Origin of the sequence: Citrobacter sp. Marseille-Q3906 (genome assembly GCF_916618775.1) — a bacterium.
In the GTDB taxonomy this organism is placed as follows: Bacteria; Pseudomonadota; Gammaproteobacteria; order Enterobacterales; family Enterobacteriaceae; genus Citrobacter; species Citrobacter murliniae.
In genome coordinates this window covers 1-115,343 of the sequence record NZ_CAKAKA010000003.1, presented here as the reverse complement: position 1 = coordinate 115,343, position 115,343 = coordinate 1, and the positions used below count along the sequence as shown (strand labels likewise).

The window sequence follows — 115,343 nt, the reverse complement described above, 5'->3', positions numbered from 1 at the left end:
TTTTCTCCGGTGATGTCGTAGTCATAGAAACTGTTCACGCCAAGCATCCAGTTACCCGTGAAGCCGCGCACTCCAAGGCCGATATTGGAGGTCGTGCGTTTATCATCCGTATCCCGGCGGATCCCGCCCTGGGTAAAAATCAGGTAATCAGCGGTATCAAGCATCGGGAATAACAGATCGAGATCGCCACCGCCCGGAAAGGATAAATTTACCCGCGCATGCCCGTACTGATTCAGCCAGGTTTCCATACGCTGGTTGGCAATCCCGGCGGCAATTCCGGCGGCGGCACTACGTCCCTGAGCTGCAGGATCATCACTGCCCAAAACCTGCCACAGGCGCGTAGCTGCGGTCTTACCTGAATCAATCATCTGCAACTCAGGATCGGCGACAGAGGAGGTTTTCCCCGCTTCTGGTTCTGAAGCTAAGGCAGGCAATTCCGCAGATTTAGTCGGCTGTGAGGAGAAAAAACCGGATGATTCCTGAGACGTCTTTTTGACATTTAGCTCAACAGAAGAGGAAGACCATATTTTATCTTTCTCTTCCGGAGGGGAGTCGGGGACAGCAGAGAGAAGCGCTGAGTTACGCATGGTGGTCATGGACTGACTGAATTGCTGTTCTGACGGTGAAGCGGCCACAGCCACAGAAACCCATGAGAATGAAAGCAGGACAGGCATGACAATTTGCAGAAATATATTCAGTAACGCAATTGTCTGAATTAAACGTGCGCTAAAGCGCCTGTCCGGCCTGGCATGCATGTTATTAGATACTCGGTAGATTTAGCATTAATAATTCGCCCTATAATATTTTATTTTTAAGGCAAGAAAAATTACTGTGTTAGTCCAAAAATGGAATATTCTATTTATGCAATGGAAAACAGGTATCTATTATTATATTTACAGGGAATCGATAATAAAAATCATTTACTAAAATAAGGCCGCCATTATCTAAAACGGTTCATAGTTTATGCTGTTCACCTGCATTTTTATTAATTATTGCCTTCCTGATGCTCCTTAGGAGGTAATCGCTTCGTTTGTTCTGGCAAAACTTTGAGCGATATCCTCACCTTGCAAAGATGATCGAGTAAGCCAAATCTGGCAATGTAATAAGATGTAACATTGGTTTGCTATAACTATGGGCAATAAAATCCTATTCAGCAAGCATCTTTATAAAATTTTTCTGACTTTTTAATTCACACATAACTCATTGGAAAAAGACACTATTAGCCTGGACTTCACTCAGCGAGGGCGAAGTTTCAATAAAAAAGAAAGAAAGAAACGGTGCCGAGGTGATCACCTTATATTGGTAATTGACATTTTATGCATTTTAATCATCTTTACCGCGTTGAACAGCGCGAGAAAAACACGCCATGCCAGCCCTTCACTACTGTCAGTACATTTCTGGAGGAGTAAAAGAACAGTTCTGACTAAAAACCGCCCCTCCGGCTCTCTGGCAAACCAACTCCCTTATCGATAAGGGATCGATAAAAAAGTATTGCCCGAGTGGTTATTTTTCCATTCGAAACAAGAAAAAACCATCTTTTTTAAGTTGTTACCTCAGCAAAATCCAGCAGACAGTGTTCGTTTGGTGTGCCTACGGTGAGAACAATCAAATGCATTAAGTACATTAACCACTTCCTGGCAAAAAACATCACTCATCTTTCGTGATCCGTTTAGTAATCCGAACACGACGTCCATTTTTGGTAAATGGCAACACTTCATTTACAAACAAGATATATAAAACAAACCAAGAGAAACAAATAAGGAGTATTTATTATAATAACAGCACCACTTTTAATTTGCAGAATAATAATAACAAGAGTAACTAATTCGGTATATTTTTACCAGCAAGGAGATGACAATCAATGTGACACCAGTAATATATCACTTCACAGAAACTTATTTCACAGCATTTATTAACGGTTAAAAATAAATACAAAAATCATATCAATCAAGAACTTATAATAACACCGCAAAAAATAAAAAAACCTCATTTAAATCACCAAAATTCCAATAATGGATTAAATAACAAAACAAATTGAACTCAAAATATAGAAATGATTATTCTATTTGCGAGATTTCGTGAGACTGCGCAAGCACCAGAAGAAGTATGTCGTATATCTGTGCACGCGGAATTTTAAATAACTACGGTGACTACATGATGTTTATCTGAAGAGATAGATAGGGGATTTTACTATCCGTCCTCTCTGCCCTCTGAATTATATCTCGAATATATAGTGTTGCCGAGAGCATTCTTTTTTGCATAACAGGAGTTTTAGATTGAAAAGTTGTGGCAAGTTCCATAAAACACGAATCGCCCTCGCGTGCTCTTTAGCTGTAGCATTTCAAGCTTCGGCAACAGACATTTCGAATGGCGTATGGGATACCTTCATTTACGATGGTACTTCAGGCGTAACTTATCAGGGATATGCGGACTGGAACGGCGCAGATGCCAATATTTACCCTGTCATCAATAACTCCGTCGTAAACGGTGTTATTTCGACAAATTACCTTGATGCAGATACAGCCAATCCAAATTCACTCTCCATCAGTAATACGACTGTACATGGAATGGTGACGTCTGCTTGCATGACTTCAGGTTGCACTGACGTCGAGCAGAACTATAACGATCCGCTGACATTGACCGTTAATAATTCAACTATTGATGACAGCTTTGAGCATTTTGATTATTACAACACCGATGGTACCTCTGCGGGTTCTTTACCAATCTATAATCTGGGTACAGCAATTACGCTTGATCAAGAAAGCAATATTGCCATTGAAAACAACTCTCACGTTGCTGGTATTACATTAGGCCAGGAAATTCAGGATTACGCCGACAGCGGTAGCACTGACAGCTTTGTAGACAATATTGTTGTCAATGATTCTTCCGTTACCTCTGGAGCCTGGACTGAGCTGGATACGTCAGGTTTCTACGGTCAGTCAGAAAAACCTTCTGATTACACCGGCGCACTGACAATGCAGGCTGATTTCGATGTGAATGGCGATGGTGTCATTAATAGCAATGATCAAACCATCAACATGAATGATGTTGCGATTGCGGCTATCGATAATCCGGATTCAACTGAATCCATGAAAACCAATGCAACATTCAACAATTCAACCTTAACGGGCGATGTGTTGTTCGTCAGTCGTTTCAATAACGGTTTTGCACCTGCAGGTGTTGATACCAATGCAGACGGCGTGATCGATTCTAACCTGGGTTATGCTGATGACAGCCTGAACCAGGACGAAATGAACCTGACGCTTGATAATGGAAGCAAGTGGGTCGGTGCGGCAATCTCTGACGTTGATGCAACAGCAACACTGTACGATATTGCAGCAAACAGCCTGATTCCTTCCTCAACTTATAACGCCGACACGGGATATGTTGATGGTGCAGCCGTCTTCCAGAGTGGGATCTTTAACGTAACGCTGGATCATGGTTCTGAGTGGGATACCCGTAAAGCTTCCGATGTAGATACCTTAACCGTATCTAATGGCTCGCAGGTGAACGTAGAAAGCTCTGCGCTGCTTGCCGATACCATCAACCTGAATAGCTCTTCATCCATGAACATCGGTGATGATGGCCAGGTAGATACTAATGCCATGAATATTGATGGCAACAGTACGGTGAATCTGACAGAGGAAACGGCAAATTTATATGCTAATACCATTACTGTCAGCAATGGCGCAGCACTAAATATTGGCACGGGTGAAGTCGACACGCATAACCTTGTCCTGACCTCAGGTGGTCAGCTTGATGTGGGTAGCCGCGAATATGTCCTGAACAGTGACATGAACACGGGTTATACCAATGGTAATACCGATAACGCATCTGACTATGGTGTAGTCGATGTGAATTCTGATGGTCATCTGGCAGTCAATGGCGATGTCGCAGGTAACTATAAAGTTAGCGTGAATAATGCCACCGGCAAAGGCTCTGTTGCTGATTATAAAGGTCATGAGCTGATTCGCGTTTATGATGATAACACCGATACGCAGGCTTCCTTTACCGCAGCAAACAAAGCCGATCTGGGCGCTTATCAGTATGAAGCTCAGCAGAGCGGTGATTCTGTTGTACTGAAACAGGATGGCTTAACCGATTATGCCAATATTGCGCTGAGCATCCCGTCTGCTAACACCAATATCTGGAATCTGGAACAAGATGCACTGGCAAATCGTTTGGATAATGGCCGTGTAAATCAAAACAGTCAGGATACTGGCGGTGCATGGGCGACTTACGTCGGCGGTCACTTCCAGGGAGATACCGATACACTAAGCTATGATCAAGATACCAGCGGCATCATGGTTGGTTTTGATAAAGCGATTGAAGGTAATGGTGCGAACTGGATTGTCGGTGCCGCTGCCAGCTTCATGAAAGGTGATATCGATGATCAAACCGGCCATGTCGATCAGGATAGCCAGTCTGCTCGTGTTTATACCTCTACGCGCTTTAACAACAATGTCTTCGTTAATAGCACATTGAGCTACAGCCACTTTGATAATGACCTGTCTGCGAGCATGAGCAATGGTAATTCAGTAAGCGGCAACGGTATCTCTTCTGATGCCTGGGGTCTGAATCTGAAAGCTGGTTATGACTGGAAATACAATCAGAATGGCTACGTTACTCCATACGCAAGCATTTCTGGTCTGTTCCAGGATGGTGACGGATACCAGCTCAGCAACAATATGAATGTTGATAGCCAGTCTTATGACAGCATGCGTTATGAAGCAGGCGTCAATACCGGCTATACCTTTAGCTTCGGCGAACAGTCATTCGTTCCGTATGCAAAAATCGCATATGTGTATGATGATTCAGATAATAACAGCGCAGATGTTAATGGCGATGATATTGATAATGGTGTGGGTGGTTCAGCAGTACGCGCCGGGTTGGGTGGTCAATTCAACTTTACTAAAAACTTTAGTGCATATGCCGGCGGTGATTATCTTGGCGGAGCTGATGTCGATCAAGACTGGTCAGCAAATGCTGGTGTGAAATATACCTGGTAATAAGTTAATGCAAAGGCCTGCTATTGCAGGCCTTTAATTATTAGGGGAGCGCTATTCCAATTGCATTAGTAAGATATTAAAAATCTCTTCAAGTATATTTTTGCACATCCCAATAATGCACCAGAATGCCTCCCGTCATTAACTTCCGCCAAAAAAATCAAGATATTAAAATCAATTCCAGACCATTAAATATCATCATATCAATTAACATCATGGATATTTATTATGAACAAGCAGTGGATGTGCTATTTTGTTGCTCTTATTATTCTCAGTGGTTGTGTTGATGCAACGCATCCAACAAACGATGTGACTAAAAATAAATCTTCAACGGATGACTCACTTTTCTCAGACAGCGAGTGTATTAATAACTTCAACGTACTACGAAAAGTTGATCCTGATAAGTTTATGCTTTATCAAAAGCAGTTCACTGAAATCAATAAAAGCTATGATTTTTATGATAAAAACTCAACCATTCTGGATAAAGACCATAAAGAATTGATCGCTATGGAGGCCAATTCAAAGCTGCATTTAATCTGCGCTCGAGTTAAAAATGCCGCCTATGCCGGTATCGAAAAAAAAATGTACGCAATCAGCCAATTGTGATTTGAGTATCGACTACCAGCAAGTTCACTGAGTATGTAATAAATGGCATTTACAGCTTCATTCTTCGCCGGATAACGCTTATACGTGTCCGGCCAACAAAGAACATGATGTCCAATCAACTTTCCAATACCACCCTTAATATTTCCAGTAGCCTGACATCTTTCATCGCAACCAACAGCATCTGTTATTTTTCGACACAATTATCGCCGTCAACTTACGCGACACACGTCACTGAATTTGTCGATGTGCCATTGCTATTCTTTCCCCCGAATCAGGAAACATCCTGAATACCTCGATATTCACTGCGTAATAATTGAGCGAAACGGGCACTTTATTTTGTCCAGAAGACTTCAACCTACCAATGGATATTAGGAGAAAACGTGGGCAGGGGCGTTTATCTCTCTGGCGAGCAATGTCTGAGCGTTCGGACGTTATCGCATTTCAGCAAACGGTGTGTTTCCGGTGTATTTATGGCGTACTTATGAGGGATATTTAATGTTTACGTTTAAAAAGTGCCTGATTGCACTTTCTATAAATTTGGCTGTTGTTTCATCAGGTTTTGCTTGTACGACCCTGCTGGTCGGCAATGAAGCGTCGGCGGATGGATCCATGTTGGTAGCCCGCAGTGCAGACAGCGATGCCCTGAAAGCACAGCATTTTGTCATTCATCCGGCAAAACAGAATCAGACCGGTGTGTACAGCACCAAAGCGCATAATGGCGCGAATGATTTTACCTGGCCGCTGCCAAAAAATTCCCTGCGTTACACCACCGTTCCAAACTGGAAAACGCAACTGCATGGCGCAACCGGTTTTAACGAACTGGGCGTCGGCGTGAGCGGTACAGAATCTATTTTTGCTTCGCCAAAAGCGCTGGCCGTCGACCCATATGTTGAAGACAAAGGCATCACCGAAGACGATATTCCGGATATCCTGCTGTCACAGAGCAAAACAGCCCGTGAAGCGGTGGCGTTGCTGGGACATATCGTTGAAACCGCCGGAGCTGGCGAAGGCTTTGGCGTTGCCGTGGTGGACGATAACGAAATCTGGTATCTGGAAACCGGTAGCGGCCACCAGTGGATGGCACAGCGTTTACCGAATAATCAATATTTTGCCACTGGTAATCAGGGACGCTTACAGGATTACGATCCTAAGAACCCTAATATGATGGCGTCAAAAAACCTGGTTGAGTTCGCGACCGAAAAAGGTCTTTACGATCAGGCAAAAGATGGCAAATTCAACTTTTCCAAAGTCTATACTCGTGACGATGAGCGTGACCGCACATATAACGATCCCCGCGTCTGGACTATTCAGAAAGAGTTCAATCCTTCCGTAAAACAGGATATGGCCGCAGGTCGTGAATTCCCGGTATTCATGACGCCAGAGAAGAAAATGACGCTGGACGATGTGAAATCGGTGTTGCGTAACCACTATGAAGGCACCAAACATGACCCTTACACCAACGGCCTGAACGGTAAAGAGCCGTGGCGTCCGGTCAGTGTCTTCCGTACCTACGAAGCGCACGTTATGCAGGTACGTCCGTGGTTGCCAAAAGAGATTGGTGAAACAACCTATATTGGTCTGGGTATGGCCGATCTTACCGCCTTTGTTCCCTACTATAGCGGCCTGAAAGCGTATCCGGCCAACTATACGATGGGCACGAACAACGCTGACGATCAATCCATTTACTGGAAGTATCGCAAATTACAGACGCTGACCATGACGGACTATCCGAAGCTCGCCCCTATCGTCAAAAAAGCCTACAAAGCGTGGGAAGACAAAGTGGCGAAGGAGCAAAAAGAGGTTGAGGCAGAATATCTGAAGATGGCAAAAACCGATAAACCCGCCGCCGATAAGATGCTGAATGACTTCAACCTGCGCATCATGGCCGATGCCGAGAAGCTGACCGAAGACCTGACTAATCAGTTGTTCACCATCCGCACCAAAGACATTCAGTCTGATATTTTCTTTGCTAACGCCAGCAAAAAAGACTGAGTGACCGCAGAGTAGAAAGCCAGGTTAAAGACCTGATGATTCTGGTGCAGAGCAAGAACGTTAGCTCTGCGCCAGCATTTCACACCGCGCCTTCACGGCATCGTGCAATAGCCGTACCGCCGTTGAAAGCTGTTTACGGTGTGGGCAAATCATATTTAACGGAACTTTTTCCCCCAGATACCCCGGCATCAGCAACTGCAAACGACCGTCACGCACATCTTCGCTCACATCCAGCCACGACTTATACGCAATCCCCTCACCGGCAATCGCCAGACGCCTTATCACTTCGGCATCATCGCTCATAATGGTGCTGTTGACCTGCACGCTACTGACTTCACCATTACGCGTAAACGTCCAGCGATCATGAAGCCGCCCGCGTAATACAAAGGTCATGGCGTTCAGCTGCGCTAAATCGCCAGGGTGTTGCGGCTCACCGCATTGTGCAATCCAGTCCGGAGAAGCCACCAGCACGCGGCGATTACCTGGCGCGACGGGCAACGCGATATAAGACGCGTCTTCGGTATTACCATACCGAAACGCGACATCGACGGGATCTTTAAATACATCGGTCACCTGGTCGGAGAAAAAGACCCGCAGGCGCAGCGCAGGATAGCGGCGACGAAACGACTGAAAGACCGGCAACAACAGATTCCGTCCGAGATCGGACGGCACCGCAATTTGCAGCATGCCTGAAATCTCATCTTCCGGCGTCTGGATTTTTTGCAATCCGGCGTGCATTACATCCAGCATCTGACGGGCATAGGGCAACCAGATCTCACCTTCCGGTGTGAGCCGCAGGCTACGTGTGGAGCGAGCGAACAGGCGAATCGTCAGCGTAGACTCCAGACGCTTGATAGCTGAACTGACCTGGGCGGGCTGGACGCCGACTTCGCGCGCCGCATCACTAAAACTGTTCAGCGCCGCGGCGCGGACAAACAACGTGAGATCTTCAAGCCGGAACATTTTCACTCCTCGAGTATAAGTCCTGTCGCCGTGAGGCTATTTTTCCCGTTCTGATGCCGGTTTACCATCGAATTATTCAACAGATATACCCTAAATAATTCGAGTTGCATGAAGGCGGCAAGGGAGTGAGTCTCCTGGAACATAGCGAACTATGTGACTGGAGTGAGCGAGCGTAGCCAACGCACATGCAGCTTGAAGTATGACGGGTATAAATAGATTCCTGTAACTGGAGAGACTATGAAAGCTATCGCCATTACCCACGCCGCAACCAACGGCAGCAATATTGAATTTTTACAAGAAATTGACCTGCCGGTTCCGATCGCTACCGGACATGACCTTTTAGTTGAAGTGAAAGCTATTTCCGTCAACCCCGTCGATACCAAAGTACGCGAAGGTTTCAATGCCGACGTGCCGCGCGTGCTGGGCTGGGATGCGGTTGGCGTGGTGAAATCCGTGGGCGATGCGGTGACGCTGTTCGCGCCTGGCGACGAAGTCTGGTACGCCGGTGCGCTGGGTCGTGCTGGCAGTAACAGTGAATTTCAGTTGGTTGATGAACGCATTGTTGCGCTGAAGCCACAATCACTGGATAACGCTTCAGCGGCAGCCCTGCCGCTGACCGCCATCACTGCGTGGGAAATGCTGTTCGACCGCCTGGGCGTTGAGGAAAATGGTAATGAGAATGATGTTTTATTGATTGTCGGCGCTGCAGGCGGCGTTGGTTCTATCCTGACCCAACTAGCCAGTAAGCTGACCAAAATGACCGTTATCGGTACGGCATCGCGTCCGGAAAGCCAGAAATGGGTACGTGAAGCGGGCGCTCATCATGTGATTGATCACAGTAAACCGCTGACAGAAGAACTGGCACGAACAGGCATTAAACAGGTGACCCATGTCGCCAGCCTGAACAATACCGAGCAGCACTATCAGCAGATTATTGCCGCGCTGGCGCCACAGGGAAAACTGGCGCTAATTGACGATCCGCAATCCCTTGATGCGCGTCCGCTGAAAACTAAAAGCATTTCTCTGCACTGGGAATTTATGTTCACACGCTCGATGTTTGAAACACTCGACATCATTGCCCAGCATCAGCTACTGACCCGCATGGCGCAACTGATTGACAGCAAGGTTATCCATACCACGCTGGGCGAACATTTTGGTGCCATCACCGCGGCTAATTTGCAAAAAGCCCATGCCCAAATTGAAACCGGTCGTTCAGTGGGCAAGATTGTTCTGGAGGGATTTTAAATGCCTGACTCTACGGTGATTTCAATCATAGCGGTGCTAAAAGCCAAACCAGGGAAAATCAACGCACTGAAACAAGCGCTGCAAGCCCTTTTGCTACCCACTCGCCGGGAGCCGGGCAATATTGAGTATGCGCTGTTTCAGTTACGCGATACGCCGGATGTATTTTACGTGCGTGAATCCTGGCGCGGCCAGGCAGGTCTGGACGAACATATCGCCTTACCGCATTTCCAGACGTTTATTCTGCAAATGAACGACCTGCTGGCCGAGCCGCTGCGTCTGGATTATCTGACACCGATAGACGCTTAACATTATCCCAGAGCTCCCTGCCTGGCGGGGGAGCTAAAGACAGTGCATGAGGTATTCCTGCTGTCAGAGTCATCTCTGCTATGATGTCTGCACACAAATAAGACAATACATTATGCAGAGGGAAAGATGAGTTCCACCAGAAGAGGGATGATGAACGTCCTGATAGCCGCCGTATTATGGGGAAGTTCAGGCGTTTGCGCGCAGTACATCATGGAGCAAAGTCAGATGTCGGCGCAGTTTCTGACCATGACACGTCTGATTTTCGCCGGGCTCATTCTGCTGATGCTCTCTTTTGTGCACGGTGACAAAGTCTTCTCCGTTATCAAAAACCGCAAAGACGCCATCAGCCTGCTGATTTTTTCTGTGGTCGGGGCGCTCACCGTACAACTGACCTTTCTGCTTACCATTGAAAAATCCAATGCCGCCACCGCAACGGTACTGCAATTTTTGTCACCGACAATTATCGTGGCGTGGTTTTCGGTGGTACGCAAAGCGCGACCGGGAATATTAGTGCTGACGGCGATCTTCACCTCGCTAATCGGCACATTCCTGCTGGTCACCCACGGCAACCCGACGTCGTTATCCATCTCGCCTGCCGCGCTGTTCTGGGGGATCGCTTCGGCATTTGCTGCCGCGTTCTATACGACATATCCCTCTGTGCTTATCGCGCGTTACGGTACGCTACCGATTGTCGGCTGGAGCATGTTGATAGGCGGCCTGATCCTGCTCCCATTCTATGCCGGGCAGGGAACGAACTTTGTGGTCAATGGCAGTTTGATTCTGGCATTTTTCTATCTGGTGGTGATCGGTACATCACTGACGTTTAGCCTGTACCTGAAAGGTGCGCAGATGATTGGTGGGCCGAAAGCGAGCATTTTGAGCTGTGCGGAGCCACTGAGCAGTGCCTTACTGTCCCTGCTCCTGTTAGGCATTACGTTCACTTTACCGGACTGGCTCGGTACGCTGCTGATCCTCTCTTCAGTGGTGCTGATTTCAATGGATTCCCGCCGCCGCGCCAGAACGGCATAACGCCAACCAGCGCGGTGACGGGCGAATATTACCAGCCCGGTACCGCGCCGCCGTTAAAGATTTTCTCGGCTGCTTTCGCCACTTCCGGTGACTGATAAGATTGCAGGAACTCTTTTACGTTCTCTGCATCTTTGTTGTCTTCCCGCGCCACCAGAATATTCACGTACGGTGAGTTTTTGTCTTCAATAAATACGCTGTCATGTACCGGGGAAAGCCCGGTTTGCTGAATGTAGGTGGTACTGATAATTGCCACATCCACTTTCTGATCGTCCAGTACACGCGGCAATTGCGCGCCTTCCAGCTCCATAATATTCAGATGGTGTGGGTTATCAGTAATATCCAGCGCCGTCGGCAACAGACCAGTGCCCTCTTTCAAGGTAATCAGTTTTTCTTTTTGCAACAGCAATAGCGCACGTCCGAGATTAGTTGGATCGTTAGGAATCGCAATTGTCGCGCCGTCTTTCAGCTCGGCAACGGTTTTGATTTTTTTCGAATAACCGGCCATCGGGAAGACAAAGGTATTGCCCACCGCCACCAGCTTAAAGTTATGCGCTTTATTATCCTGCTCCAGGAAAGGACGATGCTGGAAGACATTGGCATCCAGTTCACCATGATTGGTTGCATCGTTGGGTAGTAACGAACCGCTGAACCCTACCAGCTCAACATCCAAACCGTACTTCTCTTTGGCCACTTTCTTCGCAACCTCCGCCACATCCTGCTCTGCGCCGTTAATCACGCCGACTTTGATATGTTTCGCATCACTGCTTTGCTGATCGCAACCTGCCAGTAATATTCCCGCCAGCAATAATGCCGCCCCGGCCCCGAAATGAGGTATGTTCAGTTTCACGTTTTTATCCTTTTGAAATAACCGCCTGATGAGTAATGAATTGACTATAGCGGGAAGGCTGCTGCGGTTTAAAAAACGAAAAAGTATCAGCAAGAAGAAAAAAGCATAACGAAGGAATATACAAAAAACTGCCCGGTGGCACGACACCACCGGGCGACACGATTTCTCAACTCTCGGTGGATATTCAGCAAGCCATCCTTCCGGTCATCAAAATGATTTTGATAAATAATGGCGTGCTGCCCCTTTTTCCGGGAAGTCTTCGAGGGTCATTTGTAACTGGTAACCGTTCTTTTGATAAAACGGCAACGCCTGAAAACTCATGGTATCAACCAGCGCATGCAAACACCCTCTCTCGCGCGCAGTCTGTTCTGCCGCCTGCATCAGCTTTGTGCCATGACCGCCTTTACGCAGGGATTCATGCATCCATAAAAACTCAATACACAGCCACTCACCTTTGATTTTACCAATCAGCCCACCCAGTATCTCGTTACGCTCATCGCGCCAGTAGACCGCCAGATCGCCAAAATTGGACGTTTTCAGGAACTGGAGATTGTAAGCACGCAGGCCGGTGAGCAGCGCATTCTGATCATCTTCTGTAACCGTATCCGTAATCTGTATCTGCATTCTATCCTCCTGAAAAACTACAACTTCTGGCTGATTAATTTTTCTACACTAACACAGGCTGATGAGTGAGCCGTATGCCGACTACACTTACTCTTGAAATTATGCGCGTCGACAACAAGGATTATTAACATGAAACGAGCCGTTTTTCCGATCATTGCCATTCTTTTCACGCTGCCGGGTCTGGCGCAGGCCGACTCGGCTTACGGTTCGCTACAGTCAGTTCACGAAAAAAACACTGTGCTGAAGGATTTACGTAAGATTTGTACCCCACAGGGGTCGCCATCGGATGAGGTGTGGGAAAAAACGATTATGGCTGATTCACGTAATCAGCAGCATATTCGCGAAGCCATTTTGGCAATACAAAGAAGTCATCAGGACAACTACTGGGAAGCACTTAGTAAGGTTGAATGTCCGGATATCTAGGCGCGAAGCAGAGTGCTTAACGCCTGATTGATACCGTTACCGCTGAGGAATAATTAAATCTCCGCGCAGCACGTACGAACTCAGCACACTCTGCGTTTTTTCATTTAACCAGCTGACTATACGTGCGGCCATGGCATCCATTGAATATTCAATAGCCGGGATTGTCGGGATACCGGGCAGGTGCAGTGTACCGGCCAGGCTAAAGACCATAATGTCTTCCGGTACGGATTTATTAAATGCCTGCAACTGCGGGATCACACGCTGGGCCTGCTGTTCATCCGCCACCAGCAGCGCGTTAAAATTGAGCGTTGACGCGTTATTTAGCAATTCCTGCAAGGCCACTGATGATGAAGTCGCTTCCATAAACACCAGATTGCGGTTAAAGGGCAGGAAATTTTTTTCCAATGCATGTTTGTAACCCAGGAGTACCTGGTCGGAGAAACCCATACCATCCGGGTGGATCAACGCAATCTGGCGGCGATGCTGGCTAATCAGGTAGTTACATGCCGTTTCGGTAGCGAATGCGTGATCAAACTGGATGCTGTTGACGTCATCGCCAGACTCCAGGCAATCCACCAGAATGACATTATCCTGACTAATACTTAACGGGAAACGTGCGCCAATAATCAAGACGTCATCGCACAAACCGCAGCTTAGCTCATCAAGGGCGCTCATCACTTCCGCTTTGGTATTGGCAAAGCGAAGGAGGAGGTGTTTTTGATGCTGGCTAAGATGCTTTTCCAGCGCGTAGAGATAGCCCGTTGTCTGATTGATGTTGTCCTGTGCGCATATCACGCCAATGCAGCCTGTAGACTGGCTCAGCAGCGACTGTGCAATCACATTCGGACGATAATTGAGTTCATCCACCGCCTTCAACACGGCGAGACGGCTGGCCTCTTTTACGCCACGCGATCCGCTCAACACGCGCGACACAGTAGCTTTAGATACGCCAGCCAAACGCGATACATCGTTGATAGTAGACATCATTCTCCCCTGACAGGACCCGCCTGGCCCTTTCCTTCCTGTATTTAACATTGGCTTAAATAATCGCCACTCGCAGTATATCTGTTTCCGTTTTTCATGGAAACCGATTTTCCATTTGCACTCAAAAAGAGTTCAAACCACCAAATTTCGTGAGCTGGATTCAAATAATCAGCCTTATACGCATCAGATCTTGATGGCCATCACAGTTCCGTTTGCTACGAATGGAAACCGGTTTCCGTATGATATCAAATCAAACTCGCAATATGTTTTTACATTTAAAGGATGGCTAACAATGTTCAGGATTATGCTGTGCTGCTCTGCAGGAATGTCCACCAGTTTACTGGTTCGCAAAATGGTTGAAGAGGCGGACATTCGTGGACTACCGGTGAAGATTGAGGCATACGGTGTTGCCGAATTTGACACACAGTTTCCAAATTACCAGGTGGTGCTACTTGGCCCCCAGGTAAAATATATGCTTAACACACTCTCAGAAAAGGCTGCCACCCAGGGTATACCCGTAAAAGCCATAGATATGATGGATTACGGTATGCAACGTGGTGACAAAGTGCTGGATTATGCTCTGTCGCTGATTGAAGCGGCACACTAGAAAGGTGTCAATATGAGTTCGTTATATCAGTCAATGGTTGCCGTCATTGAACAATCCATCACCCCCCTCGCCGGAAAGCTGGGACAGCAAAAGTATGTGATTGCGATTCGTGACGGTTTTACGGCGGCGCTGCCGTTTATGATCATCGGCTCCTTCATGCTGGTGTTTATTTTTCCTCCGTTCTCTGCCGAAACCACCAACAGCTTTGCCCGTGGCTGGCTTGATTTCTCTGCCACCTATCGCGAACAGTTGATGCTGCCGTTTAACCTCAGCATGGGTGTTATGACGTTCTTCATCTCCGTCGGCATTGGCGCCAGTCTGGGCCGACAGTTTAACCTCGACCCGGTAATGTCCGGTCTGCTGGCCTTTATGGCGTTTTTACTGGTTGCAGCCCCCTATGCCGACGGGAAAATCTCTACGCAATATCTCTCCGGTCAGGGGATCTTTACCGCGCTGATCACTGCTATCTATTCCACCCGCATGTATGCGTGGCTGAAGCAGAATAACGTGACCATTCGCCTGCCTAAAGAGGTGCCGACCGGCGTCGCCCGCTCATTTGAAATCCTGATTCCGGTTCTGGTCGTGATTGCGACCCTGCATCCGCTAAACCTGTTTATCGAAGCACAAACCGGAATGATCATTCCGCAGGCAATAATGCACCTGCTGGAACCGCTGGTTTCCGCTTCTGATTCCCTGCCCGCAATCCTGCTTTCCGTCCTGCTGTGCCAGATTTTCTGGTTCGCCGGGATCCACGGTTCACTGATTGTCACTGGCATTATGAATCCATTCTGGATGGCCAACTTATCTGCCAACCAGGCGGCTCTTGCCGCTGGCGCTGCATTACCACATGTTTATCTACAGGGCTTCTGGGATCACTACCTGCTCATTGGCGGCGTGGGATCGACATTACCACTGGCATTCCTGCTGCTGCGCAGCCGCGTCGCACACCTGCGGACCATCGGCAAAATGGGAATTGTGCCTAGTTTCTTTAACATCAATGAGCCTATTCTGTTTGGTGCGCCGATCATCATGAACCCGATGCTATTCATTCCATTCGTTTGCGTACCGCTGGTTAACGCTGTGCTGGCATATAGCGCCACAAAACTTGGCTGGCTGGCGCAGGTTGTTTCACTGACACCGTGGACCACACCAGCACCAATTGGTGCTTCCTGGGCCGCGAACTGGGCATTAAGCCCGGTGGTGATGTGCTTTATCTGTATGGCGATGTCAGCGCTGATGTACCTCCCTTTCCTGCGCGCATACGAACGCTCTTTGATGAAAACTGAAGAGCAAAAGGCCCAGGATGCCGTCTCCGTGGCGAACGCTGCCCGTAGCAACTCATAATCGATCAAGGAGTCAGAACAATGAGATACCGTTTTCCTGAAAACTTCTGGTGGGGCAGTGCCTGTTCAGCGCTGCAAACCGAAGGGGATAGCCTGAACGGTGGCAAAAGCCAGACCACATGGGACGTATGGTTCGACCGTCAGCCAGGCCGTTTCCATCAGGGGGTTGGCCCGGCGAACACCTCGACATTTTATCAGCACTGGAAGCAAGACATCGCGCTGCTGAAGCAACTGAAGCACAACAGCTTCCGAACTTCCCTGAGCTGGTCGCGCCTGATCCCTGACGGCACGGGTGAAGTAAATCCTGAAGCCGTCAATTTCTATAACAATGTGATCAATGAGCTGCTGGCACAGGGCATCACGCCATTTATCACCCTGTTCCACTTTGACATGCCAATGGTGATGCAGGAAAAAGGCGGCTGGGAAAACCGGGAAGTGGTCGAGGCATTTGGTCGCTACGCACAAACATGCTTCGACTTGTTCGGCAATCGGGTTAAGCACTGGTTCACCTTTAATGAGCCGATTGTCCCGGTCGAAGGCGGCTATCTGTATGACTTCCATTATCCAAACGAGGTGGATTTCAAACGTGCCGCGACCGTGGCGTACCACACTGTACTGGCACATTCGACGGCAGTTCGCGCGTATCGCGCCGGGAACTATGACGGTGAAATTGGCGTAGTGCTAAATTTAACGCCTTCCTATCCGCGCTCACAAAATCCGGCGGATGTGAAAGCCGCACACCATGCGGATCTGCTCTTCAACCGCAGTTTTCTCGACCCGGTACTGAAAGGTGAATATCCTGCGGACCTGGTGGAACTGCTGAAAGAGTACGATCAGCTGCCCACGTGTAAGCCTGGCGATAGCCAGCTGATATCCGATGGCAAAATCGACCTGTTGGGCATTAACTATTACCAGCCCCGACGGGTGAAATGTCGTGATAGCGCGGTCAATCCTGATGCACCGTTTATGCCTGAATGGTTGTTCGATTATTACGAAATGCCGGGACGCAAAATGAACCCTTACCGTGGCTGGGAAATTTATGAGCCAGGTATTTACGATATTATTACCAACCTGCGAGATAATTACGGTAACCCACGCTGTTTTATTTCTGAAAATGGAATGGGGGTAGAAAACGAACAGCGATTCATTCAGCAGGATCAAATCAACGATGACTACCGTATTGAATTCGTTTCTGCACATCTTAAATGGCTGCATAAGGGAATAAGCGAAGGCTGTAATTGTCTTGGCTACCACATGTGGACCTTTATTGATAACTGGTCATGGCTCAACGGATATAAAAACCGCTATGGCTTTGTTCAGTTAGATTTAGAAACGCAAAAACGTACGGTGAAAAAGAGTGGCGAGTGGTTTGCCGATACCGCCGAAAACAATGGTTTTAATTGAGAACAGAAGATCATGATTGCATTAGAAGAAGCAGTAATGGAAATCATCGTTAATGCCGGCCAGTCCCGAAGCCTGTGCTTCGAAGCACTCCACGCTGCACGCGCCGGGAACATTGATGAAGCGAAAAGCCTGCTTCGTGAGGCTGATGGCTACGCACGTCAAGCTCACCACATGCAAACAAAATTGATCGAACAGGACGCCGGGGAAGCCCGGCAGCCTATGACATTAATTATGGTGCATGCGCAGGACCACTTAATGACATCACTATTAGCCCGCGAACTGTCAGAAGAAATTATTCATCTGTATCAGCGCTAATATGAACTTACACTTTACGAACGGAGAGTTTATTACGATTAAATAAAATATTTCTGTACCCGTTAACAAAATAAACAGATCAACTTGTTTTGGTGATAGCAAATTAACCCAAGACGGGATGGTTATTATCTTAAAATAAATTAATACACACGCTTATTCGGAATGCCTATGGCAACCTGAAGGGTAAAGTGTAAATGAGATAACCATGAATTTAACTAAGAAACTTCCACTAGCCATGGCGGTCGTGGCCGCGCTTTGCCCAGTTTCTGTCCTCGCACAGGAATTTACTCAGGAACAAATCGACGCCATCGTCGCCAAAGCCGTAGATAAAGCACTTACGGAACGTCAGGCGAAAATGGACGCTGCTGTGGCGAAAAAAGCCGATGTGATTAATGAACCACAAAGTGCAGCACAATCCCCGGATATGGCGATTCCGTTCGGCGTGAAATTCAGCGGATATGCGCGCTACGGCGCACATTTCCAGAGCGGTGATCAGAAATACGTCGGCGTTGATGGTTCCTATAACGGTGCGTCGGCCATTGGCCGTCTGGGTAACGAAGGCAACGGCGGCGAATTCCAGCTCTCCAAAGCGTTCAAAAGCGACAACGGCGCCATCTGGGACATCAACGTGATGATCGACCACTGGGGCGACGAAGTTAACCTCAAAAAAGCCTACGCCGGCGTAACTAACGTGCTGGAATCCAATCCTAACGCTTATATCTGGGCGGGCCGCGACTTCCATCAGCGTCCACAACAAGGCATCAACGACTACTTCTGGATGAACCATGACGGTCAGGGAGCCGGGGTTAAAAACTTCGACATTGGCGGCGTGCAGTTTGATGTCGCCACTGTCGCCGCGGTTGAATCGTGCAGCCCGGAAGTGATGGAAGACGAAGCCAACCCATCACGCATTACCTGTACCGGCGGTTCTGGTACGGGCGATAAGGGTAACTACGCAATAACGTCCAAAATCCACAATATGAAGGTCGGTCCGCTGGATCTGGAGATTTACGCCAACTATGGCTTTGACTCTAAAGCCGTCGAGAGCGATGACCGCCTGAAAGCCTGGCAGGGTGCATTTGTGCTGAGTCACACTAACGACAGTGGTGTGAACAAGGTTATCGCCCGTTATTCTGATAATTCAGATAACAGCGTCTATAACAAAACCGACGATCTGACAGCGATATACGCCAGTTTTGAGGGGAGCCATAAGTTCACCCAACAGGCGCAGGTCGAATACCTGCTGGCGTTCCATGATTACGACAACAGCACAGACAAGAGCGACAACCGTAAGAACTACGGCGCGATTATACGTCCGATGTATTTCTGGAACGATGTTCACTCCACCTGGCTGGAAGCAGGCTATCAGCGGGTTGATTATGATAACGGCGGGGATAACAACGGCTGGAAGTTAACGCTGTCGCAGAACATGTCGATCGCTATGGGTCCAGAATTCCGCCCAATGCTGCGCTTCTATGTCACCGGCGGCAAAGTTGATAATGACCGCACTGCTCGCGTCAACGGTACGAAGGATGAAACGCTGGATGACTTTAACCTCGGCGCAATGTGGGAGGCGTGGTTCTGATTAGTGAAAGGTGTAATGCCTGATGGCACTGCGTTTATCCGGCCTGTATTGCGATTGTAGGCCGGATGACGCATTTACAACACCATATGGCAAATAGAACTGGCGATCACTGCATACCCTTTATGCGAACTTTCGCTGCCACCAGAAGCGCCGTCAGCAGCATCAGACTGCCGGAGAGCATCAGGGGCGACAGCAGTCCGAGGTTATCGAGTGCATAGCCTCCAACCGCAGCCCCACAGGTATTGGCAAGCTGGATCACGGCGACCTGGACGGATCCGGCTTTTTCTGCCTGATCCGCAAGCGAGCGGGTGATCCACGTCGACCAGCCTACCGGTACCAGAGCGAACGCCAGTCCCCAGATAATCGCAATGCCTGCCGCCACCACTTTGTCACTCCCCCACAGGATCAATACCAGCGCACTGAGCGCCAGCACCAGCGGCGCACCCGCCAATGCCAGTTTGACCGAACGTTTCAGAATCACAGAAGAGAGCGACGTGCCAACAAAGCTGGCAATACCAAAACTCAGCAGTACCAGCGTCAGGCCATCAACATCAAATCCCGCCAGATTCATATACACCGGGCGAATATAGGTAAAGAAGGCGAACTGCCCGGCAAAAGACATAAAGATGGCGATCATGCCGGCCATCACACCAGGACGTTGCAACAGGCTGAACATATTTTGTTTTTGGTGCGATGGCTCGCCAGGCAACGAAGGCAGCGATTTAACAACCCAAATAATACACAGCACCCCCATTACCGCTGCCGCGTTAAAAACGTTGCGCCAGCCGATGATACCGCCAAGGAAGCTGCCCAACGGAGCGGCGATCACCAGCGCGATAGAAACTGCGCCAAAGATAACCGACAGTGCTTTCGGTACCGTGCGGGCGGGCACCAGACGCATGGTCAGCGAGGCCGACATCGCCCAGAAACCGCCGAGCGCCAGCCCAAGGCAGGCACGACCAATCAGCAGCAGCGTAAAAGAGTTAGCAAATGAAACCAGCAGGCAGGAGAGCGTCAGCAGCACGGAGAACAGGATGACGATATAGCGGCGGTCGGTCGCCTGAATAATTTGGGTAATAAACAGGCTGGCAAACATGGCGACAAATGCCGTCACGGTCACCGATTGTCCGGCCACACCTTCTGAAATCCCCAGGTCCTGCGCCATAGGCGTCAACAAACTGACGGGCAGAAACTCAACGGTTATCAGGCAGGCAACACAGAACGCCACGGCGAATACCGCCGACCAGTTTGGTCGGGCATTTACCTCAGCGCGGGATTTTTGTTCAATAACGTCACTCATTTTGTAACCTGCGTGGTATTTCTGTAGAAAAGTCACGCAGTGTAACATTAAAAATGTGACGGATTTAACGTTTAGGCAACTTTCCAGGATTTGCAATAGCGCTGCGCGGCAGATCGCATAATAAAAACGACGCATTGATACGCCAAACAGGATATGACCAACATCAACAACCATGAACCCGCTGGATTTCGCGAGTTAGCCAGGCATTATGCGCTTCTCAACGACGATAAGATTACTGCGCTTGTGAGGCAAAATTATCGGTCGTACCTGGCAGATAGGTTTCCGGCCAGATAATCGCACTGTGTTGAGTCGCTTGTTTCATGATGCACCTCGTCGTGTAAGTGTAACGAGGGCCCCTGTGCGGGAGATAGATATAAATATTATGACGATTAAAAATAATCGTCATAAACAAGCATGATATCAGTGCAGCCAGTGCACCCCATCTTCAGGTTGAAAAAAGGCGTTATAGCGCATCTGAAACGCATTTATTTCCTGCATATCTGGCTCCATTTCTCGCAGAAAACCCAGCGCCAGGCGCACCTGTGCATCGGTAACCGGCGCTGCCAGGCGGACTTTTTGCAACAATCGATGCCACTGCAGCAAGTTCTGTTCACTACCGTCAACAATGACGATTTGCCAGATCAACAGCACCTGGGCGGCATTTTGCAAATGCGATTCGTCAGGCCGATGAAGATACTGTAAAAACGCTTCTCCCTGCACTTTTCCCATCTGATCGATCATCGATTCTACCGGCACGACGTCAATGCTCAACCGTTCGCTCAGGCGACGAATCGCGCGTCGTGATCCAGACGTCAGCACCCGAAAACCCACTACAAAAACAACAACCAACGTGGCCAGCATTATCCAGATCATGAGTTCTCCTGCGTTATCCGCGCTCATGATATCTGGAAACAGACTGCGAATACTAATCCACCAGGATGATTTTCAACGCAAACAGCAATGCCACGGCGACCACACAAAGATTCAGCTCACGCCAGCGCCCGGTAAACACTTTCATGATGCAATACGACATGAAACCCAGCGCAATTCCTTCGGTAATAGAAAAACTAAAGGGCATCATCACCGTCGTGATAAAGGCAGGCACTGACTCGGTTAAATCATCCCAGCTAACGCGCGCCAGGCTTGAGGTCATCAGCACACCCACAAAAATAAGCGCACCTGCTGTCGCATAGGCAGGCACCATACTGACCAGAGGTGAAAAAAACATCACCAGCAGGAATAGTGCACCAACCACCACGGCAGTCAGCCCCGAGCGTCCACCGACCGCCACGCCGGCCGTACTTTCAATGTACGCCGTTACGGAAGATGTGCCGATAAATGCCCCTGCAACAGAGCTGACACTATCCACGTACAACGCCTTATTCATATTGGGAAATTTACCGTCACGATCGATTAATCCGGCTTTATCTGTTACGCCAATTAATGTTCCTGATGAGTCAAAGAGATTAATTAACATAAACGAGAAGATAATACCGGCCAGATTCAACGACAACGCACCGCGTAAATCAACCTCACCAATCACTGCACTGATGTTAGGTGGTGCAGAATATATACCGAGGAACTGAACATCACCAAAAAACAATCCACAACATGACGTCACAACAATAGAAATCAATACTGCCGCATGGAAATTACGCGATGACAGGACCGTAATAATAAAGAACCCAAGAATACCTAACAATACGCTATGTGAGCTTAAATCACCGATCGCTACCAGCGTATCTTTATTGGCAATAATAACGCCTGAATTTTTTAAACCCATCAACGCAATAAATAAACCGATACCGCTGGTAATGCCAATACGTAAGCTAGCGGGTATGTTTGAAATCATCCAGTAACGAATACGAAAAAGGGTAAGCAGAAATAATCCGACGGCACCCCAAAATATCGCCCCCATCCCCGTTTGCCAACTCACCCCCATCGCCCCCACGACGACAAAAGCAAAAAAGGCATTCAGCCCCATAGCAGGAGCCAGGGCTACCGGCAGATTGGCAATCAGTCCCATCGCAATACTGCCGATGCCCGCAATCAGGCAAGTGGTCACAAACACCACCTTCGGGTCCATTTGCGCAGCGCCCAGTATTTGCGGATTCACAAAAACGATATACACCATCGTTAAAAATGTCGTCATTCCCGCAATCATTTCTGTACGTACTGTGGTCTCGTGCTGTTGCAACTTAAATAATCTCGCAAGCCACCCTGAGCTCTCGTTTACATCATCACTGATTTCATTATTCATTTTTTTCATCCATTGATGAGAGTATAAATTCAGTCTCTTTTTAAAACAGATGGCATACTTAATTCAGTGATAGTTATCACATTGCAAACGCACGTTAATCGATAAACTTTAAATAATCACAGCTATTCTTAAATGATAAATAACAATCAAATTGATAAAATCAAAATGAGAAAAATATGAATAATACGATTAACGATAAATTTCATTACATTAGCCGTCAGCAAAGACAAAATTTGCTGGCTGTTTCTCGCGGTGATGCACCTGCCGATTATATTATTGATAATGTCAAAATTCTCGATCTGATCAACGGTGGAGAAATGCCAGGGCCAATCTTGATTAAAGGACGGCATATCGCCGGTATCGGTCCGGAATATTCTCATGCCAGTGCATTACGGCGTATTGATGCTCTCGGCGCAACAGCAGTTCCCGGTTTTATCGACGCTCACCTGCATATTGAATCCAGCATGATGACACCTGTGGCCTTTGAAACCGCGACGCTTCCTCGCGGGCTCACTACCGTCATCTGCGACCCGCACGAAATCGTCAACGTGATGGGGGAAACTGGCCTTGCCTGGTTTATCCGCTGCGCCGAACAGGCAACACAAAATCAATATATTCAAATCAGTTCCTGCGTCCCGGCGCTGGCTGGCTGCGATATCAACGGTGCCAGCTTTACGCTTGAACAAATGCTCACCTGGCGGGATCATCCACACGTTGCCGGTCTGGCGGAGGTAATGGATTACCCTGGCGTCATTGCCGGGCAGGACGCACTTCTTGATAAAATGGATGCCTTTCGACATCTGACGCTGGACGGTCACAGCCCCGGCCTGCAAGGCAAAGCGTTGAACGCTTACATTGCCGCCGGAATTGAAAATTGCCATGAAAGCTACCTGCCAGAAGAAGGACGACGAAAGCTGCAGCTTGGAATGGCGTTGATGATTCGCGAAGGTTCTGCCGCCCGCAACCTCGACGCGCTGGCTCCGCTCATTAACGCGCTAAACAGCCCACAATGCATGCTGTGTACCGACGATCGTAACCCCTGGGAGATCGCCCACGAAGGGCATATTGACGCACTGATTAGACGCCTCATTACACAGCACCACGTACCGCTTCACATCGCTTACCGCGTCGCCAGCTGGTCTGCTGCGCAACATTTTGGCCTGCGCCATCTCGGCCTGCTGGCTCCTGGAAAACAGGCGGATATTGTCCTGCTCAGCGATGCCCACAACGTCACGGTGCAACAGGTCTTTATTAAAGGTGAACCACTCAATGCCGATGCGCTGAAAGCTGACGAATCGTCCAGGCTGGCGCGCACAGCGCCTCCATACGGCAACACCGTGGCGCGGCAACTGGTCCGTGCCACGGATTTTCGGTTTCATTTCACCCCAGGAAAATGCTATCGGGTGATTGAAGTCATCCCCAACGAATTAATCACCCCCGCCAGCAAATGCTGTTACACGGAAGACGGCTTTGATCGTGATGATATTTGTTTTATCGCTGTTCTTGAGCGCTATGGCTATCAGCACCCACCTGCCTGTGGTTTATTAGGCGGGTTTGGGCTGAAGGAGGGGGCGCTGGCAGCAACCGTCAGCCACGACAGCCATAACATCGTGGTCATCGGTCACAGCGCTGAAGAGATGACGGTGGCGGTTAATCAGGTGATCGCCGACGGCGGTGGCTTATGCGTGGTTCGTCATGGGGAAGTTCAATGCCATTTAGCGCTACCAGTCGCCGGACTGATGAGCACTGATACGGCAGAATCGCTGGCCGAACAAATCGATTCACTGAAAGCAGCAGGTCGGGCGTGCGGCACGCTCCCCGATGAGCCCTTTATTCAGATGGCATTTCTCTCTTTGCCGGTGATCCCCGCGCTAAAGCTCACCAGCCAGGGATTATTTGATGGCGAAGCATTTACGTTTACATCGCTGGAGATTGCTGACTCGCCGTAAGGAACAGCGAATCCGAAGCATAAAAAAAGCCCGCTATGAGAACTTTATTCATTGGGCGTTATCGGCGCAGACAGTTTGAACACGGACAGCGCGCAGAAACCGGAATGTACAGATAGTACCTGAGGATTTCGAGCACTGCCCTGGTTCAAAATGACAAGCAAGATAGCCCTGATGAATAAGATTCAGAGGCGGGCAAAAGTTACCAATACACACTTAAGCGGTTTTTAACTGCTGGATCTTTTTCTCACGGCGAATTTTACGTTCTTCAAATACGGCGACGATAGCCATCAGGCAGATACAGCCGATAGCGGCGGTATCCAGCGCGGCGAAAGTCCCCGCCCAGCCGGTCAGACCAAAGACTGGCGTACCATCGGCAATCATCCCCAGACCCAGCTTGGCAAAGCTGTCGCCAATCAGATAAGCGAAAGTACCTTTAATCCCATCGGCAGCACCGATCGCTTTTTTCGGTACGAAACCAACTGCCGCCACACCGATTAACAATTGCGGGCCAAACACCAGGAAGCCAAGGGCAAACAACGACGCCAGGTAAACGTACTGGTTGCTGGCGTGCTGGTAGACACCCAGCGTGGCAATGATTAATGCCAACGCGACACAGGCCACCAGCGCACGACGGCCGTTTGCCAGGTCAGAGAGCCAACCCCACAGCAGCGTACCGACCAGCGCCCCGACTTCAAACAGGGTAAAGCCCTGAATCGCGACTTCTTTGGAGAGTTTCAGCTCCTGGAAGGCGTAGACGGTGGACCACTGATCGATACCGATGCGCACCACGTACAGGAAGATGTTGGAGAAGCACAGCAGCCAGATCACTTTGTTTTTCAGCACGTACTCAACAAAGATCTGCCACTTGGTCATGTCATTTTCTTCAGTCTCTTTGTCCTCTTCGCTGATCTCTTCCCCAAACAGCTCTTCGGCTTTACCCAGACCATAAGATTCCGGGGAGTCGCTGCCATAGCGCAAGCCAATAAAGCCCACAATCAGGGCGATAATCGACGGGAAGATAAACATGCCGATCACGTGACCATCGAACAGCACATTAGCACCAAACAACGCCACGCCTGCCGCACCTGCACCACCGAGGTTGTGGGAGATATTCCACATCCCGAGATAAGAGCCACGTTTACGGCGCGGTGTCCATTTGGTGATCGTCGAATAGCTGCACGAGCCACCGGTACTCTGGAAAAAACCACTCAGCGCGTAGAAGGCAATCATCAGGAACAAGCTGGTTGAGCCTGCGCCCATGCTGGCGCTGAAGCCGAGCATACAGATAGCCGAGAGGATCAGCATAAACGGCAGGAACTGCTTGGTGTTTTTGCCATCCGCGTAATAGGAAACCAGCGTTTTACCTACACCGTAGGTGATGGAGAAGCCCAGGCCAATCATCCCCAGCTGTGTCATGCTCAGCCCGTAGGTGGAGATCATGTCGTTCTGCGCGATGTTAAAGTTTTTGCGGATCAGGTACATGGTCAGGTAGCCGATGAAAACCACCAGGTAGGACTGCATGAATGGTTTGAACCACATTTTACGCCGCACATCGAGCGGCAAATCCAGGGTCGGCTTGCGCACCTGGTTTAGAAAGGCCAGCATAGGACACTCCCGAGCTAATTTTTATACCTGCGAATGGCAGGCATTGTAAAAATCAGCCGGGAGGCACGCCTGAGACAGCGTCCAGGTGAAACCGGGAAAATTTCTTAGTTTTGCCCCACTCGGGGCAAAAAAGTGAGGTGCATCACGCTTCACTAACTTCGCGCGGAGCCTGAGCATTCAAAAACGGCAGCAACAGCAGAGCAGAAATCCCTGCGGCAATGGCGATCACCACGAAAAAACCGGTCCAGTGCCAGACCTCCATCACCTTCGCCAACGGCCAGCCGGAAAGCGACGCGCCCAGATAAGCGAACAGCCCAACAAACCCGGTTGCCGCGCCCGCAGCATCTTTATGCGAACACTCCGCCGCCGCCATACCGATCAACATCTGCGGGCCGAAGACAAAGAATCCGGTAGTGAAGAAGCACGCCGCCTGCATCACGTAACTGGCAAACGGCATCAGCCACAATGAACCCACAGAGAGTAATATTCCGGCGGCAAAAATCAGGTTCATCGGGCCACGGTTCCCGTTAAACAGTTTGTCCGAGCCCCACCCCGCAACCAGTGCACCGATAAACCCGCCCAGCTCGAACATGGTCACTGCGGTATTAGCGGTGACCAGGTCAACACCCAGCGTCTCGGACATATACAGATTGCCCCAGTCATTAATCGCAGCACGCACCACGTACACCAGCACATAACACAACGACAGCAGCCAGATATACGGATTCAGCAGCACATATTTGGTGATGATCTCTTTTCGGCTAAGCCCCGCACCTTCCTGCTGTTGGTCTATTTCCAGCTCATCGTGCCGCCAGTCACCAATCGGCGGCAGACCAATCGCCTGTGGCCTGTCACGCAGTCGCCAGCAGAGGATCACGCCTACGACAATCGCCATCAGCCCGGCAATCATCATTCCCGCACGCCAACCATAGTGCAACGCGGTAGCAGCCATAACGATTGGGATCAGCGCCCCGCCGACGTTATGTGCGGTATTCCACAGCGCCCACCAGCCGCCGCGCTCGGTACGCGAATACCATGCGGTCAGTAATCGGGCGCATACGGGCGAACCCCATCCCTGAAAGAAGGCGTTCAGCGCCCACAGCACGGCAAACGCCCATAGCGAAGTAGAAAAACCAAACAGAATGTTCACTACTCCGGTGGCAATCAGCCCGATGCCCATAAAATAACGGGCATTAGAGCGGTCGCTGACGACACCGGAGACAAACTTTGACAACCCGTAGGTGATATAAAACAGCGTCGCCAGCAGGCCAATATCGCTGCGGGTCAGCACACCGCTGGCAAGGATTTCCGGCACGGCGGCGTTGAAGCTTTTGCGGGTGAAATAGAACAGCGCATAACCAAACCAGATGGTCAGCAGAATATGCCGCCGCCAGTAGCGGTAACGGGCATCGATCTCGTGTTTATCGGTAAGGCGCGGCGCGTTCGCCGGGGCTTTTAAAAACTGAAACATTGTCGCTCCTTACGCATAACGCTGAGGCAAAGACACGCTAACTCGCGTACCGTGCGTACAGGAAATAGCAAGCGAACCTCCGAGGGCAGTGATGCGCTCTCGCATCCCGGTCAGGCCAAATCCCTGCTGATTCACACCCGCCGGCAAGCCGCTGCCATCGTCCTCAATCACCAGCATTAATCGCTCGTCCTGAAGCCACCCCTGCAGCGTTACCGCGCTGGCGTTAGCGTGCTTCACTATGTTATTCAGACCTTCCTGACAGACGCGAAACAGCGTCACCCGCTGACTTTCGCTGAGCACGGCTTCATCTATCCGCCAGTCAAGATGACTGACGATACCGCGACTCTCCAGTTCCATTTCTCGCATCAAGGAGCGGATAGCCTGCTCCAGCGTCAAATCATCCAGTTGACGTGGACGTAAGCGCCCAAGCAGGCGGCGTACCGAATCATAGACACCCAGAGAGAGCTGCTCGATATGCGCCCCGCTCTGCTTAACGCCCGCATTTTCCGGGGCCAGTCGCTGTACGATGCCCGCCTGAGTGCGAATGGCGGTAATAGTCTGGCCGATGTCATCGTGTAGCTCACGCGCTACGTCGCGACGCACGCTCTCTTCGGTTTCCAGCAGGCGTTCTGCCAGTCGATGATTACGCGCCAGTTCGTTTTGCAACGACTGGTTTAATTCGCGCAAACGCTGAATGCCTGCACCGAGCAGCAGTCCGGTCAGACTTTGCGCCAACAGTGAGAGCAGCAAATCAACCGGATGATCGTGCCAGGTCTGGCTGGCAATGAGTGCGATAGCGTTCATCAGCGTCGCAATCAACGCCCCCTGCCAGCCGTAGTGCCAGGCGAGCGCTATAATCGGCAGCGCCAGGCAGAACGGCGTAAAACGTGACAACTCATCCGGCAACCCCAACTGGAGCCACAGGCTGACGCTGAACAGCAGCAGATACCACACCAGGTGCCGCCCGCGCCAGTTCACCGGCTGGGAAATCACCGCCGGACCAAGCGGCAGCCAGGTGGTACTGGTGAGATAGTGCCAGAACACCAGGCAGACAGGAGCCAGCGTCAATCCACCGGTTAACGTCAGCAGCAGGGCGTTCCACGCCTCGCCACCTTGCCCCAGCCACGGAGCGGACTGCAGCAGCGCCGCCGCGGTCAGCGCCGCGCCCTGTAACAGCAGAGTGCGCCAGTCGCGCTGATGGCGATAGCGAGAGATCAGTGCAACAGGGAGCAGCGTCAACAGGCTACCGATCATCAAAAGAGGTAGATGTGCCAGCGCAACTTCCTGCGCCAGCCAGAACAGGAGCAGCCATTCCGCCCCCAACAACACAGGCCAGTAGCCACGCGGACATTGCAGCATCAGTCCCAGACGCAAGCCGAACGGAAATAACAGTACCGCCAACTCAGGACGCTCTACGAGATGCAGGCTGACACTCCACAAACAGAACCATGCGGCGGAGAAGATAAAGAAACAGGCGACAACAGTGATTAAGCGGGAGAAAAAGGTGTTCATTGCCAGCCGTCAAACATCCGTCTCGCCAGTTCAACATCGTTACTGACGCCCAGCTTTTCCATCAGGTTAGCGCGATGTACGTGTACCGTTTTTGGCGACAGGCCCAGTTCGGCGGCAATCTCTTTCACCGCCATGCCCTGCGCCAGTTTTTCCGCCACCTGTCGTTCACGTTTGGTCAGTGGATCCTGACGCCCGGCAGCCAGCTTAACCGCAATATCCGGCGTTAAATAACAACCGCCCGTTGCGACGGTATGTACCGCTGCAATCAACTCGTCGGGACTACAGCGTTTGGAGAGAAAACCTCGCGCACCAGCGTTCAGCGCCTGTTCCACCAGCGCCGGACTGTCGTGAACGGAGAGCATGATGATCGCCATCCCTTTCGGCAACTGACCGAGTAACTCCAGCCCGGAAATATCCGGCATTGAGATATCACAGATGCACACCTGCACACCGCGTCCCGGCAACCCTGCCAGCGCCTCTCGCCCGGAGCCAAATTCGGCAACAACCTGCAAATCGGGTTCAAGCCCCAGCAACTGAGCAAAGCCGGAGCGGACGATAAGGTGATCGTCAATGAGGGCAACGGTGATCATGGTTTTGTCCTGGCGGGTATAAAAAACGCGCTTACCTTAACGATATACACTTCATCCTTCAAGCTGCGTCTTTTCACCCCAGGAGCTTACTGAAGAAAGCGCCTGGGGATTCTCAGTCTTACCGCCTTGATGCAACTTGAATAATTTTGTGTACCAGCGCGTTGCTATTCAAACCTTGAGCGCTCAGACGATACCAGTAGTGACCGTAAATGACCGGGTTTGCTGCGGTTGTACCTCAAGCAAAGTACCGTTTCGCCTGGCAGCCAGGAACCCTTCCGGCCGACAAGTCGCAGGCAGGGCGAATGCTGCCACCTGCTGATCGCCGTTATAAAGGATCCAGCGAGTCACGTAGTTGAGTTCGGAACTGGCAAAACAGGTAACAAACGTGGTGCCATCCGGGGCGATCATCCGGAATTCGGGTTTATCCGTGTATCTGTCCAGCTTGTCAGCAAAGAAGACGATTTCCGGATCGTAAAAGTCAGGTTCATTGAGCGTTGTCAGTGACGCTTCACCTTGTAAGATCCGTTGATTAAACGCCAGCCACTGTTCGGTGGGTTTCACATGTGCCGGAACAGATTCACGCAACTTCAGCGCTTCATCCGGGATATTCTGGCTAAAGGTAGCCTCCGGTACGTACGCATAATTCATGTGGCACATATACTGAAGTGGCATCGCGACAGATGCCAGGTTAGTGACGGCCATCTGAATGTCAAAAAGCGCACTTGCTTTACGCATCACCACCGCAGGCTGCGCCTGATAATGATGACCGAATCCCATCACATACTCACAGCGTCCGGTCACACGCAGGCTATCGCCTTCCAGTTCCAGCCAGGCCTCGTCCATCGCGGCACAGGCCATTTCACCGTGCAACGGGTGAACATCTTCTGGTGACGGACAGCCATTCGCCAGTAACCCGGAATGGAAGGCAAAACAGCCATAAGTCGCGACCACTTCCGTTGCAGGTTTCGGCTGGCTGAACATGTTGTGCATGGTCAGATCGTGACCATCAAACTGAGCATCCCAGATCATCTGCCCCATCCAGGGCAGAATAACCAGGTATCCACGACTGTTCTGGACCTTCAGCCCTTCCACACCGCTGGCATAGCGAAATGCGGTGACAGTGAAATCGCTGTTCTGCATTAGGGTTCGTGGATGTTCGCTAAAGAGCTCCCGCCACAGCGTGATTCGTGTTGTCATGATCGTTCTCCTCAGGATGCAGTTGCTTCAGCCAGACTGCGCACTTTGCTTTCGCGCCAGAAGTAGATCCCCACGTAAACAAAGCACAGCATGGAGACAAGGAAAGAGAGTTGCAGCGAGTGGAACATATCCGCGACATAGCCCTGAATCGCCGGTATCACGGCCGCGCCAACAATGGCCATCACAATCACCGCGCCAGCCATTTCAGTATGTTCGTTATCTACGGTATCCAGCGTGCCGGCATAGATAGTCGCCCAGCAGGGACCAAACAGCACGCTCACCAACACCGCAACGTAAACGGCACTAAAGCTCGGTGCCAGGGAGACATAGGCAAGGAACAATGCGCCGATGATAGAGTAAAGAATCAGCACCTTTTCCGGGTTAAAGCGGGTCATCAGAATATTGGCGATAAACTTGCCGATGAAGAAGCAGGCAAAACTGTAGACCATAAAGTTAGAGGCATCACGTTCGTTGATATCGCCCAACTCCAGCGCCAGACGAATAGTGAATGACCACACGGCTACCTGCATCCCCACATACAGGAACTGCGCCACAATGCCACGCCGGAAGCGGGCATTGCTCGCCAGATAGCGCAGCGTGTCCATCGCCGACGGGCGTTTATGGTTCGCGGTTTGCGCCACTTTGCAGGTCGGGAAACGGGTAAGTAGAAACAGCACCATCACGACCACAAGAACCATAATCATATACTTATACGGCTCAAGGGTGTTTTCCAGCATCAGCACTTTGAAGTTATGGATCTGCTCGGCATTCATCCCCGCCATCTGTTTTTCCAGACTATCGCCTTCGGAAAAGACCAGGTATTTACCCAACAAAATGCCGGATGCCGCACCAATCGGGTAAAAGGTCTGGCTGATATTCAGTCGCAACGTGGCATAGGCTTTTGGCCCAATCATCGAACTGTAGGTATTCGCTGCGGTTTCCAGGAAACTCAAACCGATCGCAATCGCGAAGATTGCCGCAAGGAACATGGTGTAGGTTGCCATGTGCGATGCCGGGAAAAAGAGCGTACAGCCAACAATGTACAGCGTCAGGCCAATTAATATCGCCACTTTATAGCTGGTCTTTTTAATCACCAGAGACGCTGGAATCGCAATTAAAAAATAGCCGCCATAAAAGGCGCTCTGAACTAATGCCGAGGCAAAGTTACTGAGTGAAAATACGCTTTTAAATTGCGTAATCAGAATATCATTTAATGCGGCTGCGCATCCCCATAACGGGAATAAACAGGATAACAAAATAAACTGGAACAGAGGGGTCTTATTCAGATACCCATCGGGCATCTGAATGATGTTTTTATCGTTCATAGTGCTACCTTTTACAATGCAGGAGTGTTATTCGTTTAGGGTAAGAAACTCATTAAATTGTTCGATACTCGGATAAGAAGATTGCGTACCTTTTCCGGTGACGCTAAACGCAGCAAAAAGGGCGGCTTTCTTCATGGCGGCTTCGACATCACCACTCTGGACATAATAATGGGCAAAACAACCAATAAAGGCGTCGCCTGCGCCGCTGGTATCGACGGCATTGACGCGAAACGCCGGGACATGTACTTCCTGGTCACGCGTCATCCATAGCGCGCCTTTTTCACCCATTGTCACAATAATATTGTTAAGTCCTTTATCCACCAGGGAACGGGCAGCTGCGCGAATATGGTCATAAGTATCAACCGGCATCCCCGTTAATATTTCAAGTTCGGTTTCATTCGGCACAAAGAAATCACATTTACAAGCGTAGGACATATCTAATTCACGTAATGCTGGTGCGGGATTTAATAACACTTCAATGCCATGCTTTTTACCAAATTCAATCGCGTGATAAACTGTTTCCAGTTGGACTTCCAGTTGCAGGACAATAAGCTGGCATTTTTTTAAATCTTCCGCTGCACGATCGATATCCTCCGGAGAGAGAAATTTGTTCGCCCCTTTAATAATAAGAATGCTGTTACTTGAGTTGGCATTCACAAAGATCGGTGCGACGCCGCTGCTGGTACATGGAACTTTTTCTACATAGGTGGTGTTAATACCCCAGGATTCGAGGTTACGAATGGTGTTATCGGCAAAAATATCATCACCGACTTTCGTCAGCATCAGCACTTTAGAATTGAGTTTCGCGGCCGCAACGGCCTGATTCGCCCCTTTGCCACCACAGCCGATTTTAAACGCCGGTGCTTCCAGGGTTTCCCCTTCTTTCGGCATCTGGTTGGTGTAGGTGATGAGATCCACCATGTTAGAGCCAATAACAGCGATATCCATTTTACTACCTCTCAGAAACAATCACACAACAATGATATTAAAATAACATTATCATGTTACTTTCGTATCATTTGTGATTACGATCGCGATTGGAGGATCATTTTTCTGTTTATTTATTAAACACGAGATTAGCAGTTGATTAATCCCCCCCTTCTCACAACAATTACAATCTACTGAAATTAAACTGTTTATAATCAAAAAAACGCGAATAAACGCGCTTTTAATTCCCGCCCGTCGGACGTATAGTAATGCAGCAATGTGATGTTCCTTACGACACAAAAATGTTACTAACGGAACATGCACAATATGAATCGCGGAGAAGGTGAATGGAAACCAAGCAAAAAGAACGTATTCGACGCCTGATGGAACTGTTGAAGAAGACCGACCGCATCCATCTGAAAGACGCCGCGCGGATGCTGGAAGTTTCCGTGATGACCATTCGCCGGGATCTCAGCCAGGATGACGAACCGTTACCCTTGACGCTGCTCGGCGGCTATATTGTGATGGTGAACAAACCCGCCACCATCGTTAACGCTCCGCTCCCCGCGCAAAAACCTTATCATCGCGACGATCTACCGGTTGCCATTCTGGCCGCAGGACTGGTGAGTGAAAACGATCTGGTCTTTTTTGATAATGGTGTGGAAATGCCGTTGGTGGTCAGCATGATCCCTGACGATATAACCTTTACCGGGATTTGCTACTCGCACCGGGTGTTTGTGGCGCTGAATGAAAAGCCTAATGCCACAGCGATCCTCTGCGGGGGGACCTATCGGGCGAAAAGTGACGCCTTCTACGACACCAGTAATCCTTCGCCGCTGGACTCACTGAATCCTCGAAAAGTCTTTATCTCCGCCAGCGGTGTACACGAGCACTTCGGCGTCAGTTGGTTTAACCCGGACGACCTCGCCACCAAACGCAAAGCAATGGAGCGCGGGCTCCGTAAAATTTTGCTGACCCGTCACGCCCTTTTTGATGAGGTCGCACCTGCCAGCATTGGTCCGCTTTCCACCTTTGATGTGCTGATCAGCGACCGTCCGTTACCGGCAGATTACGCCACCCACTGCCGGAACGGTTCCGTCAAAGTGATCACCCCCGATTCAGACGGCGACTAAGCTACTCAAAAAAGACGGTAATTTTATTAAACATTGAGGGATCGGACTGGTTACGTGCAACTTTCACAACATCTTCCAGCTTATCTATCTGGCTTATCATCTGTTCCAGACGCTGGTCGTCGTTGACCAATAGCCAGATACGACTCTGATCGCTGCCCTGAATCGGTAGACAGAGAATACCTTCCACGTTAAATGCCCGACGGGCGAACAGGCCGCAAACGTGGGTCATTACGCCGGGGTGGTTACGTACGGTGAGTTCCAGAATTACGTTGTCATGAGTCTGCTGTTGCATGGCTTATTCCCCCACCATTTCTGTGTTTGCCGCACCCGGCGGCACCATCGGGTACACTTTCTCTTCGGCGTCAATGCGCACGTGGATCAGTGCAGGTCCTGGACAATTGATAATCTCCTGCAGCGCCGCCTGTGGGTCTGCTTCGTTGTTCAAATCGCAGGTGTCGAGACCAAAACCGGCGGCAATCTGCATAAAGTTAATCATTCCAGGATAGGTAGCGGCAAAAACCCCCTGTTTGTAGAACAGGCTTTGTTGCTGATACACCAGCCCCAGCGCTTCGTTGTTCATCAGGATAATTTTAATATCCAGCTGATTTTCACTGGCGGTGGCCATTTCCTGAATATTCATCATCAGGCTGCCATCACCAGAGAAACACAGCACTTTTTTATCCGGATTCGCCAGTGCAGCACCAATTGCCGCTGGCAGTCCAAAGCCCATAGTCCCCAGGCCACCGGATGTCAGCCACTGACGCGGACGATTCAGTGGGTAAGCCTGCGCCGCCCACATCTGATGCTGACCCACATCGGTGGTGATGATCGCGCTGTCGTCCACACAGGCAGCAACGGCGTTAATCAGCCCGTAATGGGTGAGTGGGTCGCTTTCCTGCGGAATAGAGCAAGGGAATTCGCGCTGTAAATCGGCCACCATTTGATGCCACTCTTCACGCGGCTGCGCCTCAATCAGAGGGATCAGCTGCGCCAGCACCTCATCGACATCAGCCTGAATCGCCACGTGCGGTTGTTTAATTTTACCCAATTCGGCACGGTCGATATCCACATGAATAATTTTGGCATTCGGACAGAACTGTTCGGTTTTGCCAATCGCCCGGTCATCAAAACGTGCACCAAGAACAATCAACAAATCCGCTTCTTGCAGAATAAAGTTGGTACTGCGCGCACCGTGCATCCCCAGCATACCTAACGACAACGGATGCGCTTTTGGCAGCATGCCGAGCGCCATTAAGGTCATGGTGGTTGGCAACGTCGCTTTTTCTGCCAGCTCGCGCACCCGCGCAGGCGCATTGATGACGCCGCCCCCGAGGTATAACACAGGCCGCTTCGCCGCATTAATCATTGCTGCGGCATCACGGATGCTGTCCGCGTTAAAAGTAGGCGTGGACATTTTTTCGGCCGGTTCAGGCATCTCGTCCAGCTCAATCGTTGCTGTTTGTATGTCCTTAGGAATGTCTATCCACACCGGACCCGGTCGTCCTGACTGCGCAATGCGGAATGCATCGCTCATAACCTGCGGTAGTTCATTGATATGTCGGACCAGATAGTTGTGTTTAGTGATGGGGATAGAGATACCGTAGGTGTCGACTTCCTGAAAGGCGTCGGTACCGATCATTGAGGCCGGAACCTGCCCGGTGATACACACCAGCGGGATGGAATCCAGACGCGCATCGGCAATAGCGGTCACCAGGTTGGTTGCGCCTGGCCCACTACAGGCCATACACACAGCGGGTTTACCATCGGTTCTCGCCATTCCCTGGGCGATAAACCCCGCACCCTGCTCGTGGCGCGCCAGGATATGACGGATTTGCGTGCTTTGGCTTAAGGCGTCGTAGACGGGGAGAATCGAACCGCCAGGAATACCGGTGACCACCTTGATACCCTGGCGCTCCAGAAAATGAACGATAAATTCTGCGCCCGTAAAACGCGTACGTTTGGATGTTATGCCCGAACTTGCCATGCTCCAGTCCTTTTTATTCTGGGCCGACTTTACGCGTCGTTTTTCAAGTTGCTGGTGCGTTGGCTGCTCGCGTTCCCCTCAGTCACGTACCGATGTACGCTCCTGGAGATTCGCTCACTTGCCGCCTTCCTGCAACCCGAATTACTTAGCGTATCCGGGGAGGTCTCTTAAACGAAAAACCCCGCCCGGTTTGCGCCGGCGGGGTTTTGGAATCGTGTGTTGTTCCGGACCCTACGGCGCATTGCCGACGACCACCACCACACGCACGACGACCGCTGCGCGAGATGGCGCAGTTTTTAGTAGGGTCGCAGTCAGCATGGAAGGGTTCATTAGGGACCTTGTCTGTTTGTTGGTTAACAGGATTCATACAAACACAGCTTTTTCGGCGTGACAATGGAAAATTTTTCATCTGCACAAAAATGCGTCAAAGATCACACTTCACTATATGTGACGCAAAAAACAAAAAACCCCGCCGGAGCGAGGTTTTTTCAGCGTTGTGCGGTTGGTGGCCGCAAAGCACACTGTGTTATGTCAACGGTAAAAGTATACGCGTTCCGCGAAGAACACGCAATTTCGGCACGAATTTTGATGTTTTTGAGTATGGCTTAACGATGGCAGAACGTCCATATAATACTGTTAATTTATACAGTATTTATCTATAATGTCACTGTACGCAATGTGTTATGCGGGGGCCGCATCGTAAACCGGCGCAATAAAGTCCTGGCTGAAACGGGTGGTGCCGTCAGCGCCTGAACCCCGTGTGAGCACACTGTGTTATGTCAACAAAGGTGCTGGTAACAGGCAGCGGCAAGGTACGCCAGCACCGTGCTCCTTGTACCAAAAGGAGAGCGTATGAGCCTCGTGGATATCGCTATTCTTATCCTCAAACTCATTGTTGCAGCACTGCAACTACTTGATGCCGTTCTGAAATACATTAAGTGATTCAGATTCAAGTCGCACCTAAGAGGAGCGGGAAACCGCTCCTCTTTCACTTCTCCCTGGTGCTTGCACCGCGCCAATATGTTACGTTTTTATGACATTCTCAGGGAAGAATACCGCCATGACCCTTTCTGTTTTCTGCATTTTGCTGTTTGCCGCACTGCTTCATGCCAGCTGGAATGCCATTGTAAAAGCAGGAAACGACAAACTTTACTCAGCCATCAGCGTCAGTGGCTCGGCGGCTGTTATGGCGCTGGTATGTTTACCTTTTGCACCACATCCCTCTGTCGCCAGCCTGCCATATTTAGCGATCTCAACCGCGTTACAGGTGGTGTATACCGTACTGGTTGCTAAAACTTATCAGGTCTCGGACATGAGCCAGACCTATCCCTTAATGCGCGGCACAGCCCCACTGCTGGTCGCTATCATTAGCGTCCTGTTTCTCGGCGATAGCCTGTCGATGCTTGCGTGGGTAGGTATTGCTACGATCTGTCTGGCAATCCTCGGGATGGCATTTAACGGTCGCAGCAGTTCGCAGCGTGGAATTATCCTGGCATTAATCAATGCCTGCTTTATTGCCGGATATACACTGGTGGATGGCACCGGTGTGAGATTATCAGATACCGCGCTGGGCTATACGCTTTGGACGTTCTTTCTGAACGGCTCATGCCTGCTGAGCTGGGCGATGATTGCCCGACGCCGGGAAGCATCGCGCTATCTGGTACAACAGTGGAAAAAAGGGATTCTGGGCGGTATTGGCACCATGGGCTCTTACGGACTGGCGCTGTGGGCGATGACGCAGGCCCCGCTGGCGGTCGTCGCCGCGCTGCGCGAAACGTCTATTCTGTTTGGCGCCCTACTTGCCTGGCTACTGCTTAAGGAAAAAGTCGCCGGAATACGTCTTATCGCCGCGGGGGGAATTGCTTTGGGGGCAATTTTATTGCGTTTATCCTGATTGCCGGATGGCGGCTACTCCTTACCTATCCTGTCATCGCCATCACCATTCATTCCGGCAACATTTATTGCCGCTTTTTGTTTACATTTCCTGCCGTTCACCTCCCGATCATTGCAGTTCTGAATATGGTCTTCTTTTTTTAATGTGGTAGATTCCACGCGAATTTACGGGAATTAGCAGCACCTTATTCTTATTTTTTCTATTTTTGAAAAGTAATCAGCGAAATGAAAAGGCATAGAAGCGTCAATTTGTTGTTGATGTTGGTACTACTGGTGGCGGTCGGACAAATGGCCCAAACCATTTATATCCCCGCTATTGCCGATATGGCGCGTGAACTGAACGTTCGTGAAGGGGCAGTGCAAAGCGTAATGGCCGCTTACCTGCTGACCTACGGCGTGTCACAGCTGTTTTACGGCCCTCTTTCTGACCGCGTAGGGCGTCGCCCGGTTATCCTCACTGGGATGTCCATTTTTATGCTGGCAACGCTGGTAGCCATTACAACCCACAGCCTGACGATACTGATTATCGCCAGCGCTATACAGGGAATGGGAACAGGGGTCGGCGGTGTAATGGCGCGAACTTTACCGCGAGATCTGTATGAAGGCACTCAGTTGCGTCATGCCAACAGCTTGTTAAATATGGGGATCCTCGTCAGCCCACTGTTGGCACCGCTGATTGGCGGCATGTTGGATACCCTGTGGAACTGGCGCGCCTGCTATATTTTCCTGTTGATTCTGTGCGCGGGCGTTACCTTTAGCATGGCACGCTGGATGCCTGAAACGCGACCTGCGGGTGCACCTCGCCCACGGCTTATCGCCAGCTACAAAACCTTGTTTGGCAACGGTGCATTCACTTGTTACGTGCTGATGCTGATTGGCGGTCTGGCGGGCGTTGCGGTCTTCGAAGCCTGCTCCGGGGTATTAATGGGCGCTGTTTTAGGCTTAAGCAGCATGGCGGTCAGTATTCTGTTTATTCTGCCTATTCCTGCGGCGTTTTTCGGCGCGTGGTTCGCCGGTCGCCCAAACAAGCGCTTCTCGACGCTGATGTGGCAGTCCGTTACCTGCTGTCTGGTAGCCGGGCTGATGATGTGGATCCCTGGCCTGTTTGACGTGATGAACGTCTGGACACTGCTGGTTCCCGCCGCATTGTTTTTCTTTGGTGCCGGAATGCTGTTCCCGCTGGCAACCAGCGGCGCAATGGAGCCTTTCCCGTTTCTGGCAGGTACAGCCGGAGCGCTGGTCGGCGGTTTACAAAACATTGGTTCCGGCGTGCTGGCATGGCTCTCCGCGATGCTGCCGCAAACCGGACAGGCCAGTCTTGGCCTGCTGATGACCCTTATGGGGCTACTGATTTTTGTGTGCTGGTTGCCGCTGGCATCACGTGTGTCTCATCAGGGGCAGGCGGTTTAAGCGAATGATGGCCCGGTTTATCGCCGGGCTTTTCACACTCCGGCATGATCATCATCTTCATTAACGGTTCCAGCGCCGGACGCCAGGCTCCTTCCTCGCCATCATAAAACTGTGTATTGGTATTGATGGCATAGGGAATTTTCGCTTTCTTCAATTCACATGCCATAAATCTGGCAAACGCGTACTGCGCAGCGGAAGGCGCGTTTTTGATGGTTTCACCGGGTGCCCAGCCACCGACCCAACTGACATGACCCGTTTTCTGCTGCCAGTGAATAGCACTGTTAATTCGGGCACGAATGGCAGCCTTTTCCGCCGTTGTACCCGATGTCCACGGGTATTTCCCGTTATTTTTTAGCGGCCCCCACGGAAAAATATGCCATTCAGCCAGAACGTAACTCTGACTTTGCGGCGGTAGCTTCAGGTTTGGTAAATCTTCCGGCGCGGCGCGCAGGCGTGGTGCGACAAAAATCATACGCTGCGGGTCGATGGCATGAATCATGCGAATCGTTTTGTCATACACCCGATTGAGGGATGCCTGATTATGATTTAATTTATCGGCAGGTTCATAGATCAGGTCAAAACCCAATAGCGGTGAGCTTTGACCAAAGTAATGCGCCACAGCCACCCACCAGTTAACGACCTCTTTTTCATTTCCGGTAGAAGGGTCTTTTTTGTACTCATCCGCCTGATAAGCAATTATCGGGATCACGCCATATTGCTCACAGGCTTCCACCAGCTTACGCAGATGGATAAGCCTGGCCTCTGTTGGCTCGCCCGCAACGCGAATCCGCACATGAGTTAGCCCCTGCGCCCGAAAATCCCGCACCACCAGCGGATCGAACTCACGGATCCCCCTTTCAGTGCGCGCCCAGTCGACGTCCATTCCTACTCCAAGCTGTTGCGCGTAGTGTTCAGCCGTTAACGGCGGTTCAGCCGCATACACAGCGGCACTGGACAGCAACATGAGAGAAATGAGCGGCTTTAACACGGTTGTCCTCAGGCATTAACCGGGAGTGATATCACGTATTTAGCACAATCTCTGGTATCAGGTGTAGAGCGAAAACGTAATAATTATCATCATACCTGTTCTTGCAGCCAGCCGATAAACGCCTCGATTTTTGGCCACTGTCTGCCTGGCAGCGTGGTGATGTAATAATGCTGATGACATTTCAGCGCCATATCACCAAAAGGGGCGATCAGCTCACCGCTGTCGAGACGTTTTTGCACCAGCCTCTTTCTCCCCATTGCCACACCAATGTGGTTCATTGCCGCAATCACCGCTAAATCAGAACGATCAAAGCCAATACCAGACGATGTCGGCAAATTCACTGAAAAATGCTGCGCCCAACTGTGCCACTCATCGGTACCCGAGTCGTTGCTCCACGCCTGCCTGTCGTGCAGCAGCGTGCAATGTGGCAGGTTCACCAAAGACCCTGCCAGCTCATAGCGGCGAGCATAGTCCGGGCTGCATACCGGTACTATCGCTTCATCCATCAGAAAATGGTGAGTGAGTTGCGCGGAAGGTGCATCGTCAAAATAGATGGCCAGATCGATCCCGGCTCGTTGCAAATTGACGTTGTCATTTCCGGTCAATATCGTCAGTGAAATCGATGGATAGCGGCGGGTAAAGTCACCGAGAGCCGGAACCAGCCAACACTGGGCAATGGAGGGGCGTGAATAAACGGTGAGCGTCCCTGACAGCTCCTGATTCTTGATATCGAGAATTTCCTGGTTGAGTGTATCCAGCGATGATTTCAGCGCCCAGAACACTCGCTTACCTTCATGAGTGAGTTCCACTTTGCGATGTGAACGAACAAACAACTGGATGCCCAACTCCTCTTCGAGCTGATTAATACGATGGCTGACGGCGCTCGGGCTTAACGACAGTTCGTCTGCCGCCAGCGCAAAAGACTGATGTCTGGCCGCCACCTCAAAGGTATAGAGTTTTGATAGCTGCCAGCCATTGAGCAGACGATTTCTGACATCACGCAGGGGATCCATATTTATCTCCGTCATCCTGAATTTTTAGCCGGAGTGTAAAAAAACGCGCTGAAAAAATCAGCACAAAGATGATTCAAAGTGAAGCATGTCGCATAAACCAGCCATAATAAGACCTAAATCACCAATTTGATTCAATTTGGCTCATGTGAAAGGCCAATTTTATCGTTTGTCAGCCCATGCCGTTTTTTTGTCCAATGTAACCTATGTTAATCACAGGGCAAGGTGAGATATGCACTCTCAAATCTGGGTTGTGAGCACGCTGCTGATAAGCATCGTGTTGATCGTTTTGACCATCGTGAAGTTTAAATTCCATCCGTTTCTGGCGCTGCTGTTAGCCAGTTTCTTCGTGGGTACGATGATGGGCATGGGGCCGCTGGATATGGTCAATGCCATTGAGAGTGGCATCGGTGGCACACTGGGATTCCTCGCCGCGGTTATCGGTCTGGGAACCATTCTTGGTAAAATGATGGAGGTTTCTGGCGCAGCGGAACGCATCGGCCTGACGCTTCAACGCTGCCGCTGGCTTTCTGCTGACGTCATTATGGTGCTGGTTGGGCTGATTTGCGGTATTACGCTGTTTGTTGAAGTCGGCGTGGTGCTTCTGATTCCTCTGGCATTTTCAATTGCCAAAAAAACGAATACCTCATTACTGAAGCTGGCTATTCCGCTGTGTACTGCACTGATGGCGGTGCATTGTGTAGTACCGCCACACCCGGCAGCCTTGTTTGTGGCGAATAAACTGGGCGCGGATCTAGGTACTGTTATCGTTTATGGTTTACTTGTTGGACTGATGGCATCCCTGATTGGTGGGCCGCTGTACCTCAAATTCCTCGGTAACCGCCTGCCGTTTAAACCAGTACCAGCCGAGTTTTCCGACCTCAAAGTACGAGACGAAAACACGCTGCCATCACTGGGTGCAACGCTGTTTACCGTACTGTTGCCAATTGGTCTGATGCTGGTGAAAACAGTCGCTGAACTGAACATGGCGAAAGGCAGTACGGTATATACGCTGCTGGAGTTTATCGGTAATCCGATCACAGCAATGTTTATCGCCGTCTTCGTGGCCTATTACATTCTCGGCCTGCGCCAGCATATCGGCATGAGCACACTGCTGACCCATACTGAGAACGGGTTTGGCTCAATTGCTAACATTCTGCTGATTATCGGTGCCGGTGGCGCATTCAACGCTATCCTCAAAAGCAGCGGCCTGGCGGATACCCTGGCACTGATCCTCTCCAACATGCATATGCACCCGATTCTGCTGGCCTGGCTGGTGGCATTGATCCTGCATGCCGCAGTGGGTTCAGCTACGGTAGCGATGATGGGCGCAACGGCGATTGTTGCTCCGATGCTACCGCTCTACCCCAACGTCAGCCCGGAGATCATCACTATTGCCATCGGTTCTGGCGCAATTGGCTGCACAATCGTCACAGATTCTCTCTTCTGGCTGGTGAAGCAGTACTGCGGCGCTACCCTGAATGAGACGTTTAAATACTATACGACCGCGACATTTATCGCGTCGGTGATTGCACTAGCGTGCACATTCCTGCTTTCCTTTATCATCTAAGCGCAAAGAGACGTACTATGGAAAACATGCAAAAACTCATCGCCCAGTATCCTTTAGTGGAGGATCTGGTCGCACTCAAAGAAACGACCTGGTTTAACCCGGGCACCACCTCTCTTGCGGAAGGTTTACCCTACGTGGGTCTGACGGAGCACGATGTGCAGGATGCTCACGCCCGTCTGGCTCGTTTTGCACCGTATTTGGCGAAAGCATTCCCGGAAACCGCTGCAACCGGCGGCATCATCGAATCTGAGCTAGCCGCTATTCCTGCGATGCAAAAACGGCTGGAAAAAGAGTACGGCCAGAGTATTTGCGGCGAAATACTGCTGAAAAAAGACAGCCACCTGCCAATTTCTGGCTCGATTAAAGCCCGTGGCGGTATTTATGAAGTGCTGACTCACGCCGAAAAACTGGCGCTGGAAGCTGGTCTGCTAACCACCGACGATGATTACAGCATCCTGCTATCTCCTGAGTTCAAACAGTTTTTCAGCCAGTACAGCATCGCGGTAGGCTCAACCGGTAACCTGGGAATGTCGATCGGCATTATGAGCGCCTGCATTGGCTTTAAGGTAACTGTACATATGTCTGCTGACGCCCGTGCATGGAAAAAAGCCAAACTGCGCAGCCACGGAGTAACGGTAGTTGAGTACGAAGAAGATTACGGCGTTGCTGTTGAACAGGGTCGCAAGGCGGCAGAATCCGATCCCAACTGCTTCTTTATCGATGACGAAAACTCCCGCACATTGTTCCTGGGCTATGCGGTTGCCGGACAACGTCTGAAGGCACAGTTTGCACAGCAAGGTCGCGTGGTGGATGCCGAACATCCGTTATTTGTCTATCTACCGTGCGGTGTGGGCGGCGGACCTGGCGGCGTGGCGTTTGGCCTGAAATTAGCGTTCGGCGATAACGTGCACTGCTTCTTTGCTGAGCCAACCCATTCACCGTGCATGCTGCTGGGAGTTTACACCGGGTTGCACGATACGATTTCCGTTCAGGAGATTGGTATCGACAACCTGACCGCGGCAGATGGTCTGGCAGTCGGTCGCGCTTCGGGTTTTGTAGGCCGCGCAATGGAGCGTCTGCTTGATGGCCTGTACACTCTTGATGACCAGACTATGTACGATATGCTGGGCTGGCTGGCACAGGAGGAAGGTATTCGCCTGGAGCCTTCAGCTCTGGCGGGCATGGCCGGTCCTCAGCGCGTATGCAATTCTGCTGACTATCAGCAGATGCACGGATTCAGCGCAGAGCAGCTCAATAACGCCACCCATCTGGTCTGGGCCACCGGCGGCGGTATGGTGCCGGATGAAGAAATGGCGCAGTACCTCGCTAAAGGACGTTAAACGCCGTTGACCTTAACGCAGCATCGCCATCAGTTCCATCGGTGAGCGATGCTGTTTAAGCAAGTCGCGCATGACGCGCATATGCGGGGCGGTGTGGTCAAAGAACGCTTGATAACCTGCGCACAGTCCCCCCTTCCCATCATCACAATATGCCGGGCAATCGCCACGATAGAATTGCAGCAAGGAACATGACTGACAGCGCGTACTCAGCAGTGAAATCGTCTGTCGATCGGCTTGTCCCGTCCGACCACACCACCGATTCAGCGTGTTATCGAACAGTGGAATGGATATTCGAGTAATATCCTCACGAACCCATATATCAAATACCGTATTTAAAAACCGTCCCCAGTCTTCTGAAGAAACAGATTCAGCTGTCAGGTTGCCTTTTTCATCACGTTCAACCAGGGGAATAAACTGCACAGAACGAACGCCGTCTTTCTGTAAGTTTCGATATAAATCAATAGGGTACTGACATTTCTGGTGATCCACCACCACCATCTTAATCCCCCCCTCACTAACATCCATGTCCTCACACCCCGTCATGCAAAATCCCCGATAAATACGATAAGTTGGCGAACGTGTGTTACAGCAAACAGTATTGCGAGAGATAACACCGCGAGAGAGATCATAAATTTGTCACGCACCGCACGAGATTCAGAAAAATCGTTATGTGCAACGTCCATCAGATTACGACTGCGGGTATAGCGCCAGAGAATTATCGCCACGATCTCCAGTACACCGAGAGAAACCAAGAAGAGAAATCCCACCTGATGCCAGTTATGCTTCAACGCCAGCGCCATTAATGCGCCGTAGCCAAGAAGAGTTCGAAGCCAGGCAAGCGATGTACGCTCCGGTTGCAGCCCGGGATCGGCAATACGCCGCGATTTACGGCTATCCGGCATACAATACCAGCCCCATCACAATCACCGCGACAAACATCAAAATCAGGCTGATTATCAAAAGGCTATGGGTGTACGGCAAGTCCTCTTTCAGACGCATTGCCTTTTCATTACGCAGCCAGCGCAAGTAACCATAAATCGCCAGACCGCCCGCAAACAAGCACAGCAGCAGAGCCAACAGTTCTCGAATGACCGGCGTGGCGAAATCCGGTGCCAGTTGGTCCAGGCCGACACCCGCGGCCAGAAACCCCAGCGCGGTACGGATCCACGCCAGAAAAGTACGCTCATTTGCCAGCGAGAAACGGTAATCTGGCGCTTCTCCGAGGAGGGAAATCTTCATCACAACTCCTTCAATGTTGTTATCTGGTCGTTATACCGGAACAGTAAAGGAGTATGAACCCGATTCTCAAACGTTAGGCTGCGTAATGTGATTCAGACAAAGGAAAGGCCTACAAAATAGATCTTGTAGGCCGGATAAGAGCAATATCTTCAGTGAGTTAAAATACTTATCCCATTCCCCAGAAAATCACTGCCAGCAGCTGTGGAGTAATAATACGCAGGAACATCACCAGTGGATAAACCGTGGCATAAGAGAGCGCTGCCGCACCGCTGGTAGCATGGAGGTTGTTGGCAAACGCCAGCGCAGGTGGATCGGTCATGGAACCAGCCAGCATTCCGCACAGCGTCAGGTAGTTCATTTTGGCGAAGATACGCGCCAGTATCCCGACGGTAATCAGCGGAATAGCGGTGATAAAGATGCCATAGCCAACCCAACTCAGACCATCTCCCTGCATCAACGTATCGACAAAATCACCACCTGACTTCAGGCCAACTACCGCCAGAAAGAGCACAATACCTAACTCACGCAGCGCCAGGTTGGCGCTCGGCGGCATAAACCAGTACAGCTTGCCGATGCTGCCAATACGTCCAAGTATCAGCGCCATAATCAGCGGACCACCGGCCAGACCTAGCTTTAACGCCACCGGGAAGCCTGGGATAAACAACGGAATGGACCCCAACAAAACCCCAAGCCCGATGCCGATAAACACTGGCAACATCTGCACCTGTTGCAGTTTTTGCTGCGCGTTACCCACGACATTGGCAACGGCATCGATGGACGAGGGGCGTCCAACCAGATTGAGAATATCCCCAAACTGCAAACTGGCATCACTGCTGGCGACCAACTCAACGCCCGCACGGTTCAGTCGAGAGATCACCACGTCGTAGCGCTCTTTAAAGTGCAGGTCACGGATCCGTTTACCAAGTACCTGCTCGTTAGTCACCACCACGCGCTCAACGCGCAAATCTGTTCCCCGCGTCGACAGAGAGGTATCCACTTCCTGCCCAATCACGACCTGCGCGTTGTGCAGGTCGGCAGGCTGCCCAACCAGATGTAACAAGTCGCCCAATTGGATAATCGTCCCCGGCGACGGCACCATCAACGTCTCTTCACGTTTCAGACGAGAGCAGATGATTTTATCGCTATTCAGAATAGGCACATCCTGAATTGCCATATTGTTGAGGTTCGGGTTCTCAACACGAATGTTCATCGTCTGAATCAGCGCATGTCCGTTAGTAAGCGTTGATTCATGCTGCTTAGCCTCTGCCTCAACATTGACGCGAAAAATAAGACGCATCAACCACATAGTGAGCAAGATACCGCAAATACCGAAAGGATAAGCCATGGCATAGCTCATCCCCATCTGATCTACGATATCAACAGGTGTACCCAAATCGCGCAGAATTTGCTGCCCCGCGCCCAGCGCCGGGGTATTGGTGACCGCACCGGAGAATATTCCCAGCACGACAGGAAGAGGAATGGCAAAAATCTTATGCAGAAGAGCGGTGACCAGCCCCCCCATAATGACGATCAGGACGGCGAAAAGATTCAGGCGTAAGCCCGAAACCCGCAGAGAAGCAAAGAAGCCCGGCCCCACCTGAATTCCGATGGTATACACAAACAGTATCAGGCCAAACTCCTGAATAAAATGCAGCATGTCACCGCTCAGAGTCATCCCTGCCTGATCGACAAAATGCCCGACAATGATACCGCCGAACAGCACGCCCCCGATGCCAAAACCAACGCCGCGTATTTTGATGTTGCCGATCCATAACCCGACAACCGCCACCAATGCCAGAACGCTGACCGTCAATGCTATATCACTCATTATCCTGTTCCCTGTGAATAACATCATTAAGTAAATGGATTCTGGCAGAGTACAGGCGCAAAGTATGGGTGGTAAAGCACAAAAAAAGCCCCGTCATTTCTGGCGGGGCAAAGGCAAGGAGCTAATTAGCTATTTAATGCGGGACGTTCGCTAATGGCAATCCGCTGCGGCGGAATAGTTTCTGGCTCATTGCGAATTAAATCGATGTGCAGCAAACCATTAGTGAAGCTTGCGCCGGAGACTTCCATATTTTCTGCCAGAGTAAAACTCAGGCTAAAGGACTGAGTTACCAGCCCCTGGTGCAGCCATTTGGTCTCTTTATCCGGCTGCTGCGGCGTGCCTTTCACGGTCAGGCGAGTGCCTTCCAGTTGAATATCCAGATCTTCCTGGCGGAAACCAGCTAACGCAAGGGTAATGCGGTAGTGGTTATCATCGCTCTTTTCGATGTTATAGGGTGGGAAGCTCTGGCTTTCACCGCTGTTTTGCAAAGCGTTGGCCAGTTTGTCAAAACCAATCCATTGACGCAGCAGTGGGGATAAGTCGTAATTACGCATAGTCATTTCTCCTTCTAAGAAGCGAGTAAGTACCTGCGAATCCAAGGATTCGCATATGCTCCCTGACGGCGAGCATGGGATAGCAGGCCGCCTGACGCGGCCCAACAGAATTAGTTGATTTCGATACGGCGCGGTTTGTTCGCTTCCGGGATCACGCGCTCAAGCTCGATATACAGCAGACCGTTCACCAGGTTTGCACCACGAACATGAATGTTCTCAGCCAACTGGAACTTGCGTTCAAAGTTGCGCTCGGCAATACCCTGATACAGGTAAGTACGTTCTTTTTGCTCGTCCGCATGAGCGCCTTTTACCACCAGCAAATTATCCTGGGCGGTAATCTCCAGCTCGCTTTCAGCAAAGCCCGCAACGGCAATCGCAATGCGATAATGGTTTTCGTCTACCAGCTCAACGTTATACGGAGGGTAGCCACCATTGCTCTGGCTCTGATTGCTTTCCAGAAGGTTAAACAGACGATCAAAACCAATTGCAGAACGGTACAGTGGGGATAAGTCAAAGTTACGCATAATCAATAGCTCCTGAAATCAGCGAGAATGTTAGACCTTCCATCATGGACAGGTCAGGTAGCCAGGACACCCATCAGGCGTGCCCTTCATGTGTCTACATCCTAAAAATGGGTCTTAATACAAACTTTTCAAGCGTATTCATCTGACTTTTTTTGCAGTTTGTTGTCTATTGCATACACTGGGTGGACAGTCGTTGTCGTTAGAGTGCGATAGCCGCCGTAGTGCGACATGATGGTGACGTTATTTTTCGCAATGGATCGCGATAACTCATCAGGCAAATACCGATGATTAACAGATGAATAAATGATGATAAAAAAAATGTTGTTAACAGTGATAATGTACAGCGCGATGGTCTTAGTGAGTGGCTGCTCCAGCGTAATGTCGCATACCGGGGGCAAAGAGGGGACCTATCCTGGCACTCGCGCCAGCGCTACGATGATAAGCGAAAGCGATACAAACTGGGGAACAAAGTCGCTGGCCATTCTGGATATGCCATTTACCGCCGTCCTGGATACGATACTACTCCCGTGGGATCTTTTCCGTTCAGATAACTCAGTCAGATCCCGCGTAGAAAGGAGTGAGGAGAGAACGCAAGTCACCAACTCCGTTATCCCCCCGGCGAGTATGCCCGCCCCTTAAGTTACCGCCCGGTTTCCGCCACCCATAGCTGACGGAAACCCTCGACATCCTCCATCCACGCGACCTGTTGACCATCAGGTGAGAACACGATCGCATCTGCGGAAGGTGGATTACCGTGACGCTCGGTTAAATAATCAATTTTTCCGGTCTGCGCATCACAGCAGACAATTCGGTTTTCCAGCACAAATCCCAGCCATTTTCCCGACGGATGCCAGTTGAACGCTGACTGAATATCCGTAGTACATCGCGTAAGCTGACGAGGTACACCGCCCTGTGGTGATATCAGCCACAGCTGCACAACACCGCTATCATCACGCATCAGAAACGCAATTTCAGACGCCTTTGGATTACTGCGCACCCAATGGCGGGGCTGATTCACCAGCCCTGGAAAGGCGCGGTTATGTGTAAACGTCAGGCGACGCTGAGCCACACCAGATGGCGGTGCTGGCATTGTCGATTCAGTCCCTTCCAGAGGCGCATAACCTGGCTGTTTCCAGCCGCCTTCATTCCTCGGTATATCAACGATGAACAGCTCCGGAACTTTCTCGCCATTTACAGACAACGTGTCACCAATAAACGCCAGCGTATGATTTCCCACCCAACCTTCTTCGTAGGCGCGGTTTATCTCATCGCTGCCCGGTCGTGGCGCAGGCGTAGTCTGGCTCACCAGTACGCACCAGTAGCTACCGCTGTACTCACGCGGGTGCTGTGCGGATACGTTCACCGGCCCATAAGGTGCAGCCACCCCAACGTTACGTAAATCCAGCGCCGGATCGCGTTCATGCAATACATGGTCGTTGTAGGTGAAGCTGACAAACTCTCCGTTCGGGCTGAAGACATGGACATGACTACCGCCGCGCAACGCTCCTGGCGTGTACGGCGAGGTAATATCCATAGCATCCAGATTAACCACCCCACGCGGTCCAGCAATCACGCCACGGCGATGATGGAAATCGTAACGCCAGTGTTCATCTGGATTCTCAGGCCCATGAATAAAAACATATTTTTCCGATTTTGGATGAACGGTCACTACGCCGACATGCGCCCCCTGCGTAGCGCGATAAACCACCTCAAGCTCGCCGGTATGAATATTAACGCGTTCAATCGTCTCACCGGTAAACGATGCGCCGGAAGGACGAACATCAAAAACCAGCCACTGGCTGTCCGGGGTCCAGGTGTTGATATTGGTAAGCTGATGATTACGCGGCGTAAAGGTGATTTGCTTCATGAAGAGCCCTGATACAAGACGATTTAAGCAATCATACTTCACAAGGACTTCACTTTCAGGCTTTAGCGTATCGCTATCTTAATTATTGCGGACAGAAAGATGGAACATTTTGACGTAGCGATTATCGGCTTAGGCCCGGCAGGTGCAGCGCTGGCGCGACAGTTGAGCGGAAAAATGCGTGTGATTGCACTGGATAAAAAACGCCAGTGTGGAAATGAAGGATTTACCAAACCCTGCGGTGGTTTGCTTGCTCCTGATGCCCAGAGATCGTTTATCCGCGACGGAATTACGCTACCCGTTGATGTCATCGCCAACCCGCAGATTTTTAGTGTTAAAACGATCGATACAGCGGCATCACTAACGCGCAATTACCAGCGTAGCTACATCAACATTAACCGACATGCTTTTGATTTATGGCTGAAATCTCTTATTCCTGATGATGTGAGAATTTACCACGACAGCCTGTGTCGAAAAATCTGGCACGAGGACGGTAAATGGCATGTGATATTCCGCGCAGACGGTTGGGAACAGCAGATTACAGCCCGTTATCTGGTCGGTGCCGACGGAGCGAATTCACTGGTGCGCCGTCATCTCTACCCACAACATCAAATCCGTAAATATGTCGCCATTCAGCAGTGGTTTGCTGAACAACATCCCGTACCGTTTTACTCGTGTATTTTTGATAACGATGCTACGGACTGTTACTCCTGGAGTATCAGCAAAGACGGATTTTTTATCTTCGGTGGCGCATACCCAATGAAGGATGGTCAGGCACGCTTTGAAGCGCTGAAAACAAAGATGGAGACGTTCCATTTTCAGTTCGGTAAACCGGTAAAAAGCGAGAAATGCACGGTGCTGTTCCCATCACGCTGGTCGGACTTTGTCTGCGGTGAAAAAAACGCATTTCTGATTGGTGAAGCTGCCGGATTTATCAGCGCCAGCTCGCTGGAGGGAATTAGCTATGCGCTGGACAGCGCGGAGATCCTGAAATGCGTACTCCTGCAGGAAGCGCCAGATATCAATAACGCTTACCGCAAAGCCACCCGCAAACTGCGTATCAAGCTGTATGGCAAGATCCTTAAGAGTCGGGCATTAACATCAGCACAAGCACGTAAATGGATAATGCAAAGCGGCGTTGCACATATCCCGTCAGGTCAGGAAGAGCAGCCCACCGTGACACCCGGCGGGCTGATTGAAGAGCATTAACCTACGCGTTTCACATCACCAACCAGCAGGATGTATGACATCGCGCCAATCAGGGCAACAGCGGAGATATAGACCAGCGCGGGCTGTAAATAAAAGTGGCTGACTTATTTCAGCGCAAACTTCTCAATGGCATACGCCACGCCGTCTTCAAGGTTGGATTTCGTCACGAAGTTGGCAATCTCTTTCACAGACGGAATGGCGTTGTCCATTGCAACACCCATACCTGCGTACTCGAGCATCGCGATGTCATTTTCCTGATCGCCTATCGCCATGACCTCTTCGGCTTTGATTCCCAGCGCATCCGCCAGTGATTTTACACCGGTGCCTTTATTGACACGTTTATCCAGAATTTCGAGGAAGTACGGCGCACTTTTCAGCACGGTATACTTCTCTTTCACTTCAGCCGGAATACGCGCTATCGCTTTATCGAGGATCTCTGGCTCGTCAATCATCATCACTTTCAGGAACTGGGTTGCCGGATCCATCTTCTCTGCTTCGCAGAACACCAGCGGAATGGTCGCGACAAAAGATTCATGCACCGTGTAGTAACTAATATCGCGGTTAGCCGTATAAAGCGTGTTGCGATCGAGTGCGTGGAAGTGTGAACCCACTTCACGAGACAGCTGTTCCAGGTAACGATAATCATCATAGCTCAGCGCCGTTTGTGCAACGGTACTGCCATCCCCCGCTTTCTGCACCAGCGCACCGTTGTAGGTAATGCAGTAGTCACCGGGTTGTTCCATGTGAAGTTCTTTCAGGTAGCTATGGACGCCGGCATACGGGCGACCGGTGGTCAGCACCACGTTTATACCACGCGCGCGCGCAGCGGCAATCGCCGTTTTGACCGCAGGTGAAATGGTGTGATCGGGCAGCAGAAGTGTGCCATCCATATCGATAGCAATAAGTTTGATAGCCATGAGTTCCCCGGATTAAATGAGTCCATCCTCATGCTAACGCGATTCCGCTCAAAAAACAGCAACGAAAAAGGGATAGGAAGAGGAACCAGGATTCCCCTTTTGTGGGCAAAAAAATACCCGGTTGCACAACACAACCGGGTAGATTCATCCAGGATAACGATTAGATATCGATGTTTGCCGCTTTCAGGGCGTTCTCTTCGATAAACGCACGACGCGGTTCAACGGCGTCACCCATCAACGTAGTGAACAACTGGTCAGCAGCAATCGCGTCTTTCACCGTCACGCGCAGCATGCGGCGGCTTTCCGGATCCATGGTGGTTTCCCACAGCTGTTCCGGGTTCATTTCACCCAGACCTTTATAACGCTGAATAGACAAACCACGACGGGACTCTTTCACCAGCCAGTCCAGTGCCTGCTCGAAGCTGGCAACAGGCTGACGACGCTCACCACGTTCGATAAACGCATCGTCTTCGATCAGGCCGCGCAGTTTCTCACCCAACGTGCAAAGACGACGGTATTCACCACCAGTCACAAACTCATGCTCCAGCGGGTAATCGGTATCAACACCGTGAGTACGTACGCGGATCACCGGTTCGAACAGGTTCAGTTCAGCGTCCTTACGCACGATGCTATTCCAGGTGCTACCGTGCATTTCATTTTCATTCAGCACGTTAACCAGCTGAGAAACCCAGGCCGTTACTTTAGCTTCATCAGCCAGATCGGCTTCAGCCAGCGTCGGTTGGTACACCAGTTCCTTCAGCAGTGAGCGAGGATAGCGACGCTCCATGCGACCAATCATTTTCTGCGTAGCATTGTACTCAGAGACCAGTTTTTCCAGTGCTTCACCTGCCAGCGCCGGAGCGTGGGCATTTGTATGCAACGTAGCACCATCAAGGGCGATAGAGATCTGGTATTGATCCATCGCTTCATCATCTTTGATGTACTGTTCCTGCTTCCCTTTCTTCACTTTGTACAGCGGCGGCTGGGCAATGTAGACGTGGCCACGCTCTACGATTTCCGGCATCTGACGATAGAAGAAGGTCAACAGCAGCGTACGGATGTGCGAGCCGTCGACGTCCGCATCGGTCATGATGATAATGCTGTGGTAGCGCAGTTTATCCGGGTTGTACTCGTCGCGACCGATGCCGCAACCGAGCGCAGTAATCAGCGTCGCCACTTCCTGAGAAGAAAGCATCTTGTCGAAGCGTGCCTTCTCAACGTTGAGGATTTTACCTTTCAGCGGCAGAATCGCCTGGTTCTTACGGTTACGTCCCTGCTTCGCAGAGCCGCCCGCGGAGTCCCCTTCCACCAGGTACAGTTCAGAGTGGGCCGGGTCACGCTCCTGACAGTCTGCCAGTTTGCCCGGCAGACCCGCTAAGTCCAGCGCGCCTTTACGGCGAGTCATTTCACGAGCACGACGTGCAGCTTCGCGCGCGCGCGCAGCGTCGATGATTTTGCCAACGACGATTTTCGCGTCCGACGGATTTTCCAGCAGGTATTCGCTCAGCAGTTCGTTCATCTGCTGTTCTACCGCTGATTTAACCTCGGAGGAGACCAGCTTGTCTTTGGTCTGCGAAGAGAATTTCGGATCCGGCACTTTTACGGAAACAACGGCAATCAAACCTTCACGGGCATCGTCACCAGTGGCACTGACTTTCGCTTTTTTGCTGTAGCCTTCTTTGTCCATGTAGGCGTTCAGAGTACGGGTCATCGCCGCACGGAAGCCTGCAAGGTGAGTACCGCCATCACGCTGCGGAATGTTGTTGGTGAAGCAGTAGATGTTTTCCTGGAAACCATCATTCCACTGCAGCGCAACTTCAACGCCGATACCGTCTTTTTCAGTAGAGAAGTAGAAGATATTCGGGTGGATCGGCGTTTTATTTTTGTTGAGGTATTCAACAAACGCCTTAATGCCGCCTTCGTAGTGGAAATGGTCTTCTTTGCCGTCGCGCTTATCACGCAGGCGGATGGATACGCCGGAGTTCAGGAATGACAGCTCGCGCAGGCGTTTCGCCAGAATATCGTATTCAAATTCAACGACATTGGTGAAAGTTTCATGGCTTGGCCAGAAACGTACCTGGGTACCCGTAGCTTCGGTCTCACCGGTTACCGCCAGCGGCGCTTGCGGCACGCCGTGCACGTAAGTTTGCTGATGCACTTTGCCTTCACGACGAATCACCAGCTCCAGTTTCTGCGACAGGGCGTTAACCACGGAAACACCTACGCCGTGCAGACCGCCGGACACTTTATAAGAGTTATCATCGAATTTACCGCCTGCGTGCAGAACGGTCATGATAACTTCTGCCGCCGAAACGCCCTCTTCAGGGTGAATCCCGGTTGGGATACCACGGCCATCATCGGTAACGGACACGGAGTTGTCAGCGTGAATCGTCACGACGATATCTTTACAGTGACCCGCGAGCGCTTCGTCGATAGCGTTATCTACCACCTCGAATACCATGTGGTGCAGACCGGTGCCGTCATCCGTGTCGCCGATATACATACCCGGGCGCTTACGCACCGCATCCAGTCCTTTCAGGACTTTGATACTGGAGGAGTCATAAGAATTCGACATCAACGTTTCTCGCTCATTTTATCTTGGGTTAATCCGTTATTTTACCCTTTTCCACGGTGAACATCTTCGAATTTTTGTCCGACATGTCCAGAACGTGTTCAGCGCTAATTGCGCTGACAAAGACCTGAGATTGCGTGGCTTTTAAGCGACTGGCAAGCAGTCCGCGGCGCGCATCATCCAGTTCAGAGGCAAAATCATCTATCAGGTACAGGCAGCGCCGTCCGCTTTCACGGGTCAGGAACTCCCCTTGCGCCAGACGCAAGGCGCACATCAGCAGCTTTAACTGTCCACGAGACAACGTATCTTCCACCGGCGCACCGTCAGCGCGTATACGGAAATCCGCTTTATGCGGACCGTGCGCGGTGTAAGTCAACATGCGGTCACGTTCAAAACTGCGTTCCAGCACCTCTGCGTAATCAGTCTCTTTCTCCCAGCCACGCTGGAAAGAGAAAGAGAGAGAGAACTCGGGAAGAAACTGCTGGCAGGTATCCGCCATATCCTGCGCGATACCGGCGCTGTACTCCGCGCGCCAGGTACTGATTTGTTCCGCCAGCGGGATCAGTTCTTTATCCCACGGACGTAGTTGCTCATAACGACTCACCTGGCGCAGCGCCGCATTGCGCTGCTTGAGCAGACGCTTAAGGTTGCTCCAGGCGGTGAAAAATCCGGCTTCATTGTGAAAGCACCCCCAGTCAAGGAATGCTCTCCTGTATTTGGGGCCGCCGTTGAGTAAAGTAAACCCCTCAGGCGTAATCAGCTGCATTGGCATCAGGTGTGCCAGTTCTGCAACCTTATGACCGTCGGTGCCGTCAATGCGCACTTTGCTGTCACCCAGCTTATCTTTTGTCAGGCCAATCGACGTTTCACGCTCCGTACCCTGCAAACGCCCGTGTAATACAAACGACTCCTGCTCGTGACGAATGACACGACCAATCTGCAAACTGCGAAACGCCCGACCGTGGCCCAGCGTATAGATAGCTTCCAGCACGCTGGTTTTGCCGCTGCCGTTAGCTCCTACCAGGAAGTTAAAGCCAGGAGATAAAGCAAGATCCGCGCTTTCAATATTGCGGAAATCTTTAATGAGAAGGCGCGTTAGTGACATATCAGGGTTTCTTCAGGCCAGGGCGATCGGCGCAGCCAGCTTCAACGCGGCCTGCGCACAGCCCCTGGAGCGTACACGAAGTACGTGACAGGGGCGAGCACAGCCCAGGTTGAAAATGGCAAGTAAGATAGCCCGCTATTTTCCACTACAGTCTCATTGGCATAACAACATAGGCAGCCGACTGTGATGCGGCATCTTCAATCTGCACGCTGGAAACAGAATCAGTCAGCATAATACGGACGTTTTCGCACTTCAGTGCGTTCAGTACATCCAGCACGTAGCTAACATTGAAGCCGATTTCCATTTCAGTTCCTGGGTAGGTGACGTCGAGGATCTCTTCTGCTTCTTCCTGTTCCGGGTTGTTCGCCGTGATTTTGAGCTGATTCTCACTGACGTACAGACGCACGCCGCGGAACTTCTCATTAGAGAGGATCGCCGCACGGGCAAATGCCTGCTTGAGAATATCGCAGCCTGCTTCCAGGTGTTTGTCCGGGTTCTTCGGTAGCACGCGGCGATAATCCGGGAAACGACCGTCAACCAGCTTGGAAGTGAAAATAAAGTCACCGACGTGTGCTCGGATGTTGTTGCTGCCAATTTGCACTCGCAGCGGGTTGTCGCCGCCGTCAAGCATACGCATCAGCTCAATAACACCTTTACGCGGCACAATCACCGAATGGTTGGGCAGAGATTGTCCAACCGGCATAGAGCAGACTGCCAGACGGTGACCATCGGTCGCCACGGTACGCAACTCTTCACCTTCGGTTTCAAACAGCATGCCGTTTAAGTAATAGCGCACGTCCTGATGAGCCATTGAAAACTGCGTGGCCTCAATCAGGCGCTTCATTGTGGCCTGCGGTAGGGTGAATTCAACTTCGCTCTGCCAGTCATCCAGATTCGGAAAGTCGGCGGCAGGTAGCGTGGAAAGTGAGAAACGGCTGCGGCCAGAACGCACCAGCATGCGGTCGCCTTCCAGTTGAACGGCGATTTCAGCCCCTTCCGGCAGCCCACGACAAATGTCGAAAAATTTACGTGCCGGAACGGTAGTCGCACCTGGTTCATGAGGCTGAATCAGCGCAACGCGTGCCACCATTTCCATTTCAAGATCGGTACCGGTCAGAGAAAGCGTACCATCCGCAACCTGTAGCAACAGATTTCCGAGAATCGGCAGTGTAGGACGACCACCCAGCGGGCCGCTGACCTGCTGAAGCGGTTTTAATAAATGTTCACGTTCAACGGTAAATTTCATAGCGTCACGAAGATAATGTTCTGATTAAATTGGAGAAATCTTCTTTAATATCATGGCTTTCTTCACGCAACTGCTCAATCTTGCGGCAGGCATGAAGCACGGTAGTATGGTCACGCCCACCAAACGCGTCGCCAATTTCCGGCAGACTGTGGTTGGTGAGCTCTTTTGCCAGCGCCATCGCCATCTGACGCGGGCGAGCTACCGAGCGAGATCGACGCTTAGAAAGCAGATCCGCAATTTTGATTTTGTAGTACTCCGCCACCGTCTTTTGGATATTGTCGATGGTGACCAGTTTTTCCTGCAATGCCAGCAGATCGCGCAGCGCTTCACGCACAAAGTCGATAGTGATCGCCCGGCCGGTAAAGTTGGCGTTGGCAATCACTCGGTTCAGTGCGCCTTCCAGTTCACGCACGTTAGAGCGTAGACGCTTGGCAATAAAGAACGCCACCTCGCCCGGCAGACGAATGTCGTTTTCGTCCGCTTTCTTCATCAGGATCGCCACTCGCGTTTCCAGCTCTGGCGGTTCGATCGCGACAGTCAGTCCCCAGCCGAAGCGGGATTTCAGACGATCTTCAACACCGTTGATCTCTTTCGGATAGCGATCCGATGTCAGGATGATCTGCTGATTACCTTCCAATAGGGCATTGAAGGTGTGGAAAAACTCTTCCTGAGATCGTTCTTTGTTGGCAAAGAATTGAATATCGTCAATCAGCAACGCATCAACAGAACGGTAGTAGCGTTTAAACTCTTCGATCGCATTGTTTTGCAGGGCCTTAACCATGTCCTGGACAAAACGCTCGGAGTGCATATACACCACTTTCGCATTCGGCTTGCGTGCCATGATCCCGTTACCGACGGCATGCAACAGGTGGGTTTTACCCAGGCCCGTACCGCCATACAGGAATAAAGGATTGTAGGCACCGCCAGGATTGTCCGCCACCTGACGTGCCGCCGCGCGCGCCAGTTGGTTAGATTTACCTTCAACGAAGTTATCAAACGTATGTTTGACGTTAACGTTAGAGCGATAGGTGTGTTCTGCCGGAGCGGGGACGTTATCCCAGCCCGGGCGCGCCGCCGGTGCGGCACGTTGCGGCTGTACTTGTTGCGCGACATACGCAGGCGCCACAACGTTATTAACCGGCGTCTTCAGCGTTTGCGTGACGGGTTTTGTACCGACTTCAAAACGCAGCTGCGGGGCATCCGCACCACAGAAGCTATTCAGTAATCCATTGATGTTGTTAAGGTATTTATCCCTTACCCAATCGAGCACAAAACGGTTTGGCGCATACAAAGCCAGCGTGTTATCGCTCAGTTCCGCCTGCAACGGGCGTATCCACATACTGAATTCTGTGGCTGGTAACTCATCCTGCAATCGGGCAAGACACTGCTGCCAAAGCGAAAGTGACACGGCGGACTCCACTCGAACAAAAGTCGATAAATGACAAAGGCTGAAACATTCATGATTGTTGGCGCACGTCGAAAAGACCCTGCAAGAGGGTGACGCACGAACCGCTGTCTGCGGTTATATGCCCGATCAGGATCCAATGAAACGATCAGGACCGCGGATCATAGCCTAAACTGCGCGAGAGATCTTCTGTTTCTCACAGATTCTTCCCGATTTATCCACAGGATGATCCAGAATCGGCTAAGTGTAAACGATCCTGGAGAAGTGCTGCAGGTTTTCGCGCGCATATTGAAAAAATTAATGAGCAAAGCGGCTTTTTTGCTTAAACGATCTAATAAAGATCCCGGGCGATCCTTGCGCTTTATCCGCCAGCCCGTATAATTCTTACCCCCAGCGAGTAACGGTCGCCTCACGGCGTCAACGCTGCCTGTTTTTTACGCGAAACCATGCGGAAAAAAGCGGGAAATAAGGAAAGAGAATTGACTCCGGAGTGTACAATTATTACAATCCGGCCTCTTTAATCACCCACACTGTGGCGTAAGTCGTTCGATATTCGTTCGGGTATACGCAAAAGTCAGTGAATTTATTCAAGTTTAGGTAGAAATCGCCATGAAACGCACTTTTCAACCGTCTGTACTGAAGCGCAACCGTTCTCACGGCTTCCGTGCTCGTATGGCTAATAAAAATGGTCGTCAGGTTCTGGCACGTCGTCGTGCTAAAGGCCGTTCTCGTCTGACCGTTTCTAAGTAATAAAAGCTAGCCCCTGAGTGGTTAAGCTCGCATTTCCCAGGGAGTTACGTTTGTTAACTCCCACTCATTTCACATTCGTCTTCCAGCAGCCACAACGGGCTGGCACGCCGCAAATCACCATCCTCGGCCGCCTGAATTCGCTGGGGCATCCCCGTATCGGTCTTACAGTCGCCAAGAAAAACGTTCGACGCGCACATGAACGCAATCGGATTAAACGTCTGACGCGTGAAAGTTTTCGTCTTCGTCAGCACGAACTTCCAGCGATGGATTTCGTGGTGGTGGCTAAAAAAGGGGTTGCTGACCTCGATAACCGTGCTCTCTCGGAAGCGTTGGAAAAATTATGGCGTCGCCATTGTCGCCTGGCTCGCGGGTCCTGATAGCCCTCATTCGGGTCTATCAACGCCTTATCAGTCCGCTGCTTGGGCCGCATTGCCGTTTCACTCCAACCTGTTCGAGCTACGGAATTGAGGCATTGCGCAGGTTTGGAGTGATAAAAGGCAGTTGGTTGACGGTGAAACGCGTATTAAAATGCCACCCTTTACACCCTGGTGGTGACGATCCCGTCCCGCCCGGACCATTTGATACCAGAGAACACTAACGATGGATTCGCAACGCAATCTTTTAGTCATCGCTTTGCTGTTCGTGTCTTTCATGATCTGGCAAGCCTGGGAGCAGGATAAAAATCCTCAACCTCAAGCTCAACAGACCACGCAGACAACGACCACCGCAGCGGGTAGCGCCGCCGACCAGGGCGTACCGGCCAGTGGCCAGGGGAAACTGATTACGGTTAAGACTGACGTGCTTGATCTGACCATCAACACCCGTGGTGGTGATGTGGAACAGGCCTCGCTGCCAGCTTACCCGAAAGAACTCGGTTCTACCGAGCCGTTCCAGTTACTGGAAACCACGCCACAGTTCATCTATCAGGCGCAAAGTGGCCTGACAGGTCGCGATGGCCCGGATAACCCGGCTAACGGCCCGCGTCCGCTGTACAACGTCGAAAAAGACGCCTTTGTACTGGCTGACGGTCAGAACGAACTGCAGATCCCGATGACCTATACTGACGCAGCGGGCAACACATTCACTAAAACGTTTGTCCTCAAGCGTGGTGAATATGCTGTCAACGTTAACTACAGCGTGCAGAACGCCAGCGAGAAACCGCTGGAAGTCTCCACCTTTGGTCAGCTGAAGCAATCCATCAATCTGCCATCTCATCGTGACACTGGTAGCAGCAACTTTGCGCTGCACACCTTCCGTGGCGCAGCGTACTCCACGCCTGATGAGAAGTATGAAAAATACAAGTTCGACACCATTGCTGAAAACGAAAACCTGAACGTCAATGCTAAAGACGGCTGGGTAGCAATGCTGCAACAGTATTTTGCAACGGCATGGGTTCCGCGTAACGACGGCACCAATAACTTCTACACCGCTAATCTGGGTAACGGCATTGCCGCTATCGGCTATAAATCTCAGCCGGTACTGGTACAGCCTGGCCAGACTGGTGCGATGACCAGCACCCTGTGGGTTGGTCCGGAAATTCAGGATAAAATGGCGGCAGTTGCTCCGCACCTGGATCTGACCGTGGATTACGGCTGGCTGTGGTTCATCTCCCAACCTCTGTTCAAACTGCTGAAGTTCATCCACAGCTTCCTGGGTAACTGGGGCTTCTCCATCATCGTTATCACCTTTATCGTTCGTGGCATCATGTACCCGCTGACCAAAGCGCAGTACACCTCCATGGCGAAGATGCGTATGCTGCAGCCGAAGATTCAGGCAATGCGTGAGCGTCTGGGCGATGACAAACAGCGTCAGAGCCAGGAAATGATGGCACTGTACAAAGCTGAGAAGGTTAACCCACTGGGTGGCTGTTTCCCTCTGATCATCCAGATGCCAATCTTCCTGGCGTTGTACTACATGCTGATGGGATCCATTGAACTGCGTCATGCGCCGTTCGCTCTGTGGATCCATGACCTGTCTGCACAGGACCCGTACTACATCCTGCCGATCCTGATGGGCGTGACGATGTTCTTCATTCAGAAGATGTCTCCGACCACAGTGACCGACCCGATGCAGCAGAAGATCATGACCTTTATGCCGGTCATCTTCACCGTGTTCTTCCTGTGGTTCCCGTCAGGTCTGGTGCTGTACTATATCGTCAGCAACCTGGTAACCATTATTCAGCAGCAGTTGATTTACCGTGGTCTGGAGAAGCGTGGCCTGCATAGCCGCGAGAAGAAAAACTCCTGATTCGGTGAGTTAACGCTAAAATAAGGGCGGTCAGATGACCGCCTTTTTTATTTGTATTCAGCGAGACATATCATGAGCCATAACGACACCATCGTCGCTCAGGCAACCCCACCGGGACGTGGTGGTGTGGGTATTCTGCGTATCTCCGGCCTTAAAGCGCGCGAAGTCGCCGAAACCGTACTGGGCAAACTGCCAAAACCGCGTTATGCAGACTATCTGCCATTTAAAGACGCAGATGGCAGTGCGCTGGATCAGGGGATTGCCCTGTGGTTTCCCGGACCGAACTCCTTTACTGGTGAAGATGTTTTAGAGCTTCAGGGTCACGGCGGACCGGTCATTCTCGATCTGCTGTTAAAACGCATTCTGACGATTCCAGGCCTGCGCATTGCCAGACCCGGCGAGTTCTCTGAGCGTGCATTTCTTAACGATAAGCTCGATTTAGCTCAGGCAGAGGCCATTGCCGACCTGATTGATGCCAGCTCGGAACAAGCTGCACGCTCGGCGCTAAACTCGTTGCAAGGTGCATTTTCTTCCCGCGTGAACCACCTTGTGGAAGCACTCACTCACCTGCGCATCTATGTGGAAGCAGCGATTGATTTCCCGGACGAGGAAATAGACTTTCTTTCCGACGGCAAAATTGAAGCGCAGCTCAATAGCGTCATCAGTGATCTTGATGCTGTTCGTGCCGAAGCGCGTCAGGGCAGCCTGTTGCGTGAAGGGATGAAAGTAGTCATTGCCGGACGTCCTAACGCAGGCAAATCAAGCCTGTTGAACGCACTGGCGGGGCGTGAAGCAGCGATCGTGACCGATATTGCCGGAACCACCCGCGACGTACTGCGCGAGCACATTCATATCGACGGTATGCCGCTGCATATCATCGATACCGCCGGTCTGCGCGATGCAAACGATGAAGTTGAGCGTATTGGTATCGAACGCGCCTGGCAGGAGATAGAACAAGCCGACCGCGTGCTGTTTATGGTTGATGGGACCACCACGAACGCAGTAGATCCAGCAGAAATATGGCCTGACTTTATTGCACGTCTGCCTGCGAAGCTACCGATTACGGTCGTGCGTAACAAAGCGGATATCACTGGCGAAACACTGGGTCTTAGCGAAGTAAATGGCCACTCACTGGTTCGCCTCTCTGCGCGTACCGGCGAAGGCGTGGACGTACTGCGCAACCATCTCAAGCAGAGCATGGGTTTTGAAACAAATATGGAAGGCGGCTTCCTGGCGCGTCGTCGTCATCTGCAAGCCCTGGCTGAAGCGGCAGAGCATCTCCAGCAAGGGAAAGCTCAGTTGCTGGGTGCGTGGGCTGGAGAGTTGCTGGCGGAAGAACTGCGACTGGCGCAACAAAACCTCAGTGAGATAACCGGAGAGTTTACTTCCGACGATCTGCTGGGCAGGATTTTCTCCAGTTTCTGTATTGGTAAGTAAGCGCTAATTTTGGCTTTTAATTTGAGAGAGTGCTTTTGTCGAGAAATTGAAAGCTAGGCGCAAGAAGGTGGAGAACCCATGCTTACCGGGTTCTCCGCCGATCCAAATTATCAGCATTCCATGGCGTCGGGTTCACACTCGTCAGTGAGAGCACGAATTTTATGCTCAGAAATTAACGAGCGCTCACCTGCCAGAAACGATAATTTTTTGTATGACTCAACATCTACTGCAGTTAACGGTGACGGCAATTCAACATTGCGCTCATTCAAGTCATCATTAATTGCACTGGCGATAGTGCCGTCGCTAAAGCCAGCGTGAGTTAATCGGTTGATTTTTTGATAGTTCCACTCACGTAAACCTGCCGCAACAATACCCATAATTAATGCCTCCAAATAATGTGTTAATAAGTTGATGAAGATTTGGCAATACTGCCGGATGTACTGCCGCCAATCACAGCCCCCACAGTTGTTACAACAGCCTTCCCTCCAGCCATACCTAGTCCACCAGAAGCCAAGCTCCCTCCTCCCAACGCAGCGAGCCCCGCTGAAGAGGCTGCGGCACCGCTTAAGGTCCCCCCGGCCACGCCCAATCCCGCAGCACTGACCGCTGCGCCAATAGCCGGGGCCATGGCCGCCGCCGCCCCGCCTGTCGCGAGAGTTGCCGCTACGACAGCAAGAGATTTGAAAGGATTTTCACTAATATAATCAAAGAGATCGCTAAACATACTTATCACCTTTATCAACGTAACAGGCACATGCCTCGTTGAAATCAATGATATTCAACACATTAAATAAATCAAAATATTAAAAAAAATACATAAATTGATAAAAAAAATAAAATATTATGAAAATAAATCATGACTAAAATCTATTTGATATTTAATCTTCAATTAATATTTTTTGAAGTGGATTTCATTTGATATTTTGATGCATACAAAAGACATAGAAGACTTTTCAATCAGTTCCGGAAAATATCATGATTGAGCTTACCGGGTTCTTTCATTTCCCGGCATGACATTTATAAAATTTCGCAGGTTGATTTTGTGATAGAAATCACAAAAAATGGAGAATCAATGGCCCTTTCCGATCATCAAAAACAGGTTTTCCGCACTTTTCTCTCTGGCGAACGCCACCCGTTCCCGGATATATACGATGCGATAAGCGAGCAAATACTCCTTCTTATTTTTAAAGCTCGCCACCTTTATACGCTTCCCGAATGCCGCCATTGGTTTGAAGAACAACATCGCGTCATCACTGCGCTGCAAGATCAAAGCGCTAAAATCAGTGAGATTTATAAATCAGATAACTATGCCGTGGGTGCTGAAGAAGAAAAAGAGGATCCTCTTCTGAACACTCTCGCGTTTATGAGAACACTGTATGAAGGGTTCGATAAAGGTAACGTAAGCCTGAAAACTTGGGGGGAGATGAATCATCCGCCTGAACAACGCCGAGGGCGCTACCAACATCTGATGTCCCTTCATGAGGAATTTATTCGCGACGATCTGTTTGCCATTTTAACTAGCAGTCAAACAGGTTGCCCAGCTATTCCCGTAGAAAAACGGAAAGGCTACTGCCATCAGGATCTTTCAATAGCACATTCACATGGCGACCTGCTATTAGAAAAATTAGATAAGTATTTTTCTATCAATAGATTAGATATTTTATCCGAGACAGTGTTCCATCTCATCGCGGATTATCGGCAAAAACACAGTGCACTCCCCCAATGGCTGACACCATTCGCGGATACCTTCAGCGGATTCGCCATCAGAGGAATACGTGAAAGTCATGATTTTAAAGCCATCAAGGAAGATCTTGAAAAACAAGGTTGCGAACAACTAATTGACAGCGTGCTCACTCAAGGGTCAGAGCACGATGCTCAGCGTATCCTGAACGTTTATATCGGCGTTTATGCTACTGATATTCACCACTGGCTTTTTGACATCCTGCGTTATCTGAAGACACCTCAATCAACGCCCTATCGCTGGAAATTTACAACAATCTCACCTGATAGAACCCAAAAAAACGAAGAAAAAAAAGAACACGAATCTATCAGTTGGGATAGCGAATTTTGCCAAATAACCATAGATCGCAATAACCTATTGGAACTCATTCAAACACACACCCTTTATGATGCGGTGCTCACGCTTGCCGATCGGCTGCTGCATATCTATCGCCCAGCTGCAGAGCAAGAATTACAGAAAAAAGATAGCGTGGCCTCCCTCACTGAGAATGAACAAAAAATCCACAACTCCAATAGTTTTCTGTTTCCTAAATCAAATAGACGTTCGTATGAAGAAAACGTGGGTAATGTGCAAATGTTTGAGGCCTGGCATCAACGAAATACAGTGCTGCTGATCAGCAAAAATATCAAGCGAACGGAAAAAATCACCGTTGCCGAGCGGATTGCAGGACTAAAGAGCTATGATCTCAAAATTGGCGTCCCCTCCGGCAGCAAAATGAAGGTCAAAGACGGTGTTTACGATAAAGTCAAAAGTTACAGCTTTCTGAAATTACCCGATAAATTAAGCCAGGTTTCACTACAGCGATATCACTCCAAAGCGAAAGCTATCATCAATGCGGAGATCGATATGCTATTGCACGCTCAACAAAATAAAAACGCAGAATTTCCCTTCAACGGTGCGACGCATGCCATTAAACCCCTTTGGGCAAAATGCGATTACGCCAATAATACCGAGAAGAGTGAATTGTAATTGAATCGACAACAGTGTTTTCCTATCAGGAAATCACTGTTGTCCAAATGGCAACTCGCACTACTGACTCTCTCCCCGTATTCTTAGCGCCACATTCCTCATGAGGTCGCTATGACACGCTTTCTAATCTGCAGCTTTGCCCTTGTTTTACTCTATCCAGCCGGAATTGATATGTATCTGGTGGGATTACCGCGAATTGCCGCCGATCTGAATGCCAGCGAGGCGCAACTGCACATCGCATTCTCCGTTTATCTTGCCGGGATGGCGACAGCAATGTTATTCGCGGGTAAGGTAGCGGACCAGTCAGGGCGAAAACCAGTGGCTATAGTCGGTGCCCTGATATTCATTTTCGCCTCTGCCCTGTGCTCCTTTGCCGAAAGTGGCTCGCCATTCCTGGTAGGGCGTTTCATTCAAGGCGTTGGTGCGGGCTGCTGCTATGTAGTGGCGTTTGCGATACTGCGCGATACGCTGGACGATCGCCGTCGGGCGAAGGTGCTGTCATTGTTGAACGGTATCACCTGTATCGTGCCAGTTCTGGCTCCGGTGATGGGGCACCTGATCATGCTCAAATACCCCTGGCAGAGCCTGTTCTATACGATGATGGGCATGGGCGTAGTCGTTTGTCTGCTCTCAGTGTTTATCCTGCGGGAATCGCGCCCGGCAACGCATTCAACATCTGCGGGAACCAACCAAATCGCAGAGTCGCTGGTGAACCGCTTTTTCCTCAGCCGACTGGCTATTACCACCCTCAGCGTATCTGTGATACTGACCTTTGTGAATACTTCTCCGGTGCTACTGATGGAAGTAATGGGCTTCGACCGTGGTGAATACGCCACCACGATGGCAATGACTGCGGGTATCAGTATGGCAGTATCGTTCTCCACACCGTTCGCACTGAGCCTGTTTAAACCTCGAACTCTGATGCTAACCTCGCAAGGGCTCTTTCTCGCTGCAGGCATCGTGTTAACGCTCGCCAATACGCATGCGCTCACTCTGTTTGGGCTGACTTTAATCTGTGCGGGATTCTCGGTGGGCTTCGGTGTCGCCATGAGCCAGGCGTTGGGGCCATTCTCGCTGCGTGCAGGCGTAGCCAGCTCGACATTAGGCATTGCCCAGGTTTGTGGTTCATCAGTGTGGATTTGGCTGGCCGCTATCCTCGGCCTCGATGCGCTGAATATGCTGATCGGGATTCTGATTGGTTGTAGCATAGTAAGTATCATGCTGATTATCACTGTTGCTCCAGACCGGTCCGCGCCAACTCATGAAGAAATCCCTCAGCAGTCTCGATCTTAATTTACTGCTCTGTCTGCAGCTCCTGATGCAGGAGCGCAGCGTTACCAAAACCGCTAAGCGGATGAGCGTCACGCCCTCGGCGGTCAGTAAATCGTTGTCGAAACTGAGAGCCTGGTTTGATGATCCGTTGTTTGTAAACACCCCACTGGGGCTGACGCCAACGCCGCTGATGGTCAGCATGGAGCAAAACCTGGCGGAGTGGATGCAGATGAGTAACCAACTGCTTGATAAGCCAAACCACGAATCGCCGCGCGGATTGAAGTTTGATCTGGTGGCCGAAACACCGCTGGTGATGATCATGTTCAACACGCTCTCACAGCAGATCTATCAGCGTTATCCACAGGCGACGATCAAAGTGCGCAACTGGGACTACGATTCGCTGGACGCGATTATTCGTGGCGAGGTAGATATCGGTTTTACCGGCCGCGAAAGCCACCCGCGATCGCGCGAACTACTCAGCCTGCTTCCTTTGTCGATCGATTATGAGGTGTTGTTTTCCGATCTCCCGTGCGTCTGGTTGCGCGAGGATCATCCGGCATTGCGGGAAGAGTGGAATCTGGAAACTTTTCTGCGCTATCCCCATATCAGCATTAGCTGGGAGCAGAGCGATACCTGGGCGCTGGACGATGTGCTCCAGGAGATGGGACGCGAACGAAATATCGCATTGTGTCTGCCTGGTTTTGAGCAGTCACTGTTTATGGCCGCGCAACCGGATCACGCGTTGATAGCTACGGCCCCAGTCTACTGTAAGCGCTATAACCAACTTCACCAGCTGCCGCTTGTGGCGCGTCCGATGCCTTTTGATGCTGCGCAGCTTGAGAAGATGCGCGTACCGTTCACCCTCCTTTGGCATAAACGCAACAGCCACAACCCTAAGATCGTCTGGTTAAAAGAGACGATCAAGGCTCTTTATCGCGATATGACCTGACGATCCGCCTCCGATGTTGTTGCAAAATTAACCACGCTGGCTACAGAAATGTAAATGTCGCGTAATGTATTTCGTTTCCGTCTACTTTTTGGGCAGCAAAGCCTGCCTATAAGCCGTGTAAATGTTACTCTGGTAATAATCACGGACCATTAATCACGGAGCGAAAAATGGCGACACATTTTGCCAGAGGGATTCTTACGGAGGGACACCTGGTTTCAGTTCGTCTCCCTTCTCCATGCCACATCGAAGCAAGTAATTTACCGACTCACCGCCGGACACGCTTTCTGGCCTCCAGAAGCCTGCTCGCCGAACTGATGTTTATGCTTTACGGCACAAGCACACTGCCCGACATTGTTATTGAAGCCAAAGGTAAGCCCGTCTTTCGCGATAAAAATCTGCCTGGCTTTTCAATTTCTTATGCCGGAAATATGGTTGGTGTCGTACTGACAACAGAAGGTGCATGTGGTCTGGATATGGAGCTTCAGCGGACGAACAGAGGGTTTAATAATCCACATTCAACCGAAACCTACCATTTCTCCAGTAACGAAAACCTGTGGATCAACAACCAAAGCGATCCGAATGAAGCACGCGCACAACTTATTACTCTGCGCCAGAGCGTACTCAAACTCACCGGTGATGTGTGCAATGACGACCCGCGTGAGCTCCAGCTATTACCCGGTGCCGGGCGTCTGAAATGTGCCCATGCTGCGCAGATCGAAGCCATCTGCGATGCGGAAGATGTATTGGTATGGTCAGTCGCGGTCACGCCGGCCATTGAAAAACTCAAGGTTTGGGAGTTTGATGGTAAACAGGATTGGAAATGTTTGCCTGATATCCAGACTCGCGCTAATGAGCCGACGGGTCGCCTGATCCGGTTTTCACAATTATCCGCAGCAAAGAGCTATACGCTTAACTGATTTAACCTTCATGATGAAACAGGAGTAACCATGTCTGAAACATTGAATGTTGTTACGTTACTGGGGAGCCTGCGCAAAGGTTCATTTAATGGAATGGTTGCCCGTACGCTGCCAAAAATTGCTCCTGCGGGGATGGAAATCAACGCATTACCCTCTATCGGTGATTTTCCTCTGTATGACGCCGATCTGCAGCAAGAAGAGGGTTTTCCAGCAAGCGTAGAAGCACTGGCAGAACAAATCAGGAAAGCCGATGGCGTGGTTATTGTTACGCCGGAATATAACTATTCTGTTCCGGGCGGACTGAAAAATGCCATCGACTGGCTGTCTCGCCTGCCCGATCAACCTCTGGCGGGGAAACCGGTTCTGATTCAGACCAGTTCAATGGGCGGCATCGGCGGTGCTCGCTGTCAGTACCATCTGCGCCAGATTCTGGTATTTCTCGACGCCATGGTTATGAACAAGCCGGAATTTATGGGTGGCGTCATTCAGAACAAAGTTGATCCACAAACCGGAGAAGTGGTTGATCAAAGTACGTTGGATCATCTCACCGGCCAGCTGACTGCTTTTAGCGAATATATTCAGAGAGTTAAAGCATAAAAGAGTTCGCATAATATTCGCAGATGATTGTAAATAATCCAGAAAGAGCCTAATCTTTCTGGATTATCTTATTTCCTGCTATTTATGACTCTGCTCCAGAATTATCCCCTCCTCTGTTTTCTCTCCTGGCAATTTATGGCATAGTTATACCAACTGTTACGGTTGTAATAATATTATTTATAAATATATCTACTCTTTTCTTTCCCGACATCTTGTCACTCGTGAACAATGGATATGCCATGGACAGGACTTTGTCACATTTGCGGACAGCAGTATGTAGCAGTACACAGCTGGAGAAATCCATGTATGCCTGCCTGCAGGCGATACCAGATTCTATAGAATGTGATGGTATTTTTTTTAACTACTATCGTAGTGACATCCGCTGTATTCAGTTTTTAGCACTGGCGACACATAAAACGGCACGACTGAAACGGGATGTCATCCCTATTCCTGAAAACATTGCCCGACAATTCGATTATTCGGATAATTTCTCCACTCAACTTATTGATAATCTGAGTCAGTGCCCGCTGACTCAATATGTTGTAAATACCTGCTTTCGTAATATCAAATCCCTTATACTGATGCGCATGCATCTGGACGGCGTGCGTTTGGGTGCAATGGGGGTGTTTAGTTACCATACAAATGCCTTTACACCGCAGCATACGGCGTTGTTTGAATCAGTACGAGGAGAGCTCTCCTTGCTTGCCTTCATTGCCCTGTCACGGCATAACCTCTTACTGAAAAATATCCCCCCTCTTATACCAGGACTTCCTGCATCAGAAGAAGATGAGCAATTCGTTGTCAGCCCGTCCAATATCCCACTGTACCAGCTTTATAATTCGTTAGATGAACTGGCAAATAGTAAACAACCCATTCTGATGTTGGGTGAAGAGGGCGTCGGAAAAAAAACCTTTGTAGCTGCTTTACGACAGCGCAATTCTAACGGCATTCATTATTATGGAATACTTAATGCCTCCGCCCGGCAATTAATAATCATAAAAAATGGAAAAGTGGACAAAACGGTGGTTATCGATTTTGCTCTGCCACCGAACATTGCTTTATTTCTGGAATTGCATCAGGGGTCTTTGCAGATAAATGAAATAAGGTTATTACCCGAGCGCTGGCAAAATTTTCTGCTGGGGTTGCATTCAAACTACCGAGAATATTGCCAGATACAGGTTATAGCCATTCAGACCCTACCATTTTCAGCTACTCAAATACCCAGTAACAGTGAAAATCACAGCATTCATCAGCATAATATAACAAGCCAACGGTACGCCAACATTCTCTGTCAGGTTATTACGCTACCTCCGCTCCGTTATCGACATAACGATATTCCGCTTCTGTTGATACACTATCTGAGATACCTGTCGAAACAGCATAAACAGGCCTCCTTACCTGTTTTAGGCGAAGACTCTCTTCGCCTGCTTTGGGAGTACAACTGGCCAGGCAATATTACTGAATTAATTGGTTTGTTAGAAAACGCCTTTTTTCGCGGCACTCTCAATGAGCTCAACATCATGCTGCCTGGCGAGATGAATACCAATGCCATTGCGCCACTTGATGAAGCGATGCGTCAACATATTCAACTGGCGCTGCGCCAGACACGGGGGAAAATTTCAGGGAAAGGTGGGGCAGCGGAACTGCTTGGTGTGAATAGCAATACCCTGTACAGCAAAATAAAGAAACTCGGTATTGCAGTGAAAGATAAATAGTAGCACTCCCCTTTCATTATGAGGGAAAGGGGAGCAACGCCTTTATTTACGCGTCCTGGTACGATGAAAACCGTCAATCATTCCTTTAATCAGCGCACCTGGCGTATCACCAGTACTGCACAAATACAGATGTATGATGATAAATGCCACCATCGTGACAGCAAGACCATAGTGGAGATATGCAACGACTTGCTTACCCGGCAATGTGAAGAGGGTTTCCGGCGTATAACCGGGGTACATCATCAATAACCCGGTGATAATCAGTAGCGGTAACAACAGAAACATCACGACGATATAACCCAGTTGTTGCAGGATATTAAATTTAGCCACAGACGAAGCATGTTCCGGGTGAGGTTCTCCGCGGAAAATACCATACAAATAATAACGAGTCTGACGTACCAGGCGCCCAATAATTCCCTGCCAACGAACCCGATAGTGATGCCCGTTACCGCAGCAGGCCAACAGAATAAAGCCCAACCAGATAACACACAAAAGCACGCCAGTAATATTATGTACATCGACCCAAAGAGAGAATCGAGAACTTACCCAGTGCAATGCGCAACCACTGATAATAAGTACGGCAAAACAAAGTGCATTTAGCCAGTGCCAGCAGCGAACGGGCAACGTATAGAGATAACGTTTTTCTATCTTTCCGCCTGTTGCCTGATGAGATATCACAAGTCGCCCCAAACCATGGCAAATAAGCAGAATAACGAATCCACACAGAACGTATGCAAACAAACGATCGACTCGCCCACTCCCGTTATTGCCGATCATATAGGTATCGGTAAACAGGGCACCATCAACCTGACGAACAACAGGGGCTGAGACCGCGACCGCCGCCAGTTTATTTCTGAGCGCAAGGTCGTCAAATAATCCTTTCCCCAACTTACTGCCAGCAATGGTGTTTTCATCAGGGGCAAACGTTTTGTGGCGAGCACTAAGCAGCGATCCGTCACCATGACACTGCTCACATCCGATCGTTTGTGAGGCCGGTAATATCCGGTGCAACGTTGTATCCGTGGCATCAGCATGACAATCAATACACCGCAGGCTACTGAGGTGTTGTGTGGCATAAGGTAGCGCTGTATGCGCCATATCCTGAGATTTAGAAGCCTTTCCCCCGGATAACTGCGAAAATACACCTGCCCGCGAATGGCAATTGGTGCACATCAGATTACCATCTGCGATTTGTTTTTTATCTGGATGATTAATCTCCCCGGCCGTCATCGTGTGCGCATTATGGCAGGAGGTACAGGAAAACAGCCCTTTCGCAATCTTTTGATTATGTACGCTTTGCTGCATGGCATGCACGGTATCGCGCATCACAACGCCGTGGCAGCTCTCACAAACCTTATCGCCAATGGGTTTTAGCACATGCGGGGTGGCTGAAAACCCCTCACTTTCCGGCTGACTCTGATGGCAAGCGATACATGGCACATTGCCATGTACGCTGTCGTGATATTTATCCATTGAGACGAATAAATTAGCCTGCACTTTATCGGTTGATATTCCCTGAATGTCACTGTCAGCATGGCATTCCTGACAGGGTTGATTGAGCTGCGCTGTCGGGATCGGAGCGGAATACCCCGACAGCGATATCAATCCTGATACCAGACAAAACAAACCTCTCTTTAAGAGCCCACACATAATATCCCTCATGGCTTCATATCCGGATATTTAAAGAGGTGGCAGTTGTTGCAGTAGATAACCGAAGGTTTGTGCTCGTTATGGCAGGCAGTGCAGGGAACATCTTTGCCGTAATGCATCGAATCATGCGGATTAGGCTCGGCATTCTTTTTATGTGGATCTGGCTGCGTTAATCCCGCAATCTGATCCCGCGTTCCATGACAACTCAGGCATGCTTTATCATTTGGAGCGGCGACTGGCGTGCTGGCGCCATGACACAATTGGCATGATGTATCGCGCCCGGTGGCTTCCAGAGAATGATGATAAGGCTTAACAGCCATCGTATTCAGTTGCTGGTGAAAGGCGGCTTCGTTATCTGCTGCAACACCAAGTTGAGAAAAACTGCCAGTCAACAGCAGTAACAAGGCCATGCAAAATTTCGCCATGTTAAATTCCCCCAACATCAAATGAATCATCCGCCGCGGTTGCGGAGGCGGCGCTGAGACCGGCTATACGACCGAAGACCAGACAGTCTGCAACGGCGCAACTACCGAGGCGGCTACCACCATGTGACCCCGCGGTTGCTTCTCCGGCAGCATATAACCCAGGGATCGGTTGACTATCCGCCGCATTGAGTACCTCCGCGCGCATGCTGATTTGTACCCCGCCCATGACATAGTGCACTTTGGGCCACACGCGCACCGCGACAAACGGCCCCTTCTCCAGCGGCACAGCACGACTGACATCTTTCTTCATCCGATCACCGCCTTTACGTGCAACAGCGGCATTGTAGGCATCTACCTCATCCTGCAGCGTGGCGTAAGGGATACCAAAATGAGCCGCAAGTTGTTCCAGCGAGTCAAACTGCCAGGCTACGCCATAGTGCAATGCATGCCCCAGACTCTGGGCCAGTTTTGCACCTTCCAGCGTCGTGAAGCAGATGGGATAAAGTGGATTACCTTTTTCATCTACCTGCGCCAGAATGCCCTCTTCACGCTCTTTGCGATCGGCAAGTTCGTTTGTGAAACGGTGACCTGTACGCGGGTTGACCATGATCCCGTTGGGAAAACCGGAGATAGTATTGAACTGCGACACATAGCCGAAGCCTCGTTCGTCCGGCGATGACCAGGGACCTAGCTGGATTAGATCTAGCTGTACGGGTGTTGCACCAATACGCAGCATGTGTACCAGGCATTCCGCCGTAGCACCAGGATGGTTGGTGGAGTCTACTCGCTCATCCAGCATGGGGTTTTGCAGTTTGCGGAAACGCAAATCATTAGAAAAACCACCAGAACACATCACTACGCCATAACGTGCGCCGTAATGACGAATCTGCCCGGTTTGTTCGTCAGGGAATTGATAGCCATCGCGAACCGTCAGACCAATCACACGCCCCTGCGCGTTTTGCAGGAAAGATTCCAGCTTGCACTGAGAACGGAAAATCACGCCCATTTTCGCGGCGGATTCTTTCAATGGGCGGGTGATCCCCGCACCGGAACTCTCCACGGTTTGCAGCGTACGAGGGACTGAATGGCCGCCAAAGTGTTGTACAAACGGTTTGTACTTTACGCCGTGTTTAAGCGTGAATTCATACGCCGCGTTCGTATTCTCAACCAGAATTTTCAGCTGCTCTTTATCATTCAGGCCGCGTCCGGCCTTAAGCATGTCCTTGTACATCAGCTCAGGTGAATCGACGATCCCCTCTTTTCGCTGCGGGGGAGAATCGGCAACGGCGACCGCACCGCCGTTAATCGCCGAGTTACCGCCAAAAACAGGCATTTTATCAATAACCAGAACACTGCGACCGGCCTGTACCGCTTCAAGTGCGGCGGCCAAACCGGCAAAACCACTCCCGACCACGATCACATCGTAAATTTTATGGTAGCGAACACCCTGAACCTGGGCGCAGCTCTCCTGCGCCCATGCCGTTCCCGTCAGCGTCGCCAGTGCGCCGCCTGTCGCCAGGATTGTGCTTTGGGTTAGAAAAGCTCGCCGCGACACATCGCTGTTTTTTTTCATTGCCGTCATTTGCTCCCTGTCTTCATGCTGACCAGTGAGCTGGCAGGGAATGACGCCACCATCGCAGAAGAGTCCGCAATGTTGTCACTGAAAATCCGATCCTGGGTAACAAACGGAACCTTTTCACGATAAGTAGCAAAGAGTTTTCCTGTCAGTTCGCCCAGCTTCAGATCTGGGTTTTTCTGCTTGCGTAAATCGATAGCCTGACTGGCGTGCAACAGCTCCAGACCATAGATATTGCATATATCATCGGCAATTTGACTCAGTCGTTTGGAGGCTCGCAGGTTATTGGTATAAGTATCCTCAATGGTTCCCGCCATCGGTTGACCATCGAGAGAGACCGGGTTAACCAAATCGCGAATATCCGCCAGTAACGCTACCTGAGGTTTCTGGATAGCACCGAAAGCGTGTCCTTTCTGATTGGTATCAGACGCGAGAAAGCGGCTTAGACCGGTGAAATGGTCATCAGACAGGTGTAACGTGCGTTGAACGCTGTTATGCGCCAGATGCCCCATTGCTAAAGACAAGTTCTGAATCGCCAGCGCCAGCGGGAGGGGTTCAAAATTAGAGGTAGGGAAAATCGCGCCGCTTATGGTTTCACCGTTAGCATCTTTCGCACTAACAAAGTACTGCTCAACCTGACTGTTCTCCGCCAACGAGTGGTCTGCATCCACAATCACCGCAGGATTATCGTCGGAGCTGTTTAGTTGAATTTCCAGCATCTGCCAGGCTTCGTTCCATTCACGACGCGCTTCATTCAGCACAAATACCGTCGTACGGAAAGAAAGGGGATCCTGCAAAGGGCGCCCGTCCTGATGCTGCCAGAGATAAGATCCGCTTAGCGCATTACGAATGCTTCCCCCGGTATCCTGCACACCGGGGAAAGGTCGCACACTTAAGCTTTGGTACAAGAATGGTGCAACGTTGCCATCCAGCGCTTCCAGAGACAAACCAAACACCGCTGGCGTAATGTTGATAATCTGCCTGGACTCCAGCAACGCTTTGGCTGAATACGCGGCGGAAATTGCATTTGAAGAGAGGATAGAGAGCGCGTCCTTACCGAGCGGTTCGAGTTTCGCGATGCCGGCTTGTTGTAGCGCTTTTGCGGAAGCCATCTCGGTGCCGTTCACACGCACACGCCATTCACCAATCATTACATCGCCAATATGGGACGCGAGGGTAATATCAGCTTCACCAACAGAACCGCGCGACGGTATCACAGGGGTGATATGTTTGTTGAGTAGCTGCTGGTACATCCTGGCAACCTGCGGTTGAGCGCCAGTATTCCCCGTCAGCATCGTGTTAAGACGGATCACCATCGCCAGACGCACCAGTTCGTCAGGCATATCAGGACCAACACCTGCAGCATGTGCATGCAGTGCATTGATATTAAATTCACGCGACGCCTGGATAACTTCCGGAGTTAATTTCCCGTGCGCATCAAACAGTGATTTGTCTTTGTTCAAACCAACACCAACGGTTAGCCCATAAACCGGGACACCTTTTCCCGCAGCGATCATCAATAGTTTGTTGGCTTTATCGACGCGATTCATGGCGGTTGACGCAATATCGACTTGTTTTTGTCCCTGTGCGATAGCCCAGGCTTCATCCAGCGTTAACGAGTGCCCATCCAGCGTTACGCTGGATGCCGACGCGAACAATGGAAAAAGCAGAGAAACACAAAGTATCCCAGTGGTCGTCTTTTTCATTTCTGAATTCCTTTTTATAGAGATAAGAAACAGTAACGAAAAAAACGCATGCGAAACTTGAAATGCACCCTGCATTTATCAAGGCTATTTTTGATATTTCAAAAATAATGAAATTTAAACATTTCAATTTATTAACAGAGTGTTTAACTAATTGAAACCGCAACCGAGGCCAGCACCACTGCGTCATAGGATGAACCGTGACGATTTCTGGGAAACGGGTGTGCAATTTTGCTATTTACCTTGTTATGACCAAACAGATATTTAGCCTTGGTTATTATTCATAATTATTTTTAATCAATTACAGTCTATTTTTATTCAGAAAAAGATAATTAGCAGGGGGAGGAATAATGCAGGATAACCAGAGGAGCCGCTTCAGCTTCATAATGTGAAGCTGAAGCAGCTGGTAAATCAATGTGCGTCAATAAACACAATCTTTAGTACAAACAGCAGCGCGACAACAATGACGCACGGGCTGAGGTCACGGAAGCGCCCGGTACCGATTTTCATTACGCAGTAGGAAATAAAGCCCAGCGCAATACCTTCGGTAATGGAGAAGCTAAACGGCATCATTACCGCAGTAATAAACGCCGGAACGGCTTCTGTCAGGTCATCCCACTTCACACGTGACAGGCTGGACGTCATCAGAACACCAACGTAAATCAGCGCACCGGCTGCCGCATATCCCGGAACCATTCCCGCCAACGGCGAAAGGAAGATAACCAGCAGGAACAGCAAACCAACAACAACCGCTGTCAGGCCAGTACGCCCGCCGACCGAAACCCCGGAAGAGGATTCAATATACGCGGTTACAGAAGATGTACCGATAAACGCACCGGTAACAGACGAAACGCTATCCACAAACAGCGCCTGCTTCATGCGCGGGAACTTGCCCTTTGCGTCCGCCAGGCCGGCTTTATCCGTGACGCCAATCAGCGTACCAGAGGAGTCAAACAGGTTGACCAGCATGAAAGAGAAAATAACGCCCGCCAGACCAATGTTAAATGAACCGGCCAGATCAACATGCCCGATGACGGACATAACGCTCGGCGGCGCAGATACAATACCGTTGTAGTGGACATCGCCCAGCAACCAGCCCAACAGAGTGGTAACAATGATCGAGACCAGTACCGCCGCATGAATGTTGCGTGATGCCAGAATCGCGATAATAAAGAAGCCCAGAACGCCCAGCAGCACGCTGTGGGAAGTCAGGTTGCCGATAGAAACCAGCGTATCTTTATTCGCCACGATAACGCCGGCATTTTTCAGCCCCATCATGCCGATAAACAGGCCGATACCGCTGGTGATCCCCACGCGCAGGCTGACCGGAATATTGGCGATCATCCAGTAACGCACACGGAAAATTGTCAGCAGCAGCAGACCAACCGCGCCCCAGAAGATAGCGCCCATACCAATCTGCCATGACAACCCCATCGCACCGACGACTACAAAGGCAAAAAATGCGTTCAGCCCCATCGCAGGTGCAAGCGCTACCGGCAGGTTGGCAAACAGTCCCATCAGGATGCTACCAAATGCAGCAATCAGACAGGTGGTGACAAAGACTGCACTGGTATCCATACCCGCAACGCCAAGAATTTGCGGGTTAACAAAAACGATATACACCATCGTCAGGAAAGTAGTGAAACCGGCGATCACTTCGGTCCGCGCCGTCGTGCCATGTTCGCGCAGCTTGAACACGCGTTCCAGCATCCCCTGGCCAGAAGCCTGGGTTGTGTGTTGTTGACTCATTATCAATTTCCGAACAAGGAGGGAAAATTCGTCGCTATCCTATACCAAAATGCGACAATAGGGTTGGGTTATGAGCAACTTTTTTCATTGAATTTGCTTATACGGCAACGATTGCGTCACCCCATTATGCATTACGTAAACGTTAAACTTGTTAAAATGGAAATGACATGTCCCAGATAGAAGCCGTATTTTTTGACTGTGACGGTACCCTTGTCGACAGTGAAGTAATTTGTTCTCGCGCGTATGTCAGCATGTTCCAGGCGTTCGGCATTACGCTCGATCTTGAAGAGATTTTTAAGCGCTTCAAGGGGGTAAAGCTCTACGAGATCATCGACATTATCAACGAAGAACACGGTGTCGAACTGGCGAAAGCCGATTTAGAACCCGTTTACCGCGCTGAGGTCGCACGCCTGTTCGATACCGAACTGGAGGTGATTGCAGGGGCTAATTCATTGCTGGACAGCATGGCTGTGCCCATATGCGTGGTGTCTAACGGTCCGGTCAGCAAAATGCAGCATTCTCTGGGTAAGCTGGGTATGTTGCATCATTTCCCTGATTTATTGTTCAGTGGCTATGATATTCAGCGCTGGAAGCCCGATCCGGCCCTGATGTTTCATGCGGCAAAAGCAATGAACGTCAACGCAGAAAACTGCATTCTGGTGGATGATTCCAGTGCAGGTGCGCAGTCGGGAATCGATGCGGGAATGGAGGTTTTCTACTTCTGTGCCGATCCACACAACAAGCCGATCGATCATCCAAAAGTAACGACCTTTACCGATCTGGCGCAGTTACCTGAGTTGTGGAAGGCTCGTGGGTGGAATTTGACGCGCTAATGATGTCGGAATGGTTATTGTATTGTAGGCCGGATAAGCATTAGCGCCATCCGGCGAACTGCCCGGAGGCGTAAGCTTACCGGGCCTGCGGATCACACAACTATTACTCTTTCGGATCTTTACCCGCCAGCAGCTTATCCAGCTCATCGCCGCCCACGTGACGGAAATCCTGCCCCTTCACGAAGTAGAAGATGTATTCGCAAATATTCTGGCAACGGTCACCGATACGCTCGATAGAGCGCGCACAGAACAGCGCGGTAAGTACGCTTGGAATAGTGCGCGGGTCTTCCATCATGTAAGTCATCAGTTGACGCACGATACCTTCATATTCCTGGTCAACTTTCTTGTCTTCACGGTAGATACGTACCGCTTCGTCCAGATCCATACGCGCAAAGGCATCCAGCACATCATGCAGCATTTGCACGGTGTGGCGACCCAGTGATTCCAGGCTTACCAGCAGCGGCTGATGCTGCTGAGAGAATTTTTCCAGCGCGGTGCGGCAAATTTTGTCGGCCACATCACCAATACGTTCCAGTTCAGCGATGGTTTTGATAATCGCCATAACCAGTCGCAGGTCGCTCGCCGTCGGCTGACGCTTGGCGATGATACGCACACAAGCTTCATCAATCGCCACCTCCATCATGTTGACGTTCTTGTCGCCTTCAATGACGCGCTTCGCCAGCTCGCTGTCTTGATTATGCATGGCGGTAATCGCATCAGAAAGCTGCTGCTCTACCATGCCGCCCATGGTCATCACCTGGGTGCGAATACTCTCCAGTTCTGCATTGAACTGGCCGGAAATATGTTTATTAAGATTTAAATTGTCCATCATTTCTCCAGATGCCCAAAAGATTTCGAGCGAGAACAAGGCGGCAACTGCGCGAGTCCCCGGGAGCGTAGCCTACTACGTGACTGGGGTGAGCAAAGGCAGCCAACGCGGTTATCGCTTGAAAGCTGAAGGGCATATCAACCGTAGCGGCCGGTAATGTAGTCTTCAGTTTGTTTCTTCGCGGGCTTGGTGAACAGATCGTCCGTGTTGCTGAACTCAATCAATTCGCCCAGGTACATAAACGCCGTGTGGTCTGAACAACGTGCAGCCTGCTGCATGTTGTGGGTGACGATAACAACGGTGTAATCCTCTTTAAGCTCGGTGATCAGCTCTTCGATACGCCCGGTGGAGATCGGGTCGAGCGCTGAGCATGGCTCATCCAGCAGCAGTACTTCCGGGCGAATGGCGATACCACGCGCAATACATAAACGCTGCTGCTGACCACCGGAGAGAGAGTACCCGCTCTGGTGCAGTTTATCTTTGGTTTCGTTCCATAATGCGGCCTTGGTCAACGCCCACTGCACACGCTCATCCATATCCGCACGGGAGAGCTTTTCAAACAGGCGTACACCAAATGCGATGTTGTCATAAATGGACATCGGGAACGGCGTCGGTTTCTGGAACACCATCCCCACTTTGGCACGAAGCAGTGCGATATCCTGGGTGTTGGTAAGTATATTGTCGCCATCCAGCAGGATTTCACCTTCTGCACGCTGCTCCGGGTACAATTCAAACATTTTGTTAAAAGTACGCAGCAACGTTGATTTACCGCAACCTGACGGACCGATAAACGCAGTTACCTGGTTTTTAGCGATATCCAGGTTGATGTTCTTCAGGGCATGGAATTTGCCGTAGTAGAAGTTCAGGTCACGTACTGAAATTTTACCCGGAGTCGTGTTAACCATACTCATCTCAATCTCTTCCTCATTCAGCGCCGCCGTCGTTGGCCGCGCCGTAAATAATTAACCGTGTTTCTTCTTCGCGAAAATCACGCGCGCCAGAATATTCAGCAACAGTACGCACAGGGTAATAATCAACACCCCGGCCCAGGCCAGTTGCTGCCATTCAGCAAATGGGCTCATCGCAAACTTAAATATCGTTACCGGCAGGTTGGCAATGGGTTGCATCATGTCGGTGCTCCAGAACTGATTGGAGAGCGACGTAAACAACAGCGGGGCGGTTTCACCCGCAATACGCGCAATCGCCAGCAGAACGCCTGTAATAATGCCGGAGACAGACGCTTTCAGGGTGATAGCAGAAATCATCTTCCACTTCGGCGTACCCAGCGCATATGCCGCTTCACGCAGGCTGTCCGGCACCAGTTTGAGCATGTTCTCGGTGGTGCGGATAACGATAGGCACCTGCAGCAGTGCCAGCGCGATAACGCCCGCCCAGCCGGAGAAGTGCTCCATCTTCGCCACCACAATGGTGTAAACAAACAGACCAACAACAATTGATGGTGCAGAAAGCAGAATATCGTTGATAAAACGGATCACCTCAGCCAGCCAGGACTTACGCCCGTACTCGGCCAGATAGATGCCCGCCATAATACCGAGCGGTGTACCAAACACGGTCGCCCACAGAATCAACAGTCCGCTACCGGCCAGAGCGTTCGCCAGACCACCACCAGCGGTATTTGGCGGAGGCGTCATTTCGGTGAACAGTGCCAGCGACATGCCATCAATACCACGGGTAACCGTGGACATCAGGATCCAGATAAGCCAGAACAGACCGAATGCCATCGTCGCCATAGAGAGCGTCAGCGCGATGCGGTTTTTCATACGGCGACGCGCCTGCATCTTACGGCGGGATTCCGCCAGCGCGGCTGTGTTTTGCATTTCAAGCGTAGCCATTAGCGTGCCCCCTCGTTTTTCGCAAGGCGCATGATCATGAACTTAGATGCCGCCAGCACGATGAAGGTGATCACAAACAGGATCAGCCCCAGTTCCATCAGCGCAGCAACATGCAAGCCAGATTCCGCTTCGGCAAACTCATTCGCCAGCGCAGAGGTAATGCTGTTGCCCGGCATGTACAGCGACGCACTGTCGAGCTGGTAGGTGTTACCGATAATAAAGGTTACCGCCATGGTTTCACCCAACGCGCGCCCAAGACCCAGCATCACGCCACCAATCACACCATTTTTGGTGAACGGCAGGACGATACGCCAGATAACTTCCCAGGTAGTGCAACCGATACCATAGGCTGACTCTTTCATCAGCACCGGCGTTTGTTCGAACACATCGCGCATAACGGCTGCAATGTACGGGATGATCATGATGGCAAGGATCACGCCAGCGGCCAGAATACCAATGCCAAATGCCGGACCGGAGAACAGGGCACCAACAAACGGGATATTGGAAAGAATGTTACCGACTGGCTCCTGGAAGTAGGTTGCGAACAGCGGAGCAAAGATAAACAAGCCCCACATGCCGTAAACGATACTCGGGATCGCCGCCAGCAGTTCGATAGCGATACCCAGCGGGCGACGCAGCCAGCCTGGCGCTAATTCCGTCAGAAACAACGCAATGCCGAAGCTCACCGGAACGGCAATCAGCAGTGCAATAAGAGAGGTGACCAACGTACCGTAAATTGGTACCAGCGCACCGTAAATATCGTTTGGCGCATCCCATTCTTTGGTCCACAGGAACGAGAAACCAAATTTCTGGATGCTTGGCCAGGAGGAGATGACCAGAGAGACAATAATGCCACCCAACATCAATAGCACAATCAGCGCAGCCAGTTTTACCAGCGCACTGAATATCATGTCACCCTTTTTACCCGGAGGGTTAAAAGCAGGCTTGGTTGCAGCCATAAATTACTCTTTCCATTAAACACGTTTTACGAAGTTGCCCAAACCGGATGGCGCTACGCTTATCCGGTCTATACATTGGGCCTACAGTCTGAACCGTAGGGCGGATAAGCGTAGCGCCATCCGCCAATTCGTCAAAGATATTCTGTTAATACAGCGCTTTACCACTGCTGTCTTTCACGTTGGTCTTCCATGCAGCACGAATCTGCTCAACCACGCTGTCCGGCAGGCTGGCGTAATCCAGGTCATTGGCCTGCTTGCCGCCATTTTTGTATGCCCAGTCAAAGAATTTCAGCACCTCAGCGCCTTGCTCAGGTTTCTTCTGCTCTTTATGAACCAGAATGAAGGTTGTAGACGTGATTGGCCACGCCTCGTCACCTTTCTGGTTAGTCAGATCCTGGGCAAAAGTTTTGCTCCAGTCAGCGCCTTTAGCCGCATTAGCGAAACTTTCTTCGGTCGGACTTACCGGTTTGCCGTCAGCAGTAACCAGTTTGGTATAGGCCAGGTTGTTCTGCTTAGCATAAGCATATTCAACGTAGCCGATAGAGCCTGGCAGACGCTGTACGAACGCGGCGATACCGTCGTTGCCTTTACCACCCAGACCGGTTGGCCAGTTAACGGTAGAGCCTGAACCAATTTTAGATTTCCACTCTTCATTCACTTTTGCCAGATAGCTGGTGAATACGAAGGAAGTACCGGAACCATCAGCACGACGAACAACGGCGATATTCTGAGAAGGTAGTTTCAGACCCGGGTTCAGTTTGGTGATGGCTTCATCATCCCACTTCTTAATTTTGCCGAGATAGATGTCACCCAGCGTTTTACCGTCAAGCACCAGCTCACCGGATTTCAGGCCTGGGATATTCACCGCCAGCACCACACCGCCGATCACTGTTGGGAACTGGAAAAGACCTTCCTGTGCCAGTTTCTCATCAGACAATGGTGCATCAGATGCACCGAAATCAACGGTATTTGCAGTAATTTGTTTTACACCACCGGAGGAGCCGATACCCTGGTAGTTTACTTTGCTACCGGTCTCTTTCTGATAGGTATCAGCCCATTTGGCATACACCGGCGCAGGAAAAGTTGCACCTGCACCTGTCAGGCTTGCTGCTGCGAATACAGAGAAAGCACTCATCGATAAGGTCGCGGCGACAACAGTTGCGACAGTGGTACGCATAACTTTCATAATGTCTCCTGCACGATTTTCGTAAATCATTGTTAAGTGGCTACGATGAGCAAAATAGGATAAACAGGTGACAGTTAAATGTACGAAATATGACAGTTTTATGACAAAGAAATAAATCAGACAAAACAAATAAAAAAAACCAATAAAAATAATCAGTTGAAATGACACGTGACGGTAATATTTCGCAAAAAATTTCTTTTTATGACACTGAAAACAGTAGCTGAAGATGACGGTTTGTCACATAAAAAAGGCGGGATAGTTGATTGAAAACAGAACAACGCATAAAAAAGCCCCGCCAAAAGCGGGGCATTTTCACTATAACCGACTTACTCTACAGTAACCGATTTAGCCAGGTTACGCGGCTGATCCACATCGGTGCCTTTAATCAGCGCCACGTGATAAGCCAGCAACTGCAGCGGAACAGTGTAGAAGATCGGTGCAATAACCTCTTCCACATGCGGCATCTCGATGATGTGCATGTTTTCGCTGCTAGTGAACCCAGCATCCTGATCGGCGAAGACGTATAACTGGCCGCCGCGGGCACGAACTTCTTCAATGTTGGATTTCAGTTTTTCCAACAGTTCGTTGTTCGGTGCAACCACGATAACCGGCATATCGGCATCAATCAGCGCCAGCGGGCCGTGTTTCAGTTCGCCAGCGGCATAAGCTTCAGCGTGAATATAAGAGATCTCTTTTAACTTCAGCGCACCTTCCAGCGCAATCGGATACTGATCGCCACGGCCAAGGAACAGCGCATGATGTTTGTCAGAGAAATCTTCCGCCAGAGCTGCGATACGTTTGTCCTGAGACAGCATCTGTTCAATGCGGCTCGGCAATGCCTGCAGACCGTGAACGATCTCCTGTTCGATTGACGCATCCAGGCCTTTCAGACGAGACAGTTTCGCCACCAGCATCAACAGAACTGTCAACTGAGTGGTAAATGCTTTCGTCGAAGCCACGCCTATTTCAGTCCCGGCATTGGTCATTATCGCCAGGTCTGATTCACGCACCAGAGAAGATCCCGGTACGTTACAGATAGCCAGCGATCCCAGATAGCCCAGATCTTTAGACAAGCGCAGACCCGCCAGGGTATCCGCCGTTTCACCAGACTGGGAAAGAGTGATCATCAGGCTGTTACGACGCACAGCTGATTTGCGATAGCGGAACTCGGAAGCGATTTCCACATCACAGGAAATACCTGCCAGCGACTCGAACCAGTAGCGGGATACCATACCTGAGTTGTACGAGGTACCACAGGCGATAATCTGGATATGCTCCACCTGAGACAGCAGCTCGTTGGCATTCGGACCCAGCTCGCTTAAATCCACTTCACCATGGCTGATACGCCCGGTAAGGGTGTTTTTAATCGCGTTCGGCTGTTCGTAAATCTCTTTCTGCATGTAGTGGCGGTAAATACCTTTTTCGCCAGCATCATATTGCAGACTGGATTCGATATCCTGACGTTTCACTTCTTCGCCAGACTTATCGAAAATAGAGACCGAACGGCGGGTCACTTCCGCAATATCGCCTTCTTCAAGGAAGATAAAGCGACGGGTAACCGGCAGCAGCGCCAGCTGATCGGAAGCGATAAAGTTCTCACCCATCCCCAAGCCAATAACCAGCGGGCTACCAGAACGTGCCGCCAGCAGGACTTCTGGGTTACGGGTATCCATGATCACTGTGCCATATGCACCGCGCAGTTGCGGGATAGTCCGCAGTACAGCTTCACGTAGGGTTCCGCCCTGTTCCAGCTCCCAATGCACCAGGTGAGCAATCACTTCGGTGTCGGTTTCAGAAACAAAGGTGTAACCACGCGCTTTCAGCATTTCGCGTAGTGGTTCATGGTTTTCGATGATGCCGTTATGCACCACCACAATATGTTCAGAAACATGCGGATGCGCGTTCGCTTCTGAAGGTTCACCATGGGTCGCCCAACGGGTATGAGCAATACCAGTGCCGCCATGCAACGGATGCTCTTCCGCAGCAGCAGTAAGCATCTGTACTTTACCCAGACGACGCAGACGGGTCATGTTGCCTTCAGCATCGACAACTGCCAGACCGGCAGAGTCATAGCCACGATATTCCAGACGACGTAAACCTTCGAGAAGGATTTCAGCTACATCACGCTGCGCGATAGCGCCAACAATTCCACACATATTTTATGATTCCGAATTTAGGCATTATGCCTGTCGTTGTCGGTCAACCTGTTTACCCTTCGTCTTTCACGCCGTTGCTGCGTTGGCTGCACTTGTTCACTCCGGTCACTTACCTCAGTAAGCTCCCGAAGATTCCCAGGTTTGCCGCCTTGCTAAGGCGCGAAATACTTTGGGCAATGCCCGTATTCCGGGCTCCCCGAGCCTTGTAGAGAGTGGGGTTATTTTTATAGTTACTGCTATTGGGAGGGAGATATATATTTACCTCCTCATCCCTCTGTCTGCCTGATGATGGCTACGCCTTATCAGGCCTACAAAACTAAAATTATTTTTTTTTCACCGGACGTTTCCAGCCCTGCTTATGGACCTGCGGCACGCGGCTTAAAACTAGTTCATTATCGGCGATATTTCGCGTAACGGTAGTTCCGGCTGCGATAGTCGCGCCCTTACCCACGGAAACAGGAGCCACCAGCTGAGTGTCTGAACCAACAAAAACATCGTCGCCAATAATGGTTTTAAACTTATTGGCACCATCGTAGTTACAGGTGATCGTACCCGCACCGATATTCACATTATCGCCAATTTCCGCATCACCCAGATAAGTTAAATGACCGGCTTTAGAGCCTTTACCCAGACGCGCTTTTTTCATTTCGACGAAGTTCCCTACGTGCGCGCCTTCCTGCAGTTCGGCTCCCGGGCGCAGACGTGCGAAAGGTCCGATAGTGCAAGCAGCGTCCAGGCGTGCATCTTCAACCACACTGTACGGACTAAGCTCACAGTCATCACCAATCACGCTGTTTTTGATGATGCACCCTGCGCCTATCTTCACGCGGTTCCCGAGCGTTACGTTACCTTCAATGATAACGTTAGTATCAATTTCAACATCGCGCCCGTGAATAAGCGTACCGCGCAGATCAAAACGAGCCGGATCGCGCAGCATAACCCCCGCCAACAGCAGTTTTTCAGCCTGTTCAGACTGGTACACACGCTCCAGACGGGATAGTTGTAAGCGGTTATTCACGCCTTCCACTTCACTGAGTCTGTCCGGATGAACGGCAGTGATCTCACGACCTTCCTGCCAGGCAAGCGCTATGATATCGGTGATGTAGTATTCACCCTGCGCATTGTTGTTAGTCAATTTTGACAGCCAGCGCTTCATGTCCGCGCCGTTGGCAATCAGAATACCGGTGTTGATTTCCTGGATCTGACGCTGCTCGTCGGTAGCATCTTTATGCTCTACGATACCGGTGACTTTACCGTCATCACGCGTAATGCGCCCATAACCGGTTGGGTCGTCCAGTTTTACCGTTAATAGGCCGATGCCACCCTGCGGTTTTGCATCACGCAAGCGTTGTAACGTAGTAGTGGAGATTAGCGGGACATCGCCATAGAGCATTAAAATGTCTTCGTCATCACCAAAGAATGGCGCTGCCTGCTGCATCGCATGGCCGGTTCCCAACTGCTCTGCCTGCAAAACCCAGTTAAGGTTGCCTTCTTTCAGTGTCTGCTTAAGCAAATCACCACCGTGTCCATAGACCAGGTGTACATGAGTTGCCCCTAATTCATTAGCAGCATCAATGACATGCTGGACCATCGCCTTTCCCGCGAGAGTGTGCAGCACTTTAGGGAGATCGGAATACATGCGTGTACCTTTGCCAGCGGCAAGGATCACGACGCTCATAGCACTATTCAACATACACGTCCTGACTTAAATTTGAGAACGAATTTATACCGTTTCACATTGAAATTACTACATTTTTTTCATCGTGAAATGGGCCGAAGATAAAACGTTCAATAGGAGAAAATACCTACCTGTTAATCAACTATTTTCATCTATATCGGCGTCTTTTGTCTCCCCGAAACCAGGAGTCTGTACCTATTAAAGCCTTAGGTTAATGTTTTTGCTATTTTTTTGCCTAATGAATAAAGAATTTAGTACATAGCACGCGATTTTATCGCTCAAATTCAGCCGGCAGCAGCAAAATACCTGCGAGTCATGATTTCAGACTATGCAGACAAAAATAGATAAGACAACTTGCTGTATTTAAGGGGAAAAGTACGAGAACAGGGAGTGAGACGACTGACGGCGCTTGCTTACAAACCACATTAAGCACAGCGCCACATTGCAGGCAGGGTATTACAGATTGAACATGCCGAAAGAAACGTTCATGTTGCTGAAAAGGGCGATGATTTTGTTGATCAATTTCATGTTGGTATCCTGTTTTTATCTGAGTTAATTATGTGACACTCATCACAAAAAACAAGTCTACGCTTCATTTTTTAATCGATCAATATTTACGTGATGCAGATCACATAATTATTAAAATAGCTTTTCAGCTTATATAACTTAAACCACAGGCATAAAAAAACCAGCCTGAAATCAGACTGGTTTTTGTGTTTTCAAGCCGGTGTTACATCGCTTTTTTGGTCAACTCGATAACGCGCAATTTCGCGATCGCTTTGGCCAGTTCCGCAGATGCCTGAGCGTAATCCACGTCACCGTGAGAGCTCTTAATGTGCTCTTCAGCCTTACGTTTCGCTTCCAGGGCTCTCGCTTCATCGAGATCCTGCCCGCGAATCGCGGTATCAGCCAGTACGGTCACGTTGCCAGGCTGCACTTCAAGAATGCCGCCGGACAGGTAGATAAACTCTTCATGACCGAACTGTTTAACGATGCGGATCATACCAGGCTTAATGGCGGTGAGCAGCGGGGCATGCCCTGGGAAAATACCCAGTTCACCTTCACTACCCGTTACCTGGATTTTTTCGACCAGACCAGAGAACATTTGTTGCTCTGCGCTGACGACGTCCAGGTGGTAAGTCATTGCCATATCACCCTCCGATTAAGGCGTTAAAGTTTTTTGGCTTTTTCCACGGCTTCGTCGATAGAACCAACCATGTAGAACGCCTGCTCTGGCAGGTGATCGTATTCGCCTTCCATGATGCCTTTAAAGCCACGGATGGTGTCTTTCAGGGAAACATATTTACCAGGGGAACCGGTAAATACTTCCGCGACGAAGAACGGCTGGGACAGGAAGCGCTGGATCTTACGCGCACGTGCTACCACCAGTTTATCTTCTTCAGACAATTCATCCATACCCAGGATGGCGATGATGTCTTTCAGTTCCTGATAACGCTGCAGCAGGGACTGTACGCCACGCGCAGTGTCGTAGTGTTCCTGACCAACAACCAGCGGATCCAACTGACGGCTGGTGGAATCCAGCGGGTCAACTGCCGGGTAGATACCCAGAGATGCGATCTGACGGCTCAGTACCACGGTTGCATCCAAGTGAGCAAAGGTGGTTGCTGGGGATGGGTCAGTCAAGTCATCCGCAGGTACGTATACCGCCTGAACGGAGGTGATAGAACCGGTTTTAGTAGAGGTGATACGTTCCTGAAGAACACCCATCTCTTCCGCCAGGGTCGGCTGGTAGCCTACCGCTGAAGGCATACGACCCAGCAGAGCAGATACTTCCGTACCGGCCAGGGTGTAACGATAGATGTTATCAACGAACAACAGAACGTCACGACCTTCGTCACGGAACTTCTCAGCCATAGTCAGACCGGTCAGAGCAACGCGCAGACGGTTTCCCGGCGGCTCGTTCATCTGGCCATAAACCAGGGATACTTTATCCAGAACGTTAGAGTCGGTCATTTCGTGGTAGAAGTCGTTACCCTCACGAGTACGCTCACCAACACCTGCAAACACGGAGTAACCGGAGTGTTCGATCGCGATGTTACGGATCAGCTCCATCATGTTTACGGTTTTACCTACACCCGCACCACCGAACAGACCAACTTTACCGCCCTTCGCGAACGGACACATCAGGTCGATAACTTTGATACCGGTTTCCAGCAGTTCCTGAGAGCTGGACAGCTCTTCATAGGACGGTGCTGCGCGGTGGATAGCCCAACGCTCTTCTTCACCGATATCGCCTTTCATGTCGATCGGGTGACCCAGAACGTTCATGATACGACCCAGGGTTGCTTTACCTACCGGGACTTCGATCGGGTGTTCGAGGTCTTTAACTTCCAGACCACGACGCAGACCGTCGGAAGAACCCATGGCGATGGTACGCACGATACCGCCGCCGAGCTGCTGCTGAACTTCCAGCACCAGGCTCTCATTACCATTCATAACCTCAAGAGCATCGTACACGCGCGGTACGGCATCCTGAGGGAATTCGACGTCAACCACGGCGCCGATTACCTGGACAATTTTTCCAGTAGCCATCTTGAATCCTCTACGAATTAACCTGGTTATACCGCGGATGCACCACCGACGATTTCGGTGAGTTCCTGAGTAATGCTGGCCTGACGAGCTTTGTTGTATACCAACTGCAGCTCTTTAATCAGGCTGCCGCCATTGTCGGTCGCGGCTTTCATCGCCACCATACGTGCGGCCTGCTCGCTGGCCAGGTTTTCTACCACACCCTGATAAACCTGAGATTCAACGTAACGACGCAGCAGAGTATCCAGCAGCGGTTTCGGGTCTGGTTCATACAGGTAATCCCAGGCTTTTTGTTTTAACTCTTCATCTTCTGATGCCGGTAACGGCAACAGTTGGGTAAGAGTTGGCACCTGAGACATGGTGTTAATAAATTTGTTGCTGACAACGTACAGTCTGTCCAGACGGCCTTCATCGTAGGCCTGCAGCATCACTTTAACCGGACCGATCAGTTCGGACAGGGAAGGGTTATCCCCCATACCGGTTACCTGAGCAACCACGTTACCGCCAACGGAGTTAAAGAAAGACACGCCCTTAGAGCCGATCATTGCGATGTCGCACTGAACGCCTTTATCGGACCATGTTTTCATATCTGCCAGCAGTTTTTTGAACAGGTTAATGTTCAAGCCGCCACACAGACCACGATCGGTCGACACCACCAGGTAGCCCACGCGTTTAACGTCGCGTTCTTCCAGGTAAGGGTGCTTATATTCCAGATTACCATTCGCAAGGTGACCAATCACTTTGCGCATGGTCTCTGCATAAGGACGGCTGGCCGCCATGCGATCCTGCGATTTACGCATTTTGGAAGCGGCGACCATCTCCATCGCTTTAGTGATCTTCTGCGTGTTCTGGACGCTTGCGATCTTACTACGTATCTCTTTTGCGCCGGCCATGAGCTTCTCCTCAATGCCTTGCGGTCCGTCCTAGGACAGACCGCCAGACGTTACCAGGACTGGGTTGCTTTGAAGGAATCGAGGATAGCTTTCAGCTTGCCTTCGATTTCATCGTTATAGCCACCGGACTGGTTAATCTCTTGCATCAGCGGAGCGTGGTCACGGTCGACGTAAGCCAGCAGAGCAGCTTCGAAACTACCGATTTTCGCCAGTTCCACATCTTCGAGGTAACCGCGTTCAGCCGCAAACAGCACCACACCCTGCTGTGCTACAGACATTGGGGCATACTGTTTCTGCTTCAGCAGTTCAGTTACTTTCTGACCGTGGCTCAGCTGCTTACGCGTAGCTTCATCCAGGTCGGAAGCGAACTGAGAAAACGCTGCCAGTTCACGATACTGTGCCAGTGCGGTACGAATACCACCAGACAGTTTCTTAATGATCTTGGTCTGCGCTGCGCCACCTACACGAGATACGGAGATACCCGGGTTAACTGCCGGACGAATACCGGAGTTAAACAGGTTGGTTTCCAGGAAGATCTGACCATCGGTAATGGAAATTACGTTGGTCGGAACGAACGCAGAAACGTCACCCGCCTGGGTTTCGATAATCGGCAGAGCGGTCAGGGAGCCGGTTTTACCCTTAACTTCACCATTGGTGAACTTCTCAACGTATTCCGCGTTAACGCGGGATGCGCGTTCCAGCAGACGGGAGTGGAGGTAAAATACGTCGCCCGGGAATGCTTCACGTCCTGGCGGACGACGGAGCAGCAGGGAAACCTGACGGTAAGCAACGGCCTGTTTGGACAGGTCATCATAAACGATCAGTGCATCTTCGCCGCGGTCACGGAAGTATTCGCCCATTGCGCAACCGGCATATGGCGCCAGATATTGCAGTGCAGCGGATTCAGACGCGGTTGCCACAACAACGATGGTGTTGGACAGTGCGCCGTGTTCTTCCAGTTTACGAACCACGTTAGAAATGGTGGACGCTTTCTGGCCAATAGCCACGTACACACATTTGATGCCGGAATCGCGCTGGTTGATGATCGCATCGATTGCCATCGCGGTTTTACCGGTCTGACGGTCACCGATGATCAATTCACGCTGACCACGACCGATTGGGATCATAGCATCAACGGATTTATAACCGGTCTGTACCGGCTGATCGACGGACTGACGTTCGATTACGCCCGGAGCGATAACTTCGATTGGCGAGAAGCCATCGTTATCAACCGGACCTTTACCGTCGATAGGGGAACCCAGAGTGTTCACCACACGACCCAGCAGGCCACGGCCAACCGGAACTTCCAGAATACGACCCGTACACTTAACCTTCATGCCTTCGGCGAGGTCAGCGTATGGACCCATCACAACTGCACCTACGGAGTCGCGCTCCAGGTTCAGTGCGATTGCGTAACGGTTACCCGGCAGGGAAATCATCTCACCCTGCATACAGTCGGCAAGGCCGTGGATGCGGATAACACCGTCACTTACAGAAACAATAGTACCTTCGTTGTGAGCTTCGCTCACAACACTGAACTGAGCAATGCGCTGCTTGATCAGTTCGCTGATTTCGGTGGAATTCAGTTGCATGCTCCAGTCCCCTTAAGACTGCAAGACGTCTGCAAGGCGTTCAAGACGGCCGCGTACGCTGCCATCAATGACCATATCACCCGCACGGATGATTACGCCTGCCATTACAGACTTATCGATTTTGCAATTCAGCTTAACTTTGCGTGACAGACGTTTTTCCATCGCTGCACTAATCTTCGTAAGCTGTTCATCACTCAGTGCATTGGCAGAAGTAACTTCTACCTCAGAGATCGCCTCACTGGCTGCACGCAGGTGAATAAACTGCTCAAGAACATCCGGGAGCGCATTCAGACGGTTATTTTCAGCCATCACCTTAATCAGGTTTTGGCCGTTTTCGTCCAGCTGCTCACCGCAGACTGCGATAAACGACTCAGCGAGCGTTTCCGGCGCCAGCGCGCCAGAGAGAAGCTCTGCCATTTGTTCGTTTTTCGTCACCTCAGCGGCAAACATCAGCATATCTTGCCAACGGTCAACGCTTTGGTGCTCAACGGCAAAGTCAAAAGCTGCTTTGGCGTAGGGGCGAGCTACCGTAATAAATTCAGACATCAGCCCCTCCCTCCTTACAGTTCAGCGACAAGTTTGTCCACGATGTCGCTGTTAGCAGCTTCATCCACGGAACGTTCGATGATCTTCTCGGCGCCAGCAACAGCCAGGATAGCAACTTGCTTACGCAGCTCTTCGCGAGCACGTTTACGCTCGGCTTCAATTTCCGCCTGCGCTTGTGCCACGATTTTAGTACGTTCCTGCTCTGCTTCAGTTTTGGCTTCGTCCAGGATCTGAGCGCGACGTTTGTTCGCCTGCTCGATGATTACCTGAGCTTCCGCTTTAGCCTTTTTCAGCTGGTCGGTCGCGCTGGCCTTTGCAAGGTCAAGATCCTTATGTGCTCGTTCCGCAGAAGCAAGACCGTCAGCAATTTCTTTTTGACGTTTTTCGATGGCAGCCATTAACGGCGGCCATACGTACTTCATGCAGAACAGAACGAACAGGACAAACGCGATGGCCTGGCCGAGGATTGTTGCGTTAAGATTCACAGCACAATGCCTCTATCTAGTTAACGTTCTGATATTGCTTTTAATTCAAGCAACGCTTACTACGCGACAGCGAACATCACGTACAGACCCAGACCTACAGCGATCATCGGGATAGCATCCACCAGACCCATAACGATAAAGAACTGAGTACGCAGCAGAGGAATCAGATCAGGTTGACGCGCTGCGCCTTCCAGGAATTTACCCCCGAGGATGCCGATACCGATCGCAGCACCGATTGCCGCCAGACCCATCATCACAGCGGCAGCCATGTACAGCAGATCCATATTCAGGTTTTCCATGACAGTCTCCAGTTTGTTTCAGTTAAAACGTAGTAGTGTTGGTAAATTAATGCTCTTCAGACGCCATCGACAGATAGACAATCGTCAGAACCATGAAGATGAAGGCTTGCAGCGTGATAATCAGTATGTGGAAAATGGCCCATGGCACATTCAGGATCCACTGTGACCACCACGGCAACAGACCAGCAATCAGAATGAAAATCAGCTCACCAGCGTACATGTTGCCGAACAGTCGCAGACCAAGAGAAACTGGTTTGGACAGCAGGCTTACCCCTTCAAGGATTAAGTTGACAGGAATGAACGCCCAGTGATTGAACGGCTGCAGCGTCAACTCTTTCGTGAAGCCACCGATGCCTTTCATTTTGATGCTGTAGAACAGAATGAGGATAAATACGCCCAGCGCCATAGACAGGGTGATGTTCACGTCAGCAGACGGAACCACACGCAGAGCTGGCAGACCAAAGATATGCTCACCGATGTACGGCAGCAGGTCGATAGGCAGTAAGTCCATCATGTTCATCAGGAATACCCAGACGAAAATCGTCAGGGCCAGCGGAGCAATCAGCTTGCTTTTGCCATGGTACATGTCTTTCACGCTACCATTTACAAAGCCGATTACCAGCTCAATCGCGGTCTGAAATTTACCTGGTACGCCGCTGGTCGCCTTTTTGGCAACGCTACGGAACATAAGCAGGAACAACAGACCCAGAACCACCGAGAAAAACATGGAGTCAATATTGAGCGTCCAGAAGGTGGCTGGGGGGTTGTGCGGATCCACCAGCGAGAATGTACGCAGGTCCAACTGAAGGTTGTTCAGATGGTGTCCTATGTAATCCTGCGGCGTCATATTTTCTGAAGCCATGATGCCTTTACCCTTTGTTGTTAATTACAGCCGGCGCCAGTATCTGAACCACCAGCACCAAAACCCACGTAACGATCAGCGGTAAGAATACCGCCTTCAAAACCGCCAACGCCACCACCAGCAAAACCAGCATCGCCAACACCTTGAAGGCTTCGCCGAAGGCGAACGACCAGGCAACTCGGCCCTTTGCTGGTGTATGCGCCTGGTGACGCCAGGCAAATATCATAAACAACATATTCGGCAGTAACACTGCCAAACCCCCGCATAATGCGGAGATGCCCCAGAAAGGGTCTTTGAGGCTAAACAGCAATCCACTTGCTATTACCGCCAGAAGCTGTGTGAGCAAAAGCTTACGAGCAACGTTTCGACTCAAGAGCGACATAGACATCACGTTTTTACTCCTGCTCCCTTCGAGGTATGCCGCGTGTCGTATAAAACGTTCTTTATGGCTTAGAGTCAAGCATCAAAAAGCGGTCAAATTATACGGTGCGCCTTCGTGATTTCAAACAATAAGTAGCTAAAAAGTGAATAAATGTTTAAATATTTTTCTCTGGGCCTCATTTATTACTTTTCGGCAAACTGTGAACGATCATGCAAAACTGCAAATACCGCGTAAACACTGGCGATAAAGCGTGCACCAGATCACATATCGAACATATTCACCTTCGCATAATTTATTTACGTGGCAAATGATGCCTTTTCATCTTTTTGATATTTAAGCGTAAAAATCGTCACTGTTTTAGAAATAGCGCCTAACAACAAAAAAACCACTCATTGACATTTATAATAAAAAATTAACACAAAGCGGTAATTCTTACGTTCTATTTTTAGCAGACTGATATTTTCACAGTTGACTTGTTTCGCATTTAACAAAAAACGGTACGTTATAGTTATGATGCAAAACAGTAAGGCACAGGTGAAATGTAACAACATTTAACCCCACTACACCCTCCAATTTTTAACACCTGAAGCACCGCTTTTTTTCTATTTTTTTTGACAAATATTAAATTTTGTTTGGCTTAATAACCACCAGATGGCGTTCACCGTCCAGCTGTGGAACCCGTAATTTTTCAACAGACTCGACGCTAAATTCAGCAGGTAAAGAGGCTATCTCATCTTCAGGCAACTGTCCCTTTAACGCGTAAAAACGCCCGTTTTGACCGGGTAAATGATGACACCAACTCACCATGTCGTTAAGCGACGCAAAAGCACGGCTTATCACCCCATCAAATGGAGGTTCAGAAGGAAACTCTTCAACCCGGCTCTGTACAGGGGTGATGTTAGTAAGCGCAAGCTCATGTTGCACCTGGCGCAGGAAGCGAACACGTTTCCCCAGGCTATCCAGCAGCGTAAAATGGGCGTCAGGACGAACTATGGAGAGCGGAATGCCCGGCAGACCAGGGCCAGTACCAACGTCAATAAAGCGCTCCCCCTGCAAATGAGGTGCGACTACGATGCTGTCCAGAATATGGCGCACCAGCATTTCATTGGGATCCCGCACCGATGTCAGATTGTACGCTTTGTTCCATTTGTGCAGCATATCGACATACGCAATCAACTGATTTTTCTGGTGATCGGTAAGCGAAATACCAGCATCAGCCAGCAGACGAGAGAGTTTGTTGAGCACGGCAGTTACCTGTCTATAAAATTTGCCCGGTGGTGTTTTGCTTACCAGGCTAACGAATCGGTAGGGCGGGTAAACAAAACGCACCCGCCAAAATTGGCTTTACGCGCTGCGGCGCAGCATACCTTGTTTTTTCAGCCATACCAGCAGAATGGAGATGGCCGCAGGTGTCACACCAGAAATACGTGATGCCTGACCAATCGACACAGGTTTGTGATCATTAAGCTTGGCAATAACTTCATTCGATAAACCGGAAACCTGGCGATAGTCCAGAGTCGCAGGCAACAAAGTGTTTTCATTACGTTGCTGCCGGTCTATTTCATCCTGCTGACGGGCAATATACCCTTCGTATTTAACCTGAATCTCAACCTGTTCTGCGGCCTGTGCATCGTCAAGACCCGGGGCGAACGCAGACAAAGATGTCAGCTGTGCGTAGGTCATATCCGGGCGACGCAGAAGATCTTCACCACTGGCTTCACGTGACAGAGGAGTCGCAAGGTGAGCGTTCACTTCAGCGGCAGACTCAGCTAACGGGTTCACCCAGGTCGATTTAAGACGTTGACGCTCTTGTTCGATGCGCTCCAGTTTTTCATTGAAACGCGCCCAGCGTTCGTCATCCACCAGACCCAGCTCGCGGCCCATTTCTGTCAGACGGAGATCGGCGTTATCTTCACGCAACATCAAACGATATTCCGCACGTGAGGTAAACATACGGTACGGTTCTTTGGTACCCAGTGTACAAAGATCATCGACTAATACGCCAAGGTATGCCTGAGAACGTGCAGGAGCCCAGCCTTCTTTGTCAGCGGACAGACGGGCAGCGTTCAGGCCAGCAAGCAGACCCTGCGCCGCGGCTTCTTCATAACCTGTCGTGCCGTTGATTTGTCCGGCAAAGAACAATCCCTGGATAAATTTGCTTTCCAGAGTTGGTTTCAGATCGCGTGGGTCGAAGAAGTCATACTCAATAGCATAGCCGGGGCGAACGATTCTCGCGTTTTCCATCCCCTGCATAGAGCGAACAATCTGCATCTGTACATCGAATGGCAGGCTGGTGGAGATGCCGTTCGGGTAAATTTCGTTGGAAGTCAGTCCTTCTGGTTCGAGGAAGATCTGATGTTGGTTACGATCGGCAAAACGCATTACTTTGTCTTCGATCGATGGGCAGTAACGTGGACCAATGCCTTCGATCACACCAGCATACATTGGACTACGATCGAGGTTATTTCGGATCACGTCATGGGTTTTCTCGTTGGTATGCGTGATGTAGCAAGGTACCTGATTGGGATGCTGCGAGGCGCTACCCATAAACGAGAAAACTGGCATTGGGTTATCGCCGTGCTGCTGCGCCAGTACGCTGAAATCGATAGTACGGGCATCAATGCGCGGTGGTGTTCCGGTTTTGAGGCGGCTCACACGCAGCGGGAGTTCACGCAAGCGACGTGACAATGGAATAGACGGCGGATCGCCAGCACGGCCACCGCTGTAGTTGTCCAGACCGATATGTATTTTACCATCGAGGAAGGTACCGACGGTCAGAACCACCGCTTTGGCGCGGAACTTCAAACCCATTTGAGTAACGGCACCAACAACACGATCGTTTTCAACAATCAGATCTTCAACCGCCTGCTGGAAGATCATCAGGTTTGGCTGATTCTCCAGCGCAGTGCGTACAGCCTGCCGATAGAGCACACGATCCGCCTGAGCACGGGTCGCTCGGACGGCAGGTCCTTTGCTCGCGTTTAGTATCCTAAACTGAATACCGGCATGGTCGATCGCTTTGGCCATCAGCCCACCAAGCGCATCCACTTCTTTTACCAGGTGTCCCTTCCCAATGCCGCCAATGGCCGGGTTGCAGCTCATCTGCCCCAGCGTGTCGATATTGTGTGTCAAAAGCAGAGTCTGCTGACCCATCCGCGCCGCTGCCATTGCGGCCTCGGTGCCTGCATGACCCCCGCCAATGATGATGACGTCAAAAGGATCCTGATAAAACATGGTAGTTGCCTCGCATAACGCGGTGTGAAAATGGATTGAAGCCCGGGCCGTGGATTCTACTCAACTTTAGTCGATGGAGAAAGACCTGGGATCCTGGGTATTAAAAAGAAGATCTTTTTATTTAGAGATCTGTTTTATTGTGATCTCTTATTAGGATCGCGACTTTCTGTGGATAAGGGCGATCCTTTGAATAAGATCAACAGGTTGTTGAGGATCATTAGCTGTGAATGATCGGTGATCCTGGTCCGTATAAGCTGGGATCAGAATGAAGGGTTATACACAACTCAAAAACTGAACAACGGTTGTTCTTTGGATAACTACTGGTTAATCCAAGCTTACTACCAGAGTTATCCACACTCGATCGCACGATCTTTACACATTTTTGAGTAAATTAATCCAGGATCCCAGCCAAACTTCCGCTGGATCCTCCGGAATATCGTGTTCAAGGACATTGATCCTGAGTGTTTCGCCGATCTGTTTTGCACCAGACGATGTCAGTTCAGCCTGTAATTTGTCGATCGCGCCACAGAAGGTGTCATATTCGCGGCTGCCAATACCAATTGCACCGAAACGAACCTGAGAAAGGTCTGTTTTCTGAGACTGAAGATCTTTATAGAAAGGAAGCAGGTTATCCGGGATGTCTCCAGCTCCGTGTGTTGAGCTGATCACCAACCAAATACCAGAGGTAGGGAGCTCCTCTACTTGCGGTCCGTGCAGTGTTTCGGTTGAAAAACCTGCATCTTCCAGCTTTTCAGCCAGATGTTCCGCAACGTATTCGGCACCACCAAGGGTACTACCGCTGATAAGAGTAATGTCCGCCATATGAGCCCATCCTGATAAAGAGGGGCTATTGTACGCTGTGAGTGAGCTGGGATCTACCTGTGGAAAAGCAGGGAATTAAAAAAAACGATCATGGGCGGATTGTACGCATAATCGGGTTCTGCAGGACGATCAAGGTTTCAGTGGACTGAATTTCGTCAATTGTTTGGATCTTGTTGATAAGTACCTGCTGCAAGGCGTCAATGGAGCGGCACATTACCTTAATAAAGATACTGTAGTGGCCGGTGGTGTAATACGCCTCCGTCACTTCATCAAGACTTTCCAGTCTGGCCAGCGCAGACGGGTAGTCTTTCGCACTTTTCAGGATGATGCCGATAAAGCAGCCGACGTCATAACCCAACTGCTTGGGACTGACATCAATACGCGCGCCGGTAATTATCCCGGCTTGCTTCATCTTCTCTACGCGCACATGGATCGTTCCGGGGCTGACGCCAAATTGTTTGGCCAGTTCTGCGTATGCGGTGCGGGCGTTTTCCATCAGGGCGTCAAGAATGCCGCGGTCCAGATTGTCGATCTGATAATTTTCCATAGGTTTTTCTTATGTAGATTAATGATTCCATCTATTTTAGCGGTTATTTTTAACGAATCAAAATCGAACATGGCTTTTTGTTTGTTGATTATTGAATATTGCCCTCATTCTGTTGCTTAATCATAGGCAACAGGACACAGGAGTAAAAATAATGAAAACCGCTTACATTGCCAAACAACGTCAAATTAGCTTCGTGAAATCTCATTTTTCTCGTCAGCTGGAGGAGCGTTTAGGTCTGATCGAAGTACAGGCCCCGATCCTCAGTCGTGTAGGAGATGGCACGCAGGATAACTTGTCGGGCTGTGAAAAAGCGGTGCAGGTAAAAGTAAAAGCATTGCCTGACGCCCAGTTCGAAGTGGTTCATTCACTGGCGAAGTGGAAACGTCAAACACTGGGACAACACGACTTCAGCGCGGGCGAAGGGCTGTACACGCACATGAAAGCCCTGCGCCCCGATGAAGATCGCCTCTCTCCGCTCCATTCTGTTTACGTCGATCAGTGGGACTGGGAGCGCGTAATGGGCGACGGTGAGCGTCAATTCTCCACCCTGAAAAGCACGGTAGAGGCTATTTGGGCGGGAATTAAGGCAACTGAAGCTGCGGTGAGCAAAGAATTTGGTCTGGCACCGTTCCTGCCAGAGCAGATCCACTTTGTTCACAGCCAGGAGCTGTTATCCCGTTATCCGGGGCTTGATGCAAAAGGTCGTGAGCGTGCGATTGCTAAAGAGCTGGGCGCTGTATTCCTGGTGGGGATCGGCGGCAAGCTCAGCGACGGTCATCGCCATGACGTTCGTGCGCCGGACTATGATGACTGGAGCTCAGCTTCCGAACTGGGCTACGCTGGTCTGAACGGTGATATCCTGGTGTGGAACCCGGTGCTGGAAGATGCGTTTGAACTTTCTTCTATGGGGATCCGCGTGGATGCTGATGCGCTTAAGCACCAGCTTGCTCTGACTGGTGATGAAGATCGCCTGAGTCTGGAGTGGCACCAGGCGCTGTTGCGTGGCGAAATGCCGCAGACCATTGGCGGGGGTATTGGTCAGTCACGCCTGACTATGCTGTTGCTGCAGTTGCCGCACATTGGTCAGGTACAGTGCGGCGTATGGCCGACACAGGTACGTGAAAGCGTTGCCTCTCTGCTGTAAGTACTAACGCTGCCAGCGTCTGAGCAGGCGGCTTCGCATCCCGGTATCAAAGCGCCAGATATGATCGAAAATGCGCATGATACCGGGTTTGCCATGGGCAGACATTGCGACCGCATGAAAACGGTGCTGGTGTACCCGCTGTAGCTCTCCCACTTTATTGACGACCTCATCAGGCAAGCGCTGAGCGATAAAATCCGAAATAACTACCGCATCGGCATCAAACCATTCTCGCCCCTGCATCCTTTCTATAATGGCGCGAAAACAGCTGGCAATATCTGTACCGCCGCGAAAACGCTGGCTTAGAAAACGGATCGCTTGCTCAATGCCTTGCGCTCCGGACAGCTCATAGCGCACGACTTCAGTTGAAAATAGCATAATGAAGCAGCGGCGGTTATCGGCGAGGGCAACGCGCATCAGCGCCAGGCAAAAGGCTTTTGCGCACTGTTCGTTAAATCCCCCCATTGACCCTGAGGTATCCACGCAGACAATAAAAGGCCCACGTGGCTGTTCATCAAAGTCCTGATGTACAACCGGACGCTCTGTCACTTTCTCGCGCCATGCTTCACCATGAAGGCGGTAGGTCAGTAGCTGTTTTTCCACCAGCCGACGGTAGAATTCATATTCCAGTTCAGTGATGCCGAGTGTGGCTAATTCTGGCGGCAACAGGCGCAGAATATCGTCACTTTGCTGAATGCCATCAACCTGTTCGGGGACGGTTGCAGGTTCCCGCACCAGGGTACGGAATGTTTCCATCGGCGCATCTTTTCGCGGTACAGATTTCGCTTCCCTGGAGCGCCCCAGTTGCTCGGCCAGACGCTGGAGTTCGGGTTGTTGTGTCAGGAAATCGCCGTATTTCACAATCAGCTGATAATCGCCACGTTTGATTTGACCTGCGCTCATATCCCACAAACGGCCTGCGGCATTGTCATTTTCCGCCAGCACTGGATCCAGTTGTCCACTGAGAGTCATCCTCTCCTGTACTTCACTGAGCAGTTGTTCGCGCTCTTCTTCCAGTAGTTGCTGATTCAGCGTTGTGGTTTGAATCACCAGGCTTAAGCGCCAGCGCTGTAGAAAAAGCGTGTGCAGCGCGGGCGTAAACGTACTATTGCTATCGACCAGTTGCTGGGCTTGTCCAGCGTAGGGGGAATGTAGCCGGTGTAACAGCGTTAATATTTGCGGTAACTGGACGATAAACTGCGGGGTGGATAGAAGTTGACTTTGTTGGTAACACATCACCTCTTCTGTCAGTTCCGGCGGTACGCGAGTGTCTTTAAGACGGTTGCGTAATGCCTCTCGCCAGCGGGGAAGATCGTTAGCAATGGCTTTCTTTAACCGGGGGAATTTTTCAAAAAATACCGCCAGTTGTGGAGAGGCCAGCAGAGCGAGGATCATCTCTTCGATCATCCCTTCTTCGCTTACTGCCAGCATGATATTTAGCGTATCAAGGGTTAGCATTGTTGCGCCTGTCGGATCTGCTCTCCAACTTCCTGCAGGCTGGCCTCAATACGACCTAACCAGTCACTATGGATAAACAGACATTTTTGCTGTTCGCTAAACCCGCTATGCTGTTGGTGCCACTCGTTGTCGAGCGCTTCAAGCTGCTGTTTTATCTCGCTGGGCATACTCTCTTCAGATGACCCAGGCAGCGCCAGACGGGAGCCTTGTAAACTGACGTCGCGAACCACCAGGTGTTGGGCGCTGTCGACCTCCATATTTAGCGTCTGTGCAAACCCGATCCCGTTTAGTTTTCCACGGATCTCACCGCCTTTCGTAAGCCACTGTTCCAGGGCGCTACGTTCAAACGAAATATGGATCACCTCCATATCGTGCAGTTTTAAGGGTTTTTGTAGCAGTAACGTCAATACGGATGCAGTGACTTCTGGGGGAAGATCATAGTGAGGACGACGGCTGAACATTCCACCCTGACGAATGACGGTGAAGGCAGTTTTATCGCTTTGCTGCTGCTGAAGCTGGATTCGACGCTGCATAATAGCCCCAAGGCGCGTCAGCATCGCCTGTTGTTGCCAGGCGTGTCCGGTCATCAAAACTTCCAGCTGTTGCTGCATCAGATTCAGGCTTTGTGCGTCGTACCACAGGCAATCTTTCAACAGAATGAGATCGATAGGAGCGACTGCATCGCGTCCGCTAAAGAAGGCGCTTGCCTGGAGTAAGCGGATCGCTTTCTTCCAGCGACGGTCAGACACATAAGGGGCGTTTGGTATCGCGTCCAGTTGTTGGCGCAGCGTAAAAATAAGTTCGAATACACGATCAGGAAGCTGGATCGCACCAATGTCTTTTTGCCACTGGTAATACTCTTCATCCGTCACCTGTAACGTCGCTGGGACCGGATTGTCGCTTTCATCTTGTTGGCTTAACAGCATTGAGCGGAAGTTGGCCTTGTCCTGCACCTTATCCAGCCACAAGCGAATCAGCATACGGTCGTACAAGGCTTCCAGACTACTGTCTGCTTCAGGCAGTTCGTTGGAAGCCGCCACCAGCAGACGCATCGGGATTTTTTCTTCGTGCGCACCGTTACGGAAATGGCGTTCGTTAATGGCGGTAAGCAGGGTATTAAGAATGGCCGGGCCTGCTTTCCAGATTTCATCCAGAAAGACGATTTCAGCTTCAGGAAGATAGCCTGCCGTTAAGCGCTCATAGCGTCCTTCATCCTTCAGGGCCTGAATGGACAGGGGACCAAAAACCTCTTCTGGTGTAGAGAAGCGCGTCATCAGGTATTCGAAAGCGCGTGCGTTTTTAAAAGCAAACTTCAATCGGCGAGCTATTAAGCTTTTAGCGATCCCTGGAGGGCCTAATAAGAAAACGCTCTCGCCGCTCAGTGCAGCCAGCAGACAAAGACGGATGGCGTGGCTACGTTCATAAAGTCCCTTTTCCAGCGCATTGCTCAGACGGGAAATTCTTTCCGCTAATAAATGTGGGTGAGCCATAATGAAGTGGCGTCCTTTCGCCAAATGTACTGCGTGAACAGCGAGTATAGCTGTTTCACACCAGGGCAATAATAGACTTAAGGTGCGTTTAATTTTCTTTGAGCCAGATTAATCTGGTCTCATTTAGGGGTACGATTTTGCGATTAATCGTGCATACTGTGCGCCTTTTTGTGGGCCAAGGGACTACGCACACATTTCATATATATATACACTAAATCATTCAGGCTGCATCAAGGCGGCAAAGGAGTGAACCTTCTGAGCTTACATTTGTAAGTTACCGGGGGAGTGCTGCCAACGCGGAGTAGTTTGAAGGATGACGTGTATAAACGAAAGACTAGTCTATGAGCACTGATAATAAGCAATCATTGTCTGCGATTACTCTCGCAGCCATTGGGGTTGTCTACGGTGATATCGGTACCAGCCCGCTTTATACACTTCGTGAATGTTTGTCCGGCCAGTTCGGCTTTGGTGTTGAACGTGATGCCGTGTTTGGTTTTCTCTCGCTGATTTTCTGGCTACTGATCTTTGTTGTCTCTATTAAGTATCTGACGTTTGTCATGCGTGCGGATAATGCCGGTGAAGGTGGGATCCTGACATTGATGTCGTTGGCCGGGCGCAATACGTCGGCGCGAACAACGTCAATGCTGGTCATTATGGGGTTGATTGGTGGCAGCTTCTTCTATGGTGAGGTGGTGATTACCCCGGCCATTTCGGTGATGTCGGCGATTGAAGGCCTGGAAATCATAGCCCCACAGCTTGATACCTGGATAGTCCCGCTATCCATTATCGTACTTACCCTGCTGTTTTTAATTCAAAAACACGGTACCGGGATGGTGGGTAAGCTGTTTGCTCCCATTATGCTGCTTTGGTTCCTGGTTCTGGCCGTATTAGGCGTGCGCAGTATTATTGCGAACCCGGAAGTACTGCAAGCGCTGAATCCTTACTGGGCAGTGCATTTCTTCCTGGAGTTCAAAACGTTGTCATTCATCGCATTGGGCGCTGTGGTTCTGTCAATCACCGGTGTTGAAGCGCTGTATGCCGATATGGGCCACTTTGGTAAGTTGCCTATTCGTCTGGCCTGGTTCTCGGTCGTTTTGCCTTCGCTGGTGCTAAACTATTTTGGTCAAGGAGCGTTGCTGTTAAAACATCCTGAAGCGATCAAAAACCCGTTCTTCCTGTTGGCGCCTGACTGGGCGTTAATTCCACTGTTGATCCTTGCTGCATTGGCAACGGTTATCGCCTCACAGGCGGTCATTTCCGGCGTATTCTCTCTGACACGTCAGGCCGTACGTTTGGGATATTTATCACCTATGCGCATTATCCATACCTCCGAAATGGAATCGGGTCAGATCTATATTCCTTTTGTAAACTGGATGCTCTACTTTGCGGTGGTGATTGTCATTGTGAGCTTTGAGCATTCCAGTAATTTGGCTGCCGCGTACGGTATTGCGGTAACGGGAACGATGGTACTGACTTCTATTCTGTCGACCACCGTGGCGCGTAAAAACTGGCACTGGAATAAATACTTCGTTTTCCTGATTCTGGTGGCGTTCCTGTGCATCGATATTCCGCTGTTCTCTGCGAACCTCGATAAACTGATTTCTGGCGGCTGGCTGCCACTTTCGCTCGGTCTGGTGATGTTCACCATTATGACGACCTGGAAGAGTGAACGCTTCCGTCTGTTACGTCGCATGCATGAACACGGTAACTCTCTGGAAGCGATGATTGCTTCCCTGGAGAAATCACCACCGGTACGTGTGCCGGGAACGGCCGTGTATATGTCGCGAGCGCTAAATGTTATCCCGTTTGCGCTTCTACATAACTTAAAACATAACAAAGTGCTGCATGAGCGTGTGATCCTGCTGACGCTACGAACGGAAGATGCGCCGTATGTTCATAATGTGCGTAGGGTGCAAATTGAGCAGCTGTCGCCCACCTTCTGGCGCGTGGTTGCCAGTTATGGCTGGCGTGAAACGCCTAATGTAGAAGAAGTATTCCATCGCTGTGGTCTGGAAGGACTTAGCTGTCGGATGATGGAAACATCTTTCTTCATGTCGCACGAGTCGCTAATCGTGGGTAAACGGCCTTGGTATTTACGCCTGCGCGGTAAGTTGTATCTTCTGCTGCAACGCAATGCGCTACGCGCACCAGACCAGTTTGAAATCCCGCCGAACCGGGTTATTGAACTCGGTACTCAGGTCGAGATTTAATGCAACTGACCCCCTCTTTCATTATGAAAGAGGGGGTTTTGTTTTCATCATCGCAATTTTCTTTTCGTCAAATGATACGGCTTGCGAAACGTTTCGATGGCGATCACATTTTCGTAACGTCGTGGTGGTTTTCTGTGCATCCTTCAGACTAAAATTATTCTCAGCGAAACGTTTCGCTAGTGGGGAAAGAAAATGAAGAAAGGCGCAGTACTCAACTCTGAAATTTCATCGGTGATCTCCCGTCTGGGGCATACCGATACGCTGGTAGTATGTGATGCAGGTTTACCCATTCCGAACAGCACAACGCGTATTGATATGGCATTAACCCAGGGCGTACCTTCTTTTATGCAGGTACTGGATGTGGTTACTCGTGAAATGCAGGTCGAGGCGGCCATTCTCGCGACGGAAATTAAACAACATAATCCGCAACTCCACGAAACGTTGCTCAACCACATTGAGCAACTGCAACAACACCAGGGAAATACCATTGAAATTCGTTACACCACGCATGAACAATTCAAAAAACAGACCGCAGACAGTCAGGCGGTAATTCGCAGCGGAGAATGTTCTCCGTATGCGAATATCATTCTTTGTGCTGGCGTCACGTTCTGAGGCCATCATGAACGCATTACTGCAACTCAAAGGGATCGATAAAGCGTTCCCGGGCGTCAAAGCGCTATCCGGCGCCGCGTTAAATGTCTACCCAGGCCGCGTCATGGCGCTGGTGGGAGAAAACGGCGCGGGTAAATCCACCATGATGAAAGTCCTGACCGGTATCTATACCCGTGATGCCGGTTCTTTATTATGGTTGGGTAAAGAAACCACCTTTAACGGTCCTAAATCCTCTCAGGAGGCCGGGATTGGCATCATTCACCAGGAGCTAAACCTGATCCCACAACTCACTATTGCTGAGAACATTTTTCTTGGCCGTGAGTTTGTAAATCGCTTTGGCAAAATTGACTGGAAGAAGATGTACGCCGAAGCCGACCTGCTGCTAGCCAAACTCAATCTGCGTTTTAAAAGCGACAGGCTGGTGGGGGAGTTGTCAATTGGCGATCAGCAGATGGTAGAAATTGCCAAAGTGCTGAGCTTTGAATCCAGAGTCATCATTATGGATGAACCGACGGATGCGCTGACCGATACCGAAACTGAGTCTTTGTTCCGCGTGATCCGCGAGCTTAAGTCGCAGGGGCGCGGCATTGTCTATATCTCCCACCGCATGAAAGAGATCTTCGAGATCTGCGATGACGTGACCGTTTTTCGCGATGGACAGTTTATTGCTGAACGTGAAGTTGCAACGCTTACTGAAGACTCGCTGATTGAAATGATGGTGGGGCGTAAGCTGGAAGATCAGTATCCACGTCTGGATAAAGCACCAGGCGATGTGCGTCTGAAGGTCGATAATCTGTGCGGTCCTGGGGTTAATGACGTTTCATTCACCCTGCGTAAAGGAGAGATCCTTGGCGTATCAGGACTGATGGGCGCTGGGCGTACCGAACTGATGAAAGTGCTGTACGGCGCGTTACCTCGCTCCAGCGGTTATGTCACGCTTGACGGACATGAGGTTGTCACCCGTTCTCCGCAGGATGGGCTGGCTAACGGTATCGTCTATATTTCTGAAGACCGTAAGCGCGATGGCTTAGTGCTGGGTATGTCGGTTAAAGAGAACATGTCGCTGACGGCGCTGCGTTATTTCAGTCGCGCGGGCGGAAGCCTGAAACATAAAGATGAGCAGCAGGCGGTGGATGATTTTATCCGTCTGTTCAATGTGAAAACGCCATCAATGGAACAGGCCATTGGTCTGCTCTCCGGCGGCAATCAGCAGAAAGTAGCGATTGCGCGCGGGTTGATGACCCGGCCAAAAGTGCTGATCCTCGATGAACCAACGCGTGGCGTGGATGTCGGGGCTAAGAAAGAGATTTATCAGCTTATCAATCAGTTTAAGGCTGATGGGCTAAGTATCATTCTGGTCTCCTCGGAGATGCCAGAAGTATTGGGCATGAGCGATCGAATTATCGTCATGCATGAAGGGCATCTTGGCGGTGAGTTCACTCGCGAGCAGGCCACTCAGGAAGTATTAATGGCTGCCGCTGTAGGCAAGCTTAATCGCGTGAATCAGGAGTAAAAAAGATGACTACCCAGGCTGTTTCTGGTCGCCGTTATTTCACCAAAGCATGGCTTCTGGAGCAAAAGTCGCTCATCGCTCTGTTGGTGCTGATCGCGATTGTTTCCACTATGAGTCCCAACTTTTTTACCGTAAATAACCTGTTTAACATTCTCCAGCAAACGTCAGTTAACGCCATTATGGCTGTCGGCATGACGTTGGTGATCTTGACGTCGGGTATCGATCTGTCAGTCGGTTCCCTGCTGGCGCTTACCGGTGCGGTTGCTGCTTCCATTGTCGGGATTGAGGTTAACGCGCTGGTGGCTGTTGCGGCTGCTCTGGCGTTAGGTGCTGCTATTGGTGCGGTGACCGGAGTGATTGTCGCGAAAGGCCGCGTACAGGCGTTCATCGCTACGTTGGTGATGATGTTGCTGCTGCGCGGTGTGACCATGGTGTATACCAACGGTAGCCCCGTTAATACCGGATTTACCGATAATGCCGATGTCTTCGGTTGGTTTGGTATTGGCCGTCCTCTGGGGATCCCAACGCCAGTGTGGATTATGGGGATTGTCTTCCTCGCTGCGTGGTACATGCTTCATCATACTCGCCTTGGTCGCTATATCTATGCGCTGGGCGGTAACGAAGCGGCGACGCGCCTGTCAGGCATCAGCGTCAGTAAAATCAAAATTATTGTTTATTCACTTTGTGGGCTGCTGGCATCGCTGGCGGGCATCATCGAAGTTGCGCGTCTTTCATCTGCTCAACCAACGGCAGGAACTGGTTATGAGCTGGATGCTATCGCCGCGGTCGTATTAGGCGGTACCAGCCTGGCTGGCGGTAAAGGACGCATTGTTGGGACGCTGATCGGCGCATTAATTCTTGGCTTCCTCAATAATGGTTTGAATTTGTTAGGTGTTTCCTCCTATTACCAGATGATCGTCAAAGCTGTGGTGATTTTGCTGGCGGTACTGGTAGACAACAAAAAGCAGTAATAACGACTACAGGACATCTTAAATATGAACATGAAAAAACTGGCTACCCTGGTTTCTGCTGTCGCGCTGAGCGCCACTGTGAGTGCGAATGCGATGGCAAAAGATACCATTGCGCTGGTGGTCTCCACGCTCAACAACCCGTTCTTTGTCTCTCTGAAGGATGGGGCGCAAAAAGAAGCGGATAAACTGGGCTACAACCTGGTGATTCTGGATTCGCAGAATAACCCGGCGAAAGAGCTGGCGAACGTTCAGGATTTAACAGTTCGCGGTACTAAAATTCTGCTTATTAACCCGACTGACTCCGATGCCGTCGGTAACGCCGTGAAGATGGCTAACCAGGCGAAAATCCCGGTAATTACCCTGGACCGCGTAGCGTCTAAAGGTGAGGTTGTGAGCCACATTGCGTCAGACAACGTGCTGGGCGGTAAAATTGCTGGCGATTACATCGCGAAAAAAGCGGGTGAAGGCGCGAAAGTTATTGAACTGCAGGGTATTGCCGGAACTTCTGCGGCCCGTGAGCGTGGCGAAGGTTTCCAGCAGGCCGTTGCGGCACACAAATTTAATGTACTGGCCAGCCAGCCGGCAGACTTCGACCGTACCAAAGGTCTGAACGTTATGCAGAACCTGCTGACTGCTCACCCTGATGTGCAGGCCGTATTTGCCCAGAACGATGAAATGGCACTTGGCGCGCTGCGTGCACTGCAAACTGCCGGTAAATCTGATGTGATGGTGGTTGGATTTGACGGCACGCCAGATGGCGAAAAAGCGGTAAATGATGGCAAACTGGCTGCGACTATCGCTCAGTTACCGGATCAGATTGGCGCGAAAGGCGTTGAAACTGCGGATAAAGTACTGAAAGGCGAGAAAGTTCAGGCTAAATATCCGGTTGACCTGAAGCTGGTCATCAAGCAGTAATAGCGATTCAGGTCGCTCGCGGCCTGATGGCGACATAAATACGCCATCCTCATCAATTTGAAGATGAAAGCGTAAAAAGAAAAGCAGGGCACGCGCCACCCTAACCCGGTGGCGCACTTTGACTTGGAATTCCGAACATGAAAACCGCAGGCAACCTCGTTGTTCTTGGCAGTATTAATGCCGATCACATCCTTAACCTTAAATCCTTCCCCACTCCTGGTGAAACCGTAACCGGTAGCCATTATCAGGTGGCATTTGGTGGAAAAGGCGCGAATCAGGCAGTTGCTGCGGGTCGTAGTGGCGCGAATATCGCGTTTATTGCCTGTACAGGTGACGACGATATTGGTGAAAGTGTTCGCAAGCAATTAGCCAGTGATAACATCGATATTGCTCCCATTAGCGTGATTCAGGGGGAATCGACCGGCGTGGCGCTGATTTTTGTTAATGGTGAAGGTGAGAACGTCATCGGTATTCATGCCGGAGCGAATGCTGCGCTTTCGCCTGCGCTGGTGGAAGCTCAGCGTGATCGCATTGCCCAGGCATCGGCACTACTGATGCAATTAGAGTCGCCGATTGAAAGTGTGCTGACCGCAGCAAAGATTGCGCATCAAAACAATACGACGGTAGCGCTTAACCCGGCTCCGGCGCGTGAACTTTCTGACGAGTTGCTGGCGCTGGTGGACATCATTACCCCAAATGAAACCGAGGCTGAAAAGCTGACAGGGATCCGTGTAGAAAATGATGATGATGCGGCTAAAGCAGCGCAGGCGTTGCATGCAAAGGGTATTCACACCGTACTGATTACCTTAGGTAGTCGTGGTGTATGGGCCAGCGTGAACGGTAAAGGTAGTCGAGTTCCCGGTTTCAAAGTGGATGCCGTAGATACCATCGCGGCCGGAGACACTTTTAACGGCGCGTTAATCACAGCCTTACTGGAAGAGACTCCGTTGCCAGAAGCGATTCGCTTTGCGCATGCGGCTGCGGCGATTGCGGTAACGCGTAAAGGCGCACAGCCTTCCGTTCCGTGGCGCGAAGAAATAGAGGCGTTTTTACAGCAGAGGTAACGCTTGGCTACAATGAAGGACGTTGCCCGCCTTGCGGGTGTTTCCACGTCGACGGTTTCTCACGTCATCAATAAAGATCGCTTTGTCAGTGAGGCTATCACCGATAAAGTTGACGCTGCGATTAAAGAGCTTAACTACGCGCCTTCCGCGCTGGCGCGTAGCCTCAAGTTAAATCAGACCCACACCATAGGCATGTTAATCACTGCCAGTACCAATCCCTTTTATTCTGAACTGGTTCGCGGTGTTGAACGCAGCTGTTTTGAGCGGGGCTACAGTCTGGTGTTGTGCAATACCGAAGGTGATGAACAGCGTATGAATCGTAATCTGGAAACGTTGATGCAAAAGCGGGTGGACGGTTTACTGCTGCTCTGCACGGAAACACATCAGCCTTCCAGAGAGATCATGCAGCGTTATCCTTCTATTCCTACTGTGATGATGGACTGGTCCCCCTTTGATGGTGAAAGTGACCTGATTCAGGATAATTCCTTGTTGGGTGGGGATTTAGCCACGCAGCATCTTATCGAAAAAGGGTTTACACGCATTGCCTGTATTACCGGACCTCTGGATAAAACACCGGCGCGTTTGCGTCTGGAAGGGTATCGGGCAGCAATGCAGCGAGCAGGATTAGCTATCCCGGAAGGTTATGAGATTACCGGCGATTTCGAGTTTGGCGGTGGATTTTCAGCCATGCAAACGCTGCTGTCGCATAAACAACGACCGCAGGCCGTTTTCACGGGAAATGATGCGATGGCAGTCGGTGCGTATCAGGCCCTGTATCAATCAGGATTGCGTATCCCGCAGGATATGGCGGTGGTGGGTTATGATGATATTGAGCTGGCTCGCTATATGACGCCGCCGCTTACGACGATTCATCAACCGAAAGATGAATTGGGCGAACTGGCCATAGATGTGTTGATCCACCGTATGGCACAGCCCGCATTGCAGCAACAGCGATTGCAGCTTACTCCTGTTCTGATGGCGCGGGGCTCGGCTTAGGCTTATGCCGGTCTTTGATTAAATTGCGACCATCTTTGGTTTTTAGCAGCATAAACATCAGCGCCGAAACCACAGTGATAGCGCCCATGGTAATAAAGGTATAGTGGAACTGTTCGACCGTATTGGTTCCTTCAATGCCTTCATATATACGCAGCACGGCGGCGCTGATTGCCACTCCTAAACTGATCGACAATTGCTGAGTGACGGCTAACACGCTGTTTCCGCTACTGGCATTATCATCGGTCAGGTCCGCAAGGGTAATCGTATTCATCGAGGTAAACTGGGTGGACATCGCCATGCCTAAAATGAACAATGGCAGGATCAGCATCCATACTGGCATTGCTGGGGATTGCAATGAGAACTGTGCAATCATCAGGCCGATAAACACCGTAATGCCGACCAGTGTAGTTCTGTAGCCAAGGCGACGCAGTACCTGCGTCACCATCGATTTAGCCAGAATTGATCCCAGCGCCGTCGGCGCCATCATGCAACCGGCAATCAGCGCCGGATAACCAAATCCTACCTGCAACATCAGCGGCATTAAGAAGGGAACACATCCTGTACCCAGACGAGTCGCCAGGTTTCCCGCGATACCGACGGAAAAGGTTCGCGTCTTAAAGATTGGCAGCGATATTAGCGGTGTCGGATGACGGCGCGCGTGGCGAATGTAGGCGAGCAGTAACAAAATGCTGCCGAGAATAATACTTAGGGCAATCCAGCTGGCGACCAGCTTCTCACCGAACAGCTCAACGCCGCTGGAAAACAGCACCAGACTCAGGCCAAAGAGAAGGAAACCGGTCATATCAAAACCGCGGCGCGGCGTGGTGAAGTTAGGCATATATTTGCGGGCATAAAAGATACCTGCTATGCCAATGGGAATATTAATCAGGAAGATCCAGTGCCAGCTGGCCCACGTGACCAGCACGCCACCCAGTACTGGACCTAAAATCGGCCCCACAAGTCCAGGCATGGTCACGAAGTTAAGGACGGGAAGAAGTTCACTACGTGGATAGGCACGAAGCAGTGCCAGGCGGGCAACAGGCATCATCATTGCGCCACCAATGCCTTGTATAACACGAAATATCACCAGTTCGGTTAATGAACCAGATAGCGCACAGGCAAGTGAACCCAGGGTAAAGAGACTAACGGCGATCATAAATACGCGCCGGGTGCCGAAGCGGTCTGCCAGCCATCCACTCACTGGGATCAACATCGCAACAGTCAGGGTATAACTGATAATGGCAGACTGCATGGCAAGTGGGGAGCGGTTCAGGCTTTGTGCTATTGCGGGTAAGGCGGTATTGAGGATGGTGGCGTCTAATGCCTGCATAAAAAAGGCCATGGCTGCTATCCATGGCAACCCGGCCATACTGCGCGATTTCTTTTCTGCCATAGATTATTTATCCGGGAGTTCGTTCGGCGCTATCAGTAATGCCTGACAGGCAGTGAAGGCGCGATCGCCATCACTATCCTCTATTGCATCGACAATGGCCTGATGCAAATCCAGCTTTACCACATCGTTATAGGTAATAGAGGTAAAATAGGTCTGGTAGACAGAATGGAACAACGATGCAAAGGATATCAGGAATGGATTCGCACTCATCTCATAGATGTGCTCATGCCAGGCGATATCAACTTCAATCCAGCGTTCACGCTTAAAGTTTCTTTTCAGCTCGACCATCTCTTCCATTAATGTATTCAGATGTGCCTTCTGTTCTGCCGTACCTATGGTTGCAGCCAGTAAACAGGCCTGGGGCTCCAGGCTAATGCGCATCACCAGAAAATGTTTGATGACCTGAGGGAAATTATCTTCCGTCATCCACCAGGTAAGCAGCTCCTGGTCGAGGAAATTCCAGTTTGCCTGCGGCATCACTCGTGTGCCAATCCGGGGGCGTGGTAATACCATACCTTTTGCCGTTAATGTTTTTACCGCTTCTCTTACCGCCGTGCGACTCACGCCAAACTGGTCACCCAGCTCAATTTCGCCTGGTAGGATTGCACCCGGTGCGTACTGACCTTTTAATATTCGTTGAGCCAGCTTTTCAGCCAGAACATAGGAAAGGTTCTTCTGTGCAGCTAACTGTTGGGCATTTAAAGGCATGAATGTTCTTCCTTAAGTCTTTCTCTTATTCATTAGTATGCCATCAGGAAGTGTGATTGCGGTTGCAAAAACGGCAAATTGCTTATTTTATGGCATGTTAATGACGGTTTTGGTGAAAAAACACGCACTCAGAAAGTTATTTTAAATTTCCCCTTGTCAGCCTGAAATAACTCCCTATAATGCGCCTCCACTGACACGGAACAACGGACTACAGGCCGCCGGGTCAGCGGGGTTCCACTGAGAACTTCGCAGAGAAAAGCAAA

The 115,343-nt window shown here is 50.5% G+C and carries 104 protein-coding genes, 2 pseudogenes and 1 other annotated feature (1 of these 107 running past the window's edge); of the genes and pseudogenes, 42 read left to right on the top strand and 64 right to left on the bottom strand.

The window, feature by feature from the left end:
• Window positions 1-755, bottom strand: the 5' end (the start) of a protein-coding gene (locus LG384_RS17910; protein ID WP_225761338.1) for an Ig-like domain-containing protein. The gene continues 5,266 nt to the left of window position 1, outside the view; the window shows 755 of its 6,021 coding nt (coding positions 1-755); the start codon lies at window positions 753-755; its stop codon lies beyond the left edge, outside the window.
• A gap of 1,521 nt (window positions 756-2,276) precedes the next feature.
• Between LG384_RS17910 and LG384_RS17905 the strand changes: the two genes are divergently transcribed.
• The 3 genes from LG384_RS17905 (at window position 2,277) to LG384_RS17895 (ending at window position 7,604) form a co-directional block, all read left to right on the top strand.
• Window positions 2,277-5,009 (top strand): autotransporter outer membrane beta-barrel domain-containing protein, encoded by a 2,733-nt coding sequence (locus LG384_RS17905; protein WP_225761337.1) that lies wholly within the window; start codon window positions 2,277-2,279, stop codon window positions 5,007-5,009.
• Window positions 5,010-5,234: 225 nt separating this feature from the next.
• Window positions 5,235-5,612 (top strand): hypothetical protein, encoded by a 378-nt coding sequence (locus LG384_RS17900; RefSeq protein WP_225761336.1) that lies wholly within the window; start codon window positions 5,235-5,237, stop codon window positions 5,610-5,612.
• Window positions 5,613-6,107: 495 nt separating this feature from the next.
• Window positions 6,108-7,604 (top strand): C69 family dipeptidase, encoded by a 1,497-nt coding sequence (locus LG384_RS17895; protein WP_225761335.1) that lies wholly within the window; start codon window positions 6,108-6,110, stop codon window positions 7,602-7,604.
• Window positions 7,605-7,664: 60 nt separating this feature from the next.
• Here the strand turns inward: LG384_RS17895 and LG384_RS17890 are convergent, their stop codons facing one another.
• The gene (locus LG384_RS17890) at window positions 7,665-8,567 is read right to left on the bottom strand and encodes a LysR family transcriptional regulator (protein WP_200011159.1); all 903 of its coding nucleotides are present in this window, start codon (window positions 8,565-8,567) and stop codon (window positions 7,665-7,667) included.
• A 237-nt stretch (window positions 8,568-8,804) separates the two neighbouring features.
• On the opposite strand from LG384_RS17890, the gene LG384_RS17885 reads away from it, so the two are divergent.
• The 3 genes from LG384_RS17885 (at window position 8,805) to LG384_RS17875 (ending at window position 11,147) form a co-directional block, all read left to right on the top strand.
• Window positions 8,805-9,812, top strand: a complete 1,008-nt coding sequence (locus LG384_RS17885; protein ID WP_225761334.1) for a zinc-binding alcohol dehydrogenase family protein — start codon at window positions 8,805-8,807, stop codon at window positions 9,810-9,812.
• Entirely contained in the window at window positions 9,813-10,118 is a 306-nt protein-coding gene (locus LG384_RS17880) for a putative quinol monooxygenase (protein WP_045448872.1), read from the top strand.
• A 126-nt stretch (window positions 10,119-10,244) separates the two neighbouring features.
• Window positions 10,245-11,147: a carboxylate/amino acid/amine transporter gene (locus tag LG384_RS17875; RefSeq protein ID WP_225761333.1), complete on the top strand. Its 903-nt coding sequence runs from the start codon at window positions 10,245-10,247 to the stop codon at window positions 11,145-11,147.
• A gap of 28 nt (window positions 11,148-11,175) precedes the next feature.
• On the opposite strand, the gene nlpA is transcribed toward LG384_RS17875, so the two are convergent.
• Both nlpA and LG384_RS17865 read right to left on the bottom strand, forming a co-directional pair.
• On the bottom strand, window positions 11,176-11,994 hold the full coding sequence (gene nlpA, locus LG384_RS17870) for a lipoprotein NlpA (protein WP_045448875.1): 819 nt from the start codon (window positions 11,992-11,994) through the stop codon (window positions 11,176-11,178).
• A gap of 207 nt (window positions 11,995-12,201) precedes the next feature.
• Entirely contained in the window at window positions 12,202-12,618 is a 417-nt protein-coding gene (locus LG384_RS17865; protein WP_200011156.1) for a GNAT family N-acetyltransferase, read from the bottom strand.
• 129 nt (window positions 12,619-12,747) lie between these two features.
• On the opposite strand from LG384_RS17865, the gene LG384_RS17860 reads away from it, so the two are divergent.
• Entirely contained in the window at window positions 12,748-13,041 is a 294-nt protein-coding gene (locus LG384_RS17860) for a YicS family protein (RefSeq protein ID WP_045448878.1), read from the top strand.
• A 36-nt stretch (window positions 13,042-13,077) separates the two neighbouring features.
• Here LG384_RS17860 and LG384_RS17855 read toward each other — a convergent pair whose 3' ends face one another.
• Window positions 13,078-14,025, bottom strand: a complete 948-nt coding sequence (locus LG384_RS17855; RefSeq protein WP_045448881.1) for a LacI family DNA-binding transcriptional regulator — start codon at window positions 14,023-14,025, stop codon at window positions 13,078-13,080.
• Window positions 14,026-14,317: 292 nt separating this feature from the next.
• Between LG384_RS17855 and LG384_RS17850 the strand changes: the two genes are divergently transcribed.
• The 5 genes from LG384_RS17850 to LG384_RS17830 all read left to right on the top strand — a co-directional run bounded on the left by LG384_RS17850 (window position 14,318) and on the right by LG384_RS17830 (window position 19,279).
• Window positions 14,318-14,632, top strand: coding sequence for a PTS sugar transporter subunit IIB (locus LG384_RS17850; protein ID WP_045448882.1), 315 nt, complete (start codon window positions 14,318-14,320; stop codon window positions 14,630-14,632).
• A gap of 12 nt (window positions 14,633-14,644) precedes the next feature.
• The gene (locus tag LG384_RS17845; RefSeq protein ID WP_045448884.1) at window positions 14,645-15,976 is read left to right on the top strand and encodes a PTS sugar transporter subunit IIC; all 1,332 of its coding nucleotides are present in this window, start codon (window positions 14,645-14,647) and stop codon (window positions 15,974-15,976) included.
• Window positions 15,977-15,996: 20 nt separating this feature from the next.
• Window positions 15,997-17,379, top strand: coding sequence for a glycoside hydrolase family 1 protein (locus LG384_RS17840; RefSeq protein ID WP_225761332.1), 1,383 nt, complete (start codon window positions 15,997-15,999; stop codon window positions 17,377-17,379).
• 12 nt (window positions 17,380-17,391) lie between these two features.
• Window positions 17,392-17,694 carry a PTS lactose/cellobiose transporter subunit IIA gene (locus LG384_RS17835; protein ID WP_008786514.1) on the top strand — a complete coding sequence of 101 codons (303 nt, stop codon included), beginning with the start codon at window positions 17,392-17,394 and terminating at the stop codon, window positions 17,692-17,694.
• A 205-nt stretch (window positions 17,695-17,899) separates the two neighbouring features.
• Window positions 17,900-19,279 carry a carbohydrate porin gene (locus tag LG384_RS17830; protein WP_045448888.1) on the top strand — a complete coding sequence of 460 codons (1,380 nt, stop codon included), beginning with the start codon at window positions 17,900-17,902 and terminating at the stop codon, window positions 19,277-19,279.
• Window positions 19,280-19,385: 106 nt separating this feature from the next.
• Here the strand turns inward: LG384_RS17830 and nepI are convergent, their stop codons facing one another.
• Window positions 19,386-20,579 carry a purine ribonucleoside efflux pump NepI gene (nepI, locus tag LG384_RS17825; RefSeq protein ID WP_048223494.1) on the bottom strand — a complete coding sequence of 398 codons (1,194 nt, stop codon included), beginning with the start codon at window positions 20,577-20,579 and terminating at the stop codon, window positions 19,386-19,388.
• Window positions 20,580-20,717: 138 nt separating this feature from the next.
• Here nepI and LG384_RS17820 point away from each other — a divergent pair.
• Window positions 20,718-20,873: pseudogene (locus LG384_RS17820) on the top strand (type II toxin-antitoxin system RelE/ParE family toxin); the annotation flags it as partial.
• 126 nt (window positions 20,874-20,999) lie between these two features.
• Here the strand turns inward: LG384_RS17820 and LG384_RS17815 are convergent.
• Together LG384_RS17815 and LG384_RS17810 are read right to left on the bottom strand one after the other, a co-directional pair.
• Entirely contained in the window at window positions 21,000-21,452 is a 453-nt protein-coding gene (locus tag LG384_RS17815; protein WP_045448890.1) for a DUF1198 family protein, read from the bottom strand.
• Between the two features lie 52 nt (window positions 21,453-21,504).
• Window positions 21,505-22,839 carry an NCS2 family permease gene (locus LG384_RS17810; RefSeq protein ID WP_045448892.1) on the bottom strand — a complete coding sequence of 445 codons (1,335 nt, stop codon included), beginning with the start codon at window positions 22,837-22,839 and terminating at the stop codon, window positions 21,505-21,507.
• 176 nt (window positions 22,840-23,015) lie between these two features.
• On the opposite strand from LG384_RS17810, the gene adeD reads away from it, so the two are divergent.
• Complete coding sequence (gene adeD / locus LG384_RS17805) at window positions 23,016-24,788, top strand: adenine deaminase (RefSeq protein WP_200011148.1); 1,773 nt, start codon at window positions 23,016-23,018, stop codon at window positions 24,786-24,788.
• A gap of 213 nt (window positions 24,789-25,001) precedes the next feature.
• Here the strand turns inward: adeD and uhpT are convergent, their stop codons facing one another.
• The 7 genes from uhpT to rbsK (LG384_RS17770) form a co-directional block, all read right to left on the bottom strand.
• Window positions 25,002-26,393, bottom strand: a complete 1,392-nt coding sequence (gene uhpT / locus LG384_RS17800; RefSeq protein WP_045448895.1) for a hexose-6-phosphate:phosphate antiporter — start codon at window positions 26,391-26,393, stop codon at window positions 25,002-25,004.
• Between the two features lie 142 nt (window positions 26,394-26,535).
• Complete coding sequence (locus tag LG384_RS17795; protein ID WP_225761331.1) at window positions 26,536-27,864, bottom strand: MFS transporter; 1,329 nt, start codon at window positions 27,862-27,864, stop codon at window positions 26,536-26,538.
• A 9-nt stretch (window positions 27,865-27,873) separates the two neighbouring features.
• Window positions 27,874-29,376 (bottom strand): signal transduction histidine-protein kinase/phosphatase UhpB, encoded by a 1,503-nt coding sequence (gene uhpB, locus LG384_RS17790; RefSeq protein ID WP_225761330.1) that lies wholly within the window; start codon window positions 29,374-29,376, stop codon window positions 27,874-27,876.
• Window positions 29,373-29,966: a transcriptional regulator UhpA gene (gene uhpA, locus LG384_RS17785; protein ID WP_200011144.1), complete on the bottom strand. Its 594-nt coding sequence runs from the start codon at window positions 29,964-29,966 to the stop codon at window positions 29,373-29,375. Before uhpA ends, uhpB begins: the two co-directional genes overlap by 4 nt.
• 183 nt (window positions 29,967-30,149) lie before the next feature.
• The gene (locus tag LG384_RS17780; protein ID WP_045448905.1) at window positions 30,150-31,163 is read right to left on the bottom strand and encodes an aldose 1-epimerase family protein; all 1,014 of its coding nucleotides are present in this window, start codon (window positions 31,161-31,163) and stop codon (window positions 30,150-30,152) included.
• Between the two features lie 11 nt (window positions 31,164-31,174).
• The gene (gene fucP / locus LG384_RS17775) at window positions 31,175-32,488 is read right to left on the bottom strand and encodes an L-fucose:H+ symporter permease (RefSeq protein ID WP_045448907.1); all 1,314 of its coding nucleotides are present in this window, start codon (window positions 32,486-32,488) and stop codon (window positions 31,175-31,177) included.
• Window positions 32,489-32,515: 27 nt separating this feature from the next.
• A complete protein-coding gene (rbsK, locus tag LG384_RS17770) occupies window positions 32,516-33,436 on the bottom strand; it encodes a ribokinase (protein ID WP_045448909.1) in 921 nt (306 codons plus the stop codon).
• A gap of 326 nt (window positions 33,437-33,762) precedes the next feature.
• Between rbsK (LG384_RS17770) and LG384_RS17765 the strand changes: the two genes are divergently transcribed.
• Complete coding sequence (locus tag LG384_RS17765; RefSeq protein ID WP_200042392.1) at window positions 33,763-34,548, top strand: DeoR family transcriptional regulator; 786 nt, start codon at window positions 33,763-33,765, stop codon at window positions 34,546-34,548.
• A gap of 1 nt (window position 34,549) precedes the next feature.
• Here the strand turns inward: LG384_RS17765 and ilvN are convergent, their stop codons facing one another.
• The 3 genes from ilvN to ivbL form a co-directional block, all read right to left on the bottom strand.
• A complete protein-coding gene (gene ilvN / locus LG384_RS17760; protein WP_045448917.1) occupies window positions 34,550-34,840 on the bottom strand; it encodes an acetolactate synthase small subunit in 291 nt (96 codons plus the stop codon).
• A 3-nt stretch (window positions 34,841-34,843) separates the two neighbouring features.
• Window positions 34,844-36,532 carry an acetolactate synthase large subunit gene (gene ilvB / locus LG384_RS17755; protein ID WP_225761329.1) on the bottom strand — a complete coding sequence of 563 codons (1,689 nt, stop codon included), beginning with the start codon at window positions 36,530-36,532 and terminating at the stop codon, window positions 34,844-34,846.
• 231 nt (window positions 36,533-36,763) lie between these two features.
• On the bottom strand, window positions 36,764-36,862 hold the full coding sequence (gene ivbL / locus LG384_RS17750) for an ilvB operon leader peptide IvbL (RefSeq protein ID WP_003827118.1): 99 nt from the start codon (window positions 36,860-36,862) through the stop codon (window positions 36,764-36,766).
• A gap of 522 nt (window positions 36,863-37,384) precedes the next feature.
• On the opposite strand from ivbL, the gene tisB reads away from it, so the two are divergent.
• The 3 genes from tisB (at window position 37,385) to emrD (ending at window position 39,835) form a co-directional block, all read left to right on the top strand.
• On the top strand, window positions 37,385-37,474 hold the full coding sequence (tisB, locus tag LG384_RS17745; RefSeq protein WP_003840643.1) for a type I toxin-antitoxin system toxin TisB: 90 nt from the start codon (window positions 37,385-37,387) through the stop codon (window positions 37,472-37,474).
• A gap of 118 nt (window positions 37,475-37,592) precedes the next feature.
• Window positions 37,593-38,426: a DMT family transporter gene (locus LG384_RS17740; protein ID WP_048223184.1), complete on the top strand. Its 834-nt coding sequence runs from the start codon at window positions 37,593-37,595 to the stop codon at window positions 38,424-38,426.
• Window positions 38,427-38,650: 224 nt separating this feature from the next.
• Window positions 38,651-39,835, top strand: a complete 1,185-nt coding sequence (gene emrD, locus LG384_RS17735; protein ID WP_045448926.1) for a multidrug efflux MFS transporter EmrD — start codon at window positions 38,651-38,653, stop codon at window positions 39,833-39,835.
• On the opposite strand, the gene LG384_RS17730 is transcribed toward emrD, so the two are convergent.
• Window positions 39,762-40,823: a cellulase family glycosylhydrolase gene (locus LG384_RS17730; RefSeq protein WP_225761328.1), complete on the bottom strand. Its 1,062-nt coding sequence runs from the start codon at window positions 40,821-40,823 to the stop codon at window positions 39,762-39,764. The two genes, emrD and LG384_RS17730, sit on opposite strands and share 74 nt — an antisense overlap.
• Before the next feature lie 89 nt (window positions 40,824-40,912).
• A complete protein-coding gene (gene dsdC / locus LG384_RS17725; protein WP_045448930.1) occupies window positions 40,913-41,836 on the bottom strand; it encodes a DNA-binding transcriptional regulator DsdC in 924 nt (307 codons plus the stop codon).
• 229 nt (window positions 41,837-42,065) lie between these two features.
• Here dsdC and dsdX point away from each other — a divergent pair, with 229 nt between their 5' ends.
• Together dsdX and dsdA are read left to right on the top strand one after the other, a co-directional pair.
• Window positions 42,066-43,403: a D-serine transporter DsdX gene (gene dsdX / locus LG384_RS17720; RefSeq protein WP_045448933.1), complete on the top strand. Its 1,338-nt coding sequence runs from the start codon at window positions 42,066-42,068 to the stop codon at window positions 43,401-43,403.
• A 17-nt stretch (window positions 43,404-43,420) separates the two neighbouring features.
• Window positions 43,421-44,743 carry a D-serine ammonia-lyase gene (gene dsdA, locus LG384_RS17715; RefSeq protein ID WP_045448935.1) on the top strand — a complete coding sequence of 441 codons (1,323 nt, stop codon included), beginning with the start codon at window positions 43,421-43,423 and terminating at the stop codon, window positions 44,741-44,743.
• Between the two features lie 12 nt (window positions 44,744-44,755).
• On the opposite strand, the gene LG384_RS17710 is transcribed toward dsdA, so the two are convergent.
• From LG384_RS17710 to ibpA, 6 genes are all read right to left on the bottom strand, one after another.
• Window positions 44,756-45,286 carry a radical SAM protein gene (locus LG384_RS17710; protein WP_225761327.1) on the bottom strand — a complete coding sequence of 177 codons (531 nt, stop codon included), beginning with the start codon at window positions 45,284-45,286 and terminating at the stop codon, window positions 44,756-44,758.
• On the bottom strand, window positions 45,283-45,645 hold the full coding sequence (locus LG384_RS17705) for a DUF202 domain-containing protein (protein ID WP_225761326.1): 363 nt from the start codon (window positions 45,643-45,645) through the stop codon (window positions 45,283-45,285). The genes LG384_RS17710 and LG384_RS17705 overlap by 4 nt, the downstream gene beginning before the upstream one ends.
• Window positions 45,635-45,982: a YidH family protein gene (locus LG384_RS17700; protein ID WP_045448938.1), complete on the bottom strand. Its 348-nt coding sequence runs from the start codon at window positions 45,980-45,982 to the stop codon at window positions 45,635-45,637. Before LG384_RS17700 ends, LG384_RS17705 begins: the two co-directional genes overlap by 11 nt.
• Window positions 45,983-46,148: 166 nt before the next feature.
• Window positions 46,149-47,810: a putative transporter gene (locus tag LG384_RS17695; protein WP_045448941.1), complete on the bottom strand. Its 1,662-nt coding sequence runs from the start codon at window positions 47,808-47,810 to the stop codon at window positions 46,149-46,151.
• A gap of 125 nt (window positions 47,811-47,935) precedes the next feature.
• A complete protein-coding gene (gene ibpB, locus LG384_RS17690) occupies window positions 47,936-48,364 on the bottom strand; it encodes a small heat shock chaperone IbpB (RefSeq protein WP_045448943.1) in 429 nt (142 codons plus the stop codon).
• A gap of 110 nt (window positions 48,365-48,474) precedes the next feature.
• Window positions 48,475-48,888 (bottom strand): small heat shock chaperone IbpA, encoded by a 414-nt coding sequence (ibpA, locus tag LG384_RS17685; protein ID WP_045448945.1) that lies wholly within the window; start codon window positions 48,886-48,888, stop codon window positions 48,475-48,477.
• Window positions 48,882-48,954 (bottom strand) — a sequence feature (ROSE (Repression Of Heat Shock gene Expression) occurs in the 5'-region of heat shock genes and acts as an RNA thermometer to modulate expression.). Its footprint overlaps the gene before it by 7 nt.
• 240 nt (window positions 48,955-49,194) lie before the next feature.
• Here ibpA and LG384_RS17680 point away from each other — a divergent pair.
• Window positions 49,195-49,527 (top strand): YceK/YidQ family lipoprotein, encoded by a 333-nt coding sequence (locus LG384_RS17680; RefSeq protein WP_190284582.1) that lies wholly within the window; start codon window positions 49,195-49,197, stop codon window positions 49,525-49,527.
• A gap of 1 nt (window position 49,528) precedes the next feature.
• Here the strand turns inward: LG384_RS17680 and LG384_RS17675 are convergent, their stop codons facing one another.
• Complete coding sequence (locus tag LG384_RS17675; RefSeq protein WP_225761325.1) at window positions 49,529-50,755, bottom strand: DUF3748 domain-containing protein; 1,227 nt, start codon at window positions 50,753-50,755, stop codon at window positions 49,529-49,531.
• 99 nt (window positions 50,756-50,854) lie between these two features.
• Here LG384_RS17675 and cbrA point away from each other — a divergent pair, with 99 nt between their 5' ends.
• The gene (gene cbrA, locus LG384_RS17670) at window positions 50,855-51,961 is read left to right on the top strand and encodes a colicin M resistance lipid reductase CbrA (protein ID WP_225761324.1); all 1,107 of its coding nucleotides are present in this window, start codon (window positions 50,855-50,857) and stop codon (window positions 51,959-51,961) included.
• On the opposite strand, the pseudogene LG384_RS17665 reads toward cbrA, so the two are convergent.
• The 6 genes and pseudogenes from LG384_RS17665 to dnaA form a co-directional block, all read right to left on the bottom strand.
• A pseudogene (locus LG384_RS17665) lies at window positions 51,958-52,044 on the bottom strand (hypothetical protein); the annotation flags it as partial. The gene cbrA and the pseudogene LG384_RS17665 overlap by 4 nt on opposite strands.
• A 21-nt stretch (window positions 52,045-52,065) precedes the next feature.
• Window positions 52,066-52,878: a sugar-phosphatase gene (gene yidA, locus LG384_RS17660; protein WP_045448953.1), complete on the bottom strand. Its 813-nt coding sequence runs from the start codon at window positions 52,876-52,878 to the stop codon at window positions 52,066-52,068.
• 160 nt (window positions 52,879-53,038) lie between these two features.
• Entirely contained in the window at window positions 53,039-55,453 is a 2,415-nt protein-coding gene (gene gyrB / locus LG384_RS17655; RefSeq protein WP_045448955.1) for a DNA topoisomerase (ATP-hydrolyzing) subunit B, read from the bottom strand.
• A 28-nt stretch (window positions 55,454-55,481) separates the two neighbouring features.
• Entirely contained in the window at window positions 55,482-56,555 is a 1,074-nt protein-coding gene (recF, locus tag LG384_RS17650) for a DNA replication/repair protein RecF (protein WP_045448956.1), read from the bottom strand.
• 145 nt (window positions 56,556-56,700) lie between these two features.
• Window positions 56,701-57,801: a DNA polymerase III subunit beta gene (dnaN, locus tag LG384_RS17645; protein WP_045448958.1), complete on the bottom strand. Its 1,101-nt coding sequence runs from the start codon at window positions 57,799-57,801 to the stop codon at window positions 56,701-56,703.
• A gap of 4 nt (window positions 57,802-57,805) precedes the next feature.
• Entirely contained in the window at window positions 57,806-59,209 is a 1,404-nt protein-coding gene (dnaA, locus tag LG384_RS17640; RefSeq protein WP_045448960.1) for a chromosomal replication initiator protein DnaA, read from the bottom strand.
• Window positions 59,210-59,815: 606 nt separating this feature from the next.
• Here dnaA and rpmH point away from each other — a divergent pair.
• From rpmH to mnmE, 5 genes are all read left to right on the top strand, one after another.
• Window positions 59,816-59,956: a 50S ribosomal protein L34 gene (gene rpmH / locus LG384_RS17635; protein ID WP_003023858.1), complete on the top strand. Its 141-nt coding sequence runs from the start codon at window positions 59,816-59,818 to the stop codon at window positions 59,954-59,956.
• A 17-nt stretch (window positions 59,957-59,973) separates the two neighbouring features.
• Window positions 59,974-60,333, top strand: a complete 360-nt coding sequence (gene rnpA, locus LG384_RS17630) for a ribonuclease P protein component (RefSeq protein WP_045448963.1) — start codon at window positions 59,974-59,976, stop codon at window positions 60,331-60,333.
• A complete protein-coding gene (yidD, locus tag LG384_RS17625) occupies window positions 60,297-60,554 on the top strand; it encodes a membrane protein insertion efficiency factor YidD (protein WP_003023846.1) in 258 nt (85 codons plus the stop codon). Before rnpA ends, yidD begins: the two co-directional genes overlap by 37 nt.
• Window positions 60,555-60,556: 2 nt before the next feature.
• The gene (gene yidC, locus LG384_RS17620; protein ID WP_045448966.1) at window positions 60,557-62,203 is read left to right on the top strand and encodes a membrane protein insertase YidC; all 1,647 of its coding nucleotides are present in this window, start codon (window positions 60,557-60,559) and stop codon (window positions 62,201-62,203) included.
• A gap of 72 nt (window positions 62,204-62,275) precedes the next feature.
• On the top strand, window positions 62,276-63,640 hold the full coding sequence (mnmE, locus tag LG384_RS17615; protein WP_045448968.1) for a tRNA uridine-5-carboxymethylaminomethyl(34) synthesis GTPase MnmE: 1,365 nt from the start codon (window positions 62,276-62,278) through the stop codon (window positions 63,638-63,640).
• Window positions 63,641-63,750: 110 nt separating this feature from the next.
• Here mnmE and LG384_RS17610 read toward each other — a convergent pair whose 3' ends face one another.
• Both LG384_RS17610 and LG384_RS17605 read right to left on the bottom strand, forming a co-directional pair.
• A complete protein-coding gene (locus LG384_RS17610; protein ID WP_045448970.1) occupies window positions 63,751-64,017 on the bottom strand; it encodes a hypothetical protein in 267 nt (88 codons plus the stop codon).
• Between the two features lie 23 nt (window positions 64,018-64,040).
• Window positions 64,041-64,364, bottom strand: a complete 324-nt coding sequence (locus tag LG384_RS17605; RefSeq protein WP_052369298.1) for a hypothetical protein — start codon at window positions 64,362-64,364, stop codon at window positions 64,041-64,043.
• 348 nt (window positions 64,365-64,712) lie between these two features.
• Here LG384_RS17605 and LG384_RS17600 point away from each other — a divergent pair, with 348 nt between their 5' ends.
• From LG384_RS17600 to LG384_RS17575, 6 genes are all read left to right on the top strand, one after another.
• The gene (locus LG384_RS17600; RefSeq protein ID WP_200011121.1) at window positions 64,713-66,350 is read left to right on the top strand and encodes a hypothetical protein; all 1,638 of its coding nucleotides are present in this window, start codon (window positions 64,713-64,715) and stop codon (window positions 66,348-66,350) included.
• A 111-nt stretch (window positions 66,351-66,461) separates the two neighbouring features.
• The gene (locus LG384_RS17595) at window positions 66,462-67,643 is read left to right on the top strand and encodes an MFS transporter (protein ID WP_225761323.1); all 1,182 of its coding nucleotides are present in this window, start codon (window positions 66,462-66,464) and stop codon (window positions 67,641-67,643) included.
• A complete protein-coding gene (gene yidZ / locus LG384_RS17590) occupies window positions 67,612-68,571 on the top strand; it encodes an HTH-type transcriptional regulator YidZ (RefSeq protein WP_045448976.1) in 960 nt (319 codons plus the stop codon). Before LG384_RS17595 ends, yidZ begins: the two co-directional genes overlap by 32 nt.
• A gap of 167 nt (window positions 68,572-68,738) precedes the next feature.
• On the top strand, window positions 68,739-69,488 hold the full coding sequence (locus LG384_RS17585; protein ID WP_225761322.1) for a 4'-phosphopantetheinyl transferase superfamily protein: 750 nt from the start codon (window positions 68,739-68,741) through the stop codon (window positions 69,486-69,488).
• Between the two features lie 30 nt (window positions 69,489-69,518).
• Window positions 69,519-70,085 (top strand): NADPH-dependent FMN reductase, encoded by a 567-nt coding sequence (locus LG384_RS17580; RefSeq protein ID WP_045448979.1) that lies wholly within the window; start codon window positions 69,519-69,521, stop codon window positions 70,083-70,085.
• A gap of 302 nt (window positions 70,086-70,387) precedes the next feature.
• On the top strand, window positions 70,388-71,800 hold the full coding sequence (locus LG384_RS17575; RefSeq protein ID WP_225761321.1) for a helix-turn-helix domain-containing protein: 1,413 nt from the start codon (window positions 70,388-70,390) through the stop codon (window positions 71,798-71,800).
• A 42-nt stretch (window positions 71,801-71,842) separates the two neighbouring features.
• Here LG384_RS17575 and phsC read toward each other — a convergent pair whose 3' ends face one another.
• The 5 genes from phsC to adeP all read right to left on the bottom strand — a co-directional run bounded on the left by phsC (window position 71,843) and on the right by adeP (window position 78,903).
• Window positions 71,843-73,450, bottom strand: coding sequence for a thiosulfate reductase cytochrome B subunit (gene phsC, locus LG384_RS17570; RefSeq protein WP_225761320.1), 1,608 nt, complete (start codon window positions 73,448-73,450; stop codon window positions 71,843-71,845).
• Between the two features lie 8 nt (window positions 73,451-73,458).
• On the bottom strand, window positions 73,459-73,875 hold the full coding sequence (locus LG384_RS17565) for a cytochrome c3 family protein (protein ID WP_052369300.1): 417 nt from the start codon (window positions 73,873-73,875) through the stop codon (window positions 73,459-73,461).
• Window position 73,876: 1 nt separating this feature from the next.
• Complete coding sequence (locus LG384_RS17560; RefSeq protein WP_225761319.1) at window positions 73,877-75,457, bottom strand: flavocytochrome c; 1,581 nt, start codon at window positions 75,455-75,457, stop codon at window positions 73,877-73,879.
• On the bottom strand, window positions 75,454-77,157 hold the full coding sequence (hutH, locus tag LG384_RS17555) for a histidine ammonia-lyase (RefSeq protein ID WP_225761318.1): 1,704 nt from the start codon (window positions 77,155-77,157) through the stop codon (window positions 75,454-75,456). The genes LG384_RS17560 and hutH overlap by 4 nt, the downstream gene beginning before the upstream one ends.
• A 408-nt stretch (window positions 77,158-77,565) precedes the next feature.
• Entirely contained in the window at window positions 77,566-78,903 is a 1,338-nt protein-coding gene (gene adeP, locus LG384_RS17550) for an adenine permease AdeP (RefSeq protein WP_045448984.1), read from the bottom strand.
• A gap of 167 nt (window positions 78,904-79,070) precedes the next feature.
• On the opposite strand from adeP, the gene yieH reads away from it, so the two are divergent.
• Window positions 79,071-79,736 (top strand): 6-phosphogluconate phosphatase, encoded by a 666-nt coding sequence (gene yieH / locus LG384_RS17545; RefSeq protein WP_045448986.1) that lies wholly within the window; start codon window positions 79,071-79,073, stop codon window positions 79,734-79,736.
• 103 nt (window positions 79,737-79,839) lie between these two features.
• On the opposite strand, the gene phoU is transcribed toward yieH, so the two are convergent.
• From phoU to asnC, 20 genes are all read right to left on the bottom strand, one after another.
• The gene (gene phoU / locus LG384_RS17540) at window positions 79,840-80,565 is read right to left on the bottom strand and encodes a phosphate signaling complex protein PhoU (protein ID WP_003023824.1); all 726 of its coding nucleotides are present in this window, start codon (window positions 80,563-80,565) and stop codon (window positions 79,840-79,842) included.
• Window positions 80,566-80,702: 137 nt separating this feature from the next.
• A complete protein-coding gene (gene pstB / locus LG384_RS17535) occupies window positions 80,703-81,476 on the bottom strand; it encodes a phosphate ABC transporter ATP-binding protein PstB (RefSeq protein WP_045448988.1) in 774 nt (257 codons plus the stop codon).
• Window positions 81,477-81,527: 51 nt separating this feature from the next.
• Window positions 81,528-82,418: a phosphate ABC transporter permease PstA gene (pstA, locus tag LG384_RS17530; protein WP_045448990.1), complete on the bottom strand. Its 891-nt coding sequence runs from the start codon at window positions 82,416-82,418 to the stop codon at window positions 81,528-81,530.
• Window positions 82,418-83,377: a phosphate ABC transporter permease PstC gene (pstC, locus tag LG384_RS17525; protein WP_045448992.1), complete on the bottom strand. Its 960-nt coding sequence runs from the start codon at window positions 83,375-83,377 to the stop codon at window positions 82,418-82,420. Before pstC ends, pstA begins: the two co-directional genes overlap by 1 nt.
• Before the next feature lie 145 nt (window positions 83,378-83,522).
• Complete coding sequence (pstS, locus tag LG384_RS17520) at window positions 83,523-84,563, bottom strand: phosphate ABC transporter substrate-binding protein PstS (RefSeq protein WP_045449847.1); 1,041 nt, start codon at window positions 84,561-84,563, stop codon at window positions 83,523-83,525.
• A gap of 326 nt (window positions 84,564-84,889) precedes the next feature.
• A complete protein-coding gene (glmS, locus tag LG384_RS17515; protein WP_200011113.1) occupies window positions 84,890-86,719 on the bottom strand; it encodes a glutamine--fructose-6-phosphate transaminase (isomerizing) in 1,830 nt (609 codons plus the stop codon).
• A 322-nt stretch (window positions 86,720-87,041) separates the two neighbouring features.
• The gene (gene glmU / locus LG384_RS17510) at window positions 87,042-88,412 is read right to left on the bottom strand and encodes a bifunctional UDP-N-acetylglucosamine diphosphorylase/glucosamine-1-phosphate N-acetyltransferase GlmU (protein ID WP_225761317.1); all 1,371 of its coding nucleotides are present in this window, start codon (window positions 88,410-88,412) and stop codon (window positions 87,042-87,044) included.
• A gap of 715 nt (window positions 88,413-89,127) precedes the next feature.
• Window positions 89,128-89,547 (bottom strand): F0F1 ATP synthase subunit epsilon, encoded by a 420-nt coding sequence (locus LG384_RS17505; protein WP_005121460.1) that lies wholly within the window; start codon window positions 89,545-89,547, stop codon window positions 89,128-89,130.
• A 20-nt stretch (window positions 89,548-89,567) separates the two neighbouring features.
• Window positions 89,568-90,950: a F0F1 ATP synthase subunit beta gene (atpD, locus tag LG384_RS17500; protein ID WP_045448998.1), complete on the bottom strand. Its 1,383-nt coding sequence runs from the start codon at window positions 90,948-90,950 to the stop codon at window positions 89,568-89,570.
• 26 nt (window positions 90,951-90,976) lie between these two features.
• Window positions 90,977-91,840 carry a F0F1 ATP synthase subunit gamma gene (gene atpG, locus LG384_RS17495; protein ID WP_005121458.1) on the bottom strand — a complete coding sequence of 288 codons (864 nt, stop codon included), beginning with the start codon at window positions 91,838-91,840 and terminating at the stop codon, window positions 90,977-90,979.
• 50 nt (window positions 91,841-91,890) lie between these two features.
• Entirely contained in the window at window positions 91,891-93,432 is a 1,542-nt protein-coding gene (atpA, locus tag LG384_RS17490; RefSeq protein ID WP_003827026.1) for a F0F1 ATP synthase subunit alpha, read from the bottom strand.
• Between the two features lie 12 nt (window positions 93,433-93,444).
• Window positions 93,445-93,978, bottom strand: a complete 534-nt coding sequence (gene atpH, locus LG384_RS17485; RefSeq protein WP_045449001.1) for a F0F1 ATP synthase subunit delta — start codon at window positions 93,976-93,978, stop codon at window positions 93,445-93,447.
• A gap of 14 nt (window positions 93,979-93,992) precedes the next feature.
• The gene (gene atpF / locus LG384_RS17480; protein ID WP_003023796.1) at window positions 93,993-94,463 is read right to left on the bottom strand and encodes a F0F1 ATP synthase subunit B; all 471 of its coding nucleotides are present in this window, start codon (window positions 94,461-94,463) and stop codon (window positions 93,993-93,995) included.
• Window positions 94,464-94,522: 59 nt separating this feature from the next.
• Complete coding sequence (gene atpE / locus LG384_RS17475) at window positions 94,523-94,762, bottom strand: F0F1 ATP synthase subunit C (RefSeq protein ID WP_000429386.1); 240 nt, start codon at window positions 94,760-94,762, stop codon at window positions 94,523-94,525.
• A gap of 46 nt (window positions 94,763-94,808) precedes the next feature.
• Window positions 94,809-95,624, bottom strand: coding sequence for a F0F1 ATP synthase subunit A (gene atpB, locus LG384_RS17470; protein WP_045449004.1), 816 nt, complete (start codon window positions 95,622-95,624; stop codon window positions 94,809-94,811).
• Between the two features lie 7 nt (window positions 95,625-95,631).
• Window positions 95,632-96,012: a F0F1 ATP synthase subunit I gene (gene atpI, locus LG384_RS17465; protein ID WP_045449005.1), complete on the bottom strand. Its 381-nt coding sequence runs from the start codon at window positions 96,010-96,012 to the stop codon at window positions 95,632-95,634.
• A gap of 615 nt (window positions 96,013-96,627) precedes the next feature.
• Window positions 96,628-97,251: a 16S rRNA (guanine(527)-N(7))-methyltransferase RsmG gene (gene rsmG / locus LG384_RS17460; RefSeq protein ID WP_045449007.1), complete on the bottom strand. Its 624-nt coding sequence runs from the start codon at window positions 97,249-97,251 to the stop codon at window positions 96,628-96,630.
• 99 nt (window positions 97,252-97,350) lie between these two features.
• On the bottom strand, window positions 97,351-99,240 hold the full coding sequence (mnmG, locus tag LG384_RS17455; protein ID WP_048223223.1) for a tRNA uridine-5-carboxymethylaminomethyl(34) synthesis enzyme MnmG: 1,890 nt from the start codon (window positions 99,238-99,240) through the stop codon (window positions 97,351-97,353).
• 372 nt (window positions 99,241-99,612) lie between these two features.
• Complete coding sequence (gene mioC, locus LG384_RS17450; protein ID WP_045449011.1) at window positions 99,613-100,062, bottom strand: FMN-binding protein MioC; 450 nt, start codon at window positions 100,060-100,062, stop codon at window positions 99,613-99,615.
• A gap of 88 nt (window positions 100,063-100,150) precedes the next feature.
• On the bottom strand, window positions 100,151-100,609 hold the full coding sequence (gene asnC, locus LG384_RS17445; RefSeq protein ID WP_045449013.1) for a transcriptional regulator AsnC: 459 nt from the start codon (window positions 100,607-100,609) through the stop codon (window positions 100,151-100,153).
• A gap of 151 nt (window positions 100,610-100,760) precedes the next feature.
• Between asnC and asnA the strand changes: the two genes are divergently transcribed.
• On the top strand, window positions 100,761-101,753 hold the full coding sequence (gene asnA / locus LG384_RS17440) for an aspartate--ammonia ligase (protein ID WP_045449015.1): 993 nt from the start codon (window positions 100,761-100,763) through the stop codon (window positions 101,751-101,753).
• A 3-nt stretch (window positions 101,754-101,756) separates the two neighbouring features.
• Here asnA and viaA read toward each other — a convergent pair whose 3' ends face one another.
• A complete protein-coding gene (gene viaA / locus LG384_RS17435; RefSeq protein ID WP_045449017.1) occupies window positions 101,757-103,208 on the bottom strand; it encodes an ATPase RavA stimulator ViaA in 1,452 nt (483 codons plus the stop codon).
• The gene (gene ravA / locus LG384_RS17430) at window positions 103,202-104,698 is read right to left on the bottom strand and encodes an ATPase RavA (protein ID WP_048223234.1); all 1,497 of its coding nucleotides are present in this window, start codon (window positions 104,696-104,698) and stop codon (window positions 103,202-103,204) included. The genes viaA and ravA overlap by 7 nt, the downstream gene beginning before the upstream one ends.
• Window positions 104,699-105,039: 341 nt before the next feature.
• Here ravA and kup point away from each other — a divergent pair, with 341 nt between their 5' ends.
• The 7 genes from kup to rbsR all read left to right on the top strand — a co-directional run bounded on the left by kup (window position 105,040) and on the right by rbsR (window position 112,979).
• Window positions 105,040-106,908, top strand: a complete 1,869-nt coding sequence (kup, locus tag LG384_RS17425) for a low affinity potassium transporter Kup (protein ID WP_048223237.1) — start codon at window positions 105,040-105,042, stop codon at window positions 106,906-106,908.
• A gap of 192 nt (window positions 106,909-107,100) precedes the next feature.
• Window positions 107,101-107,520, top strand: a complete 420-nt coding sequence (gene rbsD / locus LG384_RS17420; RefSeq protein WP_045449025.1) for a D-ribose pyranase — start codon at window positions 107,101-107,103, stop codon at window positions 107,518-107,520.
• A 7-nt stretch (window positions 107,521-107,527) separates the two neighbouring features.
• The gene (gene rbsA / locus LG384_RS17415) at window positions 107,528-109,033 is read left to right on the top strand and encodes a ribose ABC transporter ATP-binding protein RbsA (protein ID WP_045449026.1); all 1,506 of its coding nucleotides are present in this window, start codon (window positions 107,528-107,530) and stop codon (window positions 109,031-109,033) included.
• Between the two features lie 5 nt (window positions 109,034-109,038).
• Window positions 109,039-110,004 (top strand): ribose ABC transporter permease, encoded by a 966-nt coding sequence (gene rbsC / locus LG384_RS17410; RefSeq protein ID WP_045449027.1) that lies wholly within the window; start codon window positions 109,039-109,041, stop codon window positions 110,002-110,004.
• 24 nt (window positions 110,005-110,028) lie between these two features.
• Window positions 110,029-110,919, top strand: coding sequence for a ribose ABC transporter substrate-binding protein RbsB (gene rbsB, locus LG384_RS17405; protein WP_003023760.1), 891 nt, complete (start codon window positions 110,029-110,031; stop codon window positions 110,917-110,919).
• Window positions 110,920-111,056: 137 nt separating this feature from the next.
• A complete protein-coding gene (rbsK, locus tag LG384_RS17400; protein ID WP_048223241.1) occupies window positions 111,057-111,983 on the top strand; it encodes a ribokinase in 927 nt (308 codons plus the stop codon).
• A 3-nt stretch (window positions 111,984-111,986) separates the two neighbouring features.
• Window positions 111,987-112,979: a ribose operon transcriptional repressor RbsR gene (gene rbsR / locus LG384_RS17395; protein ID WP_136345351.1), complete on the top strand. Its 993-nt coding sequence runs from the start codon at window positions 111,987-111,989 to the stop codon at window positions 112,977-112,979.
• Here rbsR and mdtD read toward each other — a convergent pair.
• Both mdtD and LG384_RS17385 read right to left on the bottom strand, forming a co-directional pair.
• Window positions 112,945-114,372: a multidrug transporter subunit MdtD gene (gene mdtD / locus LG384_RS17390; RefSeq protein WP_225761316.1), complete on the bottom strand. Its 1,428-nt coding sequence runs from the start codon at window positions 114,370-114,372 to the stop codon at window positions 112,945-112,947. The genes rbsR and mdtD overlap by 35 nt on opposite strands.
• Window positions 114,373-114,375: 3 nt before the next feature.
• Entirely contained in the window at window positions 114,376-115,080 is a 705-nt protein-coding gene (locus tag LG384_RS17385; protein ID WP_045449039.1) for a FadR/GntR family transcriptional regulator, read from the bottom strand.
• Between the last annotated feature and the right edge of the window lie 263 nt (window positions 115,081-115,343).

Coding starts and splice junctions, on each gene's coding strand:
- LG384_RS17900 (WP_225761336.1), top strand. CDS start 5,235: ATGAACAAGCAGTGGATGTGCTATTTTGTTGCTCTTATTATTCTCAGT.
- LG384_RS17895 (WP_225761335.1), top strand. CDS start 6,108: ATGTTTACGTTTAAAAAGTGCCTGATTGCACTTTCTATAAATTTGGCT.
- LG384_RS17890 (WP_200011159.1), bottom strand. CDS start 8,567: ATGTTCCGGCTTGAAGATCTCACGTTGTTTGTCCGCGCCGCGGCGCTG.
- LG384_RS17885 (WP_225761334.1), top strand. CDS start 8,805: ATGAAAGCTATCGCCATTACCCACGCCGCAACCAACGGCAGCAATATT.
- LG384_RS17880 (WP_045448872.1), top strand. CDS start 9,813: ATGCCTGACTCTACGGTGATTTCAATCATAGCGGTGCTAAAAGCCAAA.
- LG384_RS17875 (WP_225761333.1), top strand. CDS start 10,245: ATGAGTTCCACCAGAAGAGGGATGATGAACGTCCTGATAGCCGCCGTA.
- LG384_RS17865 (WP_200011156.1), bottom strand. CDS start 12,618: ATGCAGATACAGATTACGGATACGGTTACAGAAGATGATCAGAATGCG.
- LG384_RS17860 (WP_045448878.1), top strand. CDS start 12,748: ATGAAACGAGCCGTTTTTCCGATCATTGCCATTCTTTTCACGCTGCCG.
- LG384_RS17855 (WP_045448881.1), bottom strand. CDS start 14,025: ATGTCTACTATCAACGATGTATCGCGTTTGGCTGGCGTATCTAAAGCT.
- LG384_RS17850 (WP_045448882.1), top strand. CDS start 14,318: ATGTTCAGGATTATGCTGTGCTGCTCTGCAGGAATGTCCACCAGTTTA.
- LG384_RS17845 (WP_045448884.1), top strand. CDS start 14,645: ATGAGTTCGTTATATCAGTCAATGGTTGCCGTCATTGAACAATCCATC.
- LG384_RS17840 (WP_225761332.1), top strand. CDS start 15,997: ATGAGATACCGTTTTCCTGAAAACTTCTGGTGGGGCAGTGCCTGTTCA.
- LG384_RS17835 (WP_008786514.1), top strand. CDS start 17,392: ATGATTGCATTAGAAGAAGCAGTAATGGAAATCATCGTTAATGCCGGC.
- LG384_RS17830 (WP_045448888.1), top strand. CDS start 17,900: ATGAATTTAACTAAGAAACTTCCACTAGCCATGGCGGTCGTGGCCGCG.
- nepI (WP_048223494.1), bottom strand. CDS start 20,579: ATGAGTGACGTTATTGAACAAAAATCCCGCGCTGAGGTAAATGCCCGA.
- LG384_RS17815 (WP_045448890.1), bottom strand. CDS start 21,452: ATGATCTGGATAATGCTGGCCACGTTGGTTGTTGTTTTTGTAGTGGGT.
- LG384_RS17810 (WP_045448892.1), bottom strand. CDS start 22,839: ATGAATAATGAAATCAGTGATGATGTAAACGAGAGCTCAGGGTGGCTT.
- adeD (WP_200011148.1), top strand. CDS start 23,016: ATGAATAATACGATTAACGATAAATTTCATTACATTAGCCGTCAGCAA.
- uhpT (WP_045448895.1), bottom strand. CDS start 26,393: ATGCTGGCCTTTCTAAACCAGGTGCGCAAGCCGACCCTGGATTTGCCG.
- LG384_RS17795 (WP_225761331.1), bottom strand. CDS start 27,864: ATGTTTCAGTTTTTAAAAGCCCCGGCGAACGCGCCGCGCCTTACCGAT.
- uhpB (WP_225761330.1), bottom strand. CDS start 29,376: ATGAACACCTTTTTCTCCCGCTTAATCACTGTTGTCGCCTGTTTCTTT.
- uhpA (WP_200011144.1), bottom strand. CDS start 29,966: ATGATCACCGTTGCCCTCATTGACGATCACCTTATCGTCCGCTCCGGC.
- LG384_RS17780 (WP_045448905.1), bottom strand. CDS start 31,163: ATGACAACACGAATCACGCTGTGGCGGGAGCTCTTTAGCGAACATCCA.
- fucP (WP_045448907.1), bottom strand. CDS start 32,488: ATGAACGATAAAAACATCATTCAGATGCCCGATGGGTATCTGAATAAG.
- rbsK (WP_045448909.1), bottom strand. CDS start 33,436: ATGGATATCGCTGTTATTGGCTCTAACATGGTGGATCTCATCACCTAC.
- LG384_RS17765 (WP_200042392.1), top strand. CDS start 33,763: ATGGAAACCAAGCAAAAAGAACGTATTCGACGCCTGATGGAACTGTTG.
- ilvN (WP_045448917.1), bottom strand. CDS start 34,840: ATGCAACAGCAGACTCATGACAACGTAATTCTGGAACTCACCGTACGT.
- ilvB (WP_225761329.1), bottom strand. CDS start 36,532: ATGGCAAGTTCGGGCATAACATCCAAACGTACGCGTTTTACGGGCGCA.
- ivbL (WP_003827118.1), bottom strand. CDS start 36,862: ATGAACCCTTCCATGCTGACTGCGACCCTACTAAAAACTGCGCCATCT.
- tisB (WP_003840643.1), top strand. CDS start 37,385: ATGAGCCTCGTGGATATCGCTATTCTTATCCTCAAACTCATTGTTGCA.
- LG384_RS17740 (WP_048223184.1), top strand. CDS start 37,593: ATGACCCTTTCTGTTTTCTGCATTTTGCTGTTTGCCGCACTGCTTCAT.
- emrD (WP_045448926.1), top strand. CDS start 38,651: ATGAAAAGGCATAGAAGCGTCAATTTGTTGTTGATGTTGGTACTACTG.
- dsdC (WP_045448930.1), bottom strand. CDS start 41,836: ATGGATCCCCTGCGTGATGTCAGAAATCGTCTGCTCAATGGCTGGCAG.
- dsdX (WP_045448933.1), top strand. CDS start 42,066: ATGCACTCTCAAATCTGGGTTGTGAGCACGCTGCTGATAAGCATCGTG.
- dsdA (WP_045448935.1), top strand. CDS start 43,421: ATGGAAAACATGCAAAAACTCATCGCCCAGTATCCTTTAGTGGAGGAT.
- LG384_RS17710 (WP_225761327.1), bottom strand. CDS start 45,286: ATGACGGGGTGTGAGGACATGGATGTTAGTGAGGGGGGGATTAAGATG.
- LG384_RS17705 (WP_225761326.1), bottom strand. CDS start 45,645: ATGCCGGATAGCCGTAAATCGCGGCGTATTGCCGATCCCGGGCTGCAA.
- LG384_RS17700 (WP_045448938.1), bottom strand. CDS start 45,982: ATGAAGATTTCCCTCCTCGGAGAAGCGCCAGATTACCGTTTCTCGCTG.
- LG384_RS17695 (WP_045448941.1), bottom strand. CDS start 47,810: ATGAGTGATATAGCATTGACGGTCAGCGTTCTGGCATTGGTGGCGGTT.
- ibpB (WP_045448943.1), bottom strand. CDS start 48,364: ATGCGTAATTACGACTTATCCCCACTGCTGCGTCAATGGATTGGTTTT.
- ibpA (WP_045448945.1), bottom strand. CDS start 48,888: ATGCGTAACTTTGACTTATCCCCACTGTACCGTTCTGCAATTGGTTTT.
- LG384_RS17680 (WP_190284582.1), top strand. CDS start 49,195: ATGATAAAAAAAATGTTGTTAACAGTGATAATGTACAGCGCGATGGTC.
- LG384_RS17675 (WP_225761325.1), bottom strand. CDS start 50,755: ATGAAGCAAATCACCTTTACGCCGCGTAATCATCAGCTTACCAATATC.
- cbrA (WP_225761324.1), top strand. CDS start 50,855: ATGGAACATTTTGACGTAGCGATTATCGGCTTAGGCCCGGCAGGTGCA.
- yidA (WP_045448953.1), bottom strand. CDS start 52,878: ATGGCTATCAAACTTATTGCTATCGATATGGATGGCACACTTCTGCTG.
- gyrB (WP_045448955.1), bottom strand. CDS start 55,453: ATGTCGAATTCTTATGACTCCTCCAGTATCAAAGTCCTGAAAGGACTG.
- recF (WP_045448956.1), bottom strand. CDS start 56,555: ATGTCACTAACGCGCCTTCTCATTAAAGATTTCCGCAATATTGAAAGC.
- dnaN (WP_045448958.1), bottom strand. CDS start 57,801: ATGAAATTTACCGTTGAACGTGAACATTTATTAAAACCGCTTCAGCAG.
- rpmH (WP_003023858.1), top strand. CDS start 59,816: ATGAAACGCACTTTTCAACCGTCTGTACTGAAGCGCAACCGTTCTCAC.
- yidD (WP_003023846.1), top strand. CDS start 60,297: ATGGCGTCGCCATTGTCGCCTGGCTCGCGGGTCCTGATAGCCCTCATT.
- yidC (WP_045448966.1), top strand. CDS start 60,557: ATGGATTCGCAACGCAATCTTTTAGTCATCGCTTTGCTGTTCGTGTCT.
- mnmE (WP_045448968.1), top strand. CDS start 62,276: ATGAGCCATAACGACACCATCGTCGCTCAGGCAACCCCACCGGGACGT.
- LG384_RS17610 (WP_045448970.1), bottom strand. CDS start 64,017: ATGGGTATTGTTGCGGCAGGTTTACGTGAGTGGAACTATCAAAAAATC.
- LG384_RS17605 (WP_052369298.1), bottom strand. CDS start 64,364: ATGTTTAGCGATCTCTTTGATTATATTAGTGAAAATCCTTTCAAATCT.
- LG384_RS17600 (WP_200011121.1), top strand. CDS start 64,713: ATGGCCCTTTCCGATCATCAAAAACAGGTTTTCCGCACTTTTCTCTCT.
- LG384_RS17595 (WP_225761323.1), top strand. CDS start 66,462: ATGACACGCTTTCTAATCTGCAGCTTTGCCCTTGTTTTACTCTATCCA.
- yidZ (WP_045448976.1), top strand. CDS start 67,612: ATGAAGAAATCCCTCAGCAGTCTCGATCTTAATTTACTGCTCTGTCTG.
- LG384_RS17585 (WP_225761322.1), top strand. CDS start 68,739: ATGGCGACACATTTTGCCAGAGGGATTCTTACGGAGGGACACCTGGTT.
- LG384_RS17580 (WP_045448979.1), top strand. CDS start 69,519: ATGTCTGAAACATTGAATGTTGTTACGTTACTGGGGAGCCTGCGCAAA.
- LG384_RS17575 (WP_225761321.1), top strand. CDS start 70,388: ATGTATGCCTGCCTGCAGGCGATACCAGATTCTATAGAATGTGATGGT.
- phsC (WP_225761320.1), bottom strand. CDS start 73,450: ATGTGTGGGCTCTTAAAGAGAGGTTTGTTTTGTCTGGTATCAGGATTG.
- LG384_RS17565 (WP_052369300.1), bottom strand. CDS start 73,875: ATGGCGAAATTTTGCATGGCCTTGTTACTGCTGTTGACTGGCAGTTTT.
- LG384_RS17560 (WP_225761319.1), bottom strand. CDS start 75,457: ATGACGGCAATGAAAAAAAACAGCGATGTGTCGCGGCGAGCTTTTCTA.
- hutH (WP_225761318.1), bottom strand. CDS start 77,157: ATGAAAAAGACGACCACTGGGATACTTTGTGTTTCTCTGCTTTTTCCA.
- adeP (WP_045448984.1), bottom strand. CDS start 78,903: ATGAGTCAACAACACACAACCCAGGCTTCTGGCCAGGGGATGCTGGAA.
- yieH (WP_045448986.1), top strand. CDS start 79,071: ATGTCCCAGATAGAAGCCGTATTTTTTGACTGTGACGGTACCCTTGTC.
- phoU (WP_003023824.1), bottom strand. CDS start 80,565: ATGGACAATTTAAATCTTAATAAACATATTTCCGGCCAGTTCAATGCA.
- pstB (WP_045448988.1), bottom strand. CDS start 81,476: ATGAGTATGGTTAACACGACTCCGGGTAAAATTTCAGTACGTGACCTG.
- pstA (WP_045448990.1), bottom strand. CDS start 82,418: ATGGCTACGCTTGAAATGCAAAACACAGCCGCGCTGGCGGAATCCCGC.
- pstC (WP_045448992.1), bottom strand. CDS start 83,377: ATGGCTGCAACCAAGCCTGCTTTTAACCCTCCGGGTAAAAAGGGTGAC.
- pstS (WP_045449847.1), bottom strand. CDS start 84,563: ATGAAAGTTATGCGTACCACTGTCGCAACTGTTGTCGCCGCGACCTTA.
- glmS (WP_200011113.1), bottom strand. CDS start 86,719: ATGTGTGGAATTGTTGGCGCTATCGCGCAGCGTGATGTAGCTGAAATC.
- glmU (WP_225761317.1), bottom strand. CDS start 88,412: ATGTTGAATAGTGCTATGAGCGTCGTGATCCTTGCCGCTGGCAAAGGT.
- LG384_RS17505 (WP_005121460.1), bottom strand. CDS start 89,547: ATGGCAATGACTTACCACCTGGACGTCGTCAGCGCAGAGCAACAAATG.
- atpD (WP_045448998.1), bottom strand. CDS start 90,950: ATGGCTACTGGAAAAATTGTCCAGGTAATCGGCGCCGTGGTTGACGTC.
- atpG (WP_005121458.1), bottom strand. CDS start 91,840: ATGGCCGGCGCAAAAGAGATACGTAGTAAGATCGCAAGCGTCCAGAAC.
- atpA (WP_003827026.1), bottom strand. CDS start 93,432: ATGCAACTGAATTCCACCGAAATCAGCGAACTGATCAAGCAGCGCATT.
- atpH (WP_045449001.1), bottom strand. CDS start 93,978: ATGTCTGAATTTATTACGGTAGCTCGCCCCTACGCCAAAGCAGCTTTT.
- atpE (WP_000429386.1), bottom strand. CDS start 94,762: ATGGAAAACCTGAATATGGATCTGCTGTACATGGCTGCCGCTGTGATG.
- atpB (WP_045449004.1), bottom strand. CDS start 95,624: ATGGCTTCAGAAAATATGACGCCGCAGGATTACATAGGACACCATCTG.
- atpI (WP_045449005.1), bottom strand. CDS start 96,012: ATGTCTATGTCGCTCTTGAGTCGAAACGTTGCTCGTAAGCTTTTGCTC.
- mnmG (WP_048223223.1), bottom strand. CDS start 99,240: ATGTTTTATCAGGATCCTTTTGACGTCATCATCATTGGCGGGGGTCAT.
- mioC (WP_045449011.1), bottom strand. CDS start 100,062: ATGGCGGACATTACTCTTATCAGCGGTAGTACCCTTGGTGGTGCCGAA.
- asnC (WP_045449013.1), bottom strand. CDS start 100,609: ATGGAAAATTATCAGATCGACAATCTGGACCGCGGCATTCTTGACGCC.
- asnA (WP_045449015.1), top strand. CDS start 100,761: ATGAAAACCGCTTACATTGCCAAACAACGTCAAATTAGCTTCGTGAAA.
- viaA (WP_045449017.1), bottom strand. CDS start 103,208: ATGCTAACCCTTGATACGCTAAATATCATGCTGGCAGTAAGCGAAGAA.
- ravA (WP_048223234.1), bottom strand. CDS start 104,698: ATGGCTCACCCACATTTATTAGCGGAAAGAATTTCCCGTCTGAGCAAT.
- kup (WP_048223237.1), top strand. CDS start 105,040: ATGAGCACTGATAATAAGCAATCATTGTCTGCGATTACTCTCGCAGCC.
- rbsD (WP_045449025.1), top strand. CDS start 107,101: ATGAAGAAAGGCGCAGTACTCAACTCTGAAATTTCATCGGTGATCTCC.
- rbsA (WP_045449026.1), top strand. CDS start 107,528: ATGAACGCATTACTGCAACTCAAAGGGATCGATAAAGCGTTCCCGGGC.
- rbsC (WP_045449027.1), top strand. CDS start 109,039: ATGACTACCCAGGCTGTTTCTGGTCGCCGTTATTTCACCAAAGCATGG.
- rbsB (WP_003023760.1), top strand. CDS start 110,029: ATGAACATGAAAAAACTGGCTACCCTGGTTTCTGCTGTCGCGCTGAGC.
- rbsK (WP_048223241.1), top strand. CDS start 111,057: ATGAAAACCGCAGGCAACCTCGTTGTTCTTGGCAGTATTAATGCCGAT.
- mdtD (WP_225761316.1), bottom strand. CDS start 114,372: ATGGCAGAAAAGAAATCGCGCAGTATGGCCGGGTTGCCATGGATAGCA.
- LG384_RS17385 (WP_045449039.1), bottom strand. CDS start 115,080: ATGCCTTTAAATGCCCAACAGTTAGCTGCACAGAAGAACCTTTCCTAT.